107 protein-coding genes, 3 tRNA genes, 1 other RNA gene and 1 pseudogene (2 of these 112 running past the window's edge) are annotated in these 114,887 nt (G+C 59.8%); 38 read left to right on the top strand and 74 right to left on the bottom strand.

The genetic code is table 11. The annotated features are described in order from the left end of the window. From J4721_RS04610 to J4721_RS04600, 3 genes are all read left to right on the top strand, one after another. On the top strand, positions 1 to 965 hold the 3' portion of the coding sequence (locus tag J4721_RS04610; protein ID WP_014874520.1) for an HlyC/CorC family transporter. 346 nt of this gene lie to the left of the window's left edge; 965 of the gene's 1,311 nt are visible here — the last part of the coding sequence; its start codon lies off the left edge, out of view; the stop codon is at positions 963 to 965. A 185-nt stretch (positions 966 to 1,150) separates the two neighbouring features. Then, positions 1,151 to 3,568, top strand: coding sequence for an FAD-dependent oxidoreductase (locus tag J4721_RS04605; RefSeq protein WP_211002184.1), 2,418 nt, complete (start codon positions 1,151 to 1,153; stop codon positions 3,566 to 3,568). Positions 3,569 to 3,814: 246 nt separating this feature from the next. Beyond that, positions 3,815 to 4,441 carry an NTP transferase domain-containing protein gene (locus J4721_RS04600; RefSeq protein ID WP_211002183.1) on the top strand — a complete coding sequence of 209 codons (627 nt, stop codon included), beginning with the start codon at positions 3,815 to 3,817 and terminating at the stop codon, positions 4,439 to 4,441. 11 nt (positions 4,442 to 4,452) lie between these two features. On the opposite strand, the gene J4721_RS04595 is transcribed toward J4721_RS04600, so the two are convergent. From J4721_RS04595 to J4721_RS04535, 13 genes are all read right to left on the bottom strand, one after another. Next, the gene (locus J4721_RS04595) at positions 4,453 to 5,040 is read right to left on the bottom strand and encodes a Hint domain-containing protein (RefSeq protein WP_231739778.1); all 588 of its coding nucleotides are present in this window, start codon (positions 5,038 to 5,040) and stop codon (positions 4,453 to 4,455) included. A gap of 531 nt (positions 5,041 to 5,571) precedes the next feature. Continuing rightward, on the bottom strand, positions 5,572 to 7,008 hold the full coding sequence (gene xylB / locus J4721_RS04590) for a xylulokinase (protein ID WP_211002182.1): 1,437 nt from the start codon (positions 7,006 to 7,008) through the stop codon (positions 5,572 to 5,574). 39 nt (positions 7,009 to 7,047) lie between these two features. Continuing rightward, positions 7,048 to 8,355, bottom strand: coding sequence for a xylose isomerase (xylA, locus tag J4721_RS04585; RefSeq protein WP_211002293.1), 1,308 nt, complete (start codon positions 8,353 to 8,355; stop codon positions 7,048 to 7,050). Then, positions 8,355 to 9,416 carry a LacI family DNA-binding transcriptional regulator gene (locus J4721_RS04580; protein WP_211002181.1) on the bottom strand — a complete coding sequence of 354 codons (1,062 nt, stop codon included), beginning with the start codon at positions 9,414 to 9,416 and terminating at the stop codon, positions 8,355 to 8,357. Before J4721_RS04580 ends, xylA begins: the two co-directional genes overlap by 1 nt. A 196-nt stretch (positions 9,417 to 9,612) precedes the next feature. Further along, positions 9,613 to 9,702: transfer RNA gene (locus J4721_RS04575), tRNA-Ser, on the bottom strand. Positions 9,703 to 9,794: 92 nt separating this feature from the next. Further along, positions 9,795 to 10,526: an alanyl-tRNA editing protein gene (locus J4721_RS04570; RefSeq protein WP_211002180.1), complete on the bottom strand. Its 732-nt coding sequence runs from the start codon at positions 10,524 to 10,526 to the stop codon at positions 9,795 to 9,797. Then, positions 10,523 to 13,012: a DUF3772 domain-containing protein gene (locus J4721_RS04565; protein WP_211002179.1), complete on the bottom strand. Its 2,490-nt coding sequence runs from the start codon at positions 13,010 to 13,012 to the stop codon at positions 10,523 to 10,525. Before J4721_RS04565 ends, J4721_RS04570 begins: the two co-directional genes overlap by 4 nt. Then, positions 13,009 to 14,043, bottom strand: coding sequence for a cysteine synthase A (locus J4721_RS04560; RefSeq protein ID WP_014874511.1), 1,035 nt, complete (start codon positions 14,041 to 14,043; stop codon positions 13,009 to 13,011). Before J4721_RS04560 ends, J4721_RS04565 begins: the two co-directional genes overlap by 4 nt. 95 nt (positions 14,044 to 14,138) lie before the next feature. Further along, positions 14,139 to 15,263 carry an NUDIX domain-containing protein gene (locus tag J4721_RS04555; RefSeq protein WP_211002178.1) on the bottom strand — a complete coding sequence of 375 codons (1,125 nt, stop codon included), beginning with the start codon at positions 15,261 to 15,263 and terminating at the stop codon, positions 14,139 to 14,141. Between the two features lie 29 nt (positions 15,264 to 15,292). After that, positions 15,293 to 15,733 (bottom strand): TrgA family protein, encoded by a 441-nt coding sequence (locus J4721_RS04550; RefSeq protein ID WP_014874509.1) that lies wholly within the window; start codon positions 15,731 to 15,733, stop codon positions 15,293 to 15,295. Positions 15,734 to 15,748: 15 nt separating this feature from the next. Next, the gene (locus tag J4721_RS04545) at positions 15,749 to 16,954 is read right to left on the bottom strand and encodes a cyclopropane-fatty-acyl-phospholipid synthase family protein (protein ID WP_014874508.1); all 1,206 of its coding nucleotides are present in this window, start codon (positions 16,952 to 16,954) and stop codon (positions 15,749 to 15,751) included. 68 nt (positions 16,955 to 17,022) lie between these two features. After that, complete coding sequence (locus tag J4721_RS04540) at positions 17,023 to 18,462, bottom strand: deoxyribodipyrimidine photo-lyase (RefSeq protein WP_211002177.1); 1,440 nt, start codon at positions 18,460 to 18,462, stop codon at positions 17,023 to 17,025. Positions 18,463 to 18,486: 24 nt separating this feature from the next. After that, entirely contained in the window at positions 18,487 to 19,716 is a 1,230-nt protein-coding gene (locus J4721_RS04535) for an aminotransferase class V-fold PLP-dependent enzyme (RefSeq protein ID WP_211002176.1), read from the bottom strand. Between the two features lie 163 nt (positions 19,717 to 19,879). Between J4721_RS04535 and J4721_RS04530 the strand changes: the two genes are divergently transcribed. After that, positions 19,880 to 20,260: a VOC family protein gene (locus J4721_RS04530; RefSeq protein WP_014874505.1), complete on the top strand. Its 381-nt coding sequence runs from the start codon at positions 19,880 to 19,882 to the stop codon at positions 20,258 to 20,260. A gap of 95 nt (positions 20,261 to 20,355) precedes the next feature. Here the strand turns inward: J4721_RS04530 and J4721_RS04525 are convergent, their stop codons facing one another. Both J4721_RS04525 and acuI read right to left on the bottom strand, forming a co-directional pair. Continuing rightward, positions 20,356 to 21,993 carry a BCCT family transporter gene (locus J4721_RS04525; protein ID WP_211002175.1) on the bottom strand — a complete coding sequence of 546 codons (1,638 nt, stop codon included), beginning with the start codon at positions 21,991 to 21,993 and terminating at the stop codon, positions 20,356 to 20,358. 399 nt (positions 21,994 to 22,392) lie between these two features. Further along, positions 22,393 to 23,385, bottom strand: a complete 993-nt coding sequence (gene acuI / locus J4721_RS04520) for an acryloyl-CoA reductase (protein WP_076614970.1) — start codon at positions 23,383 to 23,385, stop codon at positions 22,393 to 22,395. A 188-nt stretch (positions 23,386 to 23,573) separates the two neighbouring features. Here acuI and J4721_RS04515 point away from each other — a divergent pair, with 188 nt between their 5' ends. The 3 genes from J4721_RS04515 to ssrA all read left to right on the top strand — a co-directional run bounded on the left by J4721_RS04515 (position 23,574) and on the right by ssrA (position 25,267). Beyond that, complete coding sequence (locus J4721_RS04515; RefSeq protein ID WP_102855817.1) at positions 23,574 to 24,305, top strand: FadR/GntR family transcriptional regulator; 732 nt, start codon at positions 23,574 to 23,576, stop codon at positions 24,303 to 24,305. Positions 24,306 to 24,438: 133 nt separating this feature from the next. Beyond that, the gene (locus J4721_RS04510) at positions 24,439 to 24,894 is read left to right on the top strand and encodes an ester cyclase (RefSeq protein ID WP_014874501.1); all 456 of its coding nucleotides are present in this window, start codon (positions 24,439 to 24,441) and stop codon (positions 24,892 to 24,894) included. Positions 24,895 to 24,916: 22 nt separating this feature from the next. Continuing rightward, positions 24,917 to 25,267: a transfer-messenger RNA gene (ssrA, locus tag J4721_RS04505) on the top strand. 63 nt (positions 25,268 to 25,330) lie between these two features. On the opposite strand, the gene J4721_RS04500 is transcribed toward ssrA, so the two are convergent. The 26 genes from J4721_RS04500 to J4721_RS04375 all read right to left on the bottom strand — a co-directional run bounded on the left by J4721_RS04500 (position 25,331) and on the right by J4721_RS04375 (position 53,757). Beyond that, positions 25,331 to 26,398 carry an AraC family transcriptional regulator gene (locus tag J4721_RS04500; protein ID WP_014874500.1) on the bottom strand — a complete coding sequence of 356 codons (1,068 nt, stop codon included), beginning with the start codon at positions 26,396 to 26,398 and terminating at the stop codon, positions 25,331 to 25,333. A 555-nt stretch (positions 26,399 to 26,953) separates the two neighbouring features. Further along, entirely contained in the window at positions 26,954 to 27,544 is a 591-nt protein-coding gene (locus J4721_RS04495) for a hypothetical protein (RefSeq protein ID WP_211002174.1), read from the bottom strand. 150 nt (positions 27,545 to 27,694) lie between these two features. Next, on the bottom strand, positions 27,695 to 28,333 hold the full coding sequence (locus tag J4721_RS04490) for a 4'-phosphopantetheinyl transferase superfamily protein (RefSeq protein WP_247655862.1): 639 nt from the start codon (positions 28,331 to 28,333) through the stop codon (positions 27,695 to 27,697). Between the two features lie 143 nt (positions 28,334 to 28,476). Beyond that, positions 28,477 to 29,640, bottom strand: coding sequence for an acyl-CoA dehydrogenase family protein (locus J4721_RS04485; RefSeq protein WP_211002172.1), 1,164 nt, complete (start codon positions 29,638 to 29,640; stop codon positions 28,477 to 28,479). 9 nt (positions 29,641 to 29,649) lie between these two features. Continuing rightward, positions 29,650 to 30,642, bottom strand: a complete 993-nt coding sequence (locus J4721_RS04480; RefSeq protein WP_102854517.1) for an LLM class flavin-dependent oxidoreductase — start codon at positions 30,640 to 30,642, stop codon at positions 29,650 to 29,652. Between the two features lie 16 nt (positions 30,643 to 30,658). Continuing rightward, positions 30,659 to 32,071: a hypothetical protein gene (locus J4721_RS04475; protein WP_211002171.1), complete on the bottom strand. Its 1,413-nt coding sequence runs from the start codon at positions 32,069 to 32,071 to the stop codon at positions 30,659 to 30,661. After that, positions 32,068 to 33,639, bottom strand: coding sequence for an AMP-binding protein (locus J4721_RS04470; RefSeq protein WP_211002170.1), 1,572 nt, complete (start codon positions 33,637 to 33,639; stop codon positions 32,068 to 32,070). Before J4721_RS04470 ends, J4721_RS04475 begins: the two co-directional genes overlap by 4 nt. A 41-nt stretch (positions 33,640 to 33,680) precedes the next feature. Continuing rightward, positions 33,681 to 35,039, bottom strand: coding sequence for a cytochrome P450 (locus tag J4721_RS04465; protein WP_211002169.1), 1,359 nt, complete (start codon positions 35,037 to 35,039; stop codon positions 33,681 to 33,683). Further along, positions 35,036 to 36,640, bottom strand: coding sequence for an AMP-binding protein (locus J4721_RS04460; RefSeq protein ID WP_211002168.1), 1,605 nt, complete (start codon positions 36,638 to 36,640; stop codon positions 35,036 to 35,038). The genes J4721_RS04465 and J4721_RS04460 overlap by 4 nt, the downstream gene beginning before the upstream one ends. Beyond that, entirely contained in the window at positions 36,637 to 36,900 is a 264-nt protein-coding gene (locus J4721_RS04455) for an acyl carrier protein (protein ID WP_027247433.1), read from the bottom strand. Before J4721_RS04455 ends, J4721_RS04460 begins: the two co-directional genes overlap by 4 nt. Before the next feature lie 36 nt (positions 36,901 to 36,936). After that, positions 36,937 to 38,538, bottom strand: coding sequence for a class I adenylate-forming enzyme family protein (locus tag J4721_RS04450; RefSeq protein WP_211002167.1), 1,602 nt, complete (start codon positions 38,536 to 38,538; stop codon positions 36,937 to 36,939). Continuing rightward, the gene (locus J4721_RS04445) at positions 38,528 to 39,544 is read right to left on the bottom strand and encodes a hypothetical protein (RefSeq protein WP_102876553.1); all 1,017 of its coding nucleotides are present in this window, start codon (positions 39,542 to 39,544) and stop codon (positions 38,528 to 38,530) included. The genes J4721_RS04450 and J4721_RS04445 overlap by 11 nt, the downstream gene beginning before the upstream one ends. Next, a complete protein-coding gene (locus tag J4721_RS04440; protein WP_102849019.1) occupies positions 39,541 to 40,416 on the bottom strand; it encodes a hypothetical protein in 876 nt (291 codons plus the stop codon). The genes J4721_RS04445 and J4721_RS04440 overlap by 4 nt, the downstream gene beginning before the upstream one ends. Further along, positions 40,413 to 42,899 carry an acyl-CoA dehydrogenase family protein gene (locus J4721_RS04435; RefSeq protein ID WP_211002166.1) on the bottom strand — a complete coding sequence of 829 codons (2,487 nt, stop codon included), beginning with the start codon at positions 42,897 to 42,899 and terminating at the stop codon, positions 40,413 to 40,415. Before J4721_RS04435 ends, J4721_RS04440 begins: the two co-directional genes overlap by 4 nt. Before the next feature lie 3 nt (positions 42,900 to 42,902). Beyond that, on the bottom strand, positions 42,903 to 43,184 hold the full coding sequence (locus J4721_RS04430) for a hypothetical protein (RefSeq protein ID WP_061049126.1): 282 nt from the start codon (positions 43,182 to 43,184) through the stop codon (positions 42,903 to 42,905). Positions 43,185 to 43,217: 33 nt separating this feature from the next. Next, positions 43,218 to 44,144 carry a 3-oxoacyl-[acyl-carrier-protein] synthase III C-terminal domain-containing protein gene (locus tag J4721_RS04425; protein WP_102876551.1) on the bottom strand — a complete coding sequence of 309 codons (927 nt, stop codon included), beginning with the start codon at positions 44,142 to 44,144 and terminating at the stop codon, positions 43,218 to 43,220. Beyond that, on the bottom strand, positions 44,144 to 45,094 hold the full coding sequence (locus J4721_RS04420; RefSeq protein WP_102876550.1) for an alpha/beta fold hydrolase: 951 nt from the start codon (positions 45,092 to 45,094) through the stop codon (positions 44,144 to 44,146). Before J4721_RS04420 ends, J4721_RS04425 begins: the two co-directional genes overlap by 1 nt. Beyond that, positions 45,084 to 46,460: a hypothetical protein gene (locus J4721_RS04415; protein WP_102874403.1), complete on the bottom strand. Its 1,377-nt coding sequence runs from the start codon at positions 46,458 to 46,460 to the stop codon at positions 45,084 to 45,086. Before J4721_RS04415 ends, J4721_RS04420 begins: the two co-directional genes overlap by 11 nt. Before the next feature lie 4 nt (positions 46,461 to 46,464). Beyond that, a complete protein-coding gene (locus J4721_RS04410) occupies positions 46,465 to 46,815 on the bottom strand; it encodes a hypothetical protein (RefSeq protein WP_247655860.1) in 351 nt (116 codons plus the stop codon). A 179-nt stretch (positions 46,816 to 46,994) separates the two neighbouring features. Continuing rightward, positions 46,995 to 47,675: a hypothetical protein gene (locus tag J4721_RS04405; protein WP_102883360.1), complete on the bottom strand. Its 681-nt coding sequence runs from the start codon at positions 47,673 to 47,675 to the stop codon at positions 46,995 to 46,997. Beyond that, positions 47,668 to 47,928 (bottom strand): phosphopantetheine-binding protein, encoded by a 261-nt coding sequence (locus J4721_RS04400; protein ID WP_102883359.1) that lies wholly within the window; start codon positions 47,926 to 47,928, stop codon positions 47,668 to 47,670. The genes J4721_RS04405 and J4721_RS04400 overlap by 8 nt, the downstream gene beginning before the upstream one ends. Positions 47,929 to 47,952: 24 nt before the next feature. Continuing rightward, positions 47,953 to 48,900, bottom strand: a complete 948-nt coding sequence (locus J4721_RS04395; protein ID WP_102883358.1) for a 3-oxoacyl-[acyl-carrier-protein] synthase III C-terminal domain-containing protein — start codon at positions 48,898 to 48,900, stop codon at positions 47,953 to 47,955. Positions 48,901 to 49,567: 667 nt separating this feature from the next. Next, positions 49,568 to 50,758 carry an ABC transporter permease gene (locus J4721_RS04390; protein ID WP_247655857.1) on the bottom strand — a complete coding sequence of 397 codons (1,191 nt, stop codon included), beginning with the start codon at positions 50,756 to 50,758 and terminating at the stop codon, positions 49,568 to 49,570. 15 nt (positions 50,759 to 50,773) lie between these two features. Next, on the bottom strand, positions 50,774 to 51,916 hold the full coding sequence (locus J4721_RS04385) for an ABC transporter permease (RefSeq protein ID WP_014879844.1): 1,143 nt from the start codon (positions 51,914 to 51,916) through the stop codon (positions 50,774 to 50,776). Next, positions 51,913 to 52,620, bottom strand: a complete 708-nt coding sequence (locus J4721_RS04380) for an ABC transporter ATP-binding protein (protein ID WP_014874477.1) — start codon at positions 52,618 to 52,620, stop codon at positions 51,913 to 51,915. The genes J4721_RS04385 and J4721_RS04380 overlap by 4 nt, the downstream gene beginning before the upstream one ends. A gap of 27 nt (positions 52,621 to 52,647) precedes the next feature. Next, positions 52,648 to 53,757 carry an efflux RND transporter periplasmic adaptor subunit gene (locus J4721_RS04375; protein ID WP_247655855.1) on the bottom strand — a complete coding sequence of 370 codons (1,110 nt, stop codon included), beginning with the start codon at positions 53,755 to 53,757 and terminating at the stop codon, positions 52,648 to 52,650. A gap of 466 nt (positions 53,758 to 54,223) precedes the next feature. Between J4721_RS04375 and J4721_RS04370 the strand changes: the two genes are divergently transcribed. The 3 genes from J4721_RS04370 to J4721_RS04360 all read left to right on the top strand — a co-directional run bounded on the left by J4721_RS04370 (position 54,224) and on the right by J4721_RS04360 (position 56,698). Further along, positions 54,224 to 54,685 (top strand): ester cyclase, encoded by a 462-nt coding sequence (locus tag J4721_RS04370; protein WP_247656730.1) that lies wholly within the window; start codon positions 54,224 to 54,226, stop codon positions 54,683 to 54,685. Positions 54,686 to 54,787: 102 nt separating this feature from the next. Continuing rightward, positions 54,788 to 56,086, top strand: a complete 1,299-nt coding sequence (gene chrA, locus J4721_RS04365) for a chromate efflux transporter (RefSeq protein ID WP_211002164.1) — start codon at positions 54,788 to 54,790, stop codon at positions 56,084 to 56,086. Positions 56,087 to 56,221: 135 nt separating this feature from the next. Beyond that, positions 56,222 to 56,698, top strand: a complete 477-nt coding sequence (locus tag J4721_RS04360; protein WP_014874473.1) for an SspB family protein — start codon at positions 56,222 to 56,224, stop codon at positions 56,696 to 56,698. A gap of 262 nt (positions 56,699 to 56,960) precedes the next feature. Here J4721_RS04360 and J4721_RS04355 read toward each other — a convergent pair whose 3' ends face one another. Beyond that, entirely contained in the window at positions 56,961 to 57,602 is a 642-nt protein-coding gene (locus tag J4721_RS04355; protein ID WP_211002163.1) for a hypothetical protein, read from the bottom strand. Positions 57,603 to 57,817: 215 nt separating this feature from the next. On the opposite strand from J4721_RS04355, the gene fumC reads away from it, so the two are divergent. Genes fumC through J4721_RS04335 form a run of 4 tightly spaced genes read left to right on the top strand, consistent with a single transcriptional unit; the run spans position 57,818 to position 59,880 of the window. Beyond that, entirely contained in the window at positions 57,818 to 59,212 is a 1,395-nt protein-coding gene (fumC, locus tag J4721_RS04350) for a class II fumarate hydratase (RefSeq protein WP_211002162.1), read from the top strand. Beyond that, on the top strand, positions 59,212 to 59,418 hold the full coding sequence (locus tag J4721_RS04345) for a DUF4169 family protein (protein ID WP_102874411.1): 207 nt from the start codon (positions 59,212 to 59,214) through the stop codon (positions 59,416 to 59,418). The genes fumC and J4721_RS04345 overlap by 1 nt, the downstream gene beginning before the upstream one ends. Then, positions 59,411 to 59,629: a ribbon-helix-helix domain-containing protein gene (locus J4721_RS04340; protein WP_014879837.1), complete on the top strand. Its 219-nt coding sequence runs from the start codon at positions 59,411 to 59,413 to the stop codon at positions 59,627 to 59,629. The genes J4721_RS04345 and J4721_RS04340 overlap by 8 nt, the downstream gene beginning before the upstream one ends. A 59-nt stretch (positions 59,630 to 59,688) precedes the next feature. Continuing rightward, positions 59,689 to 59,880, top strand: a complete 192-nt coding sequence (locus J4721_RS04335; protein WP_102874412.1) for an N-(5'-phosphoribosyl)anthranilate isomerase — start codon at positions 59,689 to 59,691, stop codon at positions 59,878 to 59,880. A gap of 48 nt (positions 59,881 to 59,928) precedes the next feature. Here the strand turns inward: J4721_RS04335 and J4721_RS04330 are convergent, their stop codons facing one another. The 3 genes from J4721_RS04330 to J4721_RS04320 all read right to left on the bottom strand — a co-directional run bounded on the left by J4721_RS04330 (position 59,929) and on the right by J4721_RS04320 (position 63,571). Continuing rightward, positions 59,929 to 61,359 (bottom strand): cytochrome P450, encoded by a 1,431-nt coding sequence (locus tag J4721_RS04330; protein ID WP_247655854.1) that lies wholly within the window; start codon positions 61,357 to 61,359, stop codon positions 59,929 to 59,931. Further along, positions 61,359 to 62,609 carry a hypothetical protein gene (locus tag J4721_RS04325; RefSeq protein WP_211002292.1) on the bottom strand — a complete coding sequence of 417 codons (1,251 nt, stop codon included), beginning with the start codon at positions 62,607 to 62,609 and terminating at the stop codon, positions 61,359 to 61,361. Before J4721_RS04325 ends, J4721_RS04330 begins: the two co-directional genes overlap by 1 nt. 209 nt (positions 62,610 to 62,818) lie before the next feature. Next, positions 62,819 to 63,571 carry a cytochrome c biogenesis CcdA family protein gene (locus J4721_RS04320; RefSeq protein WP_014874467.1) on the bottom strand — a complete coding sequence of 251 codons (753 nt, stop codon included), beginning with the start codon at positions 63,569 to 63,571 and terminating at the stop codon, positions 62,819 to 62,821. Positions 63,572 to 63,637: 66 nt separating this feature from the next. Here J4721_RS04320 and J4721_RS04315 point away from each other — a divergent pair, with 66 nt between their 5' ends. Beyond that, the gene (locus J4721_RS04315; protein WP_247655852.1) at positions 63,638 to 63,898 is read left to right on the top strand and encodes a sulfurtransferase TusA family protein; all 261 of its coding nucleotides are present in this window, start codon (positions 63,638 to 63,640) and stop codon (positions 63,896 to 63,898) included. Positions 63,899 to 63,900: 2 nt separating this feature from the next. Here the strand turns inward: J4721_RS04315 and J4721_RS04310 are convergent, their stop codons facing one another. From J4721_RS04310 to purC, 7 genes are all read right to left on the bottom strand, one after another. After that, the gene (locus tag J4721_RS04310) at positions 63,901 to 64,335 is read right to left on the bottom strand and encodes a nuclear transport factor 2 family protein (RefSeq protein ID WP_014874466.1); all 435 of its coding nucleotides are present in this window, start codon (positions 64,333 to 64,335) and stop codon (positions 63,901 to 63,903) included. Positions 64,336 to 64,410: 75 nt separating this feature from the next. Continuing rightward, complete coding sequence (locus J4721_RS04305) at positions 64,411 to 67,332, bottom strand: ribonuclease E/G (protein WP_211002161.1); 2,922 nt, start codon at positions 67,330 to 67,332, stop codon at positions 64,411 to 64,413. 564 nt (positions 67,333 to 67,896) lie between these two features. After that, positions 67,897 to 69,234, bottom strand: coding sequence for a sigma-54 dependent transcriptional regulator (locus J4721_RS04300; protein WP_014879832.1), 1,338 nt, complete (start codon positions 69,232 to 69,234; stop codon positions 67,897 to 67,899). A gap of 29 nt (positions 69,235 to 69,263) precedes the next feature. Then, positions 69,264 to 71,033: an ATP-binding protein gene (locus J4721_RS04295; RefSeq protein ID WP_076614895.1), complete on the bottom strand. Its 1,770-nt coding sequence runs from the start codon at positions 71,031 to 71,033 to the stop codon at positions 69,264 to 69,266. A gap of 37 nt (positions 71,034 to 71,070) precedes the next feature. Next, entirely contained in the window at positions 71,071 to 71,739 is a 669-nt protein-coding gene (gene purQ, locus J4721_RS04290; protein ID WP_014874462.1) for a phosphoribosylformylglycinamidine synthase subunit PurQ, read from the bottom strand. After that, complete coding sequence (gene purS, locus J4721_RS04285) at positions 71,736 to 71,969, bottom strand: phosphoribosylformylglycinamidine synthase subunit PurS (protein ID WP_014874461.1); 234 nt, start codon at positions 71,967 to 71,969, stop codon at positions 71,736 to 71,738. The genes purQ and purS overlap by 4 nt, the downstream gene beginning before the upstream one ends. A 103-nt stretch (positions 71,970 to 72,072) precedes the next feature. Next, a complete protein-coding gene (purC, locus tag J4721_RS04280; protein ID WP_014874460.1) occupies positions 72,073 to 72,834 on the bottom strand; it encodes a phosphoribosylaminoimidazolesuccinocarboxamide synthase in 762 nt (253 codons plus the stop codon). A 338-nt stretch (positions 72,835 to 73,172) separates the two neighbouring features. On the opposite strand from purC, the gene J4721_RS04275 reads away from it, so the two are divergent. The 3 genes from J4721_RS04275 (at position 73,173) to bmt (ending at position 76,854) form a co-directional block, all read left to right on the top strand. After that, positions 73,173 to 73,490: a DUF1476 domain-containing protein gene (locus tag J4721_RS04275; protein ID WP_014874459.1), complete on the top strand. Its 318-nt coding sequence runs from the start codon at positions 73,173 to 73,175 to the stop codon at positions 73,488 to 73,490. Between the two features lie 114 nt (positions 73,491 to 73,604). Continuing rightward, on the top strand, positions 73,605 to 75,746 hold the full coding sequence (locus J4721_RS04270) for a phosphatidylglycerol lysyltransferase domain-containing protein (protein ID WP_211002160.1): 2,142 nt from the start codon (positions 73,605 to 73,607) through the stop codon (positions 75,744 to 75,746). Positions 75,747 to 75,837: 91 nt separating this feature from the next. Continuing rightward, on the top strand, positions 75,838 to 76,854 hold the full coding sequence (bmt, locus tag J4721_RS04265) for a betaine--homocysteine S-methyltransferase (RefSeq protein ID WP_014874457.1): 1,017 nt from the start codon (positions 75,838 to 75,840) through the stop codon (positions 76,852 to 76,854). A 73-nt stretch (positions 76,855 to 76,927) separates the two neighbouring features. On the opposite strand, the gene J4721_RS04260 is transcribed toward bmt, so the two are convergent. Next, a complete protein-coding gene (locus J4721_RS04260; protein WP_211002159.1) occupies positions 76,928 to 78,034 on the bottom strand; it encodes a PA0069 family radical SAM protein in 1,107 nt (368 codons plus the stop codon). Positions 78,035 to 78,255: 221 nt separating this feature from the next. Between J4721_RS04260 and J4721_RS04255 the strand changes: the two genes are divergently transcribed. From J4721_RS04255 to J4721_RS19885, 3 genes are all read left to right on the top strand, one after another. Further along, a complete protein-coding gene (locus J4721_RS04255; protein WP_014879825.1) occupies positions 78,256 to 78,957 on the top strand; it encodes a cobalamin-binding protein in 702 nt (233 codons plus the stop codon). Between the two features lies 1 nt (position 78,958). Next, complete coding sequence (locus J4721_RS04250) at positions 78,959 to 79,681, top strand: DUF1638 domain-containing protein (protein WP_211002158.1); 723 nt, start codon at positions 78,959 to 78,961, stop codon at positions 79,679 to 79,681. A gap of 66 nt (positions 79,682 to 79,747) precedes the next feature. Continuing rightward, positions 79,748 to 79,891 (top strand): hypothetical protein, encoded by a 144-nt coding sequence (locus J4721_RS19885; RefSeq protein WP_367869801.1) that lies wholly within the window; start codon positions 79,748 to 79,750, stop codon positions 79,889 to 79,891. A gap of 219 nt (positions 79,892 to 80,110) precedes the next feature. Here the strand turns inward: J4721_RS19885 and J4721_RS19880 are convergent. Further along, positions 80,111 to 80,341 (bottom strand): annotated as a pseudogene (locus J4721_RS19880) (glutathione S-transferase N-terminal domain-containing protein); the annotation flags it as partial. Positions 80,342 to 80,435: 94 nt separating this feature from the next. Here J4721_RS19880 and J4721_RS04240 point away from each other — a divergent pair. Further along, positions 80,436 to 81,146 carry a YafY family protein gene (locus tag J4721_RS04240; protein WP_211002157.1) on the top strand — a complete coding sequence of 237 codons (711 nt, stop codon included), beginning with the start codon at positions 80,436 to 80,438 and terminating at the stop codon, positions 81,144 to 81,146. A 12-nt stretch (positions 81,147 to 81,158) separates the two neighbouring features. Here J4721_RS04240 and J4721_RS04235 read toward each other — a convergent pair whose 3' ends face one another. Continuing rightward, positions 81,159 to 81,572: a SufE family protein gene (locus J4721_RS04235; protein WP_014874451.1), complete on the bottom strand. Its 414-nt coding sequence runs from the start codon at positions 81,570 to 81,572 to the stop codon at positions 81,159 to 81,161. Positions 81,573 to 81,708: 136 nt separating this feature from the next. On the opposite strand from J4721_RS04235, the gene J4721_RS04230 reads away from it, so the two are divergent. Beyond that, positions 81,709 to 82,233 carry a hypothetical protein gene (locus tag J4721_RS04230; protein WP_014879821.1) on the top strand — a complete coding sequence of 175 codons (525 nt, stop codon included), beginning with the start codon at positions 81,709 to 81,711 and terminating at the stop codon, positions 82,231 to 82,233. A gap of 132 nt (positions 82,234 to 82,365) precedes the next feature. Here J4721_RS04230 and rnd read toward each other — a convergent pair whose 3' ends face one another. Then, positions 82,366 to 83,523: a ribonuclease D gene (rnd, locus tag J4721_RS04225; protein ID WP_014879820.1), complete on the bottom strand. Its 1,158-nt coding sequence runs from the start codon at positions 83,521 to 83,523 to the stop codon at positions 82,366 to 82,368. Between the two features lie 229 nt (positions 83,524 to 83,752). Between rnd and J4721_RS04220 the strand changes: the two genes are divergently transcribed. Next, positions 83,753 to 83,938: a hypothetical protein gene (locus J4721_RS04220; RefSeq protein ID WP_014879819.1), complete on the top strand. Its 186-nt coding sequence runs from the start codon at positions 83,753 to 83,755 to the stop codon at positions 83,936 to 83,938. A 67-nt stretch (positions 83,939 to 84,005) separates the two neighbouring features. On the opposite strand, the gene purN is transcribed toward J4721_RS04220, so the two are convergent. The 3 genes from purN to J4721_RS04205 form a co-directional block, all read right to left on the bottom strand. Then, complete coding sequence (purN, locus tag J4721_RS04215) at positions 84,006 to 84,602, bottom strand: phosphoribosylglycinamide formyltransferase (RefSeq protein ID WP_014874448.1); 597 nt, start codon at positions 84,600 to 84,602, stop codon at positions 84,006 to 84,008. Further along, the gene (gene purM / locus J4721_RS04210) at positions 84,599 to 85,645 is read right to left on the bottom strand and encodes a phosphoribosylformylglycinamidine cyclo-ligase (protein WP_102854489.1); all 1,047 of its coding nucleotides are present in this window, start codon (positions 85,643 to 85,645) and stop codon (positions 84,599 to 84,601) included. The genes purN and purM overlap by 4 nt, the downstream gene beginning before the upstream one ends. 137 nt (positions 85,646 to 85,782) lie before the next feature. Continuing rightward, positions 85,783 to 86,769 (bottom strand): MBL fold metallo-hydrolase, encoded by a 987-nt coding sequence (locus J4721_RS04205; protein WP_014874446.1) that lies wholly within the window; start codon positions 86,767 to 86,769, stop codon positions 85,783 to 85,785. A 123-nt stretch (positions 86,770 to 86,892) separates the two neighbouring features. Here J4721_RS04205 and J4721_RS04200 point away from each other — a divergent pair, with 123 nt between their 5' ends. The 9 genes from J4721_RS04200 to J4721_RS04160 all read left to right on the top strand — a co-directional run bounded on the left by J4721_RS04200 (position 86,893) and on the right by J4721_RS04160 (position 95,640). Continuing rightward, positions 86,893 to 87,852: a LysR family transcriptional regulator gene (locus J4721_RS04200; protein WP_211002156.1), complete on the top strand. Its 960-nt coding sequence runs from the start codon at positions 86,893 to 86,895 to the stop codon at positions 87,850 to 87,852. 12 nt (positions 87,853 to 87,864) lie between these two features. After that, positions 87,865 to 87,940 (top strand) — tRNA-Ile (locus tag J4721_RS04195). Positions 87,941 to 88,087: 147 nt separating this feature from the next. Beyond that, the gene (locus J4721_RS04190) at positions 88,088 to 89,119 is read left to right on the top strand and encodes a LacI family DNA-binding transcriptional regulator (RefSeq protein ID WP_102854486.1); all 1,032 of its coding nucleotides are present in this window, start codon (positions 88,088 to 88,090) and stop codon (positions 89,117 to 89,119) included. A gap of 114 nt (positions 89,120 to 89,233) precedes the next feature. Further along, complete coding sequence (locus tag J4721_RS04185; protein WP_211002155.1) at positions 89,234 to 90,535, top strand: sugar ABC transporter substrate-binding protein; 1,302 nt, start codon at positions 89,234 to 89,236, stop codon at positions 90,533 to 90,535. 116 nt (positions 90,536 to 90,651) lie between these two features. Beyond that, a complete protein-coding gene (locus tag J4721_RS04180; RefSeq protein ID WP_014874442.1) occupies positions 90,652 to 91,518 on the top strand; it encodes a carbohydrate ABC transporter permease in 867 nt (288 codons plus the stop codon). A gap of 9 nt (positions 91,519 to 91,527) precedes the next feature. After that, on the top strand, positions 91,528 to 92,358 hold the full coding sequence (locus J4721_RS04175) for a carbohydrate ABC transporter permease (RefSeq protein ID WP_014874441.1): 831 nt from the start codon (positions 91,528 to 91,530) through the stop codon (positions 92,356 to 92,358). A gap of 11 nt (positions 92,359 to 92,369) precedes the next feature. After that, entirely contained in the window at positions 92,370 to 93,374 is a 1,005-nt protein-coding gene (locus J4721_RS04170; RefSeq protein WP_014874440.1) for an ABC transporter ATP-binding protein, read from the top strand. Next, entirely contained in the window at positions 93,371 to 94,144 is a 774-nt protein-coding gene (locus J4721_RS04165; RefSeq protein ID WP_211002154.1) for an L-iditol 2-dehydrogenase, read from the top strand. The genes J4721_RS04170 and J4721_RS04165 overlap by 4 nt, the downstream gene beginning before the upstream one ends. 29 nt (positions 94,145 to 94,173) lie before the next feature. Then, a complete protein-coding gene (locus J4721_RS04160; RefSeq protein ID WP_211002153.1) occupies positions 94,174 to 95,640 on the top strand; it encodes a mannitol dehydrogenase family protein in 1,467 nt (488 codons plus the stop codon). A gap of 53 nt (positions 95,641 to 95,693) precedes the next feature. Here J4721_RS04160 and J4721_RS04155 read toward each other — a convergent pair whose 3' ends face one another. Next, positions 95,694 to 96,965, bottom strand: coding sequence for a cytochrome-c peroxidase (locus J4721_RS04155; RefSeq protein ID WP_217621347.1), 1,272 nt, complete (start codon positions 96,963 to 96,965; stop codon positions 95,694 to 95,696). 111 nt (positions 96,966 to 97,076) lie between these two features. On the opposite strand from J4721_RS04155, the gene J4721_RS04150 reads away from it, so the two are divergent. Then, positions 97,077 to 97,538, top strand: a complete 462-nt coding sequence (locus J4721_RS04150; protein ID WP_076619778.1) for a tetratricopeptide repeat protein — start codon at positions 97,077 to 97,079, stop codon at positions 97,536 to 97,538. A gap of 58 nt (positions 97,539 to 97,596) precedes the next feature. On the opposite strand, the gene dctP is transcribed toward J4721_RS04150, so the two are convergent. From dctP to J4721_RS04120, 6 genes are read right to left on the bottom strand one after another with little or no spacing between them, the layout of a single operon-like run. Next, a complete protein-coding gene (gene dctP / locus J4721_RS04145) occupies positions 97,597 to 98,655 on the bottom strand; it encodes a TRAP transporter substrate-binding protein DctP (RefSeq protein ID WP_061048289.1) in 1,059 nt (352 codons plus the stop codon). A 45-nt stretch (positions 98,656 to 98,700) separates the two neighbouring features. Then, the gene (locus J4721_RS04140; protein ID WP_102874426.1) at positions 98,701 to 100,176 is read right to left on the bottom strand and encodes a TRAP transporter large permease; all 1,476 of its coding nucleotides are present in this window, start codon (positions 100,174 to 100,176) and stop codon (positions 98,701 to 98,703) included. Next, complete coding sequence (locus J4721_RS04135; protein ID WP_027247474.1) at positions 100,176 to 100,766, bottom strand: TRAP transporter small permease; 591 nt, start codon at positions 100,764 to 100,766, stop codon at positions 100,176 to 100,178. Before J4721_RS04135 ends, J4721_RS04140 begins: the two co-directional genes overlap by 1 nt. Positions 100,767 to 100,824: 58 nt before the next feature. Then, positions 100,825 to 101,346, bottom strand: coding sequence for a flavin reductase family protein (locus J4721_RS04130; protein WP_014879807.1), 522 nt, complete (start codon positions 101,344 to 101,346; stop codon positions 100,825 to 100,827). Further along, on the bottom strand, positions 101,346 to 102,236 hold the full coding sequence (locus J4721_RS04125) for an aldo/keto reductase family oxidoreductase (RefSeq protein WP_102858391.1): 891 nt from the start codon (positions 102,234 to 102,236) through the stop codon (positions 101,346 to 101,348). The genes J4721_RS04130 and J4721_RS04125 overlap by 1 nt, the downstream gene beginning before the upstream one ends. Beyond that, positions 102,236 to 103,390: an LLM class flavin-dependent oxidoreductase gene (locus tag J4721_RS04120; RefSeq protein ID WP_102858390.1), complete on the bottom strand. Its 1,155-nt coding sequence runs from the start codon at positions 103,388 to 103,390 to the stop codon at positions 102,236 to 102,238. The genes J4721_RS04125 and J4721_RS04120 overlap by 1 nt, the downstream gene beginning before the upstream one ends. A 101-nt stretch (positions 103,391 to 103,491) precedes the next feature. Between J4721_RS04120 and J4721_RS04115 the strand changes: the two genes are divergently transcribed. Continuing rightward, positions 103,492 to 104,202: a GntR family transcriptional regulator gene (locus tag J4721_RS04115; protein ID WP_211002152.1), complete on the top strand. Its 711-nt coding sequence runs from the start codon at positions 103,492 to 103,494 to the stop codon at positions 104,200 to 104,202. 8 nt (positions 104,203 to 104,210) lie between these two features. After that, complete coding sequence (locus J4721_RS04110) at positions 104,211 to 105,317, top strand: Gfo/Idh/MocA family protein (protein WP_211002151.1); 1,107 nt, start codon at positions 104,211 to 104,213, stop codon at positions 105,315 to 105,317. A 22-nt stretch (positions 105,318 to 105,339) separates the two neighbouring features. Here J4721_RS04110 and J4721_RS04105 read toward each other — a convergent pair whose 3' ends face one another. Next, positions 105,340 to 106,659 (bottom strand): ATP-binding protein, encoded by a 1,320-nt coding sequence (locus J4721_RS04105; RefSeq protein ID WP_014874428.1) that lies wholly within the window; start codon positions 106,657 to 106,659, stop codon positions 105,340 to 105,342. Positions 106,660 to 106,743: 84 nt separating this feature from the next. On the opposite strand from J4721_RS04105, the gene J4721_RS04100 reads away from it, so the two are divergent. Together J4721_RS04100 and J4721_RS04095 are read left to right on the top strand one after the other, a co-directional pair. Beyond that, positions 106,744 to 107,658 carry an MBL fold metallo-hydrolase gene (locus J4721_RS04100; protein WP_211002150.1) on the top strand — a complete coding sequence of 305 codons (915 nt, stop codon included), beginning with the start codon at positions 106,744 to 106,746 and terminating at the stop codon, positions 107,656 to 107,658. Between the two features lie 87 nt (positions 107,659 to 107,745). Then, positions 107,746 to 107,820, top strand: a tRNA-Asn gene (locus tag J4721_RS04095). 186 nt (positions 107,821 to 108,006) lie between these two features. Here J4721_RS04095 and J4721_RS04090 read toward each other — a convergent pair. The 7 genes from J4721_RS04090 to J4721_RS04060 all read right to left on the bottom strand — a co-directional run. Beyond that, a complete protein-coding gene (locus J4721_RS04090) occupies positions 108,007 to 109,221 on the bottom strand; it encodes an MFS transporter (RefSeq protein ID WP_211002149.1) in 1,215 nt (404 codons plus the stop codon). Between the two features lie 170 nt (positions 109,222 to 109,391). Continuing rightward, complete coding sequence (locus J4721_RS04085; protein ID WP_211002148.1) at positions 109,392 to 110,822, bottom strand: HAMP domain-containing sensor histidine kinase; 1,431 nt, start codon at positions 110,820 to 110,822, stop codon at positions 109,392 to 109,394. Between the two features lie 25 nt (positions 110,823 to 110,847). Further along, positions 110,848 to 111,525 (bottom strand): response regulator transcription factor, encoded by a 678-nt coding sequence (locus tag J4721_RS04080; RefSeq protein ID WP_014874424.1) that lies wholly within the window; start codon positions 111,523 to 111,525, stop codon positions 110,848 to 110,850. A 152-nt stretch (positions 111,526 to 111,677) separates the two neighbouring features. Further along, positions 111,678 to 112,046, bottom strand: a complete 369-nt coding sequence (locus J4721_RS04075) for a glycine zipper domain-containing protein (protein WP_014874423.1) — start codon at positions 112,044 to 112,046, stop codon at positions 111,678 to 111,680. A gap of 186 nt (positions 112,047 to 112,232) precedes the next feature. Beyond that, a complete protein-coding gene (locus tag J4721_RS04070) occupies positions 112,233 to 112,706 on the bottom strand; it encodes a PepSY domain-containing protein (protein WP_014874422.1) in 474 nt (157 codons plus the stop codon). Between the two features lie 123 nt (positions 112,707 to 112,829). Continuing rightward, positions 112,830 to 114,230 (bottom strand): TRAP transporter large permease, encoded by a 1,401-nt coding sequence (locus tag J4721_RS04065; RefSeq protein ID WP_014879798.1) that lies wholly within the window; start codon positions 114,228 to 114,230, stop codon positions 112,830 to 112,832. Positions 114,231 to 114,240: 10 nt separating this feature from the next. Next, positions 114,241 to 114,887 carry the 3' portion of a TRAP transporter small permease subunit gene (locus J4721_RS04060; protein ID WP_014874420.1) on the bottom strand. 4 nt of this gene lie beyond the right edge of the window, so the window shows 647 of its 651 coding nt (coding positions 5-651); the start codon falls outside the window, past its right edge; its stop codon occupies positions 114,241 to 114,243.

The following is a 114,887-nucleotide window of genomic DNA, read 5'->3' as shown; positions in this document are numbered from 1 at the left end:
AGGTACTGCCCAAAACCTACGCCATCTCCAACGCCGAAAAAGCCGCCGCCGCAGTTGCGCCTCCGATTGGCGTATTGGTCACGGTGCTGGCCCCGGTGGTGGGCGCCGTCCGTCTGCTGGTGCGCGGCGTGCTGCGGATCTTCGGTGTGCGGATCGACCCCGACAGCCACATCATGGCCGTGCGCGAGGAGATCGCCGGCGCCCTGCATCTGGGCCACTCCGAAGGCGTGGTTCAGAAAGAAGACCGGGACCGCATCCTCGGCGCGCTTGATCTCTCCGACCGCTTTGTTGAGGAGATCATGCTCCACCGGTCAAATATCGAAATGGTCGATGCCAATCTGGACCCGCAGAGGATCCTCGAACAATGCCTGACCTCGCCCCACACCCGCCTGCCGGTGTTCAAGGATGAACCGGAGAACATCATTGGCGTGCTCCATGCCAAGGATCTCCTGCGCGAAATGTATGCCCAGATCGGCGGCCCCGATGGCGATGCCTCCTTGCTGCGCAACTTCAACATCACCAGCGTGACCAAGCCACCGTATTTCGTGCCGGAAACCACCACGCTTGATGATCAGATGCGCCAATTCCTGCGCGCCCGCACTCATTTTGCGCTGGTCGTTGATGAATACGGCACCCTGCAGGGATTGATCACACTGGAAGACATCCTTGAGGAAATCGTCGGTGAGATCACCGATGAATTCGACCCGGATGAGGAAACCGTGGTGAAGAAGACCAGCGATGGCAACTACCTCGTCGATGGCGCCACCACCATCCGCGACCTCAACCGCGCCACCGACTGGTCACTGCCCGATGATGAGGCCAACACGATTGCCGGTCTGGTCATCCATGAGGCCCAGACCATCCCCATCGTCGGACAGGTGTTCTCCTTCCATAATTTCCGGTTTGAGGTCACCGCCCGCGAGGGCAACCGCGTGACCGAGTTGAAAATCCGCCCACTGCACTAACCCTGCCTCAGCGCCGGACAGATCAAAGGCCGCGGCCCCGCTGGGCGGCGGCCTTGTTGTTTTTGCCTCCCGCAACGCGAATTCACCGCCTGAGCGCCCATTCCCGACCGTGCATGTCGCAATTTCACTGGACTACTGAACACATCTGTCCAGAATGAAGCCAAATTGCCAGTGAGGGATGCAAGATGAAGACGACAACACGGGTAGCAGTGATCGGTGGCGGCGTTGTGGGCTGCTCGGTGCTCTATCACCTGACCAAGCTGGGCTGGTCCGATGTGATGCTGCTGGAACGCTCCGAATTGACCTCCGGCTCCACCTGGCACGCCGCGGGCGGCTTCCATACCCTCAATGGCGACACCAATATGGCCGCGCTGCAGGGCTATACGATCAAGCTCTACAAAGAGCTGGAAGAGATCACCGGCATGTCCTGTGGCCTCCACCATGTGGGCGGCGTCACCCTGGCCGAAACCCAGGAACGCTTCGACATGCTGAAGGCAGAGCGCGCCAAACACCGGTTCATGGGGCTGGAAACCGAAATCGTCTCCCCCGAAGAAATCCGCAAAATCGCCCCCGTCACCAATATCGACGGCATTGTTGGCGGCCTCTATGATCCGCTCGACGGCCACCTCGACCCCTCCGGCACCACCCACGCCTATGCCAAGGCTGCGCGCATGGGCGGCGCCACGATTGAAACCCACTGCAAGGTGGTGGAGACCAACCAGCGCCCCGATGGCACCTGGGATGTGGTCACCGACAAGGGCACAATCCACGCAGAACACATCGTCAACGCCGGCGGTCTCTGGGCACGCGAGGTGGGCGCCATGGCGGGCATCTACTTCCCGCTGCACCCGATGGAGCACCAATATATCGTCACCGATGAGGTGCCGGAGATTGCCGGTATCATCGACGCAGGCGGCGAGCACCCGCATGTGATGGATCCCGCCGGCGAAAGCTACCTGCGCCAAGAGGGCCGCGGCCTCTGCATTGGCTTTTACGAACAGCCCTGCAAACCCTGGGCCGTCGATGGCACCCCATGGAATTTTGGCCATGAGCTGCTGCCCGATGACTTCGACAAGATTGAGGACAGCATCGCCTTTGCCTACAACCGTTTCCCGGCGCTGGAACGCGCTGGCGTCAAATCGGTGATCCACGGCCCCTTCACCTTTGCCCCCGACGGCAATCCGCTGGTCGGCCCGGTGCCCGGCATGCGCAACTACTGGTCCGCCTGCGCCGTCATGGCCGGGTTCTCTCAGGGCGGCGGCGTCGGATTGATGCTGGCGCAATGGATGGTGGAGGGCGAATGCGAACGCGACACTTTTGCCATGGACACCGCCCGCTTTGGTGATTGGATCACACCGGGTTACACCCGGCCCAAAGTCATTGAAAACTACCAGAAACGTTTCTCTATCGCCTACCCGAACGAAGAACTGCCCGCCGCCCGCCCGTTCCGCACCACGCCAATGTATGACATCTTTGATGGTATGGGCGCGGTCTGGGGCGCACAATACGGGCTTGAGGTCCCGAACTACTTCGCTTCCGAAGGCGAGCCACGCTATGAGACCCCGTCTTTCCGCCGCTCCAACGCGTTCGAGGCCACCGCGCGCGAGGTCAAAGCCGTGCGCGACGCGGTCGGCATCAACGAAGTCCACAATTTCGGCAAATACCTGATCAAAGGTGCGGGTGCGCGCGCCTGGCTTGATCGCATCATGGCCGGTCGGGTGCCGCAGGCTGGTCGCCTGTCGCTAACCCCAATGCTATCCCCCAAGGGCCGGCTGATCGGCGATTTCACCATTTCCTGCCTGTCCGAGGAAGAGTTCCAGCTCACCGCCTCCTACGGCTCACAGGCCTACCACATGCGCTGGTTTCTGCAGAATAACGACGAGGGGCTCAGCGTTGAGAACATCTCCGACACCCGCAACGGGTTCCAGATCGCAGGCCCCCGCGCGAAGGAGGTTCTGCAAGCCTGCACCCGTCAGGATATCTCCGACATGCGCTTTATGGATGTGCGCCGCATGACCGTAGGTATGTCCGACTGCATCGTGCAGCGCGTCAGCTATACCGGTGATCTGGGCTATGAGATCTACTGCGACCTGCCCAGCCAGCGGTCCCTGTGGGACAACCTTTGGTCGGCCGGCCAAACGCATGGAATGAAGCCTTTTGGCATGCGGGCGATGATGTCGCTGCGTCTGGATAAATTCTTTGGCTCCTGGCTCAGTGAGTTCTCGCCAGATTACACCGCTGCGGAAACCGGCCTGGATCGCTTCATCTCCTTCAAGAAAGACATCGATTTCATCGGTCGCGCCGCCGCCGAGGCGGAACGCACAACAGGGGCCGCCCGCCAGCTCTGCGCCTTTGAGGTGGCAGCGGAGGATGCTGATGTGACCGCCTACGAACCCATCTGGCACGCGGGTGCGGTGGTGGGCTTCTGCACGTCGGGTGGCTATTCCCACCACGCGCAGAAATCCATCGCCCTCGGGCTCATCCCCCGCGATCTGGCGCAGGACGGGCTGGAGGTGGAGATCGAAATCCTCGGCAAAATGCGTGCCGCACGGCTGATCACCACACCGCTGTTTGACGCCGACGGCGCCCGCATGCGCGGCTGATCCGGCAAGGCGGGTCAGCACTTCTGACCCGCCCTCCCCCCTGTTGCTGAGCCTGCACGCGCTGTGTCCCGGATATAGCGCAACGGATAGGGCCGCCTCCGGTCCCAATGTTTCGCACGCGAAACATCCCGTCAGCATCTCTGACCTTTCACCGCCGCTTTTGCTGGACCCGCCCCCTCTTCTGGCTCAAAATATCCCCGCCGGAGGCATCCAACAGCCCAAGCAAACGCCGGGGAGGCGACAGATATGACCGCCATCGCCACGCTTATCCTCGCTGCGGGGCGCGCCTCACGGATGCGGGGGCGCGATAAGCTGTTGGAGCCGGTTGACGGCACCCCGCTTCTGGTGCGGATCTGCGCGGCTGCGAAGCACAGCGCAGAGACCACCTATGTCACCCTGCCAACACCCGACCACCCCCGCGCCACAGTGATCCGCGACCACTGCCAGGGCGCCAGACCTGTCTATGTGCCGGACGCAGACGAGGGCATGGCCGCCTCCATCCGCGCGGGCATTGGCGCGCTTTCTCGGGCCTATGATGCAGTGATGATCCTGCCCGCCGATATGCCGGAGCTGACAGCCAGCGACCTCGCGCAAGTTGTGGCGCAGAGCAACTCCACCCCGGATCAGATCCTGCGGGCCACCAGCGTTGACGGGACATTTGGTCACCCGGTGGTGTTTCCGCGCCGATACTTCGCCGCACTCAGCCAGTTGACCGGCGATCAGGGCGCGCGCGCAATCCTACGGGAGGCGCAGCATCAGGGCGCGGTGATCTGCCCGGTCCCCCTGCCCGACCAACATGCGCTCACCGATCTGGACACGCCAGAGGCCTGGGCTGCCTGGCGTCAGGCCCGCAAATCTCCTCCAACGGGATAAGACGATCTACCTCAGTGGATGAACCACTGCACGCCGCCCTTGCGGTCACGCTGTGGTCGGGGCGTTGGGCTGGGCATTGATGGCTGCGCCTGCAATTGGGGAAACAGCATCAGCACTTCCTCCCTTTGGGCCCGGTCCAATCCGCGTTGGGATTGATCGGCAGGCTGAAAGCACTCGATCCACGCCCCGTCCGCGCAGACCACCTCATGGCCCTCACAGACAAAATGGATGTAGTCGATGGAGGACGTCTCCACCGCATCTACCCCGGACAGTCCGGTCAGATGTTTCGCAGCGACCAGAATCTCGCGGTCCTCAAAATAGAACGCCGTCTTGTCATTGGTGATCAGAACGCGGTGGTTGGGGCTGAGCAGAAGATCCCGCTCCGGCATCCCATTGCCAAGCGCCCCCTCCGCAACCAGCACCGGCTGCAAATGCGCCGCTCCTTGCAAGGCGTTGCGGTCCAGCTGCCGCTGCCCGATCCAGCGAATGGGCTGCAGACCGTTGTCGCGGGTCATCACCCGATCCCCAACGCTCAGATCCTCGACGGCGCAGGCCCCATAGGGGGTTGCAATGGTTGTTCCGGGCGTAAAGCAGGGCACGTTGCAGTCTCCGTTCCAAAGCCGCTCCACCCCGGTCGCAAACCTCGTGCAACCGGCCATCGGCCTGCTTTGGTGTCGTTAAATCGGGCCGCACCTCTCGGCACGGCGTAGAAGAGAGCACCACTCATTCTGTGGCAGCATTGAAGGTATCCTACGCAGACCCCTGCGCCCAAAAAAGAACAAAATCTTAATCAGCATCCCGTCGCCGACCTGCCCGGAGCGGGACGTGCTGAGAACCCCTGCCTGCGAGGGCACGATTGTTTCCAAGTGGGATGGTGTGATTGGCCTGATCCGGCCAAAATGGGCAGAGAGAGCCGGTGAACCCCCGCCGTTTGTTGCGCCAATACGAACAATTGAGCGGCAGCGGTTCCAACAGATCGCCTCAGAGGTTTTGCATTGCCCATCAGGATGGACCACAGGTTGTCCCGCGACGCGCAACAATATGGAAAATTTAAGGCAACTTATCGTGAAGTGCGCCAAAGCTCCGATTCGCGACCATCTACACGTTTCGGTCAGCGCGCAGAGCTGCCGCTAGGTCAATTCTGCCGCGCGTCTGCGAAATGCTGCATAGCCTGCCTCATAGCCATCGCGCAGCTGCGGATCAGGCGCGACGGTCATCGCACTCTCCGGTGCGGTCAACACCTCTGCCGGGTCATCCCCGGTGACCGCCAGCCGCGCCAGCCGTGCCGCACCAAGTGCCGCGCCAAATTCGCCATCCTTGGGCAGCTGCAGCGGTAGATCCAATATGGTGGCCAGCAGTTTGACCCAATAGGCAGACTTACTGCCCCCGCCAATGACCAGACAGCTGTCGATTTCCGCACCGGTCTTGCGCAACGCCTCAAGACAGTCGCGCAGACCATAGCAAACCCCTTCCATCACCGCGCGGGCCAGATCCTCAGCCGTGGTGGCGATGGACAGTCCCTGAAACCCGCCGCGCAGGCTGGCAGAATTATGCGGCGTCCGCTCACCGGACAGATAGGGCATGAATGTCACCGGCCCCGGTGGTTGCAGCTCCTCGCCAAGGCCTGCCGTCAGATCCGCAGGGCTTTGCCCGGTGATGCGGCCCAGCCAGTTCATGCAGTCGGTTGCCGACAGCATGACGCCCATCTGATACCAGCGGTCCGGAATTGCATGGCAGAAGGTATGAACAGCCGTTGCAGGATCGGGGCAAAACCCGTCCCGCGCCGTCAGCACCACGCCGGAGGTGCCAAGCGAGACAAACCCCTGCCCCGGCCCCATCACACCCGTCCCACAGGCCGCAGCGGCATTATCACCTGCGCCCCCGGCGATTGTGACTGGCCCGGTCAGCCCCCAGCGCACGGCCAGTTCGGGACGCAGGGTACCGGCAGCCGCGCAGCCCTCTACCAGATCTGGCATCTGATCGCGGCGCATATTCCCGGCCTGCAGCAGCTGTTCTGACCAGTCCCGCGCGCCAACATCCAGCCAAGACGTTCCCGCGCTATCGGACATATCGGCCACATGGCGCCCGGTCAGATGCAGGTTGAGGTAAGCCGCGGGCAGCAGGACCTTGGCGGTATTGGCAAATATCTCCGGCTCGTGGCGCTGCACCCACAAAAGTTTCGGCGCGGTGAAACCCGGAAAGACGATATTGCCGCTCAGATCTCGGACCTTCGCTGTAGCGTCCAGCTCAGCCGCCTCAGCGGCCGAACGGGTGTCGTTCCACAAGATGCAGGGCCGCAGCACCTGATCGGAACCATCCAGCAACACCGCACCGTGCATATGACCGGCAACCGCAATGCCACAAATGTCTCCGTAGCCGGGGGTATCCCGCAGCTGGTCTATCGCGTGATCCAGAGCGGTGATCCAGTCGCCGGGATCCTGTTCCGACCAGCCGGGATGGGAGGTTTGCGCGTCATACTGCGCCTCTGCCGAGGCGACAGGCTTGCCGGCTGCATCGGTCATCAGCGCGCGCAGCCCCGATGTGCCAAGATCAATACCAAGATACATGTCTGTCCCCTCTCCCGATTACCCCGTGGTTCTGCCCCCTCAGACGAAGCGGTTGACCAGCGCCTCCAGCTGTTCCTGACGGCCGGAAACCGGCTGCGGATTGAGCGCCTTGGCCTCGGCCTGATCGGCGATAGCCTCCAGCGTGGCCCCCTCGGCCAGATAGGCCTGCGCCTCGGCCGTGGTCCAACCGGCGTAACGGTCGCGGCGCTTTGCCTCCAGGCTATCGCTCTCCAACATGGCGGCTGCGGCGCGCAGCCCCCGTGCGCAGACATCCATTGCGCCCACATGGGCGGCAATCAGATCCTCGGCGTCCAGCGACTGGCGGCGCAGTTTGGCGTCGAAATTTGTGCCGCCCGTCTTCAGCCCACCACCGCGCAGGATTTCGTAATAGGCCAGCGCCACCTCCGGCACATTATTGGGAAACTGATCGGTATCCCAACCGGACTGATAGTCATTGCGGTTCATGTCGATGGAGCCAAAGATCCCCAGCGCATTGGCCATGGCGATCTCATGTTCGAAGCTGTGACCGGCAAGGATCGCATGGCCCTGTTCGATATTGACCTTCACCTCCTCCTCAAGACCAAAGCGTTTGAGGAAGCCGTAAACGGTGGCCACGTCGTAGTCATATTGGTGTTTGGTCGGCTCCTGCGGCTTCGGCTCAATCAGGATGGCACCTTTGAAGCCGATCTTGTGTTTGTAGTCGACCACCATCGACAGGAAGCGGCCCATCTGCTCCAGCTCCCGCGACAGATCGGTGTTGAGCAGGGTTTCATACCCCTCACGTCCGCCCCAAAGGACATAATTCTCGCCGTTGAGACGATGGGTCAGATCCATGCAGGCCCGCACGGTGGAGGCGCAATAGGCGAAGACATCCGGATCGGGGTTGGTGCTGGCACCGGACATATAGCGGCGGTTGGAGAACATATTGGCCGTCCCCCACAGAAGTTTCGGACCACCGTCTGCCATTTTCTGTTCCAGCACATCCCCGATCTGGTTCAAGCGTCTGTGGCTTTCGGCAAGGCTGTCCCCCTCTGGCCGGATATCATGGTCATGGAAACAGTAGTAAGGCACGCCAAGAATGCGGAACATATCAAAGGCCGCATCCGCCTTCATACGCGCCAGATCCATGGTGTCAGCGGGGAACCACGGACGCTGAAACGTCTGGCCGCCAAAGGGATCGTTCCCCTCCCACACGAAATTATGCCAGTAGCAAACGGCAAAGCGCAGGTGGTCCTCCATCCGTTTGCCCATCACAATTTCGTCCGGGTTGTAGTGGCGATAGGCCAGCCCGTCGCTCTCGGGGTTGTAGGTGATTGCTGCGATGTCGTCGAAATAGCCAGCCATGATCAGGCCCCCTCTTCTGGCCCGACCGCAAACTGCGGGGGCATGTTGTGTTTGAAATGAACCGCCGGGGTGATTTGCCCCGCCAATGGATCAACCGGCTGCCCGTCACTGAGCGCGACAAGGGCGGCAAGGGCGGCAGTGATCTCCTGCGCCGGTTTCTGATCGATCACCGCATCTATGAGCCCCTGCGCCACTGCATCGCGGGTGGCGGCGCAGAGTTCGTGGCTGATCACCACCGGCCTGTCGTCCTGCTGTGTCCCCGCAAGCGCTGAAATCAGACCCGAAATACCCGCGCCAAGATTGTAGATGCCGGAAATGTCGGGGTTGGCGCGCAGGGCGCGGAACAATGCCTGTTCGAGGATATCCGGATCATCGCCGGTTTCCAGCGGCGGCAGGATGCGCAGATCCGCTGACACCACATCACAAAAGCCTGCATAGCGATCGGCGTGGTCGCGGGCGTTGAGGCTGCCGGTGATGGGCAGGATCTGGCCCTGCGCTGCAGCACCACCGCGATGGGCCAGCCTCATCAGATCGCCGGCCGTGCGCCCGGCGCTGCGGTTATCAATACCAACATAGGTATCGCGGGCCTGCGCGGCACTGTCCGCAACCAGTGTCACCACGGCAACGCCCTGCGCCCGCAGCCGGGTCAGCGCTGCGTCGACGCTCGGATCCTGCACCGCGACGAGGCAGACACCGTCATAGCCCTCTGCGGCGCAGGCTTCCAGCGCACAGGTCAGCGCGGCAGCATCAAAGGGGGGCACTTGGGTAAGGGTGATCTGCTGGCGGGCCTGCGACCGGGTTGCGACTTCCTGCTCCAGATCTGCGTGCAGCGTCGCAAAGAACCCCTCCTGCGCAGCAGGCATCAGCACCGCAAAGCGATACCGGCGACGACGCGACAGATTGGCCGCGGTGATATCGCGTTGATAGCCCAGATCGGCAATCGCCGCGCGCACGCGGTCCTGCGATTTCTTGGCCACCCCGCCCCGGTCGTTCAACACCCGGTCCGCCGTGGCGTAGCTGACCCCAGCCGCCGCAGCGACATCATGTAATGTGGGTTTTCCCATGCGTGCGGTCCATCTGCTCCCGTAGGTTTTGATAGACGTATATCATTTTCTGATAGACGTCTATCATTTTATCAGTCGAGCATCGATTGACCACGATTTGACAGGTTGCAGGGCGAGGTACAAGACAAGGGCGGAAACGCAAAAAGCCACCACATGCGGTGGCGGCTGTCATAAAACCATCTTGGTTTAGATGTTATGGCGGAGAGACAGGGATTCGAACCCTGGAGACGGTCTCCCGCCTACACACTTTCCAGGCGTGCGCCTTCGACCACTCGGCCACCTCTCCGTTGGGCGGACTTTTGACGGATCGCGGGGGCAATTGCAAGAGCGAAAACAGCAAAAAATTCACTCTTTCCCAAACTTATTTCCACGCCCCGCTCAGCCCCCCAAATGCAGGTAGACCCGGCGGTTCTGTTTTCCCTTTTTTTCAACCTTTCCAAGGCGGATAGGGCCAATCTCGGCGGTGCTGCGCACGTGGGTACCGCCGCAGGGTTGCAGGTCAATCCGCTCATCTGCGCTGCCGATCCGCACCAGACGGATACGACCATTGCCGCGGGGCGGCGCCACCGACATGGTTTTCACCAATTCGGGGTTTGCATCCAGTTCAGCCTCGGTGATCCAACGTTCGCTGACCTCCAGATCGCGGCTGATCAGGGCGTTGAGCGCATCCTCCAGTGCCTGTTTGTCCTCGGGTGCCTCGGGCATGTTGAAATCAAGCCGGCCCTTTTCGGCACCAATGGACCCGCCAGAGACCGGCAGAGGAATGACCACCGACAGAAGATGCAGCGCGGTATGGACACGCATATGGCCAAAGCGGCGGTCCCAATCCAAGGCCTGTGTGACCTCTTGGCCGACAGCTGGCAGAGGCTCACCCTCGGCAGGGATCAGGACAATCCGGCCCGCCTCCCCCTTCACCGTGTTGGTGATGGGCAAATGGTGATCCCCTGCCCCATCGGACCAGCTGAGACGGCCGGTATCACCCGGTTGTCCGCCCCCAGTTGCGTAAAAGACGGACTGGTTCAGAACCAGCCCGCCTTCGCTTGTGTGTTCGGTGATCTGTGCCGGGGCCTGCTGTGCATAGGCGTCGGTCAGGAACAGTTGCTCAGTCATCGATCGGCGTCTCCGTCTTCGCTGCCATCCCCATCGTCGGCGCTGGACAGATCGTCAAGATCAGGACGATCCGGGCGTTTCTTGCTCGGGGATGGGGGTGGATTTGAGGCTGTCACCGCAGCCTCGGGGGCCTTGATACCCTGCGCGGCCTCAGTTGCGGCCGCAGCGAGCGCATCGGGATTGCGAATCCAGATATCGCGCTGGGCGAAGGGGATCTCGATCCCGGCCTCGTCGAAGCGGCGGGCGATATCGTAGTTCATGTCGGATTTCACCGACAGAACCCAGTTCACATCCCGCAGGATGGCGCGGATCTCAAAGTTGAGACTGTCCGCCCCAAAGCCCTGGAACACCACCGAAGGCGGCGGGTTCATCAGCACCATCGGATGCGCCTTTGCGACCTCCATCAGGATGGCCTCTACCTTGCGCGGGTCGGTGCCATAGCTGACGCCGACGGGCACAATCACCCGGCCCACCGTATTGCCGCGGGTGTAGTTGGTGACGGTGCCGGTGATCAGGTCCGAGTTCGGCACGATGACATCGGTGCGGTCGAAGGTCTCAATCCGGGTGGAGCGCACAGAAATGTCGCGCACATAGCCCATCAGGCCGCCGACCTCGATCCAGTCGCCCTTGGACACCGGGCGTTCGACCAGCAGGATAATGCCGGAGACAAAGTTGGACACGATGGTTTGCAGGCCAAAACCGATGCCCACGGACAGCGCACCAGCCACGATGGCAAGAGAGGACAGATCAAGCCCCGCCATCGACACCGCAACCAGAGCCGCCAGGAATATCCCGACATAGCCCATCCCGGAGGCGATAGCGTTCTGGCCGCCGACATCAATGCGGGTTTTGGGCAGCAGCGCATTGCGCAGGCTGCCCTGCACCAACCGGGTGAGACCGTAGCCAACCGCAAAGATCGCCACAAAGGTGATGAAGGCGGTGGGCGAAATCCGGGTATCCCCGACCTGGAAGCCTTCGAGAAAGTTCGACCAGAGTTCGGTCAGGTCCGCCACCCGCGCGCCCCAGATCAGCGCCAGCAGCGGCAGCGCCAGAAGCGCCAGCGCAAAGCCGATCAGGGCGGCAAAGAGCGAGTCGCGTGCGGCCATGCCCTTGCCGCTGACAAAGCCGTAGAGATCGCCGAGAAACCGGTGCAGTACAAACAGACCCGCCAGCACCGCCAGCGTCAGCATCGACGGGTAGATCACCGATTCAGCCGCATTGAGATAGCCGATGGCCGCCAGAACCGGACCGGCGAAACCAAGCAGATAAATGCTGCGCCGGACCACCGCGATAATCCGGTTGGCCCCGGCGGCAATCGCGCCTTCCTCGCCGTCCTCGTCGCTCTGTGCCTGACGCTGCTTGGCACCGATCCGGTGCAAGCGCAGCAGGATCAATGCAGCGCAGGTGATCAGCGGGAAGGCGTAGACGGCGGCGCTGCTTTCGGGGATATTCTGGATCCGCTCGATCGTGGCGAAGGCGTCCTGAAGCACCAGGATCACCGCCATCATGTCGATCAGAAAACGGGTCTCGGCCTGGTTGCCCTCCTGCACCGGCAGCAGATCGTTTTCGATCTGGTTGGCATAGAGCTGCTCACCCAGCCAGTGAAAGGAAAGAATGATGAAGGCCCAGGCGGGGACGGAATCCAGAATGATACTGCCGCGCACGCCAAGGATGCCCGAAAGATCAACTGCCGCTGCCAGAAAGATCACACCAATGAGCGGCAGCAGCACCTGCAGAAGCGAGACCACAAAGGTCCAGACCCCGGTCCCGCGCGCGCCGTAGCGGCGCAGATAATCGCCGGCCCGATGGGCCCATGACCGACCGCGCGTGATCAGCAGCAAACCAATGAGCAAGACGGCAATCAGCCCGACCAGATCACCGCTGATGCGTTCGCTGGTGGTGTCGTTGCGCAGCTGCGACAGGGTTTCATTGCCCACCGCGCGACTGGCGTGGACCAGATCCCGCAGCGCACCGGGCCAGTGTTCGGGATTGAGCGGCGAGGTGCCACGTTCGAACAGGCGTTTGGTCAGGCGCTCGCGGACGATCTTGTCGACCTCGTTGATGAGACCATCGGCACGGCTATAGGCTTCCTCCGCGACGATACGCGGAACCTTGAGTTGATTGAGCTGCTGGGTCAGTGCAGCGCGCAGCTGGGCGATATCTTCGGGCTCTTCCTCGCCCTCACCGGGGGCGGTGCCTAGCGCGTCAAGCTGACCCTGAAGGGTTTGAATACGTTCGCCATTTTCGCCACGCTTGACCTGAAAGTTCTGCCGGAAATCAGCCAGCTCACTGCGCAGCTGTTCCAGCGCGAGATTGGACGCGCGGCTGGCGTCGATGACATTCTCGGCCCGATTGGCGGTGCGCAGCCAGTCCTCGTAGTAGGATTTGGCGCGCGCATCGAGCTGGGCCAGAGCGGGAAAGGCCAGGCTGATCAAAAGAACCAGCCCGGCCAGACATTTCACAAAACCACGCATGAGGGCGATCATACGTCCTCAAACACGCCGGGGATAGAGGCCGGGGTGTGGGTCATCCAATCCGGCACCGGCAGATCCTTTTCGCGCAGGAAATCCGGGTTGAACAGTTTTGACTGGTAGCGCGTGCCATAGTCACAGAGCACGGTGACGATGGTTTTGCCCGGCCCCATATCCTTGGCCATGCGCACCGCACCAGCAATATTGATCGCCGAAGAGCCCCCCAGAACCAAGCCCTCTTCGTGCAGCAGGTCAAAGACATAGGGCAGCGCGTCGCGGTCCTCAATCTGGTAGCAGAAATCGGGTTTGAAGCCTTCGAGGTTCTTGGTGATGCGGACCTGACCGATGCCTTCCGCAATGGAGCCGCCTTCGGTCGCGATTTCACCAGTGGTGTAATAGGAATAAAGCGCGGCCCCCATCGGATCGGCCAGACCAATCTTCACCCCCTTGGGCTGGAGCGCATCCGCGACACCGGCCAGCGTGCCGCCGGAGCCAACGGCGCAGACAAAGCCATCAACCTTGCCCCCGGTCTGTTCCCAGATCTCCGGTGCGGTTGTTTCAACATGAGCCTGACGGTTGGCGACATTGTCGAACTGATTGGCCCAGATTGCGCCATTGGGTTCGGTCTTGGCCAGCTCCTTGGCCAGACGCTCCGAATAGCGGACAAAGTTGTTGGGGTTGCGATAGGGCGCTGCGGGCACCTGCACCAGTTGGGCACCGGCCAGCCGCAACATGTCCTTTTTTTCTTCGGACTGGGTTTCGGGGATGACGATCACCGTCTTGAACCCCATTGACGCGCCAACCAGCGCCAGGCCGATACCGGTGTTCCCGGCGGTGCCCTCAACGATGGTGCCGCCCGGTTTCAGATCCCCGCGCGCAATCGCATCCTTGATGATATAAAGTGCCGCGCGGTCCTTGACCGACTGGCCGGGGTTCATGAACTCGGCCTTCCCCAGAATCTCACATCCGGTTTCATCGCTGACGCGGTTCAGGCGGATCAGAGGCGTGTGGCCGATCGCGTCGGCCAAGTCATGTGCAATGCGCATGGTATCCCTTTCGATCATTCCCGTTGAGGTGTAGCCAAGGCATTGGACAACCACAAGCCGAGATGCAGATCACATGCTAGGTTGCCCGCACCTTGTCAGCGTTCGCGGTGCCGCAGCCGGTCACGATGACGTGACAGCCAGAGTGATGCGGTGACCAGTGGCATATCCTGATAGCTGTGATCATCAATCCCGCGCATCAGGTCGTCATAGGGGATGATCTGGCTGCGGATATCCTCGTTCTCGCTTTCCAGCCCGCCACCGCCTGCGATGTTCTCAAGGTCGCAAACGCCTACGAAGATGTGCAAAAACTCGCCCGACGCGCCGCTGGACGGATAGACCCGTGTCACGGTTTCGAGTTGGTCGATGGTCAGACCGGCCTCCTCCATCGCCTCGCGGTGGGCCGCCTGTTCAGGGTTTTCGCCGGGATCAATCAGCCCTGCCACCGGTTCCCACATCCACGGGCGGCGGTTGCCGGCGATATAGGTGGCCGCGCGGAACTGTTCGATCAGCAGCACCGCATCGCGGCGGGGATCATAAGGCAGCACCACAGCCGCCTGCCCCACCAGCGCGGCGCCCCGGTTCACCACCGGGCTGAGGCTGCCGTCGTAGCGGCGGAATTGCAGGTCCATCTCTTCCATGGCGAAGAAATTCACATAAGCGCGCTTATGCTCATGCACGACGACATCGCGGGTCAGATCGTGATCTGGATCCTCCGGCCGGTCCTGCGCTGCCAACCACGCGGCGGCGCGAACACGGATGGGGCGGAAGCGGGCCGCGACCTCAGCCGGGGTAAGCCGACCACGGTAGGCCATGACCTCCTCTGCAGCGCGTAAGGACAGGGCGCCCCAGTCAGCCTGCCAAGCGGCCAGATCCCAAGGATCGCCTGTCTGCCAGAGGCCGGGGTCCGGGAAATAGACATCCGCCGGGGCGCTGCCGCCTGCGTCCAGCTCCACCGTGACACGGCGCAGCGTATAGTCGAACCCGCCTTCGTAGAAGTTCAGCGCGTCGATATCGTTCTGGGTCAACCCGCGCAGCAAAAGCCCCGGTGCGCGATGACCGGCGCGGGCCTCGATCGCGGGAAAAGGCTGATCCACCACCGCGAAGGCACCGTGATCCGGCAGATGCGCCGGTGCGGCATCCAGCGCGGCACCGGACCGCCCCAGCACCAGTTCAAGCAGCGGCAGATGGCGCAGGGTGCCATAGACAAAAAGATCAACCACAGTCTGTATCCTATTGGAAATATGTTGTTTCAGCGCCAGCGTCTTGCGGCGTTCTCGGTCACCAGACCGCAGAAGATGCCGCCGATCACCAGCGCCAGCAACACATGTGGCACCGCCATCACAAAAAAGAAATCCAATCCGATAACAAAAATCGCCGAAAGTGCCTCAAACGGGCCGTCGTAGCGGTTGCGCATGGCGAGGCGGAACATCTCCCACGCGCCCTGAAAGAACAGCCCCCAAAGCACCAGCAGCGCAGCACCGGTCAGCCCGTTGTTAATGGCATTGACCACCCCACGCCCCACATGGCGGCCAACCCAGACCCAGCCAATCAGCACGCCAAGGGCCGCATTAAATGGCACGAAATAGCCAAAAGCGGTGCCCTCGGGCATCAGCGGCATGATCAGGAAAGAGACAGCAATCGCAACAAGAGCCATGCTGAGGGCGGCAATCAATCGGGCGGCAGTGGGCATGATCTGTGCTTTCGGTCAGCGGTGGGCAAGTGTGATCTGGGTCACGTCGCAGGTCTCTGCCTTGAAGGCGGCAGCGCAGGAGGTGAGGTAGAAATTCCACATCTTTCTGAACCGGTCGTCAAATCCCATGGCGGCTATCTCATCCCAGCGGTTGTTGAATGTGGCGTGCCAGCGCCGCAACGTCTGGTCGTAGCTATCACCGAATTCGAGCGATTTCATGACCTGAAGTCCGGCAAGTTCAACCTGTTGCCGCAGGATCTTGGGCGCGGGCAGCATGCCGCCCGGAAAAATATGTTTCTGAATGAAATCGACGCCGCGTTTGTAGACGGTCCAGCGCCGGTCAGCGACGGTGATGATTTGCAAGGTGGCCTGCCCGCCCGGGCGCAACCGGTCACGGACCATATTGAAATAGGCGGGCCAGTATTTTTCGCCGACAGCCTCGAACATCTCGATGGAGGCAATGCCATCGAAGGTGCCTTCGCAGTCGCGATAGTCCTGCATCCTGAGCTCGACCCGGTCGGAAAGCCCTGCCTTTTCAATGCGCTCACGGGCGTATTTCAACTGTTCTTCGCTGATTGTCAGGCCGGTCACCCGCAGGCCGCGTTCACGGGCAGCATATTCGGCAAAGCCGCCCCAGCCGCAGCCGACCTCCAGCACATGATCGCCGGGTTTCACGCCCATCTGATCCACCATGGAGGCATATTTGGCGGTCTGCGCGGTCTCCAGACTTTCCTGCCCGGTATCGAAGAGAGCACTGGAATAGGTCATCGTGTCGTCCAACCACAGCCCGTAGAAGGCGTTGCCGAGGTCATAGTGGTAGGAGATATTCGCCTTGGCCTGCGCGCGGTGATTGCGTTGCAGCCAGAATCGGAATTGTTCGTAGGCCCGGATCAACCCGCGCCCCGGAAAGCCGTCATAGACCGTTTCTGACCCAAGATGTATCAGATCCATGAAGGCCTGCAGATCCGAGGTGCTCCACCAGCCATCAAGATAGGCGTCGGAAAACCCCAGATCCCCCTCGCGGATCAGCCGGGCAAAGCAGTCGGGGTTGTGGATGCGCAGATCGGCCACCGGACCGGGCCGTTGGCCGCTGACGCGGAACACCCGCCCGTCCGGCAGATGGATGTCCAGCTGCCCCACCTCCAGCGCCTGCAACTGGTCAAAGATCGCTGCGAAATAGCGCGGCAGATTGGCCTGTCCATTGGTCTGTGTGAGCGCCATTCTCTCCTCCCCAAGACGTGCCCGCCCAAAAGGCTAGGCCAAATCAGGCGCTTCTGGCAAGGGATCTGTCAGTCCTCGGGCAGTTCCCGCTGGCCGTAAGCCTCCAGAGCGCGGGCGCGCCCCTCCTTCAGATCAACGAAGGGGCTGGCGCGTCTGTCCTGAGGCGACAGCCCCCAGGACAGGGGTGTCGCGCGGTAGAAATCCAACGCAGTCTGCGGCGGATTGGCCTGACCTTCGGCGATCCAGGCGGATTGGTAGCGGCCCTTGGGGTCGAATTTCTCCAGCTGGCCATCGGGGTTGAAAATCCGGAAAAACGGCGAGGCATCGGGGCCGGAGCCGGCCACCCACTGCCAGCCCATGGCGTTGGAGGCCGGGTCCCAATCCACCAGACACTCCTCAAACCACTGCTGGCCGATGCGCCAATGGATGAGCATATGTTTGGTCAGGAAACTGGCCACGATCATCCGGGCGCGGTTGTGCATCTTGCCGGTCACATAGAGTTCGCGCATGGCGGCATCGACGAAATTGTAACCGGTCTGACCACGCCGCCAGGCATCTACCCGGTCATCGTCCTGCTCGGACCAGCGGAAGCTCTCCCATTCAGGGCGCCAGTTGCGGGTCAGGATATGCGGTGTGTGGAACATCAGGTGGTAGGCAAATTCGCGCCAGACGATTTCCTTGAGAAAATGCTCAGCGCCGGATTTACCGGCTCGGCGCGCCTCCAATCCGTGATGCCACATGCGGCGCGGGCTGATCTCTCCCCAAGCGAGGTTTTCAGACAGGCCCGAGGTGGCATCCACAGCCGGAAAGTCGCGATCCTGTTTGTAGTCGGCGACGCGGGTGTCAAGAAACTCTGCCAGCCGCGCCTGCGCGGCATCTTCCCCAACGCGGCAGTATTGCGCCACCACATCTGCGCCACGGCGCATGGCGGCAGCCAGCTGCCAGCTGTCGAGATCATCTGATGCCGGCCATTGCGCCGGTGCCGGGATCCGTGAGGGGGCGGCGATCAGCCCGTCGACATCGCGATCGCGCACAGATTTCCAGTAGGGCGAATAGACCCGGTACATGCCGCCGGTCTTGGTCTCGACCGTCCAGGGTTCAAACAGCAGATGGCCGCCAAAGGATTTGGCCGCAATCCCCTGTCCCTTCAGCTGTTCCTTGATGGTGGTGTCGCGGGCGATGGCCTGCGGGTCGTAGGCGCGGGTCCAGTGGACCGCGCCCGCACTGATTTCTGTGATCAGCTGTGTCAGCACCTCCTGCGCGGGCCCCCGACGCAGGATCAGCCGCGCGCCGCGCCGCTCCAATTCCTTGGCCAGATGCGCCAGCCCCAGCCCCAGCCGGAACCGTGGCGCGACCCCCAGATCCTCGTCCAGCGTATCAAAGATAAAGACAGGGATAACCGGAACACCGGCAGCAACAGCCGCGTCCAGCGCAGGGTTATCGGCAAGACGCAGGTCGCGCCGCACCCACCAGATGATCGGGGCGTTGCTCGGTTTCTCGTCAGTCATGAAGCGCCTGTCCTTTGGGTCTCGTCACTTGCTCAAGACGCGATCTAGGGCCTCCATCAGCTGTGTCATCTCCTTTTTCGAGGTGTAATGCGTAAAACTGAGCCGCAGTACACCATCGCTGGTCGACACGCCCATCGCGTTGAGCGCGCGCAGGGCGTAGAAATCGCCGCCACCGGCCATGATGCCGTGCTCCGCCAGTTCTGCGGCGACGCCTTCGGCGGGACGATCCAACGCCAGCGCCACGGTGGGCGCGCGTTTGCAGGCATCCGAGGGGCCGATCAGGCGCAGATCATTGCGGTCCTTCACCATGTCCAGCAGCGGTTGCAGCAGCTCCACCTCATGGGCGCGCATCAGATCGTGGACAAAGGCGCCCTGCGTCGCTCCTTCGGTCAGGGGGCCACCGTGGTGATGGGCCAGTGTCGCAATATAGTCGGCCATTCCGGCGCAGGCCGCGACCTGCGCATGATCCGGCCCCGCCGGTGTGAAGCGTTTGTAAAGCGAGTCACCGTTGAAGAAATGTCCCTGATTGGGCAGCAGCTCCCCCAAGGCACGGCGGATCACCATCAGCCCCTGATGCGGCCCGTAGGTCTTGTAGGCGGAGAACAGATAGATGTCCGGCCCCAGCTCGCCAACATTGGGCAGGCCGTGCGGTGCGTAGGAGACGCCATCCACGCAGACAAAAGCGCCCGCCGCATGGGCCAGTGCGGTGATTTCGGTGACCGGGTTCAGCTCCCCGACGACGTTGGAACAATGGGGAAAACAGACCAGACGGACGTTTTCATCCAGCAGCTTTTCCAGATCCGCCGGATCCAGATGGCCGGTCTGCGGGTCGATCTGCCACTCGCGGACCTCAATCCCCGCATCGGCGAGACGCCGCCACGGACCGCTGTTGGCCTCGTGATCCTGATTGGTGACGATGATGGCCTCTCCCGGGGACAGGAACTGACGAAAGGCCTGCGCCAGAACATAGGTGTTCTGGGTGGTGGAGGGACCAAAGCTCAGCTCGTCGGTATCAACGCCCATGATCTTGGCCAGGCGGTGTCGCGCCTCGTCCATTTCGGCGCCTGCGAGTGTCGAGGCCTCATAAGGCGCATAGGGCTGCACCTTGCGTTCGGTGTAGAACCGCGTCAGCCGGTTGATCACCGGCTGGCAGGTATAGGAGCCGCCAGCATTTTCGAAAAACGCCTGACCTTGCAAATTCGCTGCTGCAAATGCCGGAAACTGGCTGCGGACGAAATCGATATCGAGGGCCATGGTCTCTCCTTATGTCTGTCTTCGAAAGGAGTGCCGATGATGGTGCAGGAGGTCAAGCGCCGATGCCTGTGCCTGCCCGCAACTGCCGTCGCTGTGCTAATGTCAATTTCTGACAACAGCGACGGGTAGCAAGGAGCCACATCAGCAGGAAAGGACGCAGATGATGGCATATACTCCGAAGGATTTTCTGGTCTGGGGCGAAATCCCCGTGACCGATATGGACGCCGCGACCCGGTTTTATCAGCATGTGACAGGTGCTGAGCTGGAGTTGGTTACCGATGGACCAAACCCGATGCTGCTGTTTCGCCCGAAAGACCCGGCAAACGGCGTTGCGCTGAGCATCTATCCCGGCACACCGGCCCCGGATGGTGTCGGCCCGACCCTGCATCTGGCCGCCGAAGGCGCGCTGGCAGAGGTCATGACGCGGGTAACAGATGCCGGTGGGCAGGTGGTGTCGGAAGCGGTCTCGCTGCCGGGCGGGCATTTTTTCTACGCCAAGGATCCAGACGGCAATTCCGTCGGCTTTTATGAGGCCACGGGCTGAGTGCGTAAGGACCGCAACCCAGACCTGCAAAACGCCCCGGATGATCTCCGGGGCGTTTTTTCTGTCAGATGTTTGCACCTAAGGGGTCAGGCCTGTCAGCGCGGCTCGCTTTGCAATCCGCGCAGGATCGCCCAGCACATCAGCAACAGCACCACCGTGAAGGGCAAGCCGGTGGAGATCACCATAGCCTGCAGTGCAACCAATCCCCCACCAAGCAGCAGGACGATGGCCACAGCGCCTTCGAACACGCACCAGAACACCCGCTGCGGCATCGGGGCGTCAACCTTGCCCCCCGCGGTGATCGTGTCGATCACCAGCGAGCCGGAATCCGAAGACGTGACGAAGAACACAATCACCAGCAGGATACCGACAAAGGAAGTGATGGACGCAAGCGGCAGCTGGTCCAGCATCTTGAACAGTTTCAGCTCAAGTGCGGCATCCTGCGCACCGGTATAGCCATCCGCCACCACCTGATGAATCGCGGTGCCACCAAAGACGCTCATCCACAGAACACAGACAAGGCTGGGGATCAGCAGCACGCAGATGATGAACTCACGCACAGTGCGGCCCCGGCTGACGCGGGCGATGAACATGCCGACAAAAGGCGACCAGCTGATCCACCATGCCCAGTAGAAGGCGGTCCAGCCCTGGCTGTAGTTGGCATCCTCGCGTCCGAACGGCATCGAGAGTGCCGGGAGATACTGCACATAGGCCATCAGACTGTCGAAGAAGCCGGTGATGATCAGCAGGGTTGGCCCAACCAGAAGCACGAAGATCAGCAACAAGAAGGCCAGCCCCATATTCAGCTCACTCAGCACCTTCACGCCGCCATCCAGGCCACGCACCACCGAGATCAGCGCCACCGCCGTAATCGCGGAAATCAGGATCACTTCGGTGGTGGAGCCAATCGGAACGCCGAAGAGTTCGTTCAGCCCCGCATTGGCCTGCGTCGCGCCGAAACCAAGGGAGGTGGCGAGACCAAAGAGTGTGGCAAAGACCGCGAGGATATCGATCACATGGCCTGTCCAGCCCCAGACCCGTTCGCCGAAAATCGGGTAAAAGGCAGAGCGGATGGTCAGCGGAAGCCCCTTATTGTAGGAAAACAGCGCCAGCGACAGTGCAACGATGGCGTAGATTGCCCAAGGGTGCAGGCCCCAGTGATAGATCGTTGCTGCCATGCCGAGACGCACGGATTCCGCACTATCCCCGGCGGCACCGCCAAGTGGGGCCCAGTCAGTGCGGGCACCGTTTTCACCCATGCTCACCCCGCCAAAGGAGGTGGAATAATGACTCATCGGCTCACTGACGCCATAGAACATCAGGCCGATGCCCATGCCTGCGGCGAACAGCATCGCGAACCAGCCAGTATAGGTGTAATCGGGTGCCGCATCCGCCCCGCCCAGACGTACCTTGCCCCAGGGCGAGACGATGAGGAAAAAACAAAACAGCACGAAGATATTGCCCGCGCTGAGGAAAAACCAATCAAAGGAGCTGGTCACCGCCGGGCGCAGCCAGCCAAAGAAGGCGGAAGCCTGTTCAGGAAGGACCAGCGCGTAGAAGACAAACAGCATGATGCTGATGCCGGAGACCATGAAAACGGGGTTGTGGATGTCAAATCCGATCGGCCCCACCGATCCCTCTAAATTGTCCTGTCCAATTTCATATTCGGTGTCGATGACGGCGGCCTCACCGTCGGGGGCGGGTATGCCCTGATTGGCCGTTTCGTCTGTCATGCGCGTCCCTGCTTTGGTTTTATGAACGTCCACAGACCCAACCATCCCACAGCTGCGCAGGTTCCCGCCGATTGCAAAAAATAGCAACAAACGGCCTGCGTGCTGCGATCAGCCCCTGCCGTGATCCTGCCCTGGGCTCTCTTGCGTGGTATCCTGCGCCGCATTGATCGCGGCACCACTCAACGCTGAGTCCACGGCGCAGCAGCAGCTACGCAGCGATGGATCTACGCGGAGTTTAACAGAAAATCGCGAAATTGTCGCGCCTAGAAATTGCCGTGCTCTATGGATCCCAGCTGGCGGACCGCCGGAGAGCGCACGGGCCAGACGCAAAAACGCGCAGACCGGCTGCGCGTTTTCTTGTTGCGTGCCGCCAGCTGTCGCTACGGCCAAGCAATGTGATCAGGCGTTTACATCAACAACAACGCGGCCCTTTACCTGACCCTTCAGAATATCGGCGCCCAACTGCGGCAGATCCGACAGCGTGGCCGGTTTGACCATCGCCTCCAGTTTGTCCATCGGCAGATCCGTGGCGACCCGCTGCCAGGCCCGCAGGCGGTTGTCGTAGGGCTGCATCACGCTGTCGATGCCAAGGAGGTTCACACCGCGTAACAGGAATGGAATCACGGTTGCAGGCAGACCTGCCCCACCCGCCAGTCCAACCGCAGCAACGGACGCGCCATATTTCATCTGGCCGAGAACACGCGCCAGCATTGCGCCGCCGACGGCATCAATGCAGCCGGCCCAGTTTTCACTCTCCAGCGGGCGCTTTACCGTCTCGTTCAGCTCTTCGCGCGGCACGATTTGGGTGGCGCCCAGGCTGGTCAGATAGTCGGAGGTCTCAGGGCGCCCGGTGACCGCGGCCACCTCATAGCCGAGGTTCGACAGGATGGCGGTTGCCACCGACCCCACGCCACCCGCAGCGCCGGTCACCAGCACCGGGCCGTGGCCGGGTGTCAGCCCGTGATCCTCCAGCGCCATCACCGACAGCATGGCGGTAAAACCTGCGGTGCCGACTGCCATGGCCTGACGTGTATCGACCCCCTCCGGCAGCGGCACCAGCCAATCTGCGCGCACGCGGGCCTTTTGCGCATAGCCGCCCCAATGGGCCTCTCCCACGCGCCAGCCGGTCAGCACGACCTTGTCGCCGGGCTGGTAGCGGTCGTCGCTGGAGGCCTCCACCGTGCCTGCAAAATCAATACCCGGCACATGCGGATATTTGCGCACCAGCCCGCCCCCCGGCCCGATGCAGAGGCCGTCCTTGTAGTTGACGGTGGAATAATCAACGGCGACGGTCACCTCGCCCTCGGGCAGTTGATCCAAGCTCAGCTCCGTCACAGCCGCCGCAGTCTTGCCGCTGTCCTCATCCTTGGTCACAACCAATGCATTGAACATGATGTCTCCTCCTCTGATATCCTGTGACCCGACCACGCGCGGTCGGCCCATCCGCCGATCCCGGACCAGAAAATCCCCACCGAAACACAGCGGATCCTGTTCTGGGCGCACGACTCAGCTCTTGCCATTCAAATGTCAGACTTTTAAATGTCTGACAAATGATTTTTCCAAATCAGCGGAGCGACGCCATGAAGCTGAACCCCAAAAGCGCGGCGGATCTCTCTGCCCAGATTGCCCAGTCTATCCGCGACGCGATTGTGAGTGGCACATTGATTGTCGACGAACGTTTGCCCTCGGAGGCCGAAATGGCAGAACAGTTTCAGGTCTCGCGGCCAACCGTGCGCGAGGCGCTGAAACGGCTGGCGGCACAATCGCTGATCCGCACCCAGCGCGGGGCCACCGGCGGGGCCTTTGTCAATCGGCTGAGCTTTGAGGAGGCTTATGCGCAGCAGATCACCACATCAACGCTGCTGCTGAGCATGAATGCCGTCAGTTTCGACACCGCATGCGAGGCCCGCTACGCGTTGGAGCGCGCCTGCGCCCCGCTGGCGGCCACCCGGCGCACGGCGGATCACCTTGCCACCATGCGGGCAGAGATTTTCCGGCAGGGCCAGCCAGGTCTTTCGGATGAGGCGTTTTGTACCTCTGATGTGACCTTTCACCGGGCGCTGGTGGATGCGGCGGGCAACCCGGTGTTGTCCTATCAACTGGCCGGTGCCGTCGAGGCGATGCAGCCGCTGATGAACATGATCACCTTCACCGCGCGCGACCGCGCCGTGATCACTGCGCTGCACAGTCGGATTGCCGAGGCGCTTCAGGATGGAAACGGCATGGGGGCCGCAGATGGATTGACGGAACTGGAGGCAGAGACCCTTGCGCTATCACGGACCGTGTTCTCCGCGCGTTCGGGACAGTCGTGAGGCAGGGTCCCAGTCTTCAAGCAACTGGCGTTCGGAACATTGCGCTGCCACCGCCTGTCCAGCCAGAAAACGCTTGCCGCACCCCCGGCCTACCGCAATAGTATCGCAAAATACCGTACCACAGGAGGCAGACGTGCAGCTGACGCCCAAGGAGATGCTGAACCGCTGGCTGCAAGAGCTTTGGGTGCATGGCAACAATTCCATCCTTGATGAGCTGTTGGCAGATGAAGCCGGAGCTGTTGGCCTGATCCCGGACATTGCGATGAAAAAGGCCGAATTCGCTGTCTTGGCTGAGGCGATGCGCGCGCTTTGCAGCGATATTCAAGTGCAGATCACCCATGCCGTTGAAGCCGGGGATTGGGTCGCAGTGCGGATCCAGGTGGATGCCGTTGGCATCCACGAGAGCAGGCCCGTTCAGGCGACTGGACAGATCATGGCGCGGGCGGTGCAGGGAAAGTTCCATGAGCTGATCAGCCAGTTTGATTTTCTCACGTTATTTGAATGCCTTGGTCAGATGCCCGAGAACACCCTGCCCATCTGCCTGACCGGACAACAGCTGACGTGGACATCGCCCGCTTTGAAAGCGTAGGCTTCTGATCTTCGGCATTTTCCCTCTTTAACTCTGACGGTCCGACACCTATATTAGATTTGTTCTTCGGAACTATGGACATAAACGCGCTCGTAATAAGCGGATCGGACCCGGGGGCGGTACCCGGCGACTCCACCAAACATCCTTCATTTGGGGATCATGGGGTCGAAACAGGATCGACGAACGTCTAAAGGGGTTAGCTTTGTTTCGGCTGTCTGCCACCGTTATCGGCGAAACTTGTACAATTGCAAATGACAATCGTGCTCCGGCAATGGCAGTAGCAGCGTAAGCTGTTAATGTCGCCGAAACTAAGTCCTTGCGCCTAGCCGCGTAAGGCGGGGTTCGCAGGTACCTGGCAACAGAAACCTGCACTTCCCCCCTATTTTTATCGCGCAGTAACTGACAACCGCACTTATGCCTTGTCCTGTCTCAATATTTATTGAGGCGCGCAGCTTGGGTTTGATGCGGCCTCTGCCCCGTCGCACCCGGGTGTGTATTTGTTCCGCCATGCCTGCGGCGTCATCCCGGTGACCCGCCGGAATTCCCGGTTAAAGTTGGATTTGGTCTGGAACCCAACGTCGAACATGATGTCCGTTACCGAACGACGGGTTGCCTGCAACAGGTCGCAGGCCTCTGCGATGCGGTAGCCATTGACGTATTGCGACACATTCATGCCGGCGGACCGGTTGATTGCCTGAGAGATCTGGCGGGATGGGATCAGCGCCTTGCGCGCCAGTCTTTCAAGGTTCAGGTTGGCGTCGCGGTAGACCTTGCCTTCGTTCATAAGCTCTTCAATGCGCACGATTGTGGCAGAACCGCTCAGTTCTTCTTCCTCTTCGATCCGACGTGGTTGCTGCGGGGTTTCAGGCGCGCTGCGGCTGTTACTGGCAAGGGTTGCCGCAAGGCCAAGCATCACCAGAGCCGCAAAATTCGCAAACAGGATGACGGAGGGAACATACTCAACATGTTTCCACATAAAACTGAGAAACAGGATCGTGTCGAGGAGGGCAAAAGATAGCAGCGACAATGCCGCAAAGAAGATGGCCCGGTAGGTGGACTCCGCACCATCCAGCGGCGTAATCCCAAGCGCGTCTGTCCCCGGCAACAACAATCGCAAAATAACCACAGCATAAGACAGGAAAGTGACGACAACGACAATATCGACGGCCTCGCGCCACACAAACGTCAACCCGATCACCAGAACTGTTGGCAGGTAATGCACCGCCAGCCGAGGCGCCATCGGCCAGCGGTCACGCTCCACCACATTCAAAACCCCGGCATAAACCAAAGCCGGTACCAGCGTGGCGAGGATCGGTACAATGTAGGATGTGGCCTCGACGTCATAGCCCCAGCGCAAGCCCAGCAGAAACGATTGAACCGCGCTCAAGAGAATGAGTATCAGAAAAGGTCTGTTCTTATTCGCCGTGTCATCATTTCTGACGACATGGATGAATAGAAACAGCATCTGTGCTGAAAACATGAATTCGATCGGGATAAAAATCATTAGGTAAGTGCCTTACTGAGACTGTCGTCTTACGTCATTTCGAGGCGGGCGCGGCCGAGGATCGCGTCTCTCACCTCTGTTTGACGATGCCCTGTCCAGATGAAACGACTGTGTCAATTTCATATCCGGTGTCAGGGATGTTCGAAGAAAAGACCTGGGGGGATGCGGCCCATGATGCGGTACCGAAACTAGGGTCGACGGGCCTGTGTGTGAGGTCTGCCGGGACGATGATGATGTCGCCCCGGAGCGCCCTAATTTCGCGTGATATGGCTTGGGACTCAGCAGGATGAGACAGGACAATCTCGTGGCAGTCTGAGTTGTTCTGCGCCTCGGTCGCACCGCTGGTCACCCCACGTCAGTGTATTTTACCTATGAGAGATCCAGACCTCCCATAAGGTTATTCAATTTCCATCTGCTCTATAACAGGTTGTGAGCTTATTGCACAATTCCGTTTCTCAATATTCACATTTTGGCCAGATAGCCCCCTCGGTCATGTTGTCCAAGCCGCAAGAACCAGAACAGCATGTGATCAATATCCATCGCCACGCTGGTGTTTTATTCCGCGCGAAAAGAAACATGCGACAGGTTCAGCGGTACTGCCACATCCACGTTTTCACGTTTGGTCGCGGCGCCGAACTCCAGGCGTGAAATCGCCTTTGCCCCAGTCAGTTTGAAATGTGCAGCGTCGCCGGTAAAATTCACCACTGAGTTCTCCGATGCGATATCAACCGCACCAAAAGCACCGCGAATATCCGCAACAAGTTTGGCGACCTCAACCTTGAGGCCCAGCTCTGGCGGCATAGCAATGTGCAGCTCCGGTTCGCACCACCAGCTGGTTTCGATCCCGGATCGCGTCAGATGGATCTCTAAGGTGTCACCGCTCTGTTCGACGCGGGCATCCAGTCGGCAACCAACGCTGTTCCCGGTCGAGATTTCCAGCTTTTGCGCCGCACCGATTCCGTTGCTCAGCTTCAGCGTGGTTTCATCGCCAATCAGCCGGACCGTGGTGATCGGGGTCGCCAGTTCAGGGATCTGCACGCTCTTTGCAGTGGCGGCACCGCTGCCGATGCCAAGCGCGGCCAGACCAATGGCCATAAAGCGGGTGAGATGAGATAGCGACGGGGGGCGGAAACGATGGGCGGTCATGGGATACCTCTTGGTTCTGCTGACCGGTCGCGGATTTCAGGTCGCGACCGGTTGCTGCGGGTCATGTCCCCTGTCGTGAAATATCAGGACTGCGCCAGAGGACGGGGTCAATGTGGCTGATCGCAGTGGGTTGCGCGTCCTCAATACGGATTAAGGACGGCCAGAATGCGGTTTGCGGAAAAGAGAACCTGCCGGGCTGGGGATGTCTGCCTCTGCAAGATCGAAATGATGGACCTCGAGCGCCGGTCGTTGAGCGGCCAGAGCAGCCTTGTATCCGGGTGTCGGTGTCCAGGTGACCAATGTCCAATCATCTGGCCTGCCTATGTCACAGCGCAGAAGCTCGGCATGGTCCTCAAGACACTGGACCGCAAATCCCTGCAGTGGCTGCGCAAGCCCCTGCCCCGTGGCCTTGATATAGGCCTCTTTCAACGCCCATATCTGGGTGAAATAGTCTGACCTCAGATGCGCAGGACATGTTGCCAGCGCAGTATATTCTTCGGGCGCAAAGAAACGGCGGGCGACGGCCTCGGACCTATGGCCGCCTCGCTGTTGTTCGATATCGACGCCCAGCTCGCAATCGTCGGCCACGGCGATCAACAGCATCTGCCCGGAATGCGACAGATTAAATGACAGCCCGTGCCCGTCAACAAGCCCTGGCTTACCCCCTTCAGCGGTCCTGAACCTGAGGCTTCTGGCCGGACGGCCATCATAGGCTGCCAGAACATGTCGCAGGGCCACATGCGACGCGGCATAAAGCGCGCGCGCGTCGGTGTTTGCGATGCTGGCCATTCGCGCCTGCTCTGACGGTGACAGGACGGACGGATCAAGATCAGCCAAAGCGCCGCAGCCCACAGTCCCCTGCCACAGGTGAACCTGCCCCGGTTGCAATGCGGGGACCGGGACATGATGATCAGACGCGGGCATGCACCACCTCACAGGATGTTTGCGAGGCTGCTTCCCACCACATTGCGCATCACTTCGCTGCTGCCGCCCCAGATGGTTTGGATCGCACTATCGAGCACGTCCTGCGTTGCGGTGTCAGCCCCCTCTGCGCAAAAGCCACGGGCGCCCGACAGTTGCAGTTTCGCCGCTGCAATCGCAGTTAAGGTCTCGGTGCAGCGCAGTTTGGCGATACAGGCATTGCGATTGTCCAACCGCCCAGCCAGATGATCTGTTATGCAGCTGTCGACAAAGGATCTGTTGGCCATGGCCTCACCATAGAGATCAGCCAGTCGGAATTGCGTTGCCTGGTAATCCAACGTCGACCCCTGCCCGGTCTTGCGTGCATTGCACAGCTTCACCGTCTCTTGCAGCAGCGTCTCTGCCATGGCCTGAGCATAGACCGCGAGTACCAGCCGTTCGATGCTCAGGAAGCTCACCAGATAGAAGAACCCCATGCCGCTGGCGCCCAGGAGATTGCCCTGTGGCACGCGACAGCCGTCAAACCGCAAATGGCTGGTGTCAAGCGCAGGCATCCCGGTTTTGTCGATCCGGCTGCGCGTCAGGCCGGGTGTGCCGGCATCCACTAGCACCATGTCAAAGTCAGTCGGCTGTCCGGTGCCCCCATCCGTCCCCCCCTTACGGGCGGCAACGATAATGAGATCGGCCTGAGAGCCGTTAGAGATATGTGTCTTCTCCCCCGTCAGGACAATCTCGTCGCCGTCCTGTTCTGCCGCGCAGCTCAGCGCATGCAGATCGGAGCCGCCTTGCGGTTCGGTCAAGGCAATCGCCCCAATACGCCGCCCTGAACACAGGCCCGGCAGATATTCCTGCCGCTGAACCTCATTCCCCAAGCGGTGCAGATAGGGGGCGACAATATCGCTTTGAAGAAAGGTCAAAAGACCGCAGAGCCGCCGTTTGGCGATTTCTTCAATAATGACCACTGAGTCCCGAAAATCGCCACCATGTCCGCCGTAGTCTGTGGGGATGGTGCGACAGAGAAACCCCGCCTCACCAGCCTGTTGCCAGATCGCACGTGGAGCCTGTCGATCCGCCACCCATTGCGGGTGATCCGGCACCACCTGTGTATCCAGAAAGTCAGCAACCTGGTGGCGCAGGGTTTCATGATCTGCTTCGAATAAGGTCCGTTTGAACATAATCGCCGCTCACACCGCCGGTTGCTGGCAAAGATCAAAGGCCCGCATGGTGTGGCCCAGATCGTCGCGCCCTTGCGGCACGTCAAGGATCAGCGTTTCAAACCCCAGCGAAATATAGCTTTGGATGTAGTCTGCTACCTCTTCGTAGCTGCCGACAAGATACGGGCAGAAGGTCTTGTAGTTCTTGATCGGAAACAGCCAATAGGCCCCGGACCGCGCATCTTCCAGTTCTTCGGCCACGGCTGAGATCTGCTGGTGCCAGATGGAATCGGATGTCCCCTGTGCCATGCGATGGGCCAATTGGCCGCGCCGGTCGGCCGGGAACCGCGCACGGGCTTCCTCCCAGGCGTCTTCACTGCGAGGACGGGCAATCACACCAAAACGCACACCAAGGTTTTTGCCCGCAACTGCGGCTTGATCCAGCTGCTCGCGCGGTTTTGTGTAGCTCAACCTTGTGGCCCCTAGCGTCGCGGCTGTGGCCTGACAGGCGGGTGACATGCCGGACACAAAGAGTTCCGGCATCAGCACCTCGTCCAGTGCAGGCTCTAGTCGCAGCCCCTCAACCTGGTAATATTCCCCGGCCAGTGTCACGGTTTCACCGTGCAACAATGCCATCATGATCTGGCTGTATTCGGTCAGCCGATCATAGCGCGGATCATGTTCGGCCTGATCGCCAAGCTGTTTGAGATCCCGCACGAACCCGCCTGCGACCATATTCAACGCCAGTTTGCGTCCGTAGAGGAACCCCAGCGATGAGATTTTTCGCGCCGCTGCCAACGGGTGCATGTAAAGCGGCTGGGTTGCGACCAATGGCACAAATTTGGATGTGCGTTCGATGGTTGCCTGCGCGACTGTCCATGGATCCATCAACGAATTGTCTGTGTAGATCAACATGCCCTCAACGCCCGCATCCTCATGCCAGCGGGCGATATCGGCAATCCTGCTCAGATAATCCCCTGCGCTGGACCGAACAGAGGGGGGAGCCGTGGTAAAGAGTTTCATCGGGCAATTCCTTTCATCAATTCAAAGCGGGGGAGATTTCGCGCGCCTGTGCCAAGGCCGCATCCTGACGTGGATCAGCCGAGCCAGTGCGGCGGTGGACCAGCGACGACAAATGCGAGAGGGGCTCAAGCAGATGCAGCACCTGATCAATGCGGCTCATCCTGTCGGCCCGGCCGATTGAGGTCGCAAAGGCACGGCGCAGATCCTTGTTCAGGGCCACTGCTGCCGCTGAAGGCTGACCCCTGTAGGCCGGATAATCCATATCGCTTGCCTGACCGATCAGCCACGCAGCTTCGGCGGGCACCGCAGCATTGGCAAGGTATGGTGCAGCAAGAGCCGCACGCCAGTCGGAAGATGGATCAGCAGTCGTCACCTGCCCCAAGGCATCCGCAAGCGCCTGACACTGAAGCGCCGCCACCGACATGCCTTGACCATAGAGCGGGTTAAAAGTGGCAATCCGGTCCCCAATGGGCAGATAGCCCAGCGGTAGAGGCTGTGTGGCCTGATCAAAGCGGTTGAAGCGTACAGAGGCGATACGATAGCTTTTCAGCTCGCTCACCAGTGTCTCGTCCCTAACCAGGCTGCTGATCTTGTCGTCTGGCAGCGCCTCAAGAAACGCCCGAAACTCTGCCGGGGTTGCGGGGGCTTGCGTGTCAAAGCGGCAGGTCGCCGTGGCCATCCAGCGCCCCCCTTCTACTGGCGCCAGAACCGCGCCGCGTGTCATCGGCGCCGAGGCAAAGTTGAGCCATCCAGCCAGATCCTCACCAGCGTCAAGCTGGCGGGAGAACAGGCCAGAGACATAGCGGACCTCTGGGTATCCGGTTTCAACCGGTGGTGCGGTATGGCCAAGTGCCGCAAGCCAGCCTGCGCCCTGCTCTGCCCGGCCCGCAGCATCCACCACCAGATCAACGGTAAGTTCACGCTCGGCACCGTCTTGCAGCAAGCGCAGACCAGAGATCGCGCCCGCGTCATCCGCCAGTAAGCCCGTAACACGTCCCAACAGCGGACGTATGCCCGCAATGTCGGCAATCTGCTGTCTGATCAGATGATCAAGTGCCGGACGGGTTTGCGACAAAACCTGTACCCCCGTTTCGACCGGCGGCAACCAGCGCCCTGCACTGAAGCTGCGCCAGCCGCTCCGAACCTTGAGCGGCAGGCTTCCCTGGGCGATGGCCTTGCGTTCAAAGCCGGGAAACACCTGTTCCAGCACATTCTGACCTGATTGCAGCAACGCATGCACATGGGCCGCCTGCGGAACGGTTTTGCGCAAGGCAGGCACATCTGGATGGTCTTCGCGATCAATCAGCCAGACGGTGCCAAAAACCCGCGCCAGAACGGCGGCGGCCACCATGCCGGCAAATCCGGATCCAATCACCGCAGCTGTTTGATCTGGCCAGCGGGGACTATGGGCGTCAGCGAACAGGCTCATTTCACAGCCTCCGCCATCAAACCAGTGTCAGATGCCACGATGGCGCGCGAGGGGGGCAGTGCTGTCGGCAGATCCGATCCGCCCTCAAGCAGGATGCGCGTGTCCAGCTTGCCATTGCTGGTCACTGGAAAAGCCGACACAATCCGCAGATCACGCGGTAGCACCTGCGCAGAGAGATGTTTGCCCATATGGGCAAACAAGCCATCCCGTTCACAGGTGGTCCCGGCCAGAGGCTCTACAAAGAGCTGCAACCCGGTGACGCGGCCGGCGGCGTCTTTTTGCGGCAGGCAGACAGCTTTGCGTACAGCTGAATAGCCTTCGGCGATACGCTCGATTTCGTTCAATTCTATCCGGTTGCCCAGAAGTTTGACCTGCCGGTCGATCCGGCCCAACAAGATCAGATTTCCATCCACATCAAGACGGGCGAGATCACCGGTGCGATAAGTATTGATGCCGCTTTCTTGGCTAAGCGCTGCATTGGCGGGATGATCCCGCGGCAAATAGTGGCTGATAACCTGCGGGCCGGACAAGACCAGCTCGCCTTCCTCCCCTGCGGGAACATCTTCACCATCTGCGTCGATGATCTGCATCCGGTTTTCCCCAACCGCGCAGCCGATTTTCATCGGGCCATCTGCTGCAGCATCTGCGGCGCTGATCGGGTAGAGATGGGTCGCACAAGTCGCCTCGGACGGGCCATAGCCATTCAACACCTGGGCCTGCGGAAAGCGGGTCTGTAGTTCCTGGACCAGCGCACCCGGCAGCATCTCGCCGCCGACCACGAAAAAGCGCAGATCCGGCAGGTTTTCAGCGGTGAACTGCGGGTCCGTGCACATCAATTGCAACAGCGAAGGAGTCGACGCCCAAGACGCCGGAGATGCCACATCAACGCGGGTCAGATGACGGATGTTGTTGCGAGGCATAATGTTGTTTGCATGGTTGAGCAAATGCACAGGACGCCCCAGAGACAGGGTTGGCCAGAGATCAAACATGCCCATGTCAAAGGCCATGCTGGCATGGTTCACATGCGCCCCCTCTGGCCTGACAACCCCCAGTAGCGGCGTATACCAACGGTGCAGCGCCATATAGTTGCCCCGTGAAATCGGCACCCCCTTTGGCGTGCCGGTACTGCCGGAGGTGAAAATCACATAGAAGGTTCCCTCCTCAGAGAGCGCGGTTTTCAATTCCAGCTGAGGCGTGCGTGTCGGCAGTTCCTTTAACGTCTGGACCGGCAAACCACCTGGCAGAGTTTCCTGGCCAAAGGCCAAAATATGACTGGCCCCGGCGGTGCTGGCGATCTGCTCCAAACGGTCCATCGGCGTGGAGCGGTCGGCAAAGGCAAAAGCGCGCCCAGCAATGGCGCAGGCAATCATCGCCGCAATGCAATCCGGTTCCTTATGGCCGACAATCAGGCTGAGCCCCGGCGGCATATCGTCGAGCGCGCGCAGAATGCCTTCAACCCGGCCAGCTAAGCTGCCAAAACTGATCACCTCCTCAGAGGTGATCAATGCAGGACGGTCCGGTTGCGAGAGCAGGGTTTCACGGAGGTCTGCAATAAATGTCTCAAACATCTGCGATCTTCCTTTTCGTGATTGATCCGGTTGGGCAGGCATCATTGAATGGCATCAGCGAGTGATTGATCGTCCGCAGCCATTGCTGATGCGTCACGCGGAGCAAAGACCACCGGAACGGCACCACGCGGAATAAGCGCCGAGCGCAACAGCGGGCGAATATTGCCACGGGGACAATCGGGCGAAAGTGCCAGACTGTGCACCGCGCAGATGGATCGCGCGGCCAAGGTCAGCTGATGCAGCATAAAATTGGCACGCGAGCGAATGCGGGCGCCAACGCCGAAGGGATAGTAGTGGGCACGGTGCTGTGCTTCATCAAGGAAGCGATCCCCTTGAAAACGTTTGGGGGCCTCCCAGAACCGCGGGTCGCGGTGCACCAGCCATGGCGCGAAGACAACCGTCGCCCCGGAGGGGATCACATAGTCGCCAATGGGGACCTCTTCGCTGGTGATACGGTAGATGAACGGCAACTCCGGGAACAATCTCAGCCCTTCCTTGACCGTGGACAGCGCCAGAGGGCTGTCGGCATCCCGCATCACCAATGGATCATTGCCGTGACATTCCGCACTGATGTCTGCGGCCAGCTGTGGATCCTGGGCAAGTTGCACCAAGGTCCACAACAGGCTCAGACCGCCAATGTTCAGCTTTTCGGTGATCACATGGCCCACGGTTGGCCGCAACAGATTGAGCCGATCTGCCTCGGACACGTCCTGCGGAATGACCGTTGCAATCTGGGCGATTAGATTCGGATCAGACGGTGTGCTGTTGCGCAAAGCTGTTGTGATGGCCTTGTCCAGAAAACCGCGTGCGGCCTTGAACTCGGGCAGATTTTCATGGTCGGCGGTCTCGGCGGTGTCCTTTGTGCTCATGGCGAAATAAAAGCCTTCGACATCGGCAACCCCCTGCGCGATCTCAGCCACATCCAGATCAGCGCCAAAAATGGCTGGGCACACTGCGCGGATAGACCAGTCACGACAGATATCGCGTAGATCCGCCGCTGTACCATCCTGCGGCAATTCGGTGATCAATGTGCGGGTCGCGTCTGCAAGGGCGGTTTCTAGCCAGCCATCAAAATCGCGCGCAATCGCCGACATGCGGTTGGCCGTAAGCACCCACACATCGCTCCAGCGGGGATCCTGCAGCTCATCGCCCAGCAACATGCGTGTGATGGCCTGATTGCTGGCAATATCACCAAGGTCGGTCTGAAAATGCCCTTGGTGGCCGCGCCAGTAGTGAAAACACTCAGGGCTGCCCGCGATATAGAGATCACGGGTGTCGCTGACACGAATGGCCACGATATCGCCATGCTGCCGGGTCGCGGTTTCTGCCACTTTCAACAAACCAATGTTCTGAAACATGGTTGAATTGGCATCGAAGATCGGGATCTCCTTACGGGTCATGCGGGTTCCTCCTGTGCGATTTTGGCAACGCTAGATGGCATATGGATATGGCGCAGGCGGGCATCTGCTGCCGCGTTTGCCAGTCTTGAACGATCAAATTTGGAATTCTGGTTCAGGCCAGCGGGGAAATCCGCATACCAATATCGCGGCACCAAATAGGGCGGTAATTCCGCCGCAAGAGTCGCCGGCAGGTGCTGTAGATCCGCAAGCGCACGCACCCCCAGCACATAGGCCGACAAAGCGTGTGGCACGCCGCGCAGCATCTGCGGTTCGACCACGGCATCCTCCACCCCTGGCAGATTGCGCAGATGGGTTTCCACATCATTGAGGTTGATGCGGACGCCTTGGATTTTGACCTCTCGGTCGATACGCCCTGCGAAGTACCACAGTCCGTCCTTGGCCAGACATGCACGGTCCCCGGTTCGGTAAAGTCCGGCTTCGGGAAAGGCCGCTTTGGTTTTTTCCGGCAAACCGACATAACCTGCGCCAACACTGGCGCCCCGGATCAGCAGTTCACCTCCCGGAAGGCCGTCTGCCAATGCCGCAACCTCCAAACCGGTTCCCGGCCGGGCAGCACCAATGGGCAGATCCTGATCGGCTTGCACATGCTGCTCGGTGATGTCCACAGATGTGACGGCAACCGTACATTCGGTCGGGCCATAGGTGTTGGTAATCCGGCATCCGGGAAACCGCTCAAACAGCGCAGTGACAATTTTCTTGGTCAAAACCTCGCCGCAGAACACAAAGTTACGTAGTTTTGGCAGCTGATCGGCGTTGAACCGGCGATTTGTGAGAAACAGGCGCGTAATAGACGGGGTTGAGACCCAAAGGCTAGTGCCCTGCTCTGCCAAACGGTTGATATAAGCCGTCGAATTGGCAAAATCCGCATGATCCAACGCAACCAACGGGAGACGACGTGTCCACGACATCCACAGTTCAAACAAGGACACATCAAAGCAATGGCGGATCACGCCAGAGACACCAGTCATCTCGATATTTTCTGGGTAGAGCACATCTAGCCAGTCGATAAAGCCCACAAGATTAGCATAGGTGATGCCGATGCCTTTGGGCTGCCCCAACGTGCCGGAAGAGAACATCAAATAGGCCAGATCCTGGTCCTTGATGACGTCGATCTGCGATGCGGCCCGCAGCCCCTCAGGAATTGGGCCAAGTGGATCCGGCACCGGCACCATCGCGAGTGAGGTTGACGACAGCCCCCCCGACAGATCGGTCCCGCCAGGCGCTGCGATTAGCAGTGTGGAGGCCCCACAGGTTTCGGCAATCTGCTTAATGCGCGACGCAGGCGTTTCCGGCTCAACCGGGATCAGGGTGCGCCCGGCCAGCAGGCAGGCCCAGTAGGCTATGGGATAGCGAATATCCTTGTGACCGTGAATTAGCACGGGCTTGTGACGGCCACCGCTGGTCTGTCCATGTAACCGCTGACCAAGGGCGCGGGCGTGATCAAAGAGAGCCGCAAAGCTCAACTCGGCCCCGGCGACACAATAGGCCGGTCGGCTGTCCCCCTCAAAGGCGGCAAAGATCTCTCGCAGCCGTGCGTGCGCCTCTGTGCTGTCAGATGTCGCGACAGCGGAACACGTCATGCCGGCGCCTCTTCGACCATGCTGTCGCGAACCATTCCGACAAAGCTGCCAACCGTGGTGATATCCTCTGGCTTCATGATCGCCGGATCCAGAACCGCCTGCGGCAGGCTTTCTTCAACTGCCATAAACAGCTCCAGCAGCAAGCCACTGTCGACACCGAGATCCTCTTGCAGACGACTTTGGGCCGTGATCTGGCTGTTGTCGGGCATATCCAGAAGCTCGATAAGCGCATCGGTGATGATCTGTTCGATATTTTGCATAATTGTACCTCGGTAAAGGGTCAGGACTGAACTGGGTCAGGATGGGACAGGATCAGCGTGGGACCGGCTGACGGCATCAGATTGGTTTTCGGACGAGGTGCTCGCATCCAGCCATTCACGCAGTAGATGGCGATCGACCTTGCCATTGCCGTTGCGGGCCAATGCCTCGACGACCAGAATGCGCGCGGGCACCACATGCGCCTCCAACCGGTCGGCGCACCAAGTTTTCAAAGCACGCGCACTGTCAGGCGAGGACGCATCCGGCCCGCTCACAACAGCGCAACACTGCTGGCCATAGACCGGGTGATCTACGCCCAGCGCACAAACTTCGTTGACATCAGGATGGGCGATAAGAGCGGTTTCGACCTCACTGGGGGCGACCTTTTCTCCGGCGACTTTGAGGATGTCGTCTGACCGACTGATAAAGTAGACAAAGCCGTCCTCATCCAGCCGGCAGGTATCACCGGTATAGAGCACCTGCTCGCCCGGGATCGGTCCCGGACGCAGCTTTTCGGCCGTCTTTTCAGGGTTATTGAGATAGCCCTTCATCACGGTCGCGCCGCGAATAACCAATTCTCCGGTGGCATTGCGCCGATGCGCGTTCCCATCAGCGTCCACGACCCAAAGTTCGGTGTTCGGGATGGCCTTGCCCACGCTGGTCCGGCGGCGCGTCAGTTCCGCGGGGTCAAGGTAGGTGCAGCGGTGGCATTCGGTGAGGCCATACATGGAGTACACCGTGGCATTTGGAAAAATCACCTCAAGCTGGTCGATGAAAGGCGCATGGAGGGCCGCTGCCGTGCTGGAGATGCTGCGAACAGCAGAGAAATCATACCGCGCCGCAAGTGGCGCAATCAGGGGCACCATTGTCGGCACCACCGGGAATACGGTTGCGCCACTTTTGGCCAGGCGTTGGAGCGCAAAGAGCGGCCGTGCAAAGGAGGGCTCTACCAGCAGGCAGGCACCTGTGAGCGTCGCCATGGTCAGCTGATGCAGCCCATAGTCAAAGGTCATCGGAATGGCGCAAAAGATGCGATCCGTGGCCTGATAACCAAGATACTCAGCCACCGAACGGGCAGCACTGGTCATATTGAGATGCGACAGCATCACGCCCTTGGGGTTTCCGGTGGACCCGGAGGTGTAGATGATGGCGGCCAGATCCTGGTCCAACACTGTTGCAGGGGCCTGTTGAGGCCTGTCGCCCGCACCATCCAGCGCGGTAGAGAATGCAGTCTCGGCGCCGAAACTGATCATGGCAGCATCGGAACCTGCATCTTGCAGGGATTGGATGATCTTTGCGGACTGGTCGTCATCGTGGATCACCGCTGTTGCCGCACAATCGCCAAGGACAAAGGCGAGTTTGGCGGCCTTTGTGTCCGTATTGAGCGGAACCGCAGCGGCACCAGCGTAGAGCGTGGCCCAGAAGGCCACACAGAAACCGACAGAATTGCTCATGCAGAGAACCACATGATCGCCGCGCGCAACGCCCTGTTGTTTCAGCAGTTGCGCCACGCGCTGGGCGCGGTCGCGCATTTCGGCAAATGTCAGTTGTCTGGTGCTGTCTTCCGCTGCGGTCGAGTGCGGATAATCAGACGCTGCCTGCTCAAGAAAATTTGTCAGGAGATTATGCTTAGAGAGCATGTGTGCCGCTCCTTTGAAAATATGTGGAATGGGAAGAGGAAACCGCTGCACCAGCCGCACTGATCTGACATCCGGCGGCATAGCCACCCATGCCAACGGAGAGCAGCGTCACCGGCGTGAATGGGCCGCTGTCGCGACTACAGATCCGGTCTTCCAGCTCCTGTTTTAGAAGCAGAAAGGGATCCACGGTGTAGCAATGCCCGATGTCCGGCAGCAGTCCCAGGCGGATGCGATCAGTCGCAAGGCCCGTTTCGGCACAAAAACTGTGCCAGGCCAATCTGTTTACGTTGTGGGGGAGAAGCGTCGAGCCGCAGTCCCAGTCAAAACCCAGATCCTGAAGCGTCTTGCTGACAATCTGGCCATGGGCGGCATAAAATGTACCCATTTGCGCTGTGGTCCCCTTGTAACCAAAGGAAAACCTAGGATGACACGTCAGCGAGATGTCACCGACGTGCAACCCGACATCAGCAGCCACATCGGTCTCTCGCATAAGCAAGAGACCACAGAACGCATCGCCCATAAGTGTGCTACCCGGAACATAGCGGTCTGCCAGGCGGAGCCGTTCGTGACCATCACCCGCCACCACTGCGACAACCCGTGCACGGCCTGCCCTAATCAAGGTACGTGCCAGTTCGAGCGCCCAGATCAGCCCTGCACAATTGGTTTGGTCCAGATCAAATTTCTGCTGAACTTCTGCCAGAAAGCCAAACTCCTGACGCAAACGTGGCAGGACGGCACCAGATGGGCCGTCGCGCATTGGCAGGCCCCGAACATGAATCAGCGTATCTGGCAGCGGCGCATCGCCACTCTGGGCCTGCAACTCTTCAAGAATACGCGCGAACTGATCATAACGTGTTTCTTTGGTCGAGCAGCTCGACACTTGCGCCAAGCCAAACAACCGCTCGAACACCCGCGCTTCGGAAGGAGAGCCCCCCGCATCGCGAATGATCTCCTCCGCGTCGATGCGCCCTTCGGGAATGTAGGTTGCCAGCGCCGTCAGTCTCATGCCGCCAGTCTCATCTCATCTGCGCTCAGCATAATGGCTGACACCGCATTTCGCTCTTGGCTCAATACCAAGTATGCCCCACCGCCCCCTTGGGTTTGTGCATCATGCAACGCCGCAAATGGTGCAGCACACAGCAGCCGTGTGGATTGGGCAACCACCGGCCCTGCATGCGCGGCCCTGGTCAACAGATCCGGCGCTGCGATCAGGCAGACGTTTTCTGGTGCCTGCCCCATTTCAACACAAAGATTGGTAACAGCCGTTGCCAGATCGTCCTGGTCGCTCAGCATCAACCGCCGATAGCCTGAATACTGCATCCCGCTTTGGATATCGCGTTCCAGCACCATGGCAGCGGCACTGTTGACCGGCTCCAGCGCGTCAACAACGGGCGAGCGATAAAGCAGATGTTTCTGATCCATCGACAACACCAGCGCCTTGCGCCGTCCCGATCTGAGGTAGCGGGCTGCACAATGCATGGCAAAAAGCGGTGCCGTGCGCCCGCGATCAGAGATCGCAAAGCCGAACCCATCCTTCACCCCAAGGTGATGCAGGGCGAAATTGGTCACCGAGGTGCCCAGGTGGATATCCGGCAACCAATGTGCCATCAGCACCAGATCAATATCGGACAGGTCCATGCGGGACGACAGATCATCCAGCAGTTCCCGCGTCATGGCCGCGTAGGGTGCGCGGTCATCCGCCGTCAGCCACGTCTGCACATTGCTGTCAGCAGATTGGTAGGTCTTGCCATTGGCACGGAAAAACCGGCTGTTGTAGTCCTCCCAATAGTCCACTTCCTTGAGCCAGTTGGGATCTGCGGCTTCCAATCCGCCGAACTCTCGGCAGATCAGACTACCGGGTGCAATGCGCAACGTCATTGATCCACCCCTGCGGTATAAGACCGGTAGGCGTTCAAAAGATGGATATTGCTGGTGCCCTCCATATATTCAAAGGCCTTCACGTCCCGGCATCGCCGCCGCAGTTCGGCATCCTGCAAAAAGCGCATCGGGTCCTGATCCGTGATACGGCGCACCACCTGATCGACAAAGCTCACGGCCTGCATTTTGACCTTGCTGATATCCTGAACCTTGGGGCGGCGGTTTTCCTGCGCGCGGATCACCTTAACCAGTTGCACCAGCAGCGCAGTGTGGCTGGCCAACAGGTCCTGATACGCCGGGAGCCGTGTCGGATCTTCCAACATCAACTCAATAAGGCCGCGCCCTGATCCCAGCGCCATCGCGGCAACCATGGGGCGGTTGCGTTCAAAGACACCGTTGATGGCCATAAAGCCATCCCGCAGCGATCGTCCTCCGCTGCCAAGGATCATGTCCTGCGTCACCGGGAAGTCGGTCAAGGTCATCTGGCAGAGATCCGCCCCGCGCAGACCATTGGTGCCAAGCCGTTCGATTTTCACGCAGTCGGGCGCATCAGATGGTGCAATCATCACCAGCCCCATGCGACCGGTTTCCTCGATATGCGCGAAGAACAGGCCAATATCGGCGCGGGCAATGCCGCCAACCAATGTTTTGACACCATTCAGGACCAGTTTTCCGTCTTTCAGGCCCAGCGTACTGCGCCCGTTAGAGGCATCGGACCCAGCATCCGGTTCTGTCACCGCAAAGAATGTCCCCTGCGGGCCAAAGCGGTATCCGTCAAAGAACCGCGCAATCTGTGCGTCGGTGCCTGTTGCCAGCACCGCGCCACCGGACAGCGATGGCCCCGGTAGCGACAATATGCAGTTGGCGTCAAACCGTGCCAGACGTTCGACCATGGCGACATGCAGACCATAGGGGCAATCTGAAATGCCAAGGCCACTGTCACGCAATGGGAAGCCGTTGAATTTCTCAGGCACACCGATGGTGGTCAGCGCACGCACTGTTGGGTTCTCCCACAGTGCGGTCCAGCTTTCGGGGTCGCGGTCCAAACGGGCACCGGTTTCGCGAAATAGCGTCTGCAATCCGGTCAGACGCTCAAGGCAGGGATCTGAAAACGGTGTTCCTTCCAGCCCATTTCCGGGTGCCGAGGAATAAAGATCGGCCAGCGCCGCGGGAGCGTGGCCGGTGCTGGGATTGGCGTGGGCGGCCAACCGCAGGTCAGATGGCTGCTGCCCTGCCAGGCGCGCCTCTACCGTGTCGCGGGACCGAACGAGCCGCAGCTCTGTACCGTCGATCATGACTTCTGCGGGGGCGCCGAAGCCGAGGAAATTCACCGGTGACGCCGTTGGTCCATACGCGCCGGATTGCCCGATGGAAATCAGATCGCCCACCTGCGGTGTTGCCATCAGGACAGATTTACCGATCACGTCCTGCGGCGTGCACAGCGGGCCGGTCAGGGTCCAGGGCTGCGCCGCCTCGTCGCCGATCTCTGCCTTGCCGTCCCGCAACAAGCGGATTGGGAAATTCTTGCGCAGAAAGCCCTGACCAGCCGCAGCGACATGGACGTTGGAGCCACCATCGCAGACGGCAAAATGCTCGCCCTTGCTGCTCTTGGTCTGCTGTACACGGGTCACAAACTGCCCAGACGGACCAGAGAGATAGCGCCCCAGTTCTATCACAACACGGGTCTTTGGATGTGTGGTGCCAAAGCTCTGGACAAGTGGCGTGACCGCCTGACCAAGAGCGTCCAGATCCAGCTCTGTCTCGCCATCGTAATAGGGAATACCAAATCCACCACCAACGTCGACAAAATCGAGGGGGGCCTTGAGGCTTGATACGACCTCGGTCGCCAGGTTCAGAATGTTGCCCACATTGGCGACAACAGTTTCATGGGTCAGGATACGTGTGCCCATATAGGCATGCAGGCCGCACAGCCGCAGATGAGCGCAGCTCTCTGCCTGCTTCAGCACATCGGGCAGCTCGGATTGGTCGATACCAAATTGGGTTGGGCGACCGCTCATGTTCAACTTCGCACCGCCTGCGTGAAAGTCTGGGTTGACCCTCAGCGCGATATTCTGGACGCGGCCCTGCTGGCGCGCCAAGGCATCAATTTGAGTCAGCTCGTAGGCGGACTCGACCACGATCGCCTTGATCCCCAATTCAATGGCGCGCGTCAGCTCTGTCTCGGATTTGCCGGGGCCCACCATCAAGATGCGTTCAGGTTTAGCACCGGCCTGCAGGCTCGTTTCCAGCTCCAGCAGCGAGGACACTTCGCAGCCAGCCCCATGGCCATGCAACACCCGCGTTACCGAAAGGTTCGGGTTGGACTTGAGCGAGTAGAAGAAATCCACCTGCGGGAGGGCTGCGCGCAGCGCATCCAATCGCCCCCGCAGCACCGAGGCATCATAGAGGTAGAACGGCGTCCCGGCGGATGTCGCAATCTCGTCGATCAGGCGCAGGTCGGTGTTTGGGAACAAAGCAGTCATCCCTTACACCCCTTCCGCCAGGCACATACGTGCCTCCAGAAACCCGCAGAGGCTCGAGATGCCCGATACCACTGTGTTCAGTCCGCTTTCGCCAACCGACAAAAACTCGGTCGGATCTATCCGGGTGACTTCCCCCAATGCGGTCACAAACTGCACCAGTTCGAGCGAGTTCAGGAGGCCCGAAACCCCATAGATAGGGCTGCCATTCAAGGCAGCCTCAACACGTTCCGGCCCAAGGCCAATTCCTTGCAGAGCGTCGCGGACAATCGATTGGTGATCTGTCATGTTTCTTCTCCAGTACGCTGAATTAAAAAAGGGTCAGTTGACCTGAACCAATGTGCAGGTCGCCGTAGCGCCCAGGCCGATGCTGAACAAAAGCAGCCGGTCGCCAGCTACCAGCTTGTCGTCCTTGATGAGCTGCATCAAATTGATGAACGGGTCGGCACCAAAGCAGTGCCCAAAGCGCGCAATCGTCGAGAGGCAGACCTTATGGCGGTCAAACCCAAGGATCTGTGCAATCATGATCCAGGACGCCATGTTGACGTTATGCGGCAGAATAAAACGCACATCCTCCATCCCAAGGCCGAACCGCTTCAGCGCGTTGGTCAGGGTGTTGCACGCAAAATCGAGATACATGTCTTCGAACCCCTCAAGATAGGGTTCATCAAGATGTCCGGTGTTCTGCCAGAACCGCGTTTCGTGCTGGGTGTGACTGTCAACAACCCGCAGGCGGCTGGCCTCGCGCCGCACAAGAACCGCCGCCGCGCATTCGCCCATAATCGTGGTGTTCTTGATCAACCGCACATCAGGGTGGAAAGCTTTTTCAGCGATCAGGACAAGCCCGGTATCTGCATCGCCCAGCAATTGATCCATTGCCGACAACATCGACAATCCCGTTGCACAATGGTTCATAGTGGCGCTGAACACCTCCAACCCCTGTTCGGCAAATGGCGCAAGGATCGAAGAGCTTTCGCCATCGCAATGGGTGATTGCCGGCAGGGTATGGCAATGGGATACATGGCTAAGTGCGGCGGCACTGCGTGGATTGCGCGCCAGCAGCCTGTCCACCGCACCTGAAGTCATCTGCGCCAATGGGGCCTGTTCATCGTAGTGAAACGCCTCAAAACCAAAGAAGCGCGAAAACATGCGCCGCTGGTTCCGGCTTAACGAAAGATCCTCGGAAATCTCTTCCAGGAACTCCGTCCGCTCAGGGTGATCCAGTTCAAAATCAACGATATGCAGCATCACCGGCTCCCCGCGTTTGACGTTTCATGAAAGAACCGCTCCATCAGGCCGAGCAGCTCTGGATGGTGCAGCACCGATCTGTGGTTGCAGTTGCGCAGGTAAATTGGCGTGAGCCCGTCGCGTGCGGCACAGATGCGTTGCGCCTCGGCTGGGGGCACCTGCCAGTCGTGCTGTGCGTGGATCACCAACATCGGCAGGGTTGTTTTCCTGCATTCGGCCGGTCCGATCTCTGCCAGCTCTCTGCCGCAGGTTTTTGCATATCTGCGCATCAGGGCAGCGCCGGTTTTGGCGGGCTGTCCGGTGAAGCGCAGGTAGAGCTCCATGAGGCGGTCCAGTGAAGATGGTGCCGAAAGGGTCACCAATCGGCGCGCCTTGAGCCCCAGCCCCAGCGCGATCATAGCAATCAGACCACCAGCTGAATGCCCGACCAGCACCTCATACGGCTGATCCTGCGGGCACATGTTTTTTAGGCGCCGCGCGACAGCCACAAAACTGCGCACAGGCCCGCGCGATTTACCGGTGCCGGGCAGATCCGGCACATCGACCCGAAAACCACGGTCGGCCAGATCCTGCGCCAGTGGCAGCATCATGCGTCCGTCTGCGTTCCAGCCGTGAACCAGCAGAACACGTGGCCCGTTTGTGGGACCAAACTGTCGCACGTAGATGCCTGAACAGTGAAAAGCATCGCTGGCGGTGATCAGCTGCTGGTCGCGGTTCGTTGGGATCGGTGTTGGCGTTTCTGACTGATTTTGATGAAACCGCCGCAATAACAACCGCGCAGCCAATGTAGGTGACAGACGATCCAGCAGATCTATCTCCAGCCGCCGCAACCGGGACCGCGCGGTTCGCAAGCGCAGCGCGGGCTCCTGCGGCGCAGACCGCCGCACTGCGCGGAGCCAGCGATAGCCGCCCTGTGCAAGTAAACCGGGCAAGGCGAGTTCATACAGCATCGCGGCGCCCCTGTTGGCGTAGGAGGAAAGCAAACTGAAGTAAGAACAAAGCGAACGTCAGACCACTGACCACGCACAACAGCCAGATCGCCATATTCAGATCATGGCCAACGTATTGAGCGTAGAACACAACACCGCCGGTGATGATTTCAGTGACGATGGCAATGATAAGGACCTGCGTTGCACGCCCCAGCTGCTCCATCACCACCTGAAGCATCGCCGCCCCTGACACAAAGAAGAATGTCAGTTGCAGGCCCTGCATCACCAGATCCGTGGCCGCGCGCAATTCGTTGGTGTTCTGGCTGGGCGAGACAAGAAGCCGGATCATGTCATCGCCCCAGAATGGCAGCAACGCGGTCAGCAACCCGTAAAAGCCCAGCATCACGGGCACACCAATGCCCAGATACTGCAGCCGTGCCGTCGGGGTGCTGTTTTCTGCCAACTGGTTCACCAGGATCGCGATAACGGAACCGATGGCGATGGCCGGTATCATAAAGGACACCCGGAACCGCATCACGACAAGAAAGGCCGAGGCATATTCACTGCCGAACTCCGCCAGCACCGGAAAGATCACGGCAGCGCTGAGAGATCCCACCAAAATCGTCAACGCAATCGGGGTTCCAACAAACATCAACAACTGTGTCGTGCGAGCTTTGACCTGTTCCTTGAGATGGGTAATGGCCTGACCGGCCTCACGTTTGAGCAGCAAAACGATGACCGGCAACATCAAAAGTGGGCCGACCAGATTGCCGATCAAAACGGCCTCAAACCCCATGTTGTATTCGGTTAGCAGCACATAAGTGGTTGCCAGATCCAGCACTGCAAGCCCAAGAAACGGCAGCAGGCTGCGCGCCAGTTTGCCCTGCCCACGCATGGCAGCATAGAAAATGTCAAACACGACAAAGGCGCTAAGAGATAGGATATATAGCGGCAGATAGTCGAGCGTTTGGCGAAACAGCGGATCCTCTATCGAAACATAGAGAGAGGCAGCATAGGCTATGGCCGCAAAGAGGCTCAGACCAATCAAAGCGTAACCTGACATCCGCCAGGATGCCGGGAGAATTGCAGAGCGCGGCCAGTTGTTTTTGGACCGGGCGCTAAAAACCTGATTGGAGATCGCCAGCCCTTCCATCAGGGCCAGCACCAGCAGGAACGCAGGCTGCAACATGGATTGCAGTTCAAGCGGCGTTGCCTGTGGTGCACGAGCCAGGATCGCCACCTTCCCCAGATGCAGCCCCGACACGATGATCGCCCCGGTCGCAAAGGGAATTGCCATGACGATGATTTCAGACAGGACCGACCAGACTGAACGGCGCGGTGGTGGCAGGATGTCATCCGCGCCGGTTGGGAAAATGGCTGGTTGCATGGTGCTAGCTCCGCACTGAGGGGGAATGGTCGCCAAGGTCGGAAAAACGGACGGACAGGGGCGCAGCGCCTGCGCATTGGTCCGTCATGGGCATATCGGTGCAGCACTCTGCTGAGAGCACATAGAACCGGCTGTCCCAAAATTCTGGGCTTTGTGCCACGTCTTCAAGCACAACGATGGTGGGAAACAGTTCCAGCAGCGCCTGCACAAACCCGCGCGCTGAGCTGGCGGTGGCCACACTGCTGATACGCAATGCATGCACCGGACCGCTGTGCTGCAGGTCATTCAGGATATCGAGCAATTTAGGCGAGCGCTCGTCCGTGTGGTAGTCGCGGTGCAGGTAGACCAGCGGCACGCGGCTGTTCGGGCCAAGTCCCGGCGCAGACGCGCGATTGGATGCGGCGTGGCCCCTGCATGTCTGATCGAGCGAGATCTGACATGGCGAGGGACCGGATAGAGGTGTTTGGACACGGCCCTGGGACACCAAATTCATCCCATTAAAATCAAATAAATAGTGACTAGTACCCGTCATGATCAGCCCCGTTCCCGATCATCAGAAACCCCGTCAAATGCAGGTCGGATCAGGGCGAAAAAGACCGCGTCAAGGAACTCCAGCCCGTGGCATTGCCCCTCCAGCAGCCCGCGCCCGCCCATCAGCTTGGCCGCCTTGCCAAACAAAACACCGATGTCGCGGTGCGCGGACAGCATCATCGTTGTTGTCGGCGCGCCCGGCAGTTGGATCTCTCCCATGAGACGATCCACCGCAGCGCTGATTTCAGAGAATTGCGCCTTAATCAGCGGCTGATGTAACAGCTTGATACCAAAACTCTCGCGCCCCTCCAGATGGCCGAAGGCGAGATCAAGACTGCGCATCAGCCAACCCAACCGAAGGGCTACGAAAGCTGGATTTTGGACATCAGCAACCTTGGGTGTACCAGCATCGCTTTGTGATAATTGAAGGTCGAAGGCCGCGAGGCCGACCTCCTCGATCCGCGCTGTGAGCGTCGGCCTTTTGCCCAGATCACTCAGGTCGAGGATCATCGCAACATCAGATGTGCCAAAATCTGACGCATGCAGCGCCATCCCATTACACGCCGGATAGGCTGGCTGTCCCGACAGCATCCGACCCAGCTCTGCCAACGACTCCTTTGGCGCAGCCCTTCGCGCCAAAGCCATCAGTGTCGGCAAGCTGTCTGATGTGTCCAGATCAAACATGTTCGACCTGCCGCGCACCAATACGGTCTTCGATGTGGCTGACCAGGGATGCTGCGTGGTTGAACTCTTGCTGCCCAATGGCATCAGGGTCAAACTGCAAACCGTCGATCTGGTCCTCAAGCGCCAGCAGAAACTGAACAAACATGTAGGAATCCAGATCGAACGCCCTGTCCAGTTCAGTCTCCGGTGTGAGACCGGTAACCTGGCGTTCCGTGACCTCGGAGAGCGCAGTTTCGATTGCCTTGAAAATCATCGCTGTCAATTTTCCATACCTCTTTTAAGTGAAGTCCGTTCGCTCCAGCAGACAGGTCGCAAAGGTCACGCCTGTCCCGGCAGCCAGTACGAACACCTGGGTGCCGGGGGAAATTTGGTTGGGGTGTGAAATCTCGTAGTCGGTCAGATTGACAAAAATGTCAGAGCAATAACCGTGACCGAGGCGTTGAATATCGCCTTGAAAGCACCTCGGCTCCCATTCGAAATGGCGCAGCAGAGCGCGCGTGACCGGCAGGTTGAGATTATGCGGCAAAACCCGGAAATCATCGCTGAGGACGTCCCCGAAATTATTCAGGCTGTCCTCGACAAAGCCAATCAATCCGCTCAGATACTCGTCCTGTAGCGCACGCCGGTCATCTGCCGCCATCGCATCAGGGTTCTGAAAGAAACGCGGCATGTGCCGCACGCTGGTGTTTAGTACAGTCCATTTTCCGGATCGTTTATCTGGACCCGCGTTGAACAACGCGGCCGTCGGCAGCTCGGCCAATAGACCCACGGGCAAACGCGCCACATTATAATGAAACGCCTTTTCACCTGTCAGGATAATGACAGGGTGATCATCCTCAATCGCCTGGATAAACCGCATCGCCGCAAGCGCAGAAGCGCAGCTGGTCATCGTCAGTGAATTGACCTCCCAACTGGCAAGACCATGATCATCGGCGAGGCAACGAAGCCAGTCCTGATCCGCAAACCCATGATGGGTCTGGGTGCGGCAATAAAAAAGGGTGCCGCTCTGCGTTACAAGCTGCGCGTTGGTTGCCAGCACGCCATCAAGCGCTGCGCCCAGCATTCCGTTCAGATCATCCCCCTGCAGCCCGACGCTCTCAAGTTCGAAAAAGCGTTGGTACATCTTCACGGCGCCAGCACTCAGCCCATGGCTGGGTCCAAGATCGCACAGCGGAACACGCGTGATTTCGTCAGGTGCAAAATGAATGTGGTCGAGAGACAGCATGGCGGGTCCTTTTTGCTGACCAGCCCTGTCGAAAACAGGATTTGCTCAGCGATTTCACGTTGTACTCTGTGAATTCCGCGCAACCTGGGAACGACCTTTTTCACGATAGTGTACCCTTGGAAACGTATATTCGAACCTTTTCCTTCCCCTACGGCAGCCTGAAAGCCGCAGTCGCTGCTGAAGCGTGCGATCTGAAGTCCCCCGTGCCGACGTTGGTGAAGGACCGACTTTTTTCAGAGCAGTTAATACTGACCTCAATCAATCTGAGGTTGTGCATTTATGGGGTAAATACCGAGACCCACGTTTCGACCGAGAATCGGCCAGATCAGATATTCGGCAATCAGTCTTAAGAGAATCATCTAACAACGCAGTTGTGCGACTGCAGCCACCGTGGAACTCGCAAATCCGGCCAGTATTGCATTGGCCGAACTGTTCCAGACCCAACCAATGTCCACCAACAACGGCGTATTACTCGGACGGTTTACACGACGGATCGCAGGATATGTGGCACTGCAGCGGCTACTCCCCAGCGGTGATTGTGGGGGAAGGAGTGCGACGGTGATCAGCCAGCCCACAGAAACGGCAATATCCGGGGACCTCAAAACGAAAAACCGACCCCCGCATAGCAAGGGTCGGCATAGTCAGTCAGGTTAGGAATGTCGAAAGGTTAACCTGCGGAACGAAGGGCCGTGGCCAGTTTCACCCGTGTCGCGGCAAGCGCAGGCAAGGCGCCACCAATCATGCCGATGGCGATCCCCAGCAATGCCCCATCGCGAAGAACGCTGATGGTGACCTCAAGTTGAAACGCAGTGGTTGTATTATTTGGGCCAACCGTGCTGGCCTGCCAACCGTTGAACACCAGCCATGATGCCGCCGCGCCCAATACGGCCCCGAAAGCAGATAGGACCACCGCCTCAACCCAGGTTCCGGTAAACGCGGACAAACGCGAAAAGCCGAGCGTGCGCACCGTGGCGATCTCCATCGACCGATTGGCGACTGAGGTCATCATCGTGTTAATCGCGCCAACCGTGGCCCCAATCGACATCAGGATTGCCAGCGGCCAGCCGAACATGCGGATCAGCGTCGAGGTCCGCGCCGATTGTGCGGACAGCAATTGCACCTCGGTCACGGCTGCCAACGGCGTTTGCGACAGAGCAGGCAACGCAGACTGCAAAGTTTCCAAACCATTGGGACCTGCAAGGGCAGTTCGCAGGATCTGCACCTGCCCCATCTGATCAAACGCAGATTGCACGGCCTCTAGCCCACCCCAGATTTCAGATTCCATTGCACCGCCACCGGTTTCAAAATGGCCAACGACCTGCCAGTCGACGGCTCCCAACCGAACGCTTTGACCGATCCCAAAGACGCCAGCGCGCGCAGCAAGATCCCGACCTACAACAATTTCCCGTGTACCAGGAACAAAGTTGCGGCCAACAGCGACAGCTGCATTCTCTCGCAGCGTGATCCCCGCAAGATCCATACCACGCAGCGCCAACGTCTGAAGAGACCCGTCGGCGACCGATTGGATTTCAACCGGAACGACGATCTCGCGCGAGAAAATCACGGCGCCGGTTTCATCGCGTTGGAGACCTAGATCAGCTGAGGTTGCTTGCAGGCTACGGATCACCCCGGATGGAATGTCAGAGCTGGTTTCCTGATTGGTGCCACCGCCAAGGATCACCGCAATCTCAGCAGACCCATTTCCGGCGAGCGCAGTTTCAAAACCCTTTGCCATGGCGAGGAACCCAGTCAACACCGCCACCACCAATGCCACGGAAAGCACCATGGACATCGAAATCCACAGTCGTTTGGGCAGGCTGCGAAGATTGGCAGAGACCATCACGACGATTTGTTTCATATGCAAATACATAGCTTATCTCGTTCTGAAAGCGTTGGAGACTGTTGTGCGCATCGCGAGCGCTGCAGGCAGACATCCGGTCAGAACGCCCAGCAACACTGTGATTACCAACGATTTGATCACGACTGGACCTGTCAAAACCAGACCAAGCGCAGGGCCTGTGAGCTGTGTTGCGACTTTGGTCAAAGCAATCCCGACTGCCCCGCCAACCAGAAAAATGAGCAGGGTTTCACAGAGAATAAGAACCACGATAAAGCGGTTATTGAAGCCCAAGGTCTTGAGCACTCCGATCTCAAATGTCCGTTCACGAACCGCGAACAGCATTGTGTTGATGACGATCATCAGGATGGTCACGAATGCCGCCCCCACAACCAGCGAGACGATCAACTCAACATCGGCGAACTGGCGCAGGAAGGCTTCGAGGAATTGTTTTTCCGATTGGGTGCGTGTCGGTGTGCCCGTATTAGCGAACAATGCATCGATCTGGGACGCCAGAACGCTAGCCGTCACCCCGGGCACCGGTTGGACGACAAATCCGTCTACCGTATCCACATCGCGGCTGCGCAGTGCATTCACGTAGTCATAGTTCGCAAGCATGAAATATGTATCGGTGCTTGGCGTTTTGCCTTCGAAAATACCGCCGACTTCGAACCGCCAGTTCCGGTTTCCGCCCTGCTGCATAATGTTGAATGAGGTGATCTCAATCCGCTGTCCCGGGCGCCATCCTTGTGCATCTGCCAAGGCCCGGCCGACCAACACGCGATCCCTGCCCTGTTTGAGCGCGGCCAAAAGATCCGAGGTCAGCGCGAGGCTGTCACCGTTTATCCGAGCAAAATCATCTACGGCCACCGCATTGGCAACCACAACATTGCGCTCGACCTCACTAAACCCCCGCAGGCGGGACATATAAGCGACCTCTGCAACGCCGTCCAACGCTGCGATCCGGCGCAGATGCGCAATTGGCAGGGTCTGGCCCCGACCTGATTTATTCATCACGCCCAGCACATCGTCATTGGCCGCTGCCGATCCTTGCGTGCCAGACAGGAAGCTGGCCGTCAGACCGTAGATAAGAAAGGCAACCGCGATGCAGAACATCAGCAGCAGCGTCCGCATCGGTTTGCGCCAGGCATTGCGCCTCGCCAGTGTCAGAAAAGTCATGCGGCAGCCTCTTGTCTTTCGACGAACTGCCCCTTGTTCAGATGCAGGGTGCGGCTTGCATGGGTCGCCGCTTCGGGATCATGGGTGACCATGACGATGGTTTTCTTCAATTCGCGATTGAGAAACCCCAGAACTTCCAGCACCTCATCCGCCGAGGCCCGGTCAAGATCGCCGGTTGGTTCGTCGCAGAGTAGAAGCGGCGGATCGCTGACAATAGCGCGGGCAATGCCGACGCGCTGTTGCTGACCACCTGACATGCTTGAGGGAAGTTGCTTACCACGCCCGGACAGACCAACGAGGTCAATTATTTTCTCAACCCGCGCCCGGCGTTCTGCCCGGCCAATCGGCTTGAGCAACAGAGGCAGTTCAATGTTCTCGGCCACATTCAACGTCGGAAGAAGGTTGTAGAACTGAAAGACAATACCAACATTATGGGCGCGCCAGTTGGATTTCTTAGCCTCGCCCAATTGTTCCAGTTTTGAATTCCCAATCCGCACGCTTCCCGTGTCGGGGGCATCAATCCCGCTGAGAAGATTGAGCATTGTTGACTTACCGGATCCTGATGGCCCCATCACTGCCACGAATTCCCCTGCGTCGATGCCAAGGGTAAGATCAGAAAAGATCTGTATCTTCTCTTTGCTGAAGGTAAATCCCTTTGAGACAGCATCCAGCTGAATAAAGGGTGTTTTCTGGGACGCGGACATAAAGGTACTCCTTATAAGAGAGGATAATCAGGTATCACTCAGGGTGATACGAATGCGGGCGGCCATGTTTGGGCGGATGCCGTCAGGTGGACCGTCCAGTTCCAGGCGCAGCGAAATCGTGCCTCTCTCAGCGGAGACAACGGGCGAGATGCCAACAACGCGAACCTCAAATGGCTGGTCAGGGAAGCCATCAAGCACGGCCTCGCCCGTCAGACCGACCCGCAGCCGCGAGACATTGGTCTCAGCGACTTCCGCATCGAGATACATGGAGGCGATGTCGGTGATCACCATGAGGTAGTCGGTGTCGCGAATGGTATCGACACGGGCCAGAACGCTATTGCCGATACGGGCGTTAAGCTGGGTAATGGTCCCAGAAACCGGCGCGCGTATCGTCAGTTCATCCACGTGTTCCTGCGCAATCTCGACCTTGAGATTAGCTAGATGTATGTCCTGTTCTGCCTGTCTCAACGCGGTTTTAGCGAGGCTTAACGCTGTGGCGGCGTCCTGCGTCACGCGTTCTGATACAGCGTCTTTGGCAAGGAGGGATGTCAGCCGGTCATAATCGCGCTCGGACTGATCCACCTCAATGCGTTTGGTTTCTAGTCGCAGCTGCGCCAGTGACTGATCAATCAATGCCGACTTCAGGGCATATTGCGCGCCCGGATCGCTGACTGCGGCCAGCGGTTGTCCGCGTGTAACCGGGTCACCCAAAGCGACGAGAAGATCTGTTATTGTACCCTCGTATTTTGCAAAGACCGATGCGTAGTCCTGTACCAGTACATATCCTGATCCGGTTATTTCCGCCGTCGGCATCGCCACAGGTGCGGGCTGGATGCGGGTCGTTGCATCTGAAACAGGCGTTGGTACGATCGACACATCTGTTGCAACTGATTGGGACGCCGGGTCCAACAGCCCCTCCCCCCAATTGCGCAATGCGGCCAAGGTTGGCAGGTCGCTGCGCCACAAAACCGCGCCGCCGGCTGCCAACAGACCGAGCAATAGGAAAATCCGAAGTGTCCAAGAGGGGCCGTGCTCTTGCCGTTCCTCTAAACTCGGTTGAGCCTCTGAGACCGTGACGGCCGAAAGCGGGGTCAAAGCCTCAGCAAGATTGCGGTGGGTGTCGGTTTGAATGTTCATGGCCAATGGATCGCCCATCGCAGCCATATACCGCGACCTAGAAGCCGCGCGGGACGTACCAAATCGTCATTTTGCACCGTCTGGACCGAATATCGAACGCCTCAGCCTGATGGTGTCAACGCCCGCCGGGTCCCGGAGCGGTGCTTACACGGTATTGGGACATAGACGACTGACGCGCCCGCCAAGAAGAGATATCTACCCGCAGACGTATGGCCGGGGCATTCACTTACTTTGGTGTCAGCGCAATGTCATTTCGGATCGTATGTCGACACTCGACCCCCAAGAGCCATGTTAGGATTTTCATTGAATTGTTGTTCATATTTGTGGTTCAGTCTGAGCCTCAAGCCACTTGCGCATCTGCAGTCCTACACTTGGAATCAGGCGCAGCATGAAAGAGAGAGCCCTAAAGACCTGACACTGATATCAGGAGCCTGTTGGCCCATATTGAGGATATGTCGAACTCATCATGAAGAATAGCGATCGGGTCTTTCAATGGTTCCATGATGTCTGGGTTGACCGAAACCTCGACAGGATTGAACCCATGTTACACCCTGAGCTGGAGGTAAACGGCCCACTGCACGGAGCGGTCGCGATTGCAGCAGACTACCGCGAAATCGTGAATACTCTGGGCAATATTATTCACGACCTTGATGTGACCCTGACCCATGCATTGAACGACGGTGATTTTGCCGCTCTGCGGATGCGGGTGCGCGGGTCTGGTAACACGCCGGATCATGTGTTGGACTACTCTGGTCAGCTAATCGTACGAATGCAGGATGGTAAGATCCGTGAATTCCAATCGAACTTTGACTACATGACCATGTTCGAACAGTTGGGGCAGCTACCACCCGATTGCTTGCCCATTTGCATGACCGGAGAGCGCCTGACCTGGATGGACAACGGCCATAAGCCCCCCACCGCCAGATGACATTTTTGTAAAACCATTTGCACTGCTCTGATTGGCCGCTGTCGGCACTGGCGCACTGCGCGGTTGGTGATACAAGGTCTGCGTCCAGCCAATGGTGCGCCGATGACCGATATCTCTCCTGACCCCAAAGTACAGCCCCAAGCCCATGCAATCGCCATGGCCGATCTGATCCGGGTCTTCGGGCGGATCGGGCTGATGTCCTTCGGCGGGCCGGCGGCCCAGATTGCGCTGATGCATAAGGAACTGGTCGAGGACCGCCCCTGGCTCAGCGAGGCCGGATTTCTGCGCGCACTGTCGTTTTGCATGATGCTGCCGGGGCCGGAAGCGATGCAATTGGCCACCTATGCAGGTTGGCGATTGCGCGGAGCGCCGGGTGGCGTTCTGGCCGGGCTGTTGTTTGTGCTGCCGGGGGCGCTGGTGATTGCGGCACTGGTTTTTCTATACATGAACTTTGGCACGCAACCTCTTGTGCAAGCCGGATTCCTGGGCATCAAGGCCGCGGTTGTTGCCATCGTTTTGCAGGCCCTCCAGCGACTGGGCAAGAAGGCGCTGCATGGGGTGACAGATCTGGCATTGGCCGCGTTTGGCTTTCTGGCGTTGTTTCTCTTTGCTCTGCCGTTCCCGCTGGTGCTGCTGACCGCTGCGCTCCTCGGCAGTCTGCGTGTGAAGTCAACTGAGAATGAGCCTGCAGCACTGCCACCCGCGGCCGCAGGGCCTGTCTGGGTGACGCTCTTGCTCTGGGGTGGCTTGTGGCTCCTGCCCCTCGGCGCGCTGAGCATGTTTGGTCCGCAACTGCTGGCGGATATCGGCTGGTTTTTTGCAAAGCTGGCCGTAGTGACCTTTGGCGGGGCTTATGCGGTGCTGGCCTATATGTCGCAGACCGTGGTCGCGCAGTACCAGTGGATCGAAACCGGTCAGATGATTGATGCTTTGGGACTGGCGGAGACGACACCGGGCCCGCTGATCCTGGTGACGCAATTTGTGGCAATGCTGGCTGGCGCGCTGGCCTCTGGTACATGGATGGCGCTGGCGGCTGGGCTGGTGGCGCTTTGGGCGACGTTTATGCCGTGCTTTCTCTGGATATTTCTCGCGGCACCACATGTAGAGCGGATTGCCAGCCATCCCCGGCTGGGGGCTGCACTGCGGGCGATTACCGCCGTCGTGGTTGGTGTGATCCTTAATCTTTCGGTCTGGTTTCTGCTGCATGTGCTGTTTCGCGAGACTGTCACGCTGGAGCTGCCTGCGATATCGCTGATGCAGCCGGTCATGGCCAGCCTTGATGTCTCTGCCGCGCTGCTGGTATTGGCAGCGCCGGTTGTGGCCTTGGCATGCGGTGGTCGGCTGGCTCTGATTTTGCCGATTATGGCCGGGCTTGGCATTGCGATGGCGAAGATCATCTAAGCCGCGCAATCGCAGCGTAAACGCCACGTGTTATCCCGCTAGTGTCAGAAATTATTTACGAATCCCTAACGAGCGGCCCTTTAGTTTCCGGCAGAAATCCGTATTCTGAACTCAAAGAGACTTAAGGGTATCGGAATGTCCCGCGAAATTGACTATGGAAATCTGATGCATTCGGCCATGCGTGGCCTGATCCGTTCTGTTCTGGATGGGGTGGCGGAGCACGGGCTGCCCGGCAACCACCATTTCTTCATCACCTTTGACACCTCGCACCCGGATGCGGAACTGGCGGATTGGCTGTCGGACCGTTACCCCGGCGAGATGACCGTGGTCATGCAGCATTGGTTCGACAATCTGGATGTTGGCGAAGACGGGTTTGCCATCACACTGAATTTCGGAGACGCGCCGGAGCCGCTTTATATTCCTTATGATGCGATCAAGACCTTTGTGGATCCGTCTGTGGAATTTGGTCTGCGCTTTGAATCCCCCGAGGATGACGAAGAGGTTGAGGAGATGGTCGCCGAACTCGACGATGATATCGAGATTGAGGTGGACGAAGATCCGGCGGACAAAAAACCGGCTGATGTCGTTTCACTCGACAGCTTCCGCAAATAACGGACTGTCCGGCATAGCTAGGCGGTATGCGCCAGCCCCCCCTCAGATAGATGCGCTGCATATCTCATGCGGCGCATTTTTTACATCCAGAGTGACGGGTCAGAAGTATCGGCTGCCGTAAGTGAATTCTCTGTCACTGCACGCTTACGCCTAACACGATATGCCCAGCCCGGTGAGTTACTGGTGCGAGAGCGCCTCCAACGTGAGGATCGACTCTTAAGATTCTGTTAATAAATATGTTTACAGGCTTTCAATCAAAGCTTTACTGGCGCTCAAGAAAGGTCTTCAGCTCCTTGCGCGGGAAGCCATTGCGGTGCGAGGAATAGACGAGGTCCAGTCCACCCTCCGCCAATGTGCGATCATACTGCTGCATTTCATAGTCGCCGTTGGGGCCGATAAACATCGAAAACACCGTCAGCGTGTCCCCGATAATCCGCCCCCAGACGTAAGGCTCTCCCTTCATCGGATCGAGCTGCACAGTATGCCCGAAGACATTCCGCTTCATCGCGGCGGCGAAAATATCAGCCCGTTCGGTTGGCTGAAACTCCACGTTGTAGGATTTGGTCTTGCGGCGCCCGTCCTTCTTTAAGGAGGTGGTGGTCCATTGAACAAAAAAACCATCATCACTGCTGGCGAGGGGACCGATCCGAACAGTCGCATCGCGCTGTTCCGTGCTGCCATCGGGGTTGGGCACCACCAGCGACCCCTGATAGCGCCCGAAGAACGGGCGCACATCCGCCGCCATCGCCTGCCCCGCCAGCACGATGATCATCAACAGCGCCAGAAACCCCGCCTGAACCTCCAACTGCAGCCGCGTCAGAGACAGCGTCCTGTCTCGCGCAGTGCGCTGATGCCTGCCCCTTGTCGCGGCCTGCTGTAGCAGTTTGGCTTGATATGTCGGCACGGGCAGATCCTTTGGATTGTTGTCTGTCGCGGGTGTATCTGCGCTTAATCTAGCGGTCTTCTGACGTGGCGCAATAACTCATCCTGCAATGGCCCCTATACCTTGGGTTCGGAATGGCTATGCTGCGCGAAACTGCGCAATTGCCTCGTGACCCGGCCCGGGGTAGACGGCATACCGACGCATACATTTAGTCATCATCAGACGGAGAGAGACTTATGTCCGATACCCGCACCGAAACCGACAGCTTCGGTCCGCTTGAAGTCCCCGCCAACAAATACTGGGGCGCCCAGACCCAGCGGTCGATCATGAACTTCCCCATCGGTTGGGAAAAACAGCCCGTCGCCATCGTGCGCGCGCTGGGGGTGATCAAACAGGCCTGCGCCATGGCCAACAAGGCCTCGGGCAAGCTGGACGCCCAGATCGGCGATGCGGTTATTCAGGCCGCCGGCGAGGTGATCGAGGGCAAGTTTGACGACAACTTCCCGCTGGTGGTCTGGCAGACCGGGTCCGGCACCCAGTCCAACATGAACTCCAACGAGGTGATCGCCAACCGCGCGATTGAGATCCTCGGCGGCGTGATCGGCTCCAAGGACCCGGTGCACCCGAACGATCACTGCAATATGGGTCAGTCCTCCAACGACACCTTCCCCACCGCCATGCATATCGCCACAGCGATGATGGTGCGGGATGTGCTGGTGCCGGGCCTGACCAAGCTGGCCGAAGGGCTGGAAGCCAAAGCCGAGGCGTTCAAGGACATCATCAAAATCGGCCGCACCCATACGCAGGACGCCACCCCGCTGACGCTGGGCCAGGAGTTCGGCGGCTACGCGCATCAGATCCGCCAGGGTCTGGCGAGGGTCGAGGCTGCGATGCCCGGCATCTATGAGCTGGCACAGGGCGGCACTGCGGTTGGCACCGGTCTGAACACGCAAATAGGCTGGGGCGAAACCGTTGCTGCCAATATGGCCGAAATCACCGGCCTGCCCTTTGTCACTGCCCCGAACAAGTTCGAGGCACTGGCCGCCCACGACGCCATGGTGTTCCTGTCGGGTGCTCTCGCGACCATTGCGGGCAGCTGCTACAAGATCGCCAATGACATCCGCTTCCTCGGTTCCGGTCCTCGTTCTGGTCTGGGCGAGTTGATCCTGCCGGAGAACGAGCCTGGATCGTCGATCATGCCGGGCAAGGTGAACCCCACCCAGGCAGAGGCGCTGACCCAGGTGGCCGCGCATGTGATGGGCAATGACGCCGCGATCAAATTCGCAGGCTCGCAAGGGCATTTCGAACTGAACGTCTACAACCCGATGATGTCCTACAACCTGCTGCAGTCGATACAGCTGCTGGGCGATGCGGCGGACAGCTTCACCGAGCGGATGCTGAACGGCATCCAGGCCAATGAGCCGCGCATCGACAAGCTGATGAAAGAGTCGCTGATGCTCGTCACCGCGCTGGCGCCAACGATTGGCTATGACAATGCCACCAAGGTCGCCAAGACTGCGCATAAGAACGGCACCACCCTGAAGGAAGAGGCCATTGCGCTGGGGTTTGTGGATGAGGCGACATTTGACGCCGTTGTCCGCCCCGAGCAGATGATCGGCCCGAAAGACTGATGGCTGGTTCCGGTTCAGGCCCGGTCAATCTGAACCGGTATCGCAAGGAAAAGGCGCGGGCTGAGAAGAAGGCCCGCGCCGACCAGAACGCCGTGACCTATGGCCGGACCAAGGCCGAGAAAGATCTGGACAAGGCCCGCAACGCGCAAGATGTGCGGCGACTGGATGGCACAAAACGCGACGATCCCAAGACCGACCATGACTAATCGCCCACGGAAACACTCGCTTACGCTGCGCGGTCACCGCACCTCGGTGTCGCTGGAGGATGAGTTCTGGCAGGCCTTCCGCGAGATCGCAGCAGAAGACAATCGCGCCATTAATGATCTGGCTGCTGAAATCGATGAAAACAGAGGTGTGGACTGTGGTCTGGCCTCAGCCATTCGTCTGCATGTGCTGCGACGTTTAAGGTCGCGTTAGACACGGTTTGGCATCGTGGAAAGAGGCCTGCCCCGCCCTGCCTCACCGCGGATGCCTGGTTGCTGCAACTGTTCCAGTCGCAAGCGGCTGCAAAAAGTGGTGTGGTGCGTCGCCAGAAGCGGGACATTGAACGACTGCTTGGCTGGGAGCGCTTTCGCCAAGAGTTGAACCCTCGCGGTTTTCACGCCGTGGAAAATGCCGGACAGGTTGTGATCTTCTGCAATCAGGACCCGGTGCGCATCATTCGGTGATGCAAATTTCTGCTCAGAAATTTGCCCAGAAAATCTGAATTTTCTGGGCTAGCGCGGGATGAGCCGCAACCAGATCCCGTTTTGTGACCGAACTGTCAGATGCGCGACCGGGATCGGCTCCTGGCCCGCAACAGGTTCCACCCGAAACCGCTGCAGGATCATCGACAGGATCAACGGTCCTTCAATCATTGCGAAGCCAGCACCGGTACAGACACGCGGCCCCGCCGAAAACGGAATATAGGCCTCGCGCTGACAAGTCTTGCCATTCTCGGTCTGCCATCGCCCCGGATCAAACCCGTCCGGGTTTTCCCAGAGCCGTTCGTGACGGTGCAGGTGCCACGGGCTCAGCACTACCTGCGCGCCCTGTGGAAGGGTTCGACCGCGAAACTGCTGCGGGCAGCTGGCCTCGCGCACCATCATCGGCACCGGTGGGTAAAGGCGCAGCGCTTCGCGGAAGACATCACGACTGATGCGCAACCTGCCCGCTTCGGCAAACTGGTCCAGCGACAACCCGGCGGCCTCCTTTGCGATTTCATCCTGCCATTCGGGGGCCAGAGCCACCAGATAGAGCGCCCAGGCCAGTGCCGACGCGCTGGTCTCATGCCCGGCCAGAAAAAAGATCGCCACCTGATCAACCATCTCATCCGTCGTGAACAGCTCGCCAGTTTCGGGATCTTGCGTGGTCATGATCTTGGTGGCCAGATCATCTGGTGCATGGCCTGATGCGATGGCCTCCATGCGCTGTTGCGTAAGGTCCCTGATCAGGCCCCGGATCCGGGCCGCATTGCGTCGTGTGGCGGGTCGGTGAAAGCGGGGCACCCAACGTGGCAGCGGCACAAAGGCCGCGAGATTGAGGATAGGCTGCGCCTGCTGGTAGGCCCGAAAGCGATGAAAGACCTCCTGCGCCATATGATGCTCTATCGGGATCGAGAACAGCGTGCGGAAGATCACATCCGCCGCCGCATGGGATGTCTCAGCCTCGATCTCGATCGGCGCGTCCGGGATCTGGTGCACCTGATCGCTGAGACGGGTAACAGCGGCCTTAGCGGCGGCGTGGATGGCTGGGTAGATCTGACGCAGCCGCCCCCCTTCAAAGGCGGGATCGATGATCCGGCGCTGCCGCTTCCAGACCTCACCATTGGTGAGAAAGACCGAATTCCCAAGCAGAGGGCGCAGTCCCTCGCCAATGCGGTTCGATTTCGGGAACACCTCCGGGCGGTCTTTCAGAACCGTGCGAACCAGATCCGGTTGATTGACCAGAAAAGAGCGAAAGAAAGGCGTGCGAAACTCTGCCATCCAGGCACGATAAAGCTTGGCCGGTTGCGCCGACAGAAGATCCGCGCGAAACAGACGCAGATAGCGCCAGAGCGAAACCCTGGCAGCGCGGGCCGCAGGCTTTGGCGGTATGATCGCGGGGCCTACGACTGGCGCAACAGGCGCGCTGTTGGGAGGGTCATCCGATTGCGGCAGATCAACCATCACCCACCAACCGAAGTATATTTGGACGCGGTCACATCAATGCGTGAGCGCGATGGATTGCGGTTGCGATAGCGGCTTTCCAATGTGCGCGGCCCCGCCGTGATCTGGAAATAATCGTAGTCTCCGGGCCGATCAAAAGCACAGAGATATTGAAAATGCAGCCGGAAGAAGCGCCAGCGCAGCGCCGCCCATCGTGCCGGGCTGAGGGTTTGGGTAAAGGCCGCCGAGACGACCAGCGGCCAGCGTTTCTGCGGTGGGGAAACTCCCGTGACTGCGACCGGATCACACAGCGCAAAGGCGCAGCCGTCCCCCGGTGCGGTGACATCGACCCAGCAGATATCCCCCCGCCCGGAGAGGTCGCGCAGATCACGGCGCAGGCGATGTGCCTCAGGCAGGAAGGAGACCATCGGCACCACCTGCCCCAGGCTCAGAAATCCCAGCACCGCATGGCGCGCCGCCAACCCGCTGCGCTGCACATCAGCCAGAACGCTGACACCCACATGCGCCCCGGAAGAATGCCCCACCACCAGCACCTCATCATAGTTGGGATCGCTGAGCGCCACGGCGATCTCACCTGCGAATTGGGCGATGCGCTGCTCCAGCTCGGGTGCATAGGCGCCGCGCAGGGCTGCGGAATGGGCATAATCATGCATCAGATAATAGGCAAAGAGACGACCATCCTGCCGCCGGAACCAGCGCAACAGCGCTGCTGCCGCGACCAGACCAGCCGCCCAAAACAGCAACGCCGCCAGCCCAGTTCCCAAGGGAGAGCTCAGCCCAAGCCGGGTAACACCCCCCTGCCCCAGACGCGCAATGACCAGCGCCAGGAGGAAGGCCAGCACCGCCTGTAGCAACAGCATTCCCACCGGGTATAGCGCAGCAATGACCGGCCCCTTGCGCAGCCACATCAGCCGCCGCAGCGTTCCGGTGGAGATATAGATCCAGGCAGTGCGCACCATCTGCCAATAGGTCTCGGCAATGGATGGATCCATGCTGTCCTGCACGATGTCGGACCAGACCAGCACATCAACATCGGTGTCGACCTCATACCCCTCAATCTGCGCGTGGACCTGCCAGCCAAAGCCGCCTGCGCTATCCGTCTCCGTGGCGGTCTTGGGACGCGGCACCAGAGACAGCTGATAGCCGGAAATCTCGGCCTGCGTCGCCCCCTCGCTGCGGTACAGCTCCCGGTAGCGACGCGGCGGCATGGGATCGTAGCCCGGAATATAGAACAGTTTGCGGCGCCGCACCGGCGGATCCTGCGGCGCGGCGCTTGGATCCGGGTGCGGCCTTCTGGCTGCGGATGTCTGGATGGTCTGCTCTTGCACGGATTGCGCGGCCCGATTTGCCTGTTGTTGTCTGCCCAGCTTAGCCGCGCTGCATCAAAAGCGTAAGCCCCGCCGGTTATCTGCCGAGCGGGGCATAGGTTTGGTTCACAAGCCGTCCCGATACGCGCAGGTCAGCCGAGGGTCGCCAGTGCCGGGAAAGTCTCCAACAACCAGAAAGAGAACTCAGAGAACAGGCCGGTGACCAGCATGAACCCGACAACAATCAGCAACCCGCCCATGAATTTTTCGATCACTCCCATGTAAGGCTTGATCCGGTTCATCAGCACCATTGAGCGGGTGAGGAAAATCGCTGCCAAGAGGAAGGGCACGCCCAACCCCAGCGCATAGATCCCAAGCAGCAATGTCCCGCGTGTCACAGACGCCTCTGTTGCGGCCAGCGACAGGATCGCGCCAAGCTGAGGGCCGATGCAGGGGGTCCAGCCAAAGGCAAACGCCAGGCCAAGAATATAGGCCCCAACCGCCGAGCCGCCGGACTGATCGGTTTCCATCCGCGCCTCACGGTCAAGCAGCGGGATACGGAACACGGAAAGGAAATGCAGCCCGAAGACAATCACAACAACGCCGGACACCTGCGCAAAAAGCTCCTGATTCTGCAGCACAAACGCCCCAAAGGCCGAGGCGGTGAAGCCCAGCAGCAGAAACACCGTGGACAAGCCCATGATGAAGAACAGCGCGGCCACAATGGCCTTGCGTCTGGCCCGCGCCGTTCCCTGTATCTCTCCAATGGAAACGCCGCTCATATAGGCCAGATAGGGTGGCACAATAGGCAGGACACAGGGCGACAGAAAGCTGACCAATCCAGCCGTCAGCGCCACCAGCATGGCAGGGATCAGCCCTGCGTCGATGATTTCAATTCCAAACATGCCCAATCCTTAGACCAGCCTCTGACAAAGGTCACGGGGGGAGCTGGTCACAACCTTGTGGACAGGATGAAACAACCGGATTATCTGCAAGGCATGACCAACGAAAACGAGATCCTCGACGCCCTTGGGCTGCTCTGTCCTCTGCCTGTGCTGAAAGCACGTAAACGTCTGAAACCATTGGCCTCTGGCAGGGTTTTGGAGGTGCATGCCGATGACCCGGCTGCGGTGGTGGACATCCCGCATTTCTGCCATGAGGCTGGCCATGAGCTGTTGGAAATCCGCGACAATCCGCAGCATCAGATCTATGTGATCCGCAAGGGTGGCTGAGATCAGGGGAGCGGGTTTGTCGCCCCTTCCGGCAGGGCTTCGGTGTCCTGACTGAAGATATTGATCCAGCCGCCATCCTGACGCTGCCAGATCGAACTGACATACATTGCGGCGCCTTTGACCTCCCCCTCTGTCTGCCCCGGACGGGTGTAGGTGGCGCGATACGCCAGCAGTGCAGTCTCGGGACCAAGTGGCAGGACACGCGCATCCGCGATGCTGAACTCTGCCACCGTTGGTCCCTGTTCAAGTTGCTCGGTATGATCGTCCCGCCCGGCAAAGCCGCTTGGATAGACGCCCAGAAACTGCGGATGCAATGCGGCCCGGTCAGCCGCGATATCGCCCTGTTGCAATGCGGTCCAGACGGCGGTTTCTGCGGCTAGAAGCTCCCGCAGCAGTGTCTTTGTCCTGGTGGTTTCTGCCTGCATGTCGGTGTTCATGGCGGTCCTCATAGCGATCCGGGATCCTGACATGAAAAAGGCGGGCCAGATGCCCGCCTTTTCACTCTTTTACGATCAGCTGCCAACCGACCACCAGCCGCGCCGTTTCGGCTTGGGCGGGCTCGCCGGTTCGGCTTCGGCTGTGGCCAGTGCCGGTTCCGGGGCTGCCTCCGGCTCTTCCGTCGGAGCGTCTGCAGCCTCTGGTGCTGTTGCCTCAGCGGCAGGGGTGTCCTGATCCGCGACAACGTCTTCAGCGGTGGCCTCATCGGCCACTATCTGGGCCGGTGCGGCCTCCTCTGTCGCGGCGGCTGTCTCAGCTTCGGCAGCGGCGGGAACCTCTGCGGCGGCATCACCGTTGAGCACTACCGGTTCCTCAACACCCTCGACTGGCGCCTCTGCGCTCGCAACCGGGGCTTCGGCTTCAGCAGCATTGCTGTCCTCGGCCTTGGCCTCTGTCACGATTGCTTGGCCCTCAGGCTCGGCTTTGGCGTCTGTCTCAGCCGGGGCCTCAGCCTCTGCTGCGACTGTCTCGTCGGTCTTCTTCTTGCGGCTGCGCGAGCGGGTCCGGGTGCGGGTGCGTTTCTTCACCTCGCCGTCGCCCTCGGCCTCCTTGGCGTCGGAGCTCTCTGCAGGCTCAGCTTGGGCGTCGGCGTCGTCCGCAGCGGCGTCATCCGAAGCCTTCTGGTCGTCCGCGTTCGCATCACCCTGAGCGGCATTGTTGCTGTCATCCCCGTCAGCACCGGAGGACTTCCGCCGCCGCCGACGACGACGCTTGCGCTTGGGTTTGTTGTCCCCCTCGCCCTCATCACCTGCAGCCTGCACTTCTGCGACGTCGGTTTCATTGGTTTCGACCTCGGCCTCATCGGCCTCGTCAATCGCCTCATCCGCATCAACCTGATCCATGATCGAGGTATCGACGGAGACCACCGGCGCTGTGGCAACAGGCACCACACGGGACGCGGTCTTGAACTTCTCAAGCGAGAAATCCGGGCTGACCAGATGCGGGTCCCCTTCGATCCGTACGGAAAGACCGTAGCGGGTTTCGATCTGGGCGATATGCTCGCGTTTCTGGTTCATCAGATAGTTGGCAATGCTGACCGGGCAGCGCACCAGCACCTCGCGGGAGCGACGGCGGGTGCCCTCTTCCTCGATCTGGCGCAGGATCGACAATGCCAGCGAGTCATCCGACCGGATCAGACCGGTGCCATGGCAATGCGGACAAGGGGCGGTGGTCGCCTCAATCATGCCGGGACGCAGACGCTGACGCGACATTTCCATCAGGCCAAAGCCGGAGATCCGGCCTACCTGAATGCGGGCGCGGTCGGTCTTCAGCTTATCCTTCATCCGCTTTTCGACGGCGGCGTTGTTCTTACGCTCGTCCATGTCGATGAAGTCGATAACAATCAGACCGGCAAGGTCACGCAGACGCAGCTGGCGAGCCACCTCTTCAGCGGCCTCCAGGTTGGTCTTGAGCGCTGTTTCCTCAATCGAGCCTTCTTTGGTGGCACGACCAGAGTTCACGTCGATTGCCACCAGCGCCTCGGTCACGCCGATCACGATGTAACCGCCGGATTTCAGCTGCACTGTCGGGTTGAACATCGCGCCGAGATAGCTTTCGACCTGGAAGCGCGCAAACAGCGGCAGCTGATCCTGATAGTTTTTCACGTTCTTGGCGTGGGACGGCATGATCATCTTCATGAAGTCCTTGGCGATGCGGTAACCCCGCTCGCCCTCAACCAGAACCTCGTCAATCTCGCGGCTGTAAAGGTCGCGGATCGAGCGTTTGATCAGATCGCCTTCTTCATAGATCTTCGCAGGGGCGATGGATTTCAGCGTCAGCTCGCGGATCTGTTCCCACAGGCGCTGCAGGTATTCATAATCGCGCTTGATCTCGGATTTGGTGCGCTTTGCACCAGCGGTCCGCACAATGAGCCCGGCGCCAGTCGGCACGTCCAGTTCAACCGCGATATCTTTCAGCTTTTTGCGGTCGGCGGCATTGGTGATCTTGCGGGAGATGCCACCACCGCGCGCGGTGTTGGGCATCAGCACGCAGTAGCGGCCTGCCAGAGACAGATAGGTTGTGAGCGCAGCGCCTTTGTTGCCGCGTTCCTCTTTCACGACCTGAACCAGCAGGACCTGACGAACCTTGATCACTTCCTGAATTTTATAGCGACGTGGACGGGGTTTGCGTACCGGGCGAATGTCTTCGCTGTCATCCTCATCGGCGACGGATTCGATATTCTCATCCTTCGCCGTGGCATCTGCGGCAGCGTCCTTGTCAGCGCTGTCATCTGCGTCTGCGTCATCTGCGGCATCGTCTGCCTCAGTTGTCGCCGTATCTGCAGCGCCTTCAGCCTCACCGCTTTCAGAAGATGCGTCCTGCGCATCAGGTGTGTCGGAGGCATCTTTGACGGCCTCTTCCACAACCGGCTCAGCAGCGGTCGCGTCATCAGCAGCGGCCTCAGTTTGAGCAGCCTCGGGGACGTCCGCCAGCTTGGTCTCAGCAACCGCGACCTCATCGGTCAGGTCGATGGTTTCCATACCCGCGATATCAGCGCCGTTTTCAGCGGTCTCGGGGCTTACGTCCTTGGTCTCGACCACATCAGCGGATTTTACATCCGCAGCTTTGGTCCGGCCACGACGCGACCGCGACTGCCGTCTGGCAGGCTTGGCATCTTCTTCGTCATCACGAGCGCGCTGTGCCTCGGCATAGGCGCGTTCTTCTTCCATCAGCGCCTCCCGGTCGGCGACCGGAATCTGATAGTAGTCAGGATGGATTTCCGAAAAGGCGAGGAACCCATGGCGGTTGCCGCCATAGTCCACAAAAGCCGCCTGAAGCGACGGTTCGACGCGGGTTACTTTTGCGAGGTAGATATTGCCAGCAAGCTGGCGTTTGTTTTCGGATTCAAAGTCAAATTCCTCAACCTTGTTTCCATCGACCACCACGACGCGGGTCTCTTCCGCGTGGGTGGCATCAATAAGCATCTTCTTTGCCATGTGTCCTTGGTGCACCTGCCGCGCACGCGCGCATCTGGCCCGTTGCCGGGCGGACGTGAACGATCGTGGTGGTGTCTTGTCTGGGCGATGTCTTGTGGCGCGCGATTGGCCCATGCAGTACAGCGGTTAGCCCCGGAACATCTGTCCGGCCCTCCTGCCTGTCTGCTGTTCTCTCTCGCGCGCGTCATCGCGTTTCTTCTCCGACAGGTGGGAATATCCGCGCCCTGCCCTGATTATATCCCTGCTGAGAAACCTCAGTCAGGTGCTAAACTGCCCCGAAATACTGCGGGGCCAATCGGTCTGTCTCTGCTTTCTCGGATCTTGCCGGACAAAAACAAAGGCAGCGAATCTCATCAAGAGGGGCAGGATCACAAGGGTCCCGTCCCCATTTGGACAGCATAAGACCTGTGGATAGGTAATGACAATGGTCATTCGTCACCGCCGCAATCTAAATACTATCTGCTTGGTTCTTAGGTGAAAAATGGTGAATAATTCGTTAGTGAAACAAAGAGGGCCGCACTCCGGAGAATGCGGCCCTGCCTGTGAATGTCTGCAGATCTGCACTCAGGACAGATAGTCGGAGCGTTGCAGGCCGTATTTGGCCATTTTTTCATTCAGCGTCCGGCGCGGCAGGCACAGTTCGTCCATGACACTGGCGATAGAGCCCTTGTGTCGCCGCATGGTGTTGTCGATCAGCATCCGCTCGAAGGCTTCGACATATTCTTTCAGCGGCTTGCCCTCGGTGGTCATCACCGGCTGCATATCCTCATGATCGGACATCAGCAGAGAGGCAATGGTACCAGAGCCACGGCGCGACTGCAGCACGGCCCGCTCGGCAATGTTGATCAGCTGGCGCACATTGCCCGGCCAAGGCGCCTGCAACAGCTGGGCCGCCTCCTGGGCGCTGACCTGCGGCGCATCACAGCCGTATTCCTCGGAGAACTGCTCACTAAGGCGGGTGAACAGGGTCAGAATATCCTCGCCGCGCTGGCGCAGCGGGGGCACCGTGATGCGCAATGCCGCCAACCGGTAAAAGAGATCGGGGCGCAACGCGTCCTCACAAGTCTTGCCTGCCTCCTGAAGGTTCGAAATCGCTACGATGCGGGTTTCGCCGGGAATGCCCTGCTCATTGATCACGCTAAGCAGCTTGGCCTGCAGCGTCTCGCTCAGCGCGTCGATATCTTCCAGAACCAATGTTCCGCCGCGAGCTTCCTCAATGGCGGGCAGCATACTGTCTTCGGGCAGCATCGGACCAAACAGGCGCTTGGACAGCGCCTCCTCCTCCAGTGCCGCACAGGAAACCAGCACGAATTTCTTGCCCGCCCGGCTACCCACCGCATGCAGCGCGTGGGCCACCAGCGTTTTGCCGGTGCCGGTCTCGCCGTCGATCAGGACATGGCCGTCGGCCTGCCCCAGATCGAGGATATCCTCACGCAGGCGCTCCATCACCGGGCTGGAGCCGATGAGTTTCTTCATGATGGTGCTGCCATCAGACAGCTCGCGCCGCAGCACCCGGTTGTCCAGTGTCAGGCGGCGCGCGCCCGTGGCCCGTTTGGCCAGCTCTGACATGCGATCCGGGTTGAAGGGTTTTTCGAGAAAGTCGAAGGCCCCGACCCGCATCGCCTCAACCGCCATCGGCACATCGCCGTGACCAGTAATCATGATCACCGGCAAGGCAGAGTCGCTGCCCATCAGTTTCTTGAGGAACTGCATCCCGTCCATGCCGGGCATTTTGATATCCGAGATGACGATGCCGGGATAATCCGGCCCCAGCACTTTCAGCGCATCTTCGGCGCTGGCAAAGGTCTCGGTGTCATAGCCTGACAGTGCCAGCCATTGGCTGATCGACTGTCGCATATCCTGTTCATCATCGACGATCGCGATTTTCATGGCCTGTGCCATTCGCGTGCCCTCCATCCAGTGATACCGCGCTATTCTGCGGCCTCGATGCCGTCCACAAGGATCGGCAATTGCATTTCAAATACGGCGCCACCGTTCTGTCCGTTGCGGGCAGTCAGCCGACCGCCTAGGTCGTTCACGATACCGGAGGAGATGGCAAGCCCCAACCCAACCCCGTCCCCCGGCTGCTTGGTGGTGTAGAAGGGTTCAAACAGGCTGCCGAAATCCTTGATCCCCATCCCATTGTCGCGCACCGACAGGGTGGCGGTCTCCCCTGCGGCAAGCAGGATTTCGACCTCTGGATCTGCAACTGACTTTGTAGCATCTAGCGCGTTCCGCAGCAGGTTCACCATAACCTGTTCAATTCGCATCCGATCCCCCATCACATAGACCGGTTGTTCGGGCAGGATGCGGGCGATTTTGACATGCCGCTGACGCAGCTGCGGCTCCATCATCGACAGCGATGAGGCGAGCGCATCGCCCATATTTACCGGGCTAAACGCATCGCCGCCCTTGCGCGCGTAGGATTTCAGCTGGCGGGTGATGGCGCCCATGCGCTCAATCAGATCGTCGATCCGACCAAAGGAGGCCAGCGCCTCTTCGGGACGGTTGCGATTGAGCAGAAGGCGCGCGCCGGCAAGATAGGTTTTCATCGCCGCCAGCGGCTGGTTCAGCTCGTGGCTGACGGCCGCCGACATCTCGCCAAGCGCCGCCAGTTTCGAGCTCTGCGCAAGGCTCTGTTCGGCGACCGCAAGTGTCTCTTGCATGCGTTCGCGTTCGGCAATTTCCCGCTGGAGCCGTGCGTTTAATACGCGAAGCTCTGCCGACTCCCGCTGGAACAACGCCATGCGCAGCGCGGTGCGGCGGCTCAGCGCATAGAAGGCCAGCGCCAGCAGGATGGCGAATCCCATGATTTCCAACGCCAATACCGTGTTCACGCGCTCCCGGATCGACGCATAGGTGGTGAAGGACGTGAGCCGCCAGCCCTGAAACGGGATCCGCGACTCCAGACGCATCACCGCCTCGCCCTGCAGGTAAGCATCCGCAGGCAGGGCGGTCCAGTCGGTGGTGGCACGGATCGCGCGCTGAATGGCCCCCTCCGGGGTCTGCAATTGCAGCGCATCCGCCTCCGACAGGCCGCGCCAGCGCGACTCTGTCGCCAGAATGATTGTACCGGTGCTGTCGCTGACCATCACCGCATCGGAAATGCCCGCCCAGGCGCGCTCGAATTTCTGCAGATCGACCTCCACCACGATCACGCCGAGGATGCCGGAGGTGTCGACGATGCGGCGCGAATAGGTGAAACGATAGCTGCCGACCTCGCTGCGGATGGCCGAGAACACCGTAGTCTTGGAGCGCAGGGCGTCGACAAAATAGGCCGCATTGCGGTGGGTTTCACCCAGTCGGTTGCGGTCCGTCGCTGCCACGGTGCGCCCATCCTGCGCCATCAGCATGATCGAGGCGGCGCCGATTTCTTCAACAAACGAGATCAATCGCTGGGTGGAGAGCGAGAAGTCGTTGGACTGCAGCGCAGAGATCAGCGCCTGATCCCGCGCCAGGAGCTGTGGCACGATGGCATGGCGGCCCAGCTCACTCACCAGGTTGCCGGAGTAGAGCGCCAGACGCAGCTCAGCCCGGTTCCGGGTGCTTTCGGTGAACCGATCAGTCAGCGCCCGATTGGTGACCCAGACGGTCACCGCAGCGACCGCCATCAGCAACAGCAACGCAAGACGCACCCGCCACGATGTCGTGCGGGAGCGCGGTTTTTCAGAAGATATTGTTGCGTCACGCGCGGCAGTCATAGGCAAAACCTAACGCAAGCCGACGCGGCTTAACAAGTCACGCCGCAGTGACAAGCCCAGCCAATGCGCGGAACACTGCCGCCCCATCGGTGCCGCCATGACCAGCATCCGCCGCCCGTTCGGGGTGTGGCATCATCCCCAGAACCCGACGATTTTCGGACAGGATGCCCGCGATATCAGCGACTGACCCGTTGGGATTGTCCACATAGCGGAACGCGACGCGATCCTGATCCTGCAGCGCAGCCACAGTCTCGGCATCAGCGTAGTAATTTCCGTCGTGATGCGCGATCGGAACGCCGATCACATCACCCGCACTATAGGCTTCGGTAAAGACACTGTCGGCGGTGGCCACTTGCAGATCCACGGTGCGACAGATGTATTTCAGACCCGCGTTGCGCAGCAGCGCCCCCGGCAGGACACCGGTTTCGGTCAGAATCTGAAAGCCGTTGCACACGCCAATGGCATAGCCGCCACGGTTGGCATGATCGACAACCGCCTGACAGATCGGCGACTGGGCCGCGATGGCCCCGCAGCGCAGATAATCGCCATAGGAAAACCCACCCGGCACGCCAACGATATCGATGCCCTCAGGCAGCGCGCTGTCCTTATGCCAGACCATGGAAACCTCACAGCCCGCTTGCTCAAACGCCACCGCCAGATCGCGGTCACAGTTGGAGCCGGGGAAGACTACGACAGCCGCCTTCATCCCTGCATCTCGATGCTGTAGGATTCGATCACAGTGTTGGCCAGCAGTTTTTCGCACATCGCGGTGACATCGGCCTCGGTGGCATCATCGGCCAGATCGAGGTCGATCACCTTGCCCTGACGCACGCCGTCCACCTTGTCAAAGCCCATGGCGCCAAGTGCGTGGCGCACAGCCTCGCCTTGCGGATCCAGAACCCCGTTTTTCAGCATTACATGCACGCGTGCCTTCATCGCATTTTCCCTCAGGTTTCGATGGCAAAGCCCGGATTAGGGGCTTCTTCTTTAGATAGTCAAAATCCCGCCCCTTTTGTCAGGACGGGATCTATGGATCAGATCAGTTAACCAGCGTCGGCTTACCACCCGCGGGTGGGTTGTTCGGCATCACGCCCAGACGCCGCGCCACTTCGGTGTAGGCGTCGGTCAGGTTGCCAAGGTCGCGCCGGAAGACATCCTTGTCGAGCTTCTGACCGGTTTTGAGATCCCACAGGCGGCAGCTGTCTGGGCTGATTTCATCGGCGACCACCAGACGTTGGAAATCGCCGTCATAAATGCGACCGATTTCGATCTTGAAGTCCACCAGCTTGATTCCGACGGCCAGCATCACACCGGACAGGAAGTCGTTCACCCGAAGTGCGAGGCTGAGGATATCATCCATATCCTGCTGACTGGCCCAGCCAAAGGCCGCGATATGCTCTTCAGTGACCAGCGGATCGCCAAGCGCATCATCCTTGTAGCAATATTCCACAATCGGGCGCGGCAGTTGCGTGCCTTCTTCGATGCCAAGGCGTTTGGAGATCGACCCGGCGGCATAGTTGCGTACGATCACTTCCAGCGGAATGATCTCGCAGCTGCGGACCAGCTGCTCGCGCATATTGAGCCGCTTCAGGAAATGGGTCGGCACGCCGATCTGCCCCAAGCCCTGCATAAAGAACTCGCTCAGCAGGTTGTTGAGCACGCCCTTGCCTTCGATCACATCACGCTTTTCAGCATTAAAAGCGGTGGCGTCGTCCTTGAAGTACTGAACGATGGTGCCCGGTTCGGGACCTTCATAAAGTGTCTTCGCCTTGCCTTCGTAGATCTTCTTGCGACGTGCCATGCGGAGCCTTTCGGGAAAAAAGCGGGAATCTCATGCCCGGGAACTGCCGCCCTCATAAGGCAAGGGGGGCGCTGCCGCAAGCTTGGTCCCTGCCCGCCGCCCCTTGGCTGGGTCCGCGTCTGTGCTAAGCTGGAAATACCAAGGTAAAACCACGGTCAGCGCAAGGTCGGGCTAAGGTCTGGGCAATGGGCGGTAAACTAATGTGCCGACAGGATCCCACCTGCAGGCAAAGCGATCACAGCGACGGGCCGACAAACCCGCGCGCAGCACTTGCGAGGTTGGCCCTGCGTTCACATATCATATTGAGATATAACCATTGTCACACCAGAGGAGGCCCCATGACCACATTCGACGACCGCGAGCACGCGTTTGAGGCAAAATATGCTCATGATGAGGAAATGCAGTTCAAGGCGCAGGCGCGCTGTAACAAGCTGCTGGGGCTTTGGGCGGCAGGTCTAATGGGCAAAACCGGCGCTGATGCCGAAGCCTATGCGCTGGAAGTCATCAAATCCGATTTTGAGGAAGCTGGGTTCGAAGATGTGCTGCGTAAGGTCAGCGGCGATCTGCAAGGGCGCGCCAGCGCGGATGAGGTGCGTGAAAAGCGAGCCGCCCTGCTGCCGGACGCCAAGGCGCAGGTCCTGAGCGACAACGGCTGATTCTGCGGCATCTTCACGGGTCGGCTGCCGAGATGCCGCAGCCATTAACCCTGTGACAATGCCTAGGGCGTAGGATCCGCAGACCGCGACAAGCTGTTTGCAACAAGGATCCGAATGCCCAGACGCCCGTCTCTTGCTGCCCGTGCCCTGACGCGGACCGCCACGCGCGCCGCGCGTTTGCTGCTGCCCGTGGCGGTTATGCTCGGCTGTCTGGCGCTGTTGCAGGCACATGTTACGCTGCCTGATCTGGCACAGCTGCGCAGCATTCTGAGCAGCCTTGCTGGCTGGCAATGGGCAGGTGCCCTCGTTGCCACGGGGGTCAGTTTCTGGGCGCTGGGGCGCTATGACAGCGTTGCGCATCGCCATCTCGGGACCGGACTGGACGGGCCTCAGGCACGTCGCGCCGGCATTGTCGCCATCGCGATTTCCCAGACCCTGGGATTTGGACTGATCACTGGTGCCTTCGCGCGCTGGCGCATGCTGAAGGGGCTGCGGCCCTTGCGAGCCGCCCAGCTCACCGGCATGGTCGCCATCACGTTCCTGATCGCCCTGGCCGGGATCTGTGGTGCAGCCCTGCTGCTCAGCCCGTCGCCTGTTTCCAGCCCCTGGCTGGGCTCTGCCATCCTTCTGGGCACATGTGCGATGATCACAGTCATGGTGGGTGTGCCAGTGGTGCGGATCGGTCGGATGACCCTGCGCTGGCCCTCGCTGACGGCCATTGCTGCGCTGGGGTTCTGGGCGATGATTGACGTGGTCGCCGCCGGCAGCGCCCTGTGGCTATTGCTGCCCGCGGGCGTCGACCTGTCGCTTGCGGTACTGCTGCCTGCCTATTTCCTGGCACTTGGCGTGGCTATCCTGTCCTCCGCCCCCGGCGGGGCCGGTGCGTTCGAGCTGGCACTCTGTGCAATGCTGCCCACACATGCCACGGCAGAGATTATTGCTGCAATCCTTGCCTTCAGGCTGGTTTACTACCTTCTTCCGGCGGTGCTGGCCGGCCTGTGCCTGTGTTGGCCCTCGCTGACACGTCTGGCGCTGAACGCCACCAATACAGCCCCCCACGCTGATGATCCGCAGGCACTGAGTGGCAGTGCCATGCGACCAGCCTCACACCTGCCGCATAACCGACCCATAGCGGAAGCCGCCGTGATCCGGCAGAACGGCGGGCATATCCATGCCTTCGGCCTCAATCAGGTGGCGCTGGTGGACAGTCCCCAGGCCTCAATTGCGCTCTTTGGCGCGGTGAGCGGTCATTTGGCGGAGGTGCTGCCGGGGCTGCGCCAGCATGCCAGACTTCGCAACGCTGTGGCTTGCCTTTATAAATGCACCGCCCGCGATGCAGCCGTCTGCCGTCGTGCGCGCTGGCGGGTGCTGCGGATCGCACAAGAGGCAGTGCTGCACCCCGTAAAATTCAGCGAGAGCGGCTCCAGCCGCCGACAGCTCCGCCGCAAACTGCGGCAGGCCGAGAAAGCTGAGATCTGTGTCCTGCCCGCAGCGCCGGAATTGCCGATTGAACAGATGGCTCAGATCGACTCGGCTTGGCAGGCGGCGCATGGTGGGGCCAAGGGCACGACAATGGGGCGATTTCAGGCGGAATATCTGGCTCAGCAGCAGGTTTTCATCGCCTGGCATCGGGAGCGCATGGTCGGATTTGTCAGCTTCCATGCCATCGCACATGAATGGTGCCTTGATCTGGTGCGCTTGCTGCCGGAGGCCCCGGATGGTACCGGCCATGCCCTGATCCGCGCCGCGATCGCCGAAGCCGCCGCGCTTCAGGTCCCGCGCCTGTCGCTGGCGGCCGTGCCCGACCACCGCTTCGCCAAACGCCTTGACCCTGGTTTGCGCCGTTTCAAAACCTGTTTCGCCCCAATGTGGGAAGACCGGTATGTCGCCGCACCCTCCATTCTGCATTTAACCATTGCCCTGGGAGAGCTGATGCGGCTGGTGCATCACCCGGCGCCGCTGCCGCATTGGTCGACATCAGCAGAAAGCAGCCTTGCGGACGACAATCCAGCCACCAACGGGGCAGACTCCGCGTCACCGGAAAGCGTCACGCAGAGCGATGCCAATTCAGTAAGCGTTACCGAGGAGAGCTTGTGGCGGACGTTTGAGCGGCGCGCCGCAGCGGCACGTAAACGACGCAGGGCCGCTACTGATCAGCGGCAAGACGGAAGCGATGACGACAGGCCTCTGTATCACGGTGATCCGCCTCATAATGAAGATGAAGAAAATGAAATTGCCCTCACCCGCCGCGCATGACAGACCGGGCCATTACTGATCGCTGATCCGCCCCGCCGCAACAGGCAGGTCTTAGCGCAAACACCGAATATCACCCCCACAGGAACATCCCATGACAAACACTTTCACCACCCTGCTGGAGACCAAAGACGCCCTGCTTGCGGATGGGGCCACCGGCACCAACCTGTTCAATATGGGCCTGCAGTCCGGTGATGCGCCGGAGCTGTGGAATGTGGATGAACCAAAGAAAATCACCGCGCTCTATCAGGGGTCGGTTGATGCGGGCAGCGATCTGTTCCTGACCAATACCTTCGGCGGGACCGCCGCGCGGCTGAAGCTGCACGACGCCCACCGCCGGGTCCGGGAGCTGAACGTCGCGGGGGCCGAGTTGGGCCGCAACGTCGCGGATCGCTCTGAGCGCAAGATCGCCGTGGCCGGATCAGTCGGACCGACTGGCGAAATCATGCAGCCGGTGGGTGAACTGAGTCACGCGCTCGCCGTGGAAATGTTCCATGAGCAGGCCGAGGCGCTGAAAGAGGGCGGCGTCGACGTGTTGTGGCTGGAGACGATCTCCGCTCCGGAAGAGTACCGCGCCGCCGCTGAAGCGTTCAAACTGGCGGATATGCCCTGGTGCGGCACCATGAGTTTTGACACCGCCGGGCGCACCATGATGGGGGTCACCTCCGCCGATATGGCGCAATTGGTCGAGGAGTTCGACCCAGCGCCTCTCGCCTTTGGTGCCAATTGCGGCACCGGGGCGTCCGACATTCTGCGCACGGTACTTGGGTTCGCCGCCCAGGGCACGACCCGCCCGATCATTTCCAAGGGCAATGCCGGGATCCCGAAATATGTCGATGGTCATATCCACTATGACGGCACGCCAACCCTGATGGGGGAATATGCAGCCATGGCAAGAGATTGCGGCGCCAAAATCATTGGTGGCTGCTGTGGCACCATGCCGGATCACCTGCGCGCCATGCGCGAGGCGCTGGATACCCGCCCCCGGGGCGAGCAGCCAACACTGGAGCGGATCGTTGAGGTGCTTGGTCCCTTCACCTCCGACAGTGACGGCACCGGTGAGGACACAGCCCCTGAGCGGCGCAGCCGTCGCGGTCGCCGTCGCGGCTGATCATGGACATAGCCCCAAGCCGAAGCGATGAGATCGTCGCTTCGGCCATAGAGCGGACTGCCAGCACCGCGTATCAGAACAGCGCGAGCTGATCCCCGGCCTGTGCCGGTTTTGCAAAGAGATCACAGCGCAAATCCGCTGACTTCTGCAGCAAACCCAGCCGCTTGCACGCTGTCTTGAACCGGTTGGCGATGACCTCGGCATATGGTCCTTCGCCGCGCATGCGGTGCCCCCAACGCGGATCATAATCCCGCCCGCCGTGCATTTCGCGCAGCCGCGCCATCACCTTTTCGGCGCGCAGCGGCACATGTTCAGCCAGCCATTCGTGCCAGAGCGCCGACACCTCACGCGGCAGTCGCAACATGATCCAGCTGGCAGCATCCGCGCCCGCCTCAACGCCAGCCGCCAGCAACGCCTCCAGCTCATGATCGGTCAATCCGGGTACAATAGGCGAAGTCATGATCCGCACTGGCACACCAGCATCCGATAGGCGTCGAATGGTGGCGAGCCGCCGCGCAGGCGATGGCGCGCGTGGTTCCATCCGGCGTGACAGGTCGGGATCCAGCGTGGTGACGGAGATCCCGACCCGCACCAGCCCCCGCGCCGCCATGGCCGACAGAATATCCAGATCCCGCTCAATCAGCGTGCCTTTGGTGACGATGGCGACCGGATGGGAGAACTGATCCAGCACCTCCAGACAGGCGCGGGTCAGCCCGAGATCACGCTCGCAGGGCTGGTATGGATCGGTATTGGTCCCGATGGCGATGGGCGCCACCTTGTATCGCGGCTGCGACAGTTCGCGGCGCAACACCTCGGCCGCATTGGGGCGCGCGATCAGCCGGGTCTCAAAATCCAGCCCCGGTGACAGACCCAGATAGGCATGGCTGGGCCGGGCGAAACAATAAATGCAGCCATGTTCACAGCCACGGTAGGTATTGATGGAACGGTCAAATGGCAGGTCAGGCGATTTATTGTAGGAAATCAACGACCGGGCCACCTCGTGGCGAATGTTGGTTGCTATCCGGGGCAGGTCAACGCCCTCATGATCCGGCACCGAATCCCGCAGCTCGCCCCAGCCGTCGTCGATGGCATCGCGTGTCATATCAAAACGCCCTGCCGCATTGCTGAGGCTGGCGCGTGCTTTGCGACGTTGTGGCGGGGACGGCAAAATCTCGGTCATGGCTCATTCTGCCGCAACCACAAGAACAAATAAAGAACAAACGCAAGAAACCGAAGATTTCCATGCGAAATCTTCATTATTATTCCGCTACTTTTGGACCTATACGTCGGTTCGGGCCAAGGCAATGTCGCAAACAATGCAGTCTCCTAGGGGCAATCTGGACCAATACAATTGAAACAAGGCCAAACCGCGGTCACCCCGCCCAGTCAAGGAATACACCCATGTCGGAAGACGCAGATGACATCATCCTGGCAGATCTCAATGACGAAGACCTCGTGCAGCAGATGTTCGATGACCTTTATGATGGCCTGAAGGAAGAAATCGAAGAAAGCGTAAACATCCTGCTGGAACGCGGCTGGGCACCGTATAAGGTCCTGACCGAAGCACTGGTCGGCGGCATGACCATCGTAGGCGCCGATTTCCGTGACGGCATTCTGTTTGTTCCGGAAGTTCTGTTGGCGGCCAACGCAATGAAGGGCGGCATGGCCATCCTGAAACCGCTGCTAGCAGAAACCGGCGCACCGCGCATGGGCTCCATGGTCATCGGCACCGTGAAAGGTGACATCCACGACATCGGCAAAAACCTTGTCTCCATGATGATGGAAGGCGCCGGTTTTGAGGTCGTCGACATCGGCATCAACAACCCCGTGGAAAACTATCTGGAAGCTCTGGAAGAGCATCAGCCGGATATCCTCGGCATGTCGGCCCTGCTGACAACCACGATGCCCTATATGAAGGTCGTGATCGATACGATGATCGAGCAGGGCAAACGAGATGATTACATCGTTCTGGTCGGCGGCGCGCCGCTGAACGAAGAGTTTGGCAAAGCAATCGGCGCCGACGGCTATTGCCGCGACGCCGCTGTGGCGGTGGAAATGGCCAAGGACTTCGTTGCGCGCAAGCACAACCAGATGAGCGCCTGATTTGGCACGCAAAGGACGCGCCGCCCGCCTGACTGAGCGGGCGGCGTTCCAACCGCCCACGGGGCGCTCGCTTGAGGAAACCTCCCTCACCGAACGGGGTCTGGCTGCCCCGGAAAAAAAGATCGGCCGTATCCTGCTGATTGCCTGTGGCGCGCTGGCCCGTGAGATTCTGGCGATCAAGGACGTGAATGGGCTGGATCACATTGATCTGACCTGCCTGCCAGCCAAGCTGCATCTCTATCCTGAGCAGATCACCGAGGCCGTTGAGTGCGCGGTGGCCAAACATTCCGCAACCTATGACACCATCCATGTGGTTTATGCGGACTGCGGGACAGGTGGCATTCTGGAGCGCAAATGTGCCGAGCTCGGCGTTGAGATGATCGCGGGCCCCCATTGCTATTCGTTTTTCGAAGGCAACGAGACCTTCGCCCGCCATGCTGATGAGGGCGAAATCACCGCCTTTTATCTTACCGATTTTCTGGTGAAGCAGTTCGATGCCTTTGTCTGGCGCCCGATGGGACTGGATAAGCACCCGGAGCTGCGCGACATGGTGTTCGGGAATTACACCAAACTGGTTTACCAGTCACAGATCAATGATCCTGCCCTGCTGACCAAGGCACGAGACTGCGCCGACCGCATGGGGCTGGCGTTTGAGCATCGCCATACCGGCTATGGCGATCTGCAGAGCGCCATGTTGCGCTGGGGCGGCGGCGCACGGGACTGATCCCCGCGCGCGACCTGTCATTCATAGAGCTCAGGCGTCTTCCAACGCGTTCAGTGTGCTGAGTGCCTGTGCTTCAAACGCGCCGATCGCCTCACCGTCCAGACGACGGCCCACACGTTCCACCCAGGATTTGATGATTGCACTGTCGGGCATCAGATGCGGCGCCCACTGGAAAGGCGACGCCAACAGGATATCCGCGACACTGAGTGATGCACCAAGAAGGAAATCCCCTTCGCTCAGCGCAATTTCCAGCGCTGTACAGACCTCGCTCATGCCACGATAAGCTCCGGCAAGGGCCGGATGCTCCAACCCTGAAAACGCAGCCACCAGAACCGGATCCAGCACGCCGCCAGAATAGGCCATCCAGCTGAGGTAGGCGCCGCGGTCCGGGGCACCGATCGCCGGGCTCAGAAGCTGGCCGAACAGCTCATCCAAATACATCATGATCGCAGCACTTTCGCGGATGCCCTGCCCCTGATCTGTGACCAGATATGGCACCTTCCCCTCCGGGTGAGGATTGCGCGGATCAGGGCCGCCGCTGCCATCATGGCGCTGCACGTCGACGACTACGACATCTACTTCGTCCAGTTTTCCCATCAGCATCAGCTGGGCAATAACGCGAGAGGAGCGGCTATTGGGAGAGTGATAAAGGGTTGGCATATCAATGACCTTTCTACTTTTGAATTGCTGATGGGGAGGATATGCCGCTACCCTCCTGCCAATTCCTGTCAGGATGTTGCGGGTATGAATCCTCATGTCAAAAACAGATCGCCTCTTCCGATTGCTCCACCTCATTCGAGGATTGCGCCCGCCTGTCACCGCCGCGCGGCTTGCCACGGCGATGGAGGTTTCGGAGCGGACTATCTACCGCGACATCGACAGCCTGCGCGCAGCCGGTGCGCGGATCGAGGGCGAGGCAGGTCTGGGGTATACAATGATCGAAGACCCTGCCCTGCCGCCGCAGACATTCACCCAGATTGAGCTGGAGGCCCTGACACTGGGGCTGGCGGATGTGAACCAGAGCGGCGATGCCGATCTGGCGCAGGCCGCCAATGATGCGCTGGTGAAGATCCTCGCCACGCTACCCGAACGCCAGCAACGACAGGCCATGCATGCCGTCAATCTGGTCCATCGCTTCTATAGGCCTGCGACGCCGACCATCGACATGACTCTGCTGCGCGAGGCGATGTGGGCGGAAGAGGCTCTGGACATCGGTTACCGTGACCTGAAGGATGCCCGAACGGAGCGCCGCATCTACCCCCTGGCCCTGTCATACCACGACCGCAGCGTGATGCTGCTGGCCTGGTGCTGTAAACGGGAGGATTTCCGCAGCTTTCACGTCACACGGATCGACGGATACCGGAACACCGGCGAGAGTTTTCGCCCCCGCCGGGTGCCCCTGCTGCGCGAGTTCATAGGGCATATGCGGACAAGAGACCGGGCCGCCGAGGTGGGGCCGGCCTGACATCAGGTTAGATCACGCAGCAGCCGCTGCCGCGGTTTCGCGAATGCGCTGTACCATGGCGGTCAGCCCGTTGGAGCGCTGCGCAGACAGGTGATCGTTGAGCCCCAACCGCGTCAGCTCTCCCCGCGCGTCCACCGCCAGCACCTCACCCACCGTCAGACCATTGTAGAGCGCGCGCAGGACTGCGATCAGGCCCCGCACAATCATCGCGTCACTCTCACCATCGAAGTGAAAGACGCCATTCTCAATGGTGGGATGCAGCCAGACCTGACTGGCACAGCCGTCCACCTTTGTTGCAGGCACCTTCAAGGCATCATCCAGCGGATCCATCGCCTTGCCCTGCTCGATGACATGGCGGTAGCGATCTTCCCAATCTTCGAGAAACTCGAAATCCTCGACGATCTCTTCAAAGGCGGCACTGGCCATGACGGTTTTTCCTCATTTGGTTTCTGCCCGGCGTCACAGCTGGACCTAAGCCGCAAACAATGGCTTTTCAACTGCTTTTCAAGTGGCTTGCAATCGGGTAACCACATGCGAGGACATATCGAACGGGTGGACCATCATGCAAAGATCTCTCGCACTCCTTCTGGTGGGGGCCGTGGCACTGACTGGCTGCGGGTTTCGCGACTCGCGGGTAAACCCGTTGAACTGGTTTGGCGGCTCCGATGAAGTTGAAGTGGTTGAGACCACCGGTGAGCCGGTCAACCCGCTGATCCCGGTCCAGAACCGCGTCAGCGTCTTTGCCCGCCCCGATGCGGTCGACGAAACCGTGCTGGTGCAGAGCGTCACAGATATGCGGGTCGAACGTACGCCAACGGGCGCCATTGTCTACGCCACCGGCATTGCCGCACGTCAGGGCGCCTATGGGGTCGAGCTGCGTCTTGATGAGGCTGATCGCGACGCCCGCACCCGTGATGCGACACTCGATTTCACCTTCCGCGCTATTTACCCGGAAACCCGCACGGCCCTCGGCAGTGAGCGGACACGGACCTTGCGCGCGGCAGTGAGCCTCAGCCAGCAGCAGCTGGCCAGCGTGCGCAGCATTCGCATTGTTGCCGCCCAAAACGCCCGCGAAAGCCGTCGCTGATTGCGCTCATCCGCGCGGTTTTGACCGCAAAACCAAGTCCACTAACTGAATAGAAAAAGGCGCCGGATCCGGCGCCTTTTGTCATTTGTGCAATGTGGCGTTTTTGCAGCGCGGACACGGACCCGCCGTCAATCAGAGCGTGACAACCTTCACGTCCTGTCCCTTTGCCGCCAGAGCGATCTCACCATTGCACAGACGCAGCGCATCGGCGCCGAAGACCTCAAGACGCCAGCCTTTGAGCGCGGGAACATTCCGCTGACCCGCGGCAATCGCGTCCAGATCCGAACTGGGCGCAATCAGCTTCGCGGCGACGCCGGAGGCTTCGGTCTTGGCCTTCAGCAGCACCCGCAACAAATCGGCCAGCGCCGGGTTCACCTGCAGCTTTTCACGGCTGCGATCCGGCTGCGGCTGCGATCCTGCCGGGCAATCCACGCCCCTGGCCACAGCCTGAAGGATCCCTTCGGCGATGGCCCCCTTGCGGGCTTCGCGTAGCAGCAGCCGCGAATTCCCGAGATCCGAAGCGTTCTTGGGCTTGGTCGAGGCCAGTTCAACCAGCGCGTCATCCTTGAACACCCGATTACGTGGCACATTGTTGGTCTTGGCGTAGGTTTCGCGGAACGCAGCCAACTCGCGCACAACAGCCAGAAACTTGCCAGAGTTGGTGCGGGTTTTCACCCGCCGCCAGGCCTCCTGAGGGTCGACATCATAGGTCGCCGGATCCGTCAGCACCTGCAACTCTTCCTCGACCCAACGGGCGCGACCGGTGCGCTTCAGCTCAGCGGCAAGATATTCATAGATCTGGCGCAGATGGGTCACGTCCGCCAGCGCATAGGTTTTCTGTGCGTCGCTCAGCGGGCGACGGGACCAGTCGGTGAAGCGTGACGTCTTGTCCAACCCCTGTTTGACGATCTTGCGCACCAAAGTCTCGTAGCCGACCTGTTCACCAAAGCCGCAGACCATGGCCGCAACCTGCGTGTCAAACAGCGGTTTCGGGAAGACCTGTGCATCAACCCAGAAAATCTCCAGATCCTGACGGGCGGCATGAAAGACCTTAACCACGGTCTCATTGCGAAACAGATCATATAGCGGTTCCAGCGACAGCCCGTCGGCAAGAGGGTCCACCAGAACCGCGTTCTCATCCCCGGCCCCGGGATAGGCAAGCTGCACCAGGCATAGCTTGGAATAATATGTCCGTTCTCGCAGAAACTCGGTATCCACCGTGACATAATCATGCTGCGCCGCAGCTTCGCAAAAGGCCTGCAGGTCTTCGGTAGAGGTCAGAGTTTTCATCAATTACGGCTTTTTGGTTATCTGAATTGTTGCGCTGTGATACGCGCTTGTCCCGCTCATTGCAAACATGTGCGGGCGGTGTCAGAGGAAATCGGCTGCGCCGTGGTCCTCAGGGCGCAATGCTGTCGTATAATATCAATTTTCGTGAATATATTCAGGTCAAACATTCATTTTAAGAATGTCAAAGACAGCCCTAAGTTGGTGTCACAGCTTCACAGGAGACACTGACATGACCACGCTTGATCTCAGCCCAACGCTCTGCTCGCCCTCCGCAGGACGCGGAGTGGCGACACCCATTCTGGTCGCTGCTGTCCTGATTGTTCTGCTCGGCCTGCCCGCCCTAACAGCCCCCGGATCAAAGGCCCCGCTGACGGAGTGGCATGGCAATAGCGCAAGCTCACGCAGCACCCACTAAAGATCGCGACCTAGGGTATTTCTTGGAGGGATGGGCAGAAACGCGAAAGGGCTTCCCTCGCCGCACCTCAGGGCAGATAGACCGGTGTTTTATCGCCTGCCGCATATCGGCGCAGCACTGCGGGATAGAGTTTATGCTCTTCCACCAACACCTTAGCTGCTAGCGTTTCGGGGGTATCTCCGGCATCGACGTCGACCCGCGCCTGCCCCAGAATTGGTCCATCGTCGAGCACGGCCGTCACCTCGTGCACCGTGCAGCCATGCTGGCTGTCGCCCGCCTCCAGTGCCCGCGCGTGGGTGTGGAGACCCGTGTATTTCGGCAGCAGTGAGGGGTGGATGTTCAGCATCCGCCCCTGAAACTGCGACACAAACCCATCTGTCAGAACCCGCATAAACCCGGCGAGGCAAACGATATCCGCGCCAGCTTCAAGGATCGGCTTAACCAGTTCGGTCTCAAAGGCCGCGCGATCCTTGCCATAGGGTTTGTGGTCCACCACGGCGGTTGGAATGCCTGCGGCGGCAGCCTTTGTCAGGCCACCTGCGCTGGCGATGTTTGATAACACCAGACAGGGCCGCGCCGGGTGGTCACCCGTCATGCTTTCGACCAGCGACACCATATTGGAGCCGCCGCCCGAAATCAGGATCGCGACGCGCTTTTGGCTCACAGCAGCTTGCCCGAGTAGCGCATGCCCGCACCAGCCGTCACAGTGCCCAGACGCGAGACTGTTTCGCCTTCTCCTTCCAGCACCTTCACCAGCTCATCCGCGCGGTCCGCAGAGACGGAGAGGATCATGCCGATGCCGCAGTTGAAGGTCTTCAGCATTTCCGCCTCGGCGATACCGCCGGTTTCAGCCATCCATTTGAAGACGGGCGGCAGCTCCCAGGCGTTCAGGTCAATGTCCGCCCCCAGATCTTCGGGCAGAACCCGCGGCAGGTTTTCGGTCAGACCACCGCCTGTGATATGGGCGAGCGCATGCACCCCCCCGGTCCGCACGGCTGCAAGGCATTGTTTGACATAGAGACGGGTTGGCGTCAGCAGCGCCTCACCCAGGGTGCCCTCGCCGAACGGGCAATCTGCATCCCAGCCTAGGCCGGAGACCTCCACCAATTTGCGCACCAGCGAATAGCCGTTGGAATGCACGCCATCGGATGCGAGGCCCAGCAGCACGTCCCCTTCCTGCACATCTGCAGGCAGCGCGGTGCCACGTTCCATTGCGCCCACCGCAAAGCCCGCAAGATCAAAATCCCCCTTGGGGTACATCCCCGGCATCTCAGCCGTTTCGCCACCGATCAGCGCGCAGCCGGAACGCACGCAGCCCTCGGCAATGCCCTCGATGATGCGGGCTGCGGTTTCTGTTTCCAGTTTGCCGGTCGCGAAATAGTCGAGGAAGAACAGCGGCTCTGCGCCCTGGCAGACCAGATCGTTGACGCACATCGCAACCAGATCGATGCCCACGCCGTCTACGACGCCGGTGTCGATGGCAATGCGCAGCTTGGTACCGACGCCATCGGTAGCCCCAACCAGAATAGGGTCGCTGTAGCCTGCGTCCTTCAGATCGAACAGTGCGCCAAAGCCTCCAAGGCCACTCATCACACCAGAGCGGTTGGTCCGTTTCGCGGCGGGTTTGATGCGGTCCACCAAAGCGTTGCCTGCATCAATATCCACCCCCGCATCCGCGTAGGTCAAACCGTTCTTGCCGCTGGTCATCTCAGTGCTCCTTCAAAGACGTTGCGCAGCCTTTAGCGCAAGGCACGACAGAAAGAAACAAAGGAATCTGCCGCACCCCGGAGACCGGGATGCGACCGCTGGATCTGGGCGTGTTCAGAGCCCGGAATTCGACGCAATCACAGTGAGAACTGCCAGGGTGCCTGATCGAAGCCATAGGCATCGCCATCCCGCTCCACCCGGCCGAGACCGGGAAAATCAAGATGCATGCCGGTGACCAGCAGACCTTCACTGGCGGCACGGTCCAGCATCATGGTACGGCTCTTCACGGTCTGCTCCGGATCCATGTCAAAGGCCAGTGTCCAATCGGGACGCGCAAATTGCAGCGCTGTGCTGTGGATCAGATCCCCCCAGATCAGCAGCGGAGCCGCGCCGGTCTCAAGCAGGAACCCACAGTGCCCCGGCGTGTGGCCCGGCAGCGGCACGGAGCGCAGCCCGCTCATCACATCTGCCTCGCCCTCGAACATTTTCAGGCGATCCTGATAGGGCGCAACCGCCCCTCGTGCGATATCAAAGAAGCCGCGCGAGTCCTGCGGGACCCCCGCATAGACCGCGTCATCATGCCAGAAATCATACTCGCCCTGCCCTACGACAATCTCCGCATTGGGGAAACGCGCGGTACCATCGCTCTTGAGCAGGCCGCCGATATGATCCGGGTGCAGGTGAGTGACGACCACGCTGGTGATCTCTTCCGGTGTGCGGCCAGCCGCACGCAAGGCCGCCTCCAAACCGCCCAGGATCGGCCCGAAGAGATCGGCGGTGCCTGCATCGATCAGGGTCACAGCCTCGCCCTGCTCCACCAGATAGCCGTTCACCGGCAGTGACATCTGATCGTCTTTGATACGATAGAATGTTCCGTCCAGAACCGTGTCTGCCTCGGCCTGATCAAACCCGTTGATCTGGCTGGTGTTCAGCAGAAAATGCCCGTCCAGCAGCGCTGTCACCCGGGCCGAGCCGATCTGAAAACTGTGATAGGCCACCGGCAGGTCAGGCGTCGCACTTTCAGCCGCACTATGGCTGGCGGCCCGTAGCAGGGAAGGACTGGCGAGGGTTGCAACCGGGGCGGCGGCAAGGGCCCCAAGAAGATGTCTGCGAGAAAGGGTCATAAGAAACTCCGGTATCCAGTTCAGCAAATATAGCGTGATACAGAACCTAGCGCGTGAATGCCTCTGGCAACAGGCGTGCACGCGCGATATGAGATATTAGCCGTGCTTATAAGGATCCCGACCATGGACCGTCTGACGCTTCTGGAAACCTTTGCCATTGCGCTGGACGAAGGCAGCATCAACCGCGCCGCGCAGCGCCGGGGGTTGACCCAATCAGCCGCCAGCCAGCAGATCAAATCGCTTGAAACGCTGCTGGGGCACGCGCTGATGCTGCGCACACCGCGTGGCGTGCGGGCCACCCGCGCCGGGGAGTTGGTCTATGCCCATGCGCAAAACCTTCTCGGTGGTTATGACCGGCTCACGGCTGAGCTGGACGCCCAGAGCGATCAGATCTCGGGACGGTTCAAGGTGAGCACAAGCCGATTCATGGCACAGGCCGTGCTGGGGCCGATGCTGATGGATCTCGACACGCCTTATCCGGATCTAAATATCGTGATGCGGATTGAGGACCGTCTGGTGGATGTGGTGCGCGAGAACTACGATCTCGCCATCCGTACGGGATCACTTGGCGATACGGATGGTGTCGGGCGCAAGATCGCGGAACTGGAAACGGTGCTGTTTGCAACGCCCGCCTATCTGGATCGGGTTGGCCGTCCCAGCTGCCCGCAGGATATGCAGCGGCTGAAGTATATTCAGCACCACGAAGACCACACGATGGGGTATTTTCCCCTGACCCGTGATGGCGCCGTGCATCAGGCCCCAATCCGGGTTGGTTTCACCGCCGATGATACGGATCTGATCATGCGCGCGGTCAGCAAGGGATCAGGCTATACTCGCGCCCCGCGACTGCTGGTCGAAGAGGCGCTGAGCGCAGGCGAGTTTGAGCAAATCCTGCCGGGCTACACCGCGCCGAACAAGGATATCTTTGTGGTCTACCCCTCGCGCCACGCGCTGGACCGGCGCCACGAAGTTGTGATTGATGGGTTTCTCGACCATCTGCGCTGCCGCACCGCCGCACAGACAAATGTCGACGCACCTGATCCGACACGATCACCGCTTGACCTCCTGCCCGCGATTTCCTAACCAACCTGTGGCGGGCCTGTAGCTCAACGGTTAGAGCAGAGCGCTCATAACGCTTTGGTTGCAGGTTCGAATCCTGCCGGGCCTACCATTTTCCGCCACCCTTTCCAGATTTAGCGCATCACGTGGTGCGACTGTCAAATTTGACGCGCGTCAACTAACGTGACACAGTCCGCCTCCCATCTCCCCGCTCAAGGGACCGGTTTTCAGGCCGCCCGGACGACAAGGACAGCCCGCGATGAGTGATCCCAAAATCAGGAACATGGATGAATTTGCCTCGGTAAGCGGAATTTCCAGACCGACGCTGTCCAAGTTCTTCAATGATCCGGACAGCGTGCGCAAATCGACCCGGGAGCGGATTGAAGAGGCGCTGGAAAAATTCGACTATCGCCCGAATCTTTATGCGATGAACCAGAACCGGCGGCTGACCAAGACCATCGGAATTGTGGTCCCGAACCTCACCGACCCGTTTTTTGCCAAGATCGCCCGACACATTGAGGATCACGTTATCGCGGCCGGCTACCGGCCTGTTTTACTGGGATCCAATGGCACCCCGGCGCAGGAACTGGAGAACCTCAACAATCTGCGCCTGCTGAAACCAGCCGGCACGCTGCTGGCCCCCTTGGGTCGGGTCTCTGAGACACCGCAGATCCGGGAATTCTGCAACGAGGTGCCAACAGTGCTGTTTGATGCCAATCTGGAAAACACCGGCGAGGCCTTCATCGGTTCCGACAATCAGCAAAGCGTCACCACCATCGTAGAGTATCTTTGTCGCACCGGTGACGCGCCGGCCTTCTTTGAGATGAAGACACCAACCAACCCCAATGCAGTCAAACGGCGCAACGCCTATATCTCATCTATGGAACGGCTCGGGCACCGGCCCGAACTGATCCAGGTCGATGGCGATGGCTGGGACTTCGAGGAGATTGGGTTTCGTGAAGGCACCCGATTGCTGTCGGGGCAACGGTCGGCAACAAATACGATCCTGTGCAGTAACGACCGCCTTGCGATCGGGCTGCTGTCAGCGGCCTATCAGCTTGGGCTGCGCGTCGGCCTTGGGGATGGGTGCGCGTTGCGGGTGGCCGGACACGATGATCATCCGTTTTCCCGCTATACCTGCCCGACCCTGACCACGGTCTCCCAGGATTACACCGCGATTGCCCGCACCAGCGCAGAGACCCTTGTCGCCCGAATCGAAGGCAATCCACTGGCTGATTCTCGCCGGGACATACTGTTCGACGGGCAATTGGTGATGCGCGGCTCAGCTTAAATCATTCTGGTCATGCGATTTTCTTGAAACTTTACGCGCGTTAATTTTAATTTGACGCGCGATGCCATACTCCGCTATCCTCTCATGGCAACATCCAATCATGGGAGGATAAGGATGTACCTTAAGAGCGCATTGCGTGCAGCAACGGCATTGACCGTATTTGCCAGCACCGCCGCCTTTGCCGACACGATCACCATCGCAACCGTGAACAACGGCGACATGATCCGAATGCAAGGACTGACAGAGGATTTCACAGCCAAAACCGGCCATGAGGTGGAATGGGTCACCCTTGAAGAAAACGTGCTGCGCCAGCGCGTCACCACCGATATCTCGGCCAAGGGTGGTCAGTTCGACATTATGACCATCGGCATGTACGAAACCCCAATCTGGGGCAAGAATGGCTGGCTTGTGCCACTAAACGATCTGCCTGCCGACTATGATGTAGACGATATTCTGCCCGCGATGCGCGGTGGCCTGTCGCATGATGGCACGCTCTTTGCGGCGCCATTCTATGGCGAAAGCTCCATGATCATGTATCGCACCGACCTGATGGAAAAGGCCGGTCTGGAGATGCCCGCAGCGCCGACGTGGGACTTTGTGGCCGATGCGGCCCGCCAGATGACCGACAAGGACAATGAAACCTATGGCATCTGCCTGCGCGGCAAGGCCGGTTGGGGCGAAAACGCAGCCTTCATCACCGCCATGTCCAATTCCTTTGGCGCGCGCTGGTTCGATGAAAACTGGGCGCCCCAATTCGATAGTGAAGCCTGGTCGAACACGCTCAACTTCTACATCAACCTGCTGAATGATGCAGGTCCTCCGGGCGCGTCCAACAATGGGTTCAACGAAAACCTGTCGCTGTTCCAGCAGGGCAAATGCGGCATGTGGATCGACGCAACCGTTGCGGCATCGTTCGTGACCAACCCCAATGACTCCACCGTCGCGGACAAGGTCAGTTTTGCACTGGCACCTGACACCGGATTGGGCAAGCGCAGCAACTGGCTCTGGGCCTGGGCTCTCGCGATTCCTGCAGGCACCCAGAAAGAGGCCGCCGCAAAGGAGTTCATCCAGTGGGCCACCTCGAAAGACTACATTGAGCTGGTAGCCGAGAACGAAGGTTGGGCAAATGTTCCTCCGGGTGCGCGGATCTCGCTTTATGAGAACGCGAACTACAAGGATATCCCCTTCGCCAAAATGACACTGGAGAGCATCCTTTCCGCAGATCCGAACAACCCGACGGTTGATCCGGTGCCTTATGTCGGCATCCAGTTTGCGGCCATCCCGGAATTTGCAGGCATCGCAACCCAGGTTGGTCAGGAGTTCTCTGCGGCACTCGCCGGACAGCAGACAGCTGAAGAAGCCCTCGCCAAAGCGCAGGCGCTGACTGCAGACGAAATGGAAGCGGCAGGTTACTGACGCCTCCTCCCTCCCAGAGGGTAGCCCGTTAATTCGGCTGCCCTCTGGCTCCTTCTCCCCGAACAAGCCAATATTTGTCACGACGGCTCAAGAACCGGCGACAATGGAGATTTGCCATGGCGACCCAACATTCCCGGTCGGCAGCACGCATCATGATGGCCCCCGCAGTGATCCTGCTTCTGGGTTGGATGCTGGTCCCGCTGACGATGACACTCTACTTTTCGTTCAAGAAATATCTGCCCCTACGTGGTGGCGACCTGGGCTGGGTGGGCTTTGACAATTACGCCCGCTTCCTGTCCTCCAGCGCCTTCTGGCCAAGTGTACAGGCAACGCTGGTCATCGTGGGTGGCGTCCTTGCCATTACCGTGATCCTCGGCGTGTTCCTTGCTTTGCTGCTTAATCAGCCGATGTGGGGACAGGGCATTGTCCGCATTCTGGTGATCGCGCCCTTTTTCGTCATGCCGACGGTATCGGCGCTGGTCTGGAAGAATATGTTCATGGACCCTGTGAACGGTCTCTTTGCTCACCTGTGGAAGGCCTTCGGAGCGGAACCCGTTTCATGGCTGTCTGAGGCCTCGCTGCAGTCGATTATTCTCATCGTCAGCTGGCAGTGGTTACCGTTTGCAACGCTCATCCTGCTGACTGCAATTCAATCGCTGGACAGTGAGCAGCTGGAGGCGGCCGAAATGGATGGCGCTCCGCCGGTGGCACGGTTCGGCTATATCACCCTGCCGCACCTGAGCCGGGCCATCACGGTTGTTGTGCTGATCCAGACGATTTTTCTGCTGTCGATCTTTGCCGAGATCTTTGTCACCACCCAAGGCTCGTTCGGGACCAAGACCCTCACCTACCTAATCTATCAACGTGTTTTGGAAAGCCAGAACGTCGGATTGGGATCCGCCGGTGGTGTCTACGCCATCATCCTCGCCAATATCGTTGCCATCTTCCTGATGCGCATCGTTGGCAAGAACCTCGACGCATAGGAGGCCACCATGGCACGAGCCGTTACACCAAGACGCAAAGCCATCAATACTGCGCTGGCCTGGGCTGTTGGGTTGCTGATCTTCTTTCCAATCCTCTGGACCATTCTCACCAGCTTCAAGACCGAGGCACAGGCCATAAGCGATCCGCCCGTCTTCCTGTTCTTTGACTGGACGCTGGAAAACTACAGCGTTGTGCAAGAACGCTCCGACTATATGCGGTTCCTGTGGAATTCGGTGATCATTGCCGGTGGCTCGACCATTCTTGGAATTATCATCGCAGTGCCCGCTGCTTGGTCGATGGCCTTTGTACCGTCGAAACGCACCAAGGATATCCTGCTGTGGATGCTGTCGACCAAGATGCTGCCTGCGGTCGGCGTACTCTACCCGATCTACATCCTGTTCATCAAAATGGGACTGCTGGACAACCGCTTTGGTCTGGTTGTGGTGCTGATGCTGATCAACCTGCCGATCATTGTCTGGATGCTTTACACCTACTTCAAGGAAATCCCTGGAGAGATCCTTGAGGCGGCGCGAATGGATGGTGCCACGCTGAAAGAGGAGATCCTCTATGTGCTGACACCAATGGCCATTCCCGGCATCGCCTCGACCCTGCTGCTGAACATCATCCTGGCCTGGAACGAAGCCTTCTGGACGCTGAACCTGACCGCCGCCAAGGCCGCGCCACTGACCGCGTTCATCGCCAGCTATTCCAGCCCCGAAGGCCTGTTCTACGCCAAGCTGTCAGCGGCTTCGACAATGGCCATCGCGCCGATCCTCATCCTTGGCTGGTTCAGCCAGAAACAACTTGTCAGCGGCCTGACCTTCGGCGCCGTGAAATAAGGAAGACACCCATGGGACAGATCAAACTTGAAAGCGTGACCAAGAATTTTGGCCCCGTTGAGGTCATCCCGCCGCTGGACCTGACCATTGAAGATGGAGAATTCACCGTCTTTGTCGGCCCGTCCGGTTGTGGCAAATCCACGCTGCTGCGCCTGATTGCGGGACTGGAGGATATCACCTCGGGCACCATCCGCATCGATGGCGAGGATGCAACCGACATTCCCCCGGCGAAACGCGGACTGGCGATGGTGTTTCAATCCTATGCGCTCTATCCGCATATGTCGGTGCGCAAGAACATCGCCTTTCCGATGAAGATGGCGGGCATCCCGGCGGATGAGCAGAAGCGCCGGATTGACAATGCTGCCGCAGCGCTGAACCTCACCGATTATCTGGATCGCCGCCCGGGCCAGCTGTCGGGTGGACAACGTCAACGCGTCGCCATTGGCCGTGCCATTGTGCGTGAACCGGCGGCGTTTCTGTTTGACGAACCGCTGTCCAATCTGGATGCCGCCCTGCGCGTTGGTATGCGGTTGGAAATCTCAGAGCTGCACAAACGACTTGCAACCACCATGATCTACGTGACCCATGATCAGGTTGAGGCGATGACCATGGCTGACAAGATCGTCGTCTTGCAGGCTGGCGTGATCGAACAGGTCGGCAGTCCGATGGAGCTGTATCGCGCGCCGCGCAATGTATTTGTCGCGGGCTTTATCGGATCGCCGAAGATGAACCTTCTGACCGGCCCGCAGGCTGCGCAGCACAATGCAGCCACCATCGGCATCCGGCCCGAACATCTTAGCATCTCTGAAACGGAGGGGATGTGGGCGGGAACCATTGGTGTCTCTGAGCATCTGGGATCCGACACTTTTTTCCACGTGCAATGTGACGCCTTTGACGACCCACTTACAGTGCGGGCCAGCGGGGAGCTGGATCTGGGCTACGGCGCACGGGTGTTTCTAACACCTGACATGACGCATCTGCATCGTTTTGGTTCCGACGGGCTGCGGATCGAATGAAACGCCTAAACGGAAAACGCGCTCTGATCACGGGTGCCGCCCGTGGCATCGGGGCGGCCTTTGCCAGAGCCTATGTGAATGAGGGCGCGCGCGTGGTCATCGCCGATATTGATACTGCCCGCGCAGAGGCAACTGCTGCGCAAATCGGAGCGGCCGCGATTGCCGTCGAGCTGGATGTCACGGATCAAGCCAGCATTGACCGCGCCCTCACCCGCACCGTTGAAAGCTATGGTGGCCTCGACATTCTGATCAACAACGCCGCTGTATTCACGGCAGCGCCACTGGTTGAGATCACCCGAGAGGCCTATCAGCACACCTTTGACATCAATGTGTCCGGCACGCTGTTCATGATGCAGGCAGCAGCGCAACAGATGATTACGCAGGGCACCGGCGGCAAGATTATCAACATGGCCAGCCAGGCCGGCCGTCGGGGTGAGCCGCTGGTGTCCGTCTACTGCGCGACGAAGGCGGCGGTGATCAGTCTCACGCAATCTGCCGGGCTGAACCTGATCTCACATGGCATCAATGTGAACGCTATCGCCCCCGGTGTCGTCGACGGCGAACATTGGGACGGTGTCGATGCCTTCTTTGCCAAATATGAAGGCAAGGCCCCCGGCCAGAAAAAAGCCGAGGTGGCGCAATCTGTTCCTTACGGACGAATGGGCACCGCAGCAGATCTGACCGGGATGGCCGTCTTTCTGGCCAGCGAGGCTGCCGACTATGTTGTGGCTCAGACCTACAACGTCGATGGCGGCCAATGGATGAGCTGATGCGGGAACACAGGTGGGAGGCAGCAGCCATGAAACTCTCGAATGATACATTGAGCCAACTGCCACAGACGATTGGCCGGCCCAGTTATGACCGCGCCGAAATCAGCCCCGGCATCGTCCATATCGGGCTTGGCAATTTCCACCGCGCGCATCAGGCATGGTATCTGCATGCCCTGATGCAGCGCGGGCTGGCGATGGATTGGGGTATTATCGGGGCCGGTGTGCGCGCTGCCGACGCAGGAATGCGGGATCGGCTGCTGGCACAGGACTGTCTGACAACACTGATCGAATTGGATCCGACCGGGCGTTCGGCCGAGGTGATCGGGCCGTTGATCGATTTCCTACCGGTCGAGGCTGACAATGCCAGCCTGATCCGTTGCATGGCAGGCAGCGCAATCCGTATCGTTTCGCTGACTGTGACCGAAGGTGGCTATTATCAGGACGCACAGCACAAGGGGCTGGATCTCAACCATGAGGATATCCGGCATGACATTGCCCGGCCCGACCGCCCACGCACCGTGTTTGGCGCCATTGTTGAAGCGCTGCGGCTGCGCCGGGGTCGTGGCCTGCCCGCCTTTACCGTGCAAAGCTGCGACAACCTCCAGGGCAACGGTCAGATCACCCGCACTGCAGTGGTGACGCTGGCGCAGCAGACCGATCCGGAGCTTGCCGCATGGATCGATCAAACCGGGGCCTTTCCAAATTCCATGGTGGATTGCATCGTGCCCGCCACCGGTCCGGCTGAGATTGCTCTGGCCCGGAGTTACGGGATTGAGGACGCCGCCCCCGTGACACATGAGAATTACCGGCATTGGGTCATTGAGGATGAATTCTGTGCCGGGCGCCCTCCTTGGGATCTGGCCGGGGCCATCTTCACCGACGATGTTCACGGCTACGAAAGCATGAAGATCCGCGTACTGAACGCAGGCCACCAGGTGCTGGCCAACGCGGGTGAGCTGATGTCGATCGCGACCATCGCCGACTGCATGAAAGATCCCTTGCTGGCGGCCTTCTTTCGCAAGGTTCAGACGGCAGAAATTCTGCCCCATGTCATCGCAGTACCCGAGATGGCCCCGAAGGATTATCTCACCCTGATTGAGGCCCGCTTCTCCAACCCCGAAATCCGCGACACCACGCGGCGTGTGGCTTATGACGGCTCATCGCGCCATCCGGGGTTTGTAATGCCGATCCTGCGCGATGCCGTGCGGAGCAAGGGCGCAATTGACGGGCTTTGCCTTGTGGAGGCGCTCTGGGCGCAGATGTGTACCGGGCTGCGTGAGGATGCCAGCGAGATCGCGCCAAACGACCCCGATTGGGAGACCCGCAAATCCGCAGCGGAACGCGCGCAGAAAAACCCTGAGGTCTGGTTGCAGCAAAGCCAGATCTATGGGGATCTATCAGAGCAGCCGGGCGTGGTTGAGCGGTTTTCTTACTGGCTTTCCATGATCCGGTCACAGGGCTGCCGCGCTGCGCTTAGCGAGTATCTTGGGCACTGACAGTCCGTTTGCGCCGACGGGCAGCACACGCGGAGTTGCGGCTCATCCAGCGTTCAGCGCTTTGCCCCATCAACGGGCAGGCCACTGGGAACGGCGGAGGGGACAGACGATTGCTGTGCGCGTGCTTTTTCGCCGGTCAGCGCCGTGAGAAAGGCGACCAGCGCTGCGATATCCTGATCGCTGAGGTTCTGGCGCAGATATATGTCGCGGGCTCGCGACTGTCGCGCCATCTCGAACCGGTCCTGCTGCACCACAAAATCTGTGGCGGCCAGCCAGGGCACATCTGGCAATTGCAGATCGTCAGGCGTCCACGCCGAACGGCTAGCGACTGGATTAAGATGGTGTCGGATCATCCGGTCAAGCGTTGGAAAAGCGCCATTATGGCCGTAAGGGCCGGTCAGTTCCACATTGCGCAACATAGGCGTGCGGAACCGGTAGGCGTCTGCCAGATCATCGCTTTCGCCCATACGACCGACGTCCCGGGCATAAGGGTCAAAGCGGCGCGCGCGACCGGGGCCGAAGGCCGGCAGACCGAGGGCGTAGAAGTTCTGATCCGAAAACAGCGGCCCAGCATGGCACCCGCTGCATCCGGCAGAGCCAAAGAACAGGTCCGTCCCGGCTTTCTGTCGCGCGGTCAGGGCGGTGTCATTCCCCGCCAGATAGGCATCAAACGGGCTATCAACCGAGGTGAAATCCTGCACCATGAACTGGGCCAGCGCCTCGGCAATATCTGTGATTTCCACATCCTCCGGTGCCGAGATGTGATCAAAGGCGGCAACGAACCCCACGCCATAGTCCGGAAGACTGCGAACGCGTTTGGCAATGATCGGCCAGGCCAGATCAATCCGGTCGCGGGTGGCCCCTATCACCTCATTCTCACCGACATTGCCTGCCATCTCGAAACTGGAAGTCATCGGGAATAAGGCCTGCGCAGCCAGCAGCGATTGCAGCCCCCCAGGCAACCATTCCTCGGCAGGGGTGTTGAAGCTATTGCCGTAAATAGGATCTGCACTGATCCGCCCATCATGCATCAGCACACGGATGGACTTCGCCCCGAGGTTCCAAAGTGCTGGCGCATTGCGCGGCACACGTTTCTGCACCCGGTTTGCGCCGCGGCCGGACAGGCGCGCAGGTCCCAGCCCCTCAGCCCCCTCACCCAGCCCCAGCGATAGCCCGTCAGATGTACCATGACGCGGATGATGGCAGGTGCCGCAGCTGATATTTCTGTTCCCCGACAGGATCTTGTCATAAAATAGCAGTCGCCCCAGTTCCGCCTTTGCCGGGTCTACGGGTATAAAATCGCCGGGCCCCAGCGATGACGGCAACTGCACTTCCTCTGCGACGACCGTCCCCGCACAAAGGCCAAGCGCCAACACGACACAGGAGAGCACATGCGCAAGAGATGGAAACCGGTTCTGGTCGCGGTGGCGCTGTCCATGACCAGCCTGACGATAACTGCGCCTCTGCCAGCCTGGGCGGAAATCGAACAGGCCCGGGATCTGATGGAGGCCGGAGAGTTTGCGGCAGCGCGCGATGCGCTCTGGCCTGCGGCGCGATCCGGCAATGCCGATGCGGAAGAACTGATCGGGGTTATGTACGGCATGGGGCTGGGTGTTGAGCAGGACGATGTCCGTGCGTTTGAGTGGTACCTGCGCAGCGCCATGAAGGGGCATCCGGGCGCCCAATCCGGAATTGGCTGGTACTATGAAATCGGTCGCGGAATGCCCGCCCCCGATCTGGTGCGCGCCTATATGTGGTACACGCTGTCGGCCATCGGCGGCGATCCCGATGCGGCCATCAGCCTGGAAGAAGTGGTCAAGAAGATGACCCCGGCAGAGATCGATAAGGCGCATGTTCTGGTCGAAGACTACAAGGTCTGGATGTACCCATTCCGGTGAGGGACCGGCGGGCGGCGCAAGGTGACCCCGCGCCGCCCGGTGATTTCTCAAGACGGTATCAATTCAGATCCGCCGCGCGAGCCGCGCTGACGTCGGCTTCTGCCTCGGCCACGGCCTCCGTCAATGCAGTGAAGATCTCATCACCGCGGGTCACGTTGGACTTAAACCAGTCATAAACCGGCTCGGCAGCGGATTTGAAAGCGGCCTTCTGATCTGGCGTGGGCACATAGAGATCGCCGCCGCCCGCAACAAAATCCTCATAGGCCTGGATCGACTTGCGCTTGGGCGAGGCAAAGGTCGCTTGCTGCAAAGCATAGAACCCGTCAACCACGACCTGCCGCATGTCTTCCGGCATATCCATGAAGGTCTTGTTCGACATCCACCACAGCGCGCCCATATAGGCGTGACCGTCCAGCGTCACATATTGCAGGCCAGCATCCGGGAACTTCATGCCCATGATATCGGTGATGCCGTTCTTGGACCCTTCGACCACGCCGGTCTGGAACGAGGTAAACAGCTCAGGCCAGGGGATCGGTGTCGGAGAGGCCCCCAGCGCCTTCACCAGCTCTTGCGGCAGGTCCGCAACGACAGTGCGGATTTTCAGACCTTCCATGTCGGCAGGTTCCGCCACACGACGCTTGGTATTGGCAAAGTTCCGCCAGCCGCCGGTATTGCCAATGGTCATCAGTCGAATGGAGTCGCCGGAATCCTCGAGCGCCATCTGGCGCATGGCACGGGTAAAGTCACCCGACAAGACATGTTCGGCGATCCGGTCGTCGGCCATCAGATAGGGCAGATCCAGCACCTGCACATAAGGGAACAGCCCCGACGCGCCGCCGGAGGTGGAGATATAGACATCAATCGAGCCATCCGCGACGCCCTGCAGACATTCCGCCCCGTTGGAGCAAAGCTGCGTGCCGATGAACAGCTCAACCTCGATTGCGCCATTTGAGGCCGCCTCGACGTAGTTCTTGAACACCACCAGACCGTCGTAATCCTCGTCATTCTCGTTGGAATTCGCGGTTGCGCGGATCTTGTAATCTGCCGCATAGGCCGACAGGGCGGTGCCTGCCATCAGGGCTGACAGGGCCACTGTCTTTGCCAATTTCCTGAGCATTCTTATCTCCTCCTGTTGCTCTTTTATTTGGTTTTTCGGTCGTCCTTAGTTCAGAAACCCGGTCAGTCGCGGAATGGTCAGCGAAATGGCCGGAACAAAGGTAATCAGAAAGATCACCGCTATTTCAATCGCCAGAAACGGCAGGATGGCCTTGGCGATGGTGGTGACACGCTCCTGTGAGACGGCAGCGGCCACAAATAGCACCAGCCCCATCGGCGGGGTCGCAAGGCCAACCGTCAGGTTCACACACATGATGATGGCGAAATGCACTGATTCAACGCCAAGATCGGTGAACACCGGCCCCAAGATCGGACCAAGGATGATGATCGCGGGGCCCGCATCCAGAAACATGCCGACGACGAACAGCAGCAGATTAATCAGGAACAGCAGGATCAGCGGATTTTCCGAGAGCGTCAGGATGAAATCGGCCAGTTGCTCCGGCGCGTGACTGAGACTGACCACGGTCTTGAACGACATCGCCGCACCCACCAGCAACAGCACCACTGCTGAGGTGATCCCCGCGCGCGAAAAAACCTGCGGCAGATCCGCCAGCCGCATCGATCCCAGCACCAGAAAGCTGATCAGCAGCGCATAGGCCACAGCCACTGCCGCAGCCTCCGTCGGGGTGAAGACGCCTGCCAGAATACCGCCAAGGATCAGGACAGGCGTTTGTAGTGGCACCACAGCCCGTTTACAGATCGTGCGGAACGCCGGGCTGACAACACGGCGCAGCCCCAGCATCAGCCCATGGGCAAACAGCACCGCGCCAAAGAACGCCAGCCATTTCATCTGTGGCCCGGCCCCGTCGGCCAGGGGGATAAACTGCGCCAGCAGCAGACCAAGGTTCAGCCGCACCAGCCCAAAGGAGAACCAGCGCTCCATCGTGCCGATCTCAACACTGTCGAAAACCACCCGCCGCGCGGCCGGCAGCTCATACCGGTCGGCCATGGCGCGGACCATGATCATCAGGCCAACGCCCACCAATACACCCGGCACAATCCCTGCGAGGAACAGCGCAGCGACGCTTTCGCCCATGACATAGGCATAGATGATCATAATGCCGGATGGAGGAATGATTGGCCCGATCACCGAGCTGGCAGCGGTGACGGCCGCCGCGAATTTCCGGCTGTAACCTTCACGCTCCATCGCTGGGATCAGCATGGAACCCAGCGCCGAGGTATCCGCCACGGCAGAACCAGAGAGTCCCGCAAACAGGATGGAGGACAGGATGTTCACCTGCGCCAGCCCACCGCGCAGATGACCCATCAGCGCCTGCGAAAACTCGACCAGCCGCACGGTGATACCGCCTCGGTTCATCAACTCCCCTGCAAGCATGAAAAATGGGATTGCCATCAGCGGAAAGCTGTCCATCCCGTTATAAAGGTTGCGATACAGCAGGGTCAGATCACGCTCCTGCCCATTTAGCCACAGCAGTGCCCCGGGGGCGGCCAGAAGACAGAAAAAGACCGGCAGACCGATCAGCAGAAGAAACAGAAACAGCGGCAGGAACCAGATCAGCATCACTCAGCCCCTCCGATGGTCATGCCCGGGCGTTCTGGCAGGCGATCGCCCTGCCCGAATAATCGCACGATGCGTTCCAGGATCAGCTCGATATTCACCAGAATTAACAGGCCCAGCCCCACCACAAGCGAGAGCATCATCCAGCTGCGTGGCACCCGGAACCAGTTGTCGAACCCCAGCGAGGTCGGCAGGTAGAGCGAGGCCGTGGCAAAGCGTCCGCCAAGCCCCGTAACCTCCTTGTAGCCAATCTGGATCCCAACGATCAGCACGGTCAGGCCAATCATCAGAAGCAGCAGTTGCAAGAGATGAAACAGCCAGCCGCGCAGCAGGGAATCGACAACATCAATAGCGACAAAACCACCACTGCGCAGCGCCGTGGGCGCCATCAGGCCGGTCATCCACAACATGCAGAACCGCGCAGCCTCATCCGGCCAAGGCAAGGCGCTGCCCAGTACATAGCGAAAGAAGACCTGAATCAGGATTGCCAGAACCATCAGGCCAATGGCAAAAACGCCCACCCAACGACCGGCTGCAAGCAGGCCGGTGTTGAGCGGGCGCAGTATATTCAGGACAGATAGAACTGCCGTCATCGCGTCTCTCTCCTCCCCTTGTGCCGCCCCGACCTCCCTCGGTGCGGACAACCGGCCGCTAACTTGAGGCGGCGATCTGGCCCATCTGGCCTTTGTAGAATGTCAATGCATCCCCTTCTTCGCGCATAGTGGCGCGGTCCACATGTCCCAGCACAATGGCGTGGTCTCCTCCATCATGGATGGCTGAGCGGGTGCATTCAAAGCGCGCCAGACAGTTCTCCAGTAGCGGCACGCCGTTCTCGTTCTGCGCAAGCTGCAAATGATTCAGTCCAAAAGCATCTTTTGCAACCTGCCAACACAGATCATCCTGATCCGCCGCCAGAACATGAATGGCGTAGTGGCGGGCCTCCTCAAAATAGGGAAAGCGGCGCGAATTGCGGTCTGGCGACCACAGGACCAGCGGCGGCGTCAGCGAAACCGAGGTAAAACTGTTGGCGGTAATCGCCACCACACCCTGCTCAGACGCCGCTGTCACGATGGTGACACCAGTTGCGAACCGACCAAAAGCGTCGCGCAGCAGTCGTGTGTTATCTGGCGCCGGGACAAAGCTATGTTTCCCCTGCCCTGCATGCGCAGACATCATGCGACCTCCCGGCCCAATGCCGCCTCATACAATTTGAACCAGGTCGGACGGTCCAGCTCGACCTTCAGCGCGTCAGAGGCCTGTTTGATCCGCGCCAGGTTGTTGGTACCCAACACCGGCAGGATCCGAGCGGGATGCCGCAGCAGGAAGGCTATGGCGACGGCGGCGCGGTCAACGCCCTGCGCTGCGGCAATCTCATCCAGCCGTTCAGCCAATTGGCCACGGCCGGTCATTAAGCCGCCACCGCCAAGCGGCGACCAAGCCATCAACGGATGACCCTGCCGTTGATGAAAAGCCAAATCGCCATTGGTGAAGGGAGTGATCTCAGAGAGCGAAATCTCAATCTGATTGGTGGCCAGTGGCGTCTTCATCCCCGATTGCAGCAGTTCCCAATCCCAGGGGCGGAAGTTCGACACTCCTACCGCACGCACTTTGCCTGCGGCGACCAGCGCGTCCAGCGCGGCCCCTGTCTCGACATGATCCATCAGCGGATCCGGCCGATGGATCAGCAAGAGGTCGATATGGTCGATGCCCATTTCCATCAGCGACGTCTCAACCGAACGAGTGATATGCGCCGAGGAAGTGTCGTAGTGCTTGACCGCTGCATCCGCATAGCGCCCAACCGGGGCCACGATATCGCATTTGCTGACAATCTCCATCCGATCCCGCAGAGCTGGATTTGCCTTCAGCGCCTGACCCAGAATGCCTTCGCCGGCATACCCGCCATAGATATCGGCCTGATCAAAGGTGGTGATCCCCTGCGCCAGACAGGCTTCAATCTTGGCCTCGACATGGGCGGTTGATGTATCGCTGTCATCGCCCAGACGCCACATGCCATAGACCAGACGGCTGAACTCCAGCCCTTCTGCGATCTTGATCCGTTCCATCAACGACGTTCTCCGTTCCCTAAGGGTGTAGCCGGGGTCGATTGCGGCACCCGACCATATTCATGCGGCAGTGAGCAGGTTTTCAGATGTGGCATCACCCGCGCCCCGAAATGCCGCGCTTCCTCCAGATGTGGATAGCCCGACAGAACAAAGGCGCGAATGCCCATTTTCTGATAGGCTTCCAGCTTGGACATGACCTGATCGGTGGATCCGACCAGCGCCGCCCCGCAACCAGAGCGTGCCCGCCCTATCCCTGTCCAGAGGTTCGGTTCAATAAACCCGAATTCATCCGCAATATCGCGGTTCTTGGCCTGATGCGCCACGCCCAGCGAGGTGGCATCCAGCGCCCGATCCCGAATGGCTTTGCCCTGTGCATCATCCAGTTTCGACACGAGATGATCAGCGTATTCATAGGCTTCCGCCTCAGTATCGCGGACAATGACGTGCACCCGCAGACCATAATCCAGCGTACGCCCATAGGTTTCCGCGACGCTATGGACCGCCTGCATCCGACCGGCCAGATCTTCCATCTTTTCCGGCCACATCAGGTAGACATCGCAATGTTCACCGCAGAGCTCCAGCGCCGCCGGGGAATAGCCACCGAAATACAGCAGCGGCCCGCCAGTCTGATAGGGTCTCGCCGGATCGGTGGTCAGCCCTTCGAATTGGTAGACCTCGCCCTTGTGGTTGATCTCATCCCGGGTCCAGGCCTGTTTCAGGATCTCCACCACCTCGCGCGAGCGCTGATAGCGAAAGCCGCTGTCGGCGGTCTCCCCTGGAAAATCGGAGGAGATGATATTGATGGTCAACCGCCCCTCCAGCATGTGGTCCAGCGTCGCCAGAGTGCGCGCCAGCATGATCGGCTGCATCTCGCCGCAGCGCACCGCTGCCAGCATGTTGATCCTATCGGTGAGCGGCGCGCAGCCTGCCACAAAACTAAGTGTATCCTGACCCACCTGATAGGACGACGGACAGAGGATATTGCGAAATCCCTGCGCCTCGGCCTCTTTCACGATGTCAGAGCAATGCGCCCAGGAGGACCGCAGATCGCCATCCGGCACGCCAAGGAACTGGTAGTCATCGGAGCAGAGCGCGGCAAACCAAGACACTTCAACCGCATCAAGATCCGCAGATGTTACCGGAACAACGCTCATTGGCCTCTCCCTCATCCTTTGCAACTTAACTCTTGCATAACCCGCGCCTTGATGTAGATCAATGGTGTATCAATTATTTCCCTATCGTGACGATTGGCCTCATGCCCACCCCCCGCACCTCAGGCACAGCGCTGCCACTATATCTGCAGATCAGCGAAGCGCTGACCCGCGAGATCGCGGCCGGGAGGTTGGCTGACGGGGAGCGTCTGGCACCTGAACGGCAGCTAGCCCAAACCTATGGCACAACAGTAAGAACCCTGCGCAAGGCGCTGTCAGAACTGGAAAAACAGGGCATGCTGGAGCGCATTCAAGGATCGGGAAACTATATCCGCACAACGCAAACCCTGCCGAGCGTCTACTCAATGTTTAGGCTGGAACTACCAAATGGCGGCGGCCTGCCAACTGCAGATATCATCTCTGTCACGGAATGCGACAAACCTGAGGACCTGCCGCAGTTTGGCACCAGCGCCCGGGGCACTCGTATCCGCAGATTGCGCTATCTGGACAGCACGATCATCGCCGTTGAAGAGATTTGGCTGGATGCTGGAGCGGGCCGTGTGGATGTCGCGCAGCTCTCTGATTCCCTTTATCGCTACTACCGGCTGCAATTGGGGTTCTGGATCAGCCGCGCTGAGGATCGCGTCTCGCTCGCGCCGGTGCCCGACTGGGCGCCCCCGCAATTCACCAAGCCCCACGGCACCACGGTTGGATATATCGAACGGCTAAGCTGGGCCCAGGATCTGGCCCCGGTTGAGTTTTCACGCACCTGGTTTGACACGGAAAAGGCGCTCTATGTGCAGCGCCTGACATAGGAGGAAACATGTCCGGACCCACCACCTATGGGATCATCGGCTGCGGCATGATGGGCCAGGAACATCTGCGCAATATTGCCCTGCTGGACAACACGCGGGTCGGCGCGATCTATGAACCGAACGCCGCCATGCGTGAGATTTCGGCTGAACTGGCGCCAGAAGCCTTGTTCATGGACAGCCTTGAGGCTCTGCTCCGCCACCCCGACCTTGATTGCCTGCTGATTGCCAGTCCCAACTTCCGCCACTTGGAACAGCTGGAAGCGCTGGCTGCACATCGCGCCCTGCCAGTGCTGGTCGAGAAACCGCTGTTCACCAACCTTGCGGATCTTGGGCGGCTGGATGCCTTTGCCGCGCGCTATGATGCGCCGGTTTGGGTGGCGATGGAATATCGTTACATGCCGCCAGTCGCCGCCTTCCTGCGCGATGTCGAAGCAGCCACTGGCGGAATTAGAATGCTAAGCATCCGCGAACATCGCTTTCCGTTTCTGGAAAAGGTCGATGACTGGAACCGCTTCGACGCCAAATCCGGAGGCACCTTTGTTGAAAAATGCTGCCATTTCTTTGATCTGATGCGGCTGGCCCTGGGATCAGAGCCCGTCCGAGTGATGGCCAGCGGTGGGCAGGATGTGAACCATCTCGATGAACGCTACAGCGACGGTGTGCCTGACATCCTCGACAATGGCTACGTGATCGTCGACTTCCGCTGCGGCGCGCGCGCCATGCTGGACCTGTGCATGTTTGCCGAAGGCGCGGAGTATCAGGAGGAGATTGCCGCCGTTGGCCCCACAGGCAAGATCGAAGCCTTTGTGCCCGGACCGGGGCGGTTCTGGCCCGCGCATCTGGGCGCACCGCCGCTGCCGAAGCTGGTGACCTCGCCACGCAGTCCCAAAGGTCCCGAAACACAAGAGATCCCGGTTGATCCCGCGCTTCTTGAGGCCGGAGATCACAATGGATCCACTTTCTATCAGCATCAAAAGTTTCTCGAACTGGTTCGCGGTGAACGCGTCGCTGCAGAGGTGACCCTTCATGATGGGCGGATGGCAGTGCTGATGGGGATGGCGGCACAGATCTCCATTTCCGAGCGGCGCAGCGTAGAGATATCAGAGCTGATCTGAGCGCGCCCCGGTGACAGGGGTATTACAGGCCGATCACGATATCGGCCTGTAACCCACCCAAGGCGGCGCTTTGTTCCAGCCGCAGCGTACCACCATGGGCGCGGGCGATATCCGTCACGATGGCAAGTCCGAGACCTACGCCACTGCCCAGATCCTGATTGCGCGCCGGATCCAGCCGGGTGAAGGGGCGCGTCGCCTCAGCCCGGTCGGCCTCGGCGATACCGGGGCCATCATCCTCAACCCGGATACGCAGAAATTTCTCGGTCATGGCCACGGACACCCGCGCCCGCGTGCCATAGCGTACTGCGTTGGAGATCAGGTTTTGGACCGCACGCCGTATCGCAGACCCGCGCAGCATCACCTTGCCCTTGCCGCTCATCTCACCCAGCATCACATCCTTACCCTGTCGGCGCCAGCCATCCACCAGCAGCGTGATCATCACATATGGGTCGACCTCCTCCGGCTCACTGGTCGAAACCCCACGCGAAAAATCAAGAAACGCATCCAAGAGCGCCTGCATCTCATCCACATCCTGCCGCAGCGGTTCGGCGTCCTCCTCGTCCAGCATCGACAGGCCAAGTTTCATCCTTGTGAGTGGGGTGCGCAGGTCGTGGCTCACTCCCGAGAGCATCAAGGTCCGCTGCTCCATCTGCCGCTCGATCCGTGCGCGCATGTCCAGAAATGCGCTGCCGGCCGCCCTCACCTCATTCGCGCCGCGCGGCGAATAAGGCTCCGTCCGCCCCCGCCCAAAGGCCTGCGCGGCATCGGCGAGTTGTTTGATCGGACGCAGCTGATTGCGCATGTAGACAAAGGCGATGATCGTCATCAAAAAACCAAAGGCGATCACTGTCACGATCAGCTGGTGCGGTGCCGCCGCGGTCACCCGGCGCCGATCAAATACCAGCGCCATCGGGCCCTGATCACTCGCAAGCACCAACTGTACCCGGCGGGTGTTGGGGAACTGGGCCGAAATGAACTGCGGTGCAGTCGCCTGCAACGTATTGCGCACCACCCGCCCGGAAAATTCCAAGAGCCCCATCTGATCCAACGGCACCGGCTCCCCTGGTTCCAGAAACCGGATTTGCATCTGCAAGGGTTGCAACAGAGGTTCTGCCAGCAACAACGCCTCCTGCTGACTGGCAGCCGGCGCCATGGTCTGCTCCAGCAATCGCAATTCCCGCAGCATGGTCAGGGTCATCTGGACCGTCAGGTCCTCAAGATCGCGCTTGATGAACACAACCGACACCACCAATTGCAGCGTCACAATCGGCACCAGTAGAATAAGCGCTGCCCGCCCGTAGAGGCTGCGCGGCATATAGTGTTTGAGCCATTGAAAGAACATGCGCTACACCTACCCCGCGACCCCGCCGCTGAAAAGCAAAACGCGCAGCCCCTGCGCCCCGTTTGTTACCAAGGATCAGACCTGATGCAGGCACCCGATGATTTCAATCCCCCCGCCGGGATCGCCGAAACGCTAGAGCCCGGATTGCGCCGTATTCTGGCCCCGAACCCGTCGCCGATGACCTATCGTGGCACCAACACATATCTGCTCGGCGACACTGATGTTGCGGTCATTGATCCCGGTCCGGCGAATGAGGCACATCTGCAATCAATTCTCGCGGCCTTGGGGCCGGGTCAGCGCATAAGTCATATTCTGGTCAGCCACAGCCATCTCGACCACTCCCCTCTGGCGCGTCCGCTGGCAGAGGCCACCGGCGCGCCGCTCTATGCCTTTGGCGATGCCCTCTCAGGGCGCAGCGCAGTGATGACATCGCTCGCCGAAGCGGGGCTGGCCGGTGGTGGCGAGGGCATCGATATCAACTTCGCGCCGGACATCTCTCTGCGGGATGGGGAGACATTAACCGGACCCGACTGGCAGCTGGAGGTGATCCATACCCCCGGCCATCTCGGCAACCATATCGCCTTGGCTTGGGGGGATGCCTGTTTCACCGCTGATCACGTGATGGGCTGGGCCAGCTCTCTGGTCTCGCCCCCGGATGGCGATCTGACCGATTTCATGGCCTCATGTCGGCGGCTGGCCGCCCGCGACTGGCGGGTGTTTTACCCCGGCCATGGTGCTCCGGTCACAGACCCCGCTGCCCGCCTTGCATGGCTGATCGACCACCGCACGGGACGAGAGGCCGCGATCCTTGCCGAACTCACCGCCGGTCCCGCCACCGTCACCGAGCTGACAGCGCGGATCTACACCGAAACCCCGCCTTCCCTACGCGTCGCCGCTGAGCGCAATGTTTTCGCCCACCTCGTTGATCTTGCCGGAAAATCTCAGGTTGCAACCGATGGCCCTCTGTCATTTGGCGCGCACTTCAAAAATCTGCGCTGACCGTGCCGGGGAGATGCGTTTTTTTCCAAAAAATCGCAAAACGGCTCTGGACGCCACCAGATCGCGCCGCTATACGGCACGAACCGTTCCGGCGTAGCTCAGCGGTAGAGCAGTTGACTGTTAATCAATTGGTCGTAGGTTCGATCCCTACCGCCGGAGCCAGAGAATTCAAGGGGTTAGAGGGATTGCTCTCTAGCCCCTTTTTTTTTGGCAACTGTCTGAGATGCTTTTCCCCTGATATCAGCGTGCCAGAATAGATGGCAGATCACAGATCGATAGCTGCCCTCTATGGTCGGCTGATTGGATCAGCAGATGCCGAAACACAGGTCCGCCGCAAACCGGGAATGCTCAGTTTGACGACCGGTTATCGTGATCCCTGAGACGCAAGACCAGCGGCGCCAATGCCAGAACCAGCACTGCCGCGACCAGGAATGGCGCGCCCGGGAGGTACCATTCGGCTTCACCGACAAATCGCTCGAACACCCCTGTCAACACCAGCGGCGCCACAACGGCTGCGACGGATGACAGCGACGCAATGACCCCCTGCACCACCCCTTGCTGGTCTTCGCCAACCCGGTTGGCCGCAAAGGCGGTGATCAGCGGTGGCGCCATATCGGACAGGGCCGCAATCGGCAGAAAGACCACCACAACCCAGATTGCGCTGGCGAGACCGAAGCCGATCATTGCGATCACCGCCGCCACCATCGCGATGATCAAGGTTTTATAATCCCCCAGTCGTTTGGTCATCTGCGGCAGGATTCCAGCCTGCACCACAGCAATCAGGACGCCATAGGCAGACAGGGTCACACCAATGGTAAACCCATCCCAGCCAAACACCTCACGGCCCCAAAAGGACCAGAGCGTCGGGTAAACCAGATTGGCGAACTCAAAGACAAAGATGCAGATCAGCGGGATCGCCAACCCCGGAATGACGAAGGCGCGGATCAGCGTTCCAAAGGGGTTGAGATCGCGTTTGCCAAACGGCCGACGGTTCTCAGGTTTCAGGGACTCCGGCAGGATAACGATCCCAAACACCACGTTGACAGCGGAGAGACCGGCTGCAATCCAGAACGGCGCGCTGATATGCAGGCCCGATGCCAACCCGCCAAGCGCTGGCCCGAGCACAAAACCAATGCCAAACGCCGCCCCGATCATGCCAAACGCAGCGCCGCGTTCTGTTGGCTTGGCAATGTCGGAAATATAGGCAGTTGCCGTGATATAGGTCGCGCCCGCCATCCCCGCGATGACGCGCCCGATCAACAGCATCCAATAGGTCTGCGCCAGCGCCATGATCACATAGTCAATGGTGAGCGTCACCAGCGCAAGGATCAGAACCGGCCTGCGCCCGTAGGAATCAGACAGGCTGCCCACAATCGGGCCAAACAGAAACATCGCGGCGGCATAGGCTGACATCATGATGCCGCTCCACAAAGCGCCCTCGGCCGTGCTTTGCGCGCCGACCCTCAGCATCAGGTCTGGCATGATCGGAAACACGATGCCAACGCCGATGGCATCGATCATCAATGTGGCCAGAATAAACAGGAAAGGGCCGGTTAACTTCATGTGGGCAGTCTTTATCAATCAGGATTGGTGCGGGCAGTGCCCCGTGTCGCGTTGGTAGCAATGCAGTGCCAGCACCGATAACGCTATTTTCGTCACGCAGTTCGTTTTTTCGACAATGGTACAAAAACACCCGCGCCAAGACGCGAGGCACCGGATGGCCTCCCCCCCGCTCAGGGCTGAGGAAACCGCACCTCAATGCGCAACCCGCGTTCGTCCGCGCTGTACATCAGCGCCAGTTCAGCCTCGTGGAGTTCAGCGATGGCCTTCACCATGGCCAACCCCAGACCCGCCCCGGCAGTGTTGCGACTGCGGTCAAGCCGATAGAGCGGATCCAGCACGCGCCCCCGCTCAGCCTCCGGGATGCCGGGACCATCATCCGTCACCACAAGCCAACTGCCGGAGAGGTCAATGGCAATCCTGGCCCCCTCACCTGCATGGCGAATGGCGTTTTCGATCAGATTGGCCAGCAACTGCATGATAAGGCTGCGGTCGGCATGGATGGTGGCGGCGTTGGTGATCCGACAGGACAGGCTTTGTCCCGCGTCCTGTGCCACCGCCTCATAAATCTCATGCACCTGCTCAACCACCACACCCAGATCTACTGCGGCAAATCCATCGCGTCGTCCCTGGCTTTGCATGCGGGCAATCCGCTGGATCGCGCCAAAGATGGCGATGATGTCATCCATCTGCGCAATTGCGGCCTCCCGGTGCGCGGTCTGGTCTTCGGCCTTATCGGCCTGATCCAGATGCAGCCGCAGACGCGTCAGTGGTGTGCGCAGATCATGGGCAATATTGGCCGAAAAATCAGACATCTGCCGAATGGAAGCTTGCAGGCGTTCCGTCGCGCCATCAATACGCGCGGCCAGCTCGTCAATATCGTCGCGGATCACCTTTGGTGCCAGCCGTAGGTCCAATTCGCCATCCGCAATACGGTCAAACCCGGCTCCGATCCGGTTCAGCCGACGCTGCGCCCGGATGCCAAAGATTAGCCCGATGATCAGCGCAGGTAGCGACAGGATGACCACAAAAACCAAGATAACGCTGGTCAGATCGGACCCAAAGGCGCTGACGCCCGGTGCATAGACCACAAGATGTCCGTCCAGAACCGCGCCACTGTAAATCCGCCAGCCAAGATCCGCCTCGCTCTCAAAGGCCACATCAAAGGCAAGCTGCCCCGCAGCGGTCTCCTCGGCCGCGGGTCCACTGTCGGAGAGCTCTTCCTCATCATCTTCGTCGATCAGATCAAAGATCCGGTCAAGCGTCTCAAGCGCCTTAGGCTGAAACAGGGCTTCGGCCTCAAGAATATCAAATCCCTGGCTGTCAAAGGCGCCGCGCAGGACCGGTCCCAGAACTTTGCCGTCAGCCCGCAGCACCGCATAGCCGACGCCACTGTCCGAGAAGACTTCGGCGGTCACGATTTCCTCAGGAAACCGTCCCTCGCGCGTCAGTCGGTCACTAATGCGCTGATATTCCTCGCGCAGAGCCTCCTCGGTCTCGGCGCGGAATTCTTCGGTGATGACGTCATCCAGAAGCAGCCCGCCAAGGGTCAGCAGAACCAGGAAGGCCAGCGACAAGGCAATCGCCTGCCGCAGCGCACTCATCCGGAAGAGGCGCTTAAAGAAGGATCTAATCAATGAACATATACCCCGACCCGCGCACGGTTTTGATGAACTCCAGCCCGAACGGTTTTTCAATCTTGTTACGCAGGCGGCTCATATGGGTTTCGACAACACTGGTGGACGGATCGAAATTGATATCCCAGACCCGCTCCAGCAGCATCGCTCGGGTCTGGATCCGCCCCTTGGAGCGCATCAGAACCTCTAGCAGGCGAAACTCCTTGGGGTTCAGCAACACGGTTGTCCCGTTGCAGGCGCAGGTCTGACTAAGCAAATCCAGATCAAGCCCGCGATGCGAGAGCCGCGTCGCTGTTTCTGCGGCCTCGGCCCGCCCGCGACGACCAAGGGCGGTGATCCGGGCCAGAAGCTCGGTCATGGCAAAGGGCTTGCTGAGATAGTCATCCGCGCCGGCCTCAAGTCCCTCGACCCGGTCCTCCACTGCACCAAGGGCGGTGAGCAGGATCAAGGGCGTGGTAATGCGCGCCGAGCGCAATGTTTTCAACGCCGACAACCCGTCCAAGTCCGGCGTCATCCGATCGAAGACCAGCACATCGTAGTCCCGCGTCGTCGCGGCCAGCAGCGCCTCACGGCCGTTTTCAATCCAATCAACCACATGGCCTGCGGCCGTGAGGCCCTTGACCGTCCAGGTCCCGATTTCGGGATCATCTTCCAGCAAGAGTATTCGCATCAAGCCACCGCCAGTTTCGGGAGAGCGACCAAAGGTCCGCCGAAACGGCCCCTAGGTGCTGAAGTCGGGTCATGCCCGATTTTGACTGATCGCATCCGAGCATATGCCCCCCGACGCCGCAAGCCATAGCGGTACAGCGCCGGGTCTTGGCGTCATGCCAGAACGCGATGCCCACGTCCCTGCATACAGCGGATCAGAATGGTGCGCCGCTGTTCATCCCGCTCGCTCTGCCCCTCAAGGGCGCCAACGCCACCGCCAAGCACCGCGCCAACCAGCGCATCATCCGCGCGGTCGCCGTCCTTGCTGTCCACGGCACCAATGATGCCGCCAATCACCGCACCTGTGACAGCACCGGATTGCAGCGTCTTTTCGGTATGCCCTTCCGCCAAGGCCCGGCATGCCCCCAGATCTGCCTCATATCCAACCTGTTTGGGGCCGTCTGTCAGGAGCGGTTCATCAAAGCTATTGCTACACGCAGCAACAGTCACAAGCATCGCACATCCTGCAAAAATCATCTTCATCGTCGTCTCTCTCCGTCGTCCGGATTGCCGTACCTCTGGGTGCCTCGGGTGTTCGGCAAATCGCTGTGACCGCATCCATCGCGGTCTGAAATCGCATGTCTTTTAAGTCGCTTCTGCTGTCCGGGTGCTCCGAGCATCGGGCGTCAAACCCTGCGCCCCGGACAGCAGCTAAATCCAAGCGGTGGCTTAGCCCTTGTCGTCCTGCGCGGCGCAGTGTTCATCGTCGCCATCATCATCGTCGTGACTGTCACCATTGAACATCGCGCCATCCATCAACGCTGCGAATTCCATCACATCTTCGATATCTTCTTCGATCAACTGTTGCATCAACTCCGGGGTCGCCGCAGTCTGGCGCGCGGTGCTGAGTACGGCCCCATCATCGGCGCTGATGATGACTTCCGTCAGACTGGTGGGCGCGGCGATGGTGGCCTCATAGACCGGCTTGCTGTTGAACTCTTCCATGCTGAGCTCGATCACACGCCCTTTTGCCTGCTCCTTGGCGATGGACATGGCCTGCTCAACACCGATGGGGGCGTTCAGCATCTGTTCATAGGTCAGATCCGGTTCAAAAATCGTCTCGGCGCGCGCTGTCTGTGCTGCAAAGCCAAAGGCGATCAGCGTGGCAGTCATGACGATACCGGTGGTGGTCTTGGTAACCATGGGGTGTCCTCTCTTGGTGGGACCGGGGCGATCACTGCGCCCCGGTTGATGAGAGGAACTTGGCGGTTCAGACTTACATGGTCTCATCCGCTGCCTTACAAATTTGTAAGCTAGGCAAAAACATCAGGCGAGGCTGGGCAGCCACAGTACAATTGACGGGAAGGCAACCAGAATCGCGATGGTGATCCCATCCGCAATGAAGAACGGTGTCACACCTTTGAACACATCCTGCACCGTCAGATCGTCGCGTACCCCCGCCACAACGAAACAGTTCAGACCAATGGGCGGGGTAATCAGACAGAATTCGGCCATTTTGACCACCAGAATACCAAACCAGATCGCACACATCGGACCGGACATGCCAAAGGTGCTCTCCGCCGCTGAAACATATTCGCCGCCATTGAGCGCCATCACAGCCGGGTAGACCACCGGCAGAGTGAGCAGCAGCATACCAATCGCATCCATGAACATGCCAAGAACCGCATAGGCCAGCAGGATGCAGATCAGGATCAGCATCGGCGAGAGCGTCAGCGAGGTGATCCAGTCTGAAAACGCCGCCGGCAGCTCGGCGAAGCCCAGAAAGCGCACGTAAATCAGCACACCCCAGATGATGGTGAAGATCATCACCGACAGTTTGGCCGTCTCCAACAGCGCGTCTTTCAACTCCGCCCACCGCATGCCGCGATAAAGCGCCATCAGAAACACCACAAAGGCCCCGATTGCGCCGCCTTCGGTTGGCGTACCCCAGGCATCACCACCAAAGGGATTGTAGACAAACAGGATAATTGTTGCGACGACGAAAAGGATCGGCAACGCAGGCGGCAAAGAGACAAGCCGCTCCTTCCAGGTGAAGCCGGTGACGGCGGGGCCAAACCCCTTGATCGTCATCGCCATACCTATGATCAGCAAACCGTAAACCACCGCTGAGAAGGCACCTGGGATAAAGCCTGCAAGCAGCAGTTTTCCCACGTCCTGCTCAACGATGATCGCATAAATCACCAAAATGGCCGATGGTGGAATAAGCGAGGCCAGCGTGCCCCCAGCCGCAACCACGCCCGCCGCGAAGCGTTTGTCATAGCCAATTTTCAGCATCTCCGGGATGGCGATGCGCGCAAAGACAGCCGAGGTCGCAACCGACGCGCCAGAGACCGCGGCAAAGCCAGCGGTGGCAAAAACGGTGGAAACCGCAAGACCACCCGGCACCCATGCGAGCCAGCGCTTCGCAGCCTCAAACAGCGCCTTGGTGAGGCCCGCATAATAGGCAAGATAGCCGATCAGGATAAAGGTCGGGATAAGGCTGAGCGCCTGACTAGAGACCTTGGAATGAGGCACTTGCCCGGCGGTCTTCACCGCAATGGTCACCGCCTTAGTGAAACGCTCAGGATCATAGCCAAACTTGGCCCAGAAAATCCACACAAGGCCAACCAGCCCGGCAAGACCGGCGGCAAAAGCGACCCGCATTCCCAGAAGTACCGTCGCCAGAAGAAAGCCGCTGACCCAGAGGCCGATTTCGATAGGTTCCATTACCTGCCCCTTAGTCGCGGTCGCTGGCGGAGGTTGACACTCCGCCCAGATGTTCAGCTTCTGCCGCGGCCTGTTCAGCCGCGCTTTGCACCAGTGGCACTGCGGCGGGGCGCGCCAGCCCCAGCACCAGCGCCCGACCGTAGCCCCAAACCTGCAGCAACAGCCGCAGGCACAGCACTGCAAACGCCACAGGCGCCAGCAACTTGGCAGGCCAGATCGGCAGGCCAATATCGATCGAGCTGTCGCGGCTCCATAGCGGTGCGGCAAAATCAAAGGAGCGGAGAAAATGTGACCCGCTCCCCCAAAGCAGCGCGAGCATGAGAGCCAGGATCAGCAGGACAGAAATCAATTCAAACAGCCAAAGCGCCCGCCCGCGCAGGGCAGAGATCACCAGATCCATCCGGATATGGCTGCCATCCCGCTGCACAAAGGAAATACCCATGAAGGCAATCAGCGGCATCACCTGTTCGATCCAGTCAACATACCCCGGCAAGGGCGCGTTGAACGCGTTGCGCCCACCAACCGACACCACCGCCAGCACCATCAGTGAAAACACCGCAAGGCCGCTGATCAACGCCATCACGCGCTCCAACCGCAGCAGTTGCCTGTCCCACCTGCTGATCAGGCTGCCATCTTCCAGCACCGCCGCACTGCCTG

This window comes from Phaeobacter sp. HS011, from assembly GCF_018101215.1.
GTDB classification, from domain to species: domain Bacteria; phylum Pseudomonadota; class Alphaproteobacteria; order Rhodobacterales; family Rhodobacteraceae; genus Phaeobacter; species Phaeobacter inhibens.
Note: the sequence above shows the minus strand (reverse complement) of the source record. Positions and strands in the feature narration are given on the sequence as shown.

Bases quoted from the DNA above. Each gene is read 5' to 3' on its own strand.
- J4721_RS04380 (WP_014874477.1), bottom strand. From the start codon at position 52,620: ATGTCCGCGTCCCAGAAAACACCCTTTATTCAGCTGGATGCTGTCTCA.
- J4721_RS04605 (WP_211002184.1), top strand. From the start codon at position 1,151: ATGAAGACGACAACACGGGTAGCAGTGATCGGTGGCGGCGTTGTGGGC.
- J4721_RS04270 (WP_211002160.1), top strand. From the start codon at position 73,605: ATGCCCAGACGCCCGTCTCTTGCTGCCCGTGCCCTGACGCGGACCGCC.
- J4721_RS04165 (WP_211002154.1), top strand. From the start codon at position 93,371: ATGAAACGCCTAAACGGAAAACGCGCTCTGATCACGGGTGCCGCCCGT.
- J4721_RS04200 (WP_211002156.1), top strand. From the start codon at position 86,893: ATGGACCGTCTGACGCTTCTGGAAACCTTTGCCATTGCGCTGGACGAA.
- J4721_RS04260 (WP_211002159.1), bottom strand. From the start codon at position 78,034: ATGACCGAGATTTTGCCGTCCCCGCCACAACGTCGCAAAGCACGCGCC.
- J4721_RS04545 (WP_014874508.1), bottom strand. From the start codon at position 16,954: ATGGCGCTCACACAGACCAATGGACAGGCCAATCTGCCGCGCTATTTC.
- J4721_RS04490 (WP_247655862.1), bottom strand. From the start codon at position 28,333: ATGGCCAGCATCGCAAACACCGACGCGCGCGCGCTTTATGCCGCGTCG.
- J4721_RS04570 (WP_211002180.1), bottom strand. From the start codon at position 10,526: ATGACTGAGCAACTGTTCCTGACCGACGCCTATGCACAGCAGGCCCCG.
- J4721_RS04375 (WP_247655855.1), bottom strand. From the start codon at position 53,757: ATGAACATTCAAACCGACACCCACCGCAATCTTGCTGAGGCTTTGACC.
- J4721_RS04230 (WP_014879821.1), top strand. From the start codon at position 81,709: ATGCAAAGATCTCTCGCACTCCTTCTGGTGGGGGCCGTGGCACTGACT.
- J4721_RS04475 (WP_211002171.1), bottom strand. From the start codon at position 32,071: ATGAGCCTGTTCGCTGACGCCCATAGTCCCCGCTGGCCAGATCAAACA.
- J4721_RS04275 (WP_014874459.1), top strand. From the start codon at position 73,173: ATGACCACATTCGACGACCGCGAGCACGCGTTTGAGGCAAAATATGCT.
- fumC (WP_211002162.1), top strand. From the start codon at position 57,818: ATGTCCGATACCCGCACCGAAACCGACAGCTTCGGTCCGCTTGAAGTC.
- J4721_RS04600 (WP_211002183.1), top strand. From the start codon at position 3,815: ATGACCGCCATCGCCACGCTTATCCTCGCTGCGGGGCGCGCCTCACGG.
- J4721_RS04090 (WP_211002149.1), bottom strand. From the start codon at position 109,221: ATGAAGTTAACCGGCCCTTTCCTGTTTATTCTGGCCACATTGATGATC.
- purC (WP_014874460.1), bottom strand. From the start codon at position 72,834: ATGGCACGTCGCAAGAAGATCTACGAAGGCAAGGCGAAGACACTTTAT.
- J4721_RS04240 (WP_211002157.1), top strand. From the start codon at position 80,436: ATGTCAAAAACAGATCGCCTCTTCCGATTGCTCCACCTCATTCGAGGA.
- J4721_RS04150 (WP_076619778.1), top strand. From the start codon at position 97,077: ATGACCAGCCTGACGATAACTGCGCCTCTGCCAGCCTGGGCGGAAATC.
- J4721_RS04105 (WP_014874428.1), bottom strand. From the start codon at position 106,659: ATGTTCTTTCAATGGCTCAAACACTATATGCCGCGCAGCCTCTACGGG.
- J4721_RS04065 (WP_014879798.1), bottom strand. From the start codon at position 114,230: ATGGAACCTATCGAAATCGGCCTCTGGGTCAGCGGCTTTCTTCTGGCG.
- J4721_RS04070 (WP_014874422.1), bottom strand. From the start codon at position 112,706: ATGGTTACCAAGACCACCACCGGTATCGTCATGACTGCCACGCTGATC.
- J4721_RS04480 (WP_102854517.1), bottom strand. From the start codon at position 30,642: ATGAAACTCTTTACCACGGCTCCCCCCTCTGTTCGGTCCAGCGCAGGG.
- J4721_RS04220 (WP_014879819.1), top strand. From the start codon at position 83,753: ATGACCACGCTTGATCTCAGCCCAACGCTCTGCTCGCCCTCCGCAGGA.
- purM (WP_102854489.1), bottom strand. From the start codon at position 85,645: ATGACCAGCGGCAAGAACGGTTTGACCTACGCGGATGCGGGGGTGGAT.
- J4721_RS04440 (WP_102849019.1), bottom strand. From the start codon at position 40,416: ATGACGTTGCGCATTGCACCCGGTAGTCTGATCTGCCGAGAGTTCGGC.
- rnd (WP_014879820.1), bottom strand. From the start codon at position 83,523: ATGAAAACTCTGACCTCTACCGAAGACCTGCAGGCCTTTTGCGAAGCT.
- J4721_RS04400 (WP_102883359.1), bottom strand. From the start codon at position 47,928: ATGATTTTCAAGGCAATCGAAACTGCGCTCTCCGAGGTCACGGAACGC.
- J4721_RS04340 (WP_014879837.1), top strand. From the start codon at position 59,411: ATGACTAATCGCCCACGGAAACACTCGCTTACGCTGCGCGGTCACCGC.
- J4721_RS04120 (WP_102858390.1), bottom strand. From the start codon at position 103,390: ATGAGCGTTGTTCCGGTAACATCTGCGGATCTTGATGCGGTTGAAGTG.
- J4721_RS04175 (WP_014874441.1), top strand. From the start codon at position 91,528: ATGGCACGAGCCGTTACACCAAGACGCAAAGCCATCAATACTGCGCTG.
- acuI (WP_076614970.1), bottom strand. From the start codon at position 23,385: ATGTTCAATGCATTGGTTGTGACCAAGGATGAGGACAGCGGCAAGACT.
- J4721_RS04255 (WP_014879825.1), top strand. From the start codon at position 78,256: ATGTCGGAAGACGCAGATGACATCATCCTGGCAGATCTCAATGACGAA.
- J4721_RS04455 (WP_027247433.1), bottom strand. From the start codon at position 36,900: ATGCAAAATATCGAACAGATCATCACCGATGCGCTTATCGAGCTTCTG.
- J4721_RS04425 (WP_102876551.1), bottom strand. From the start codon at position 44,144: ATGCTGCATATCGTTGATTTTGAACTGGATCACCCTGAGCGGACGGAG.
- J4721_RS04235 (WP_014874451.1), bottom strand. From the start codon at position 81,572: ATGGCCAGTGCCGCCTTTGAAGAGATCGTCGAGGATTTCGAGTTTCTC.
- J4721_RS04125 (WP_102858391.1), bottom strand. From the start codon at position 102,236: ATGGAACGGATCAAGATCGCAGAAGGGCTGGAGTTCAGCCGTCTGGTC.
- J4721_RS04525 (WP_211002175.1), bottom strand. From the start codon at position 21,993: ATGACAGACGAAACGGCCAATCAGGGCATACCCGCCCCCGACGGTGAG.
- chrA (WP_211002164.1), top strand. From the start codon at position 54,788: ATGACCGATATCTCTCCTGACCCCAAAGTACAGCCCCAAGCCCATGCA.
- J4721_RS04110 (WP_211002151.1), top strand. From the start codon at position 104,211: ATGTCCGGACCCACCACCTATGGGATCATCGGCTGCGGCATGATGGGC.
- J4721_RS04485 (WP_211002172.1), bottom strand. From the start codon at position 29,640: ATGTTCAAACGGACCTTATTCGAAGCAGATCATGAAACCCTGCGCCAC.
- J4721_RS04185 (WP_211002155.1), top strand. From the start codon at position 89,234: ATGTACCTTAAGAGCGCATTGCGTGCAGCAACGGCATTGACCGTATTT.
- J4721_RS04495 (WP_211002174.1), bottom strand. From the start codon at position 27,544: ATGACCGCCCATCGTTTCCGCCCCCCGTCGCTATCTCATCTCACCCGC.
- J4721_RS04085 (WP_211002148.1), bottom strand. From the start codon at position 110,822: ATGAGTGCGCTGCGGCAGGCGATTGCCTTGTCGCTGGCCTTCCTGGTT.
- J4721_RS04390 (WP_247655857.1), bottom strand. From the start codon at position 50,758: ATGAAACAAATCGTCGTGATGGTCTCTGCCAATCTTCGCAGCCTGCCC.
- J4721_RS04170 (WP_014874440.1), top strand. From the start codon at position 92,370: ATGGGACAGATCAAACTTGAAAGCGTGACCAAGAATTTTGGCCCCGTT.
- J4721_RS04300 (WP_014879832.1), bottom strand. From the start codon at position 69,234: ATGGCACAGGCCATGAAAATCGCGATCGTCGATGATGAACAGGATATG.
- J4721_RS04415 (WP_102874403.1), bottom strand. From the start codon at position 46,460: ATGCAACCAGCCATTTTCCCAACCGGCGCGGATGACATCCTGCCACCA.
- J4721_RS04395 (WP_102883358.1), bottom strand. From the start codon at position 48,900: ATGCTGTCTCTCGACCACATTCATTTTGCACCTGACGAAATCACGCGT.
- J4721_RS04370 (WP_247656730.1), top strand. From the start codon at position 54,224: ATGAAGAATAGCGATCGGGTCTTTCAATGGTTCCATGATGTCTGGGTT.
- J4721_RS04560 (WP_014874511.1), bottom strand. From the start codon at position 14,043: ATGCGCATTGCACATGACTTGGCCGACGCGATCGGCCACACGCCTCTG.
- J4721_RS04205 (WP_014874446.1), bottom strand. From the start codon at position 86,769: ATGACCCTTTCTCGCAGACATCTTCTTGGGGCCCTTGCCGCCGCCCCG.
- purS (WP_014874461.1), bottom strand. From the start codon at position 71,969: ATGAAGGCACGCGTGCATGTAATGCTGAAAAACGGGGTTCTGGATCCG.
- J4721_RS04540 (WP_211002177.1), bottom strand. From the start codon at position 18,462: ATGACTGACGAGAAACCGAGCAACGCCCCGATCATCTGGTGGGTGCGG.
- J4721_RS04515 (WP_102855817.1), top strand. From the start codon at position 23,574: ATGAAGCTGAACCCCAAAAGCGCGGCGGATCTCTCTGCCCAGATTGCC.
- J4721_RS04295 (WP_076614895.1), bottom strand. From the start codon at position 71,033: ATGACTGCCGCGCGTGACGCAACAATATCTTCTGAAAAACCGCGCTCC.
- J4721_RS04580 (WP_211002181.1), bottom strand. From the start codon at position 9,416: ATGGGAAAACCCACATTACATGATGTCGCTGCGGCGGCTGGGGTCAGC.
- J4721_RS04530 (WP_014874505.1), top strand. From the start codon at position 19,880: ATGGCATATACTCCGAAGGATTTTCTGGTCTGGGGCGAAATCCCCGTG.
- J4721_RS04130 (WP_014879807.1), bottom strand. From the start codon at position 101,346: ATGTCTGCGCATGCAGGGCAGGGGAAACATAGCTTTGTCCCGGCGCCA.
- J4721_RS04310 (WP_014874466.1), bottom strand. From the start codon at position 64,335: ATGAACACCGACATGCAGGCAGAAACCACCAGGACAAAGACACTGCTG.
- J4721_RS04500 (WP_014874500.1), bottom strand. From the start codon at position 26,398: ATGATTTTTATCCCGATCGAATTCATGTTTTCAGCACAGATGCTGTTT.
- J4721_RS04190 (WP_102854486.1), top strand. From the start codon at position 88,088: ATGAGTGATCCCAAAATCAGGAACATGGATGAATTTGCCTCGGTAAGC.
- J4721_RS04135 (WP_027247474.1), bottom strand. From the start codon at position 100,766: ATGACGGCAGTTCTATCTGTCCTGAATATACTGCGCCCGCTCAACACC.
- J4721_RS04315 (WP_247655852.1), top strand. From the start codon at position 63,638: ATGAAACAACCGGATTATCTGCAAGGCATGACCAACGAAAACGAGATC.
- J4721_RS04470 (WP_211002170.1), bottom strand. From the start codon at position 33,639: ATGTTTGAGACATTTATTGCAGACCTCCGTGAAACCCTGCTCTCGCAA.
- J4721_RS04140 (WP_102874426.1), bottom strand. From the start codon at position 100,176: ATGCTGATCTGGTTCCTGCCGCTGTTTCTGTTTCTTCTGCTGATCGGT.
- J4721_RS04360 (WP_014874473.1), top strand. From the start codon at position 56,222: ATGTCCCGCGAAATTGACTATGGAAATCTGATGCATTCGGCCATGCGT.
- J4721_RS04345 (WP_102874411.1), top strand. From the start codon at position 59,212: ATGGCTGGTTCCGGTTCAGGCCCGGTCAATCTGAACCGGTATCGCAAG.
- dctP (WP_061048289.1), bottom strand. From the start codon at position 98,655: ATGCTCAGGAAATTGGCAAAGACAGTGGCCCTGTCAGCCCTGATGGCA.
- purQ (WP_014874462.1), bottom strand. From the start codon at position 71,739: ATGAAGGCGGCTGTCGTAGTCTTCCCCGGCTCCAACTGTGACCGCGAT.
- J4721_RS04435 (WP_211002166.1), bottom strand. From the start codon at position 42,899: ATGACTGCTTTGTTCCCAAACACCGACCTGCGCCTGATCGACGAGATT.
- bmt (WP_014874457.1), top strand. From the start codon at position 75,838: ATGACAAACACTTTCACCACCCTGCTGGAGACCAAAGACGCCCTGCTT.
- J4721_RS04465 (WP_211002169.1), bottom strand. From the start codon at position 35,039: ATGACCCGTAAGGAGATCCCGATCTTCGATGCCAATTCAACCATGTTT.
- J4721_RS04320 (WP_014874467.1), bottom strand. From the start codon at position 63,571: ATGTTTGGAATTGAAATCATCGACGCAGGGCTGATCCCTGCCATGCTG.
- J4721_RS04080 (WP_014874424.1), bottom strand. From the start codon at position 111,525: ATGCGAATACTCTTGCTGGAAGATGATCCCGAAATCGGGACCTGGACG.
- J4721_RS04180 (WP_014874442.1), top strand. From the start codon at position 90,652: ATGGCGACCCAACATTCCCGGTCGGCAGCACGCATCATGATGGCCCCC.
- J4721_RS04450 (WP_211002167.1), bottom strand. From the start codon at position 38,538: ATGCTCTCTAAGCATAATCTCCTGACAAATTTTCTTGAGCAGGCAGCG.
- J4721_RS04075 (WP_014874423.1), bottom strand. From the start codon at position 112,046: ATGAAGATGATTTTTGCAGGATGTGCGATGCTTGTGACTGTTGCTGCG.
- J4721_RS04550 (WP_014874509.1), bottom strand. From the start codon at position 15,733: ATGCCCACTGCCGCCCGATTGATTGCCGCCCTCAGCATGGCTCTTGTT.
- J4721_RS04445 (WP_102876553.1), bottom strand. From the start codon at position 39,544: ATGAGACTGACGGCGCTGGCAACCTACATTCCCGAAGGGCGCATCGAC.
- J4721_RS04430 (WP_061049126.1), bottom strand. From the start codon at position 43,184: ATGACAGATCACCAATCGATTGTCCGCGACGCTCTGCAAGGAATTGGC.
- J4721_RS04305 (WP_211002161.1), bottom strand. From the start codon at position 67,332: ATGGCAAAGAAGATGCTTATTGATGCCACCCACGCGGAAGAGACCCGC.
- J4721_RS04535 (WP_211002176.1), bottom strand. From the start codon at position 19,716: ATGGCCCTCGATATCGATTTCGTCCGCAGCCAGTTTCCGGCATTTGCA.
- J4721_RS04405 (WP_102883360.1), bottom strand. From the start codon at position 47,675: ATGTTTGATCTGGACACATCAGACAGCTTGCCGACACTGATGGCTTTG.
- J4721_RS04420 (WP_102876550.1), bottom strand. From the start codon at position 45,094: ATGCTGTATGAACTCGCCTTGCCCGGTTTACTTGCACAGGGCGGCTAT.
- J4721_RS04160 (WP_211002153.1), top strand. From the start codon at position 94,174: ATGAAACTCTCGAATGATACATTGAGCCAACTGCCACAGACGATTGGC.
- J4721_RS04385 (WP_014879844.1), bottom strand. From the start codon at position 51,916: ATGACTTTTCTGACACTGGCGAGGCGCAATGCCTGGCGCAAACCGATG.
- J4721_RS04330 (WP_247655854.1), bottom strand. From the start codon at position 61,359: ATGGTTGATCTGCCGCAATCGGATGACCCTCCCAACAGCGCGCCTGTT.
- J4721_RS04565 (WP_211002179.1), bottom strand. From the start codon at position 13,012: ATGATCGCCCTCATGCGTGGTTTTGTGAAATGTCTGGCCGGGCTGGTT.
- xylB (WP_211002182.1), bottom strand. From the start codon at position 7,008: ATGTATCTTGGTATTGATCTTGGCACATCGGGGCTGCGCGCGCTGATG.
- J4721_RS04115 (WP_211002152.1), top strand. From the start codon at position 103,492: ATGCCCACCCCCCGCACCTCAGGCACAGCGCTGCCACTATATCTGCAG.
- J4721_RS04100 (WP_211002150.1), top strand. From the start codon at position 106,744: ATGCAGGCACCCGATGATTTCAATCCCCCCGCCGGGATCGCCGAAACG.
- J4721_RS04460 (WP_211002168.1), bottom strand. From the start codon at position 36,640: ATGACGTGTTCCGCTGTCGCGACATCTGACAGCACAGAGGCGCACGCA.